Below are 112,771 nucleotides of genomic sequence, written 5' to 3'. Positions count from 1 at the left end.
GAATTGCTGCCACACTGCGAGCATGCTGAAAAACGTGGCCGTGGCGCTGGTCGACGGAGTCAATCCCTTCGAACTCGGCGTCATCTGTGAGGTGTTCGGGATCGACCGCAGCGATCAGGGCCTGCCGGTCTACGACTTCGCGATCTGCGCCGCCGAACCGGGCCCTCTGAGCGCCCGTTCCGGCGCCTTCTCCATCTCCGTACCGCACGGGCTCGACCGGCTGGACAGCGCCGACCTCATCGCCATCCCCGCCGACCAGCACTGCGAGGCCCGCACCTACCCCGAGCCGCTGCTCGACGCCCTGCGCCGGGCCGTCGACCGCGGGGCCCGGGTGCTCAGCGTCTGCTCGGGCGCGTTCGTACTGGGGGCGGCGGGGCTGTTGGACGGGCGCCGGTGCACGACCCACTGGCGGCACTCCGCGGAGCTGGCCCGCCGCCATCCGCGGGCGCGGGTCGAGCCGGACGTGCTGTACGTCGAAGAGGGTCAGGTCATCACGTCGGCCGGCACCGCCGCCGGGATCGACGCCTGCCTGCATGTCGTACGCCAGGAACACGGTTCCGAGGTCGCCAACACCATCGCCCGCCGCATGGTCGTCCCGCCGCACCGCGACGGCGGCCAGGCGCAGTACATCGAGCGTCCGTTGACGTACGCACGCTGCGACACGGTGGGCGAGGTGCTGGCCTGGATGGAGCGGCATCCGGACCAGGAGATGACCGTGGAGCAACTGGCCGAACGGGCGCACATGTCGCCCCGGACGTTCGCGCGCCGCTTCCTCCAGGAGACGGGCACGACGCCGTACCGCTGGCTGCTGCGCCAGCGGGTCCTCCTCGCCCAGGAGTTGCTGGAGGCGACGGACGACACGGTGGACGCGATCGCCGGCCGCGCGGGCTTCGGGAACGCGGCGGCGCTGCGTCATCAGTTCGTACGGTCACTGGGCACGACCCCGAACGCCTACCGCCGCACATTCCGGGGCCCGGCACAGGCCGCGTAGGGTCCGTGCCGGGCTTCCGGTGCGGCCGTCAGGACACGCCGCAGCTGGACGCGGACCAGTAGCGGCTCGCGCGGTGGTCCAGGTGGGTGTGGTCGCTGTGGCCCGGGTAGCCGGGGCCGAGGATCCCGCTGAAGCCGTGGTTACGGGCCTGCTTGGCCAGGGTGCACAGGGAGTGCGGGCCGGCCCCAAGGTCGGCGGCGTCGCCGTACAGGTGGCGGCTGCTCGACGCTCCGCCGACCGCGTCGTTGCAGGCGTACGAGCGGAAGCCGCTGGTGACGGTGATGGGCTGGTCGCCCAGCGCGTGCCGCAGCGCCTCCAGCTTCCACATGGTGCGCAGGGCGTTGGACTTGGCGGTGGCCGCGCTCACCGCCCCGCCCGCCCAGGTGCTGTTGCAGTCGTTGAGCTCGGCGTAGGTGAAGTGGACGGGTGTGCAGTCGTCGTCCTGGAGGGCGTAGAGCTTGCTGAAGGTGGCGGTTCCCGCGACGCCGTCCGCACTCAGCCCGTACGCGGACTGGAAACGCTTGACGGCAGCGGTGGTCGCGGGGCCGTAGTCGCCGTCGGTGGCGAGCACGGCGCCGTATCCGGGGTAGCCGCCCAGCCGGATCTGGAGCTGGGTGACGTCGGCGCCGGTGGCGCCCTGGGAGAGGGTGCGGGTCCAGGTGTAGCAGCCGTCGGCGTGCGCGGTGCCGGCGGTGGCGACCGTACCGGCCAACGCCGCAACCATGAGCATGACAATACTGAGCACACATCTCGCGGTACGTCGGAGCATTGGACCTCCATGCCGAGAAACGGGAAGCACAGGAGCGGGGGCACGCCCGACACTGACGCTCCCGTGGATGCGCGTCAACAGGGCGTCGACCAGGGTCATTTGTCCGACCAATGGCGACAGTGACGGCAGCCAAGAGGGCCCCGCACCGGCGAACCGGCGGCGCGGGGCCCTCCTGGCGTCGTACGTACGCGAGATCAGTCGTTCGGGACGACCTCGTAGCGCGGGGTGCCCTCCGCCATCTGCTTCAGCGCGTCCTTGCGGTCGCGCTTCGACAGACGGTCGATGTACAGGTAGCCGTACAGGTGGTCCGTCTCGTGCTGGAGGCAGCGCGCGAAGTAACCGCTGCCGCGCACCTTGATGGCGTTGCCCCGGGCGTCCTGGCCATGCACGACCGCGTAGTCGGGGCGGGCCAGTTCGGCGTACGCCGTGGGGACGGACAGGCAGCCCTCGTTCGCCTCGTCCAGATTGCGCTGGTCCTGCGGGAGGTCTTCGAGGACCGGGTTGCAGACGACACCGACGTGACGCACACCGTCGTCGTCCATGCAGTCGTAGACGAAGACCTTGAGGTCGACACCGATCTGGTTGGCGGCGAGGCCGACGCCCTCGGCCGCCCGCTGACTGGCGAACATGTCGTCGATCAGCGCGGCCAGCTTGTCGTCGAACTCGGTGACGTCCTTGCACTCCTTGTGGAGGACCGGGTTGCCGACGACGGTTACGGGGCGGGCGGTGCCGCGCGCGCGGTACGCCTGCTCGCGCTCCTCGGTGTCCTCCGTGTCCACGACGAACCCGTCGTTGATGACCTGCTGGTCCGTCTCCTGCTGCGACATGTCCGCCGTACGCCTTCCTCAAAACCCCGGAACACCGAATGATGTGCCCATACAGCCTAAGGGCACCGCCCGGGGCACGTGGCCTCAGCAGACTTCTTCGAGGTCCCGCCACTCGCGGCTGTCCGGGCTGTCGGCGACCCAGCCGTCCAGCAGCCCCCGGACCAGACCGGCCGGCGCCGCTATGCCGCACTCGCGCTCCGGCACCCACAGCTCGCCGGCCGTGCGGTGGCCGAGCGGCCCCGGGTGTCCCGGCTCGCTGTGGTCGTGCGGGTCCAGGTGCTCGCCGTCGCCCTCGTCGCTGGGCATCTGCGACTCGGAGCAGGCGCGGCAGAGCAGCCGTACGGACGACGACCAGTCCTCGGCGGCGAAACCAGCGTCGGCGGCCAGCCGCTCCAGGGCGTCCCTGTCGGCCTCGGTCGCCGCCTCCAGGAGCACCACCCAGGTGGGCACGGGCGAGGGCGCCCAGAGCTCGATCTCGTCGAATACGGGGAACGAAGGGCCCGCGGCCGTGACGCGCTCGCCGTGCGGTACGCCGTCGTGCAGGACGACCTCGCCCCAGCGCCGCCCGGACGAGGGCAGCGGAATCGACAGCACCTCGATACGGGCCGGGTCGAGCCTGCGGCCCCACACCACTTCGGCCTCGCCCTCGGGCGACAGGCGGACGGCAGCGCTGCCGAGCTCCATGCCGACGGGCTCGCCGCTCTCGGTGGGCTCACCGGGCACCTTGAGGCCGTACGCCTGCCAGGCGCGGCGGGCGAGCGGCCAGTCCTGGAGGGCGGTGGCCGCGATGCCGACGTTCCACCAGTCCGGAGCGCCGGTCTCCCGGTCCAGGAGCGCGACAGCGCGCAGGCCCGCAGACCGTGCCTGTTCCCAGTCGTGCCGGAACTTGTGCAGCAGCGCGAGGTTGAACCAGGACTCGGACAACCAGGGTTCGAGATCCGCCGCGCGCGTCAGCAGCGCCCCCGCGTCCTCGTACCGACCGTCACCGATCAGCGTGAACGCGCGGTCGGTGGCCTGCCGCCACGAGGCGGAGGGCCGATGCCGTACCTTCCCGAAGATCCTCACGATTCCCGCCTGCCGGTCGCTGAAGGGCCAGTACCCCCGGGCACCTTCTACTTCGACTTTCTCCTCTTCTTTGCATCCAACCATGCCCGGTCACAGAGGCGCTCATTACCCATGGGTTACCCAGGTGGGGACGGGGTCAGACCGCCTCGCGACAGGACGCGCGCCAGGGATTCCACGACCTCGGGCTGATAGTCGTTTCCCGTGCCCAGGCGGAGCTGTTCCAGGGCGCTGAGCGGTCCGCCCAGTCCCCCGCTGCTTTCCCCCGAGAGATCGTCGTATGCGTTGACGGCGCGGACGATTCGGGCGGGCAGCGGCTGCTCCCGGTACGGGTCGGCCTGCCGCTCCACGACCACGGCGACCTCGGCGGGCACCCCGGTCTGGCGTACGACGGCTCCGCCGAGCAGGGCGATGCGGCGCTGTTCCGCGGGCGGCAGGGAGGCGGTGGCCCCGGCGGGGACAGGGTCGAGGAGGGAGAGCTGTCCGATGTCGTGCATCAGGGCGGCGTACTCCAGGACAGTGAGGTCCGGCTCCGAGAGGCCGAGCTCGCGGCCAACGGCGCCGCTGAGGAGGGCGACGCGGCGTGCGTGGCCGGGCGGGGTGTAGCCGGCGATCTCGGTGGCGCGGGCCAGGGAGGTGATGGTCTGGCGGTACGTCGTACGGACGGCCGCGAACCGCCGGAACGCCATCTGCGTGAGCAGCAGCGGCACGCAGAAGACGGGCAGCGCCCACAGTCCGGCGACGGCGACGCCGAGCGCCATGACGGCCCCCGTGGCGCAGACGGCGGAGCCGATCCCGAGCAGGGCCCGCAGCTCGTCCCTGAGCAGCGGGCCGTACGGGATGGGGGTCCCTCCCATGCTCTTAAAGCTATGGGGGCAGGTGCGGGCACGCGCCATGGCGGCGGCGATCACGGCGTCGCACAGGGCGGTGAGGACGAGGAGGAAGAGCAGGCAGATCGCGTAGTACGCGCCGTGGCCGACCCACTCCCGCAGCATCCCGGAGTTGTACAGCGGCTGGAAACAGACGGCCGCGAAGGCGACGGTGAGGACGCGGCGGGCGACCTGGCCGACGTCGGGCCCGTGCCCGCGCGCGATGTGCGGCACCGCCCCGACGAGGGCGGCGGTCACGACCACGGCGACGACCTGGAGCACGCCGTGGGTGGTGGGCTGCGCGGCGTTCTGCCCGAGCAGGGCGTACGCGAGGGCGCCGGCGGAGCCGAGCGGCGTGGGGTGCCGCTCGGGTCCCCGGGCCCCCCAGCGGCCGAGCTCGCCGACGGTGATGAGAACCCCGAAGGCGAGGGCGACACCGGGCTCGGCGAGCCCGTACCAGAGGGTGCTGCCGAGGGCGTAGGCGGTGAGCGCGGCGGCGGCGCAGTACACGAGGGCAAGAGCCGACGGCGGCTGCGCCCGCCTCCGCCTCGGCACACGCCCGCTGAGGCCCCACGGGACGGCACTCACGCGGACCGGCCGGAGTCGGGGGCAAGGGCGGCGTCGGGGGCGGAGCCGGATGCGGGGGGCGCATCGGGGGTGCGCGCAGGGGGCGCATGGGGGGCGTGACTGGGCGGGACGTTTCCTCTGGACGTGCTGTGGGTATCTGCGGCGACTCGTGCGGGCGGCGGAGTCTGTTCGTCCGCGGTCACCGGCTGGTGCCATCCGTGCCGGTCCAGGGCCCGGATCAGCGCCGCCACCATGACCGGGTCGAACTGCGTCCCCGCGCACCGGTCCAGCTCCTCCACCGCCGTACCGACCGGCCTGGCCCGCTGGTACGAGCGGTTCGACGTCATCGCGTCGAACGCGTCGGCGACGGCGACGACCCGTGCGAACTCCGGGATCTGGGTGCCCGCCAGACCGTACGGGTACCCACTGCCGTCGAGACGCTCGTGGTGGTGCAGGATCGCGGACCGCGCCTCTCCGAGGAAGCCGATGCCGCGGACCATTTCGTGCCCGTACTCGGGATGCAGCTCGATGACGCGGCGCTCCTCCGGGGTCAGTGGGCCGTCCTTGCGCAACAGCCGTGTAGGGACGCCGAGTTTGCCGACGTCGTGCAGGATTCCGGCGAAGCGCAGAACCTCGATGCGGTCCTCGTCCATGCCCAGCTCGCGGGCGATCATCACGGAGGCCCGGCCGACGCGTTCGCTGTGCCCGCGGGTGTACCGGTCCTTGATGTCGACGGCCTGTACAAGGGCGCGGATGGTGGCCTGATGGGCGGCGCGCTCGCGGTGGTACTGAGCGAAGATCCAGCAGGAGATGTACATGGGGAGGAGTACGAAGAGCGCGGCGAGGGGGCCGTACGGACTGCGCCACAGGACGGCCATCATCAGCCCCGCCAGACCCTGCACGCAGTGCGGCGCGAGGGACCGCAGCAGCAGCCCGCGCCAGGCGCTGCGGACGGGCAGCCGTTCGGCGGTGGCGAGAATGCCGCCGTCGAGGGCGCACAGGACCAGGCAGAAGGCAAGGACGGCGGCGCCGGCGGGCACCATGACGTACGGAAAGTCGGGCACCGCCGCGTGCGCCGCCGAGGCCCCTGCGCCCGCGCCCGTACCCGCTCCCCCGCCGCCGAGCGGGGCCCGGCCGTCGAGGGCCGTGCAGACGTGCGCCGCGGCCCAGGCGGCGAGCGCCAGCTGCGCCGCGCGCCAGGCCCGCCGTACCGCGCGGGGGCGCTGCTCGACATGGCCGACGAGCGCCCCCGGTACGGCGACGAGCGCGGCGGCCGACGGAGGCAGGAGCAGTACGGCGGCGAGCAGCACCGGGAAGAAGGACCCCGCCCCGACCCGTACGGCACTGACGAGGAAGGGCCGGCGGCCGAGCAGCTCGCAGGCGGCGTACACCACGGCGAGCAGCGTGACGGGGCCCCACGGGGTGCGGGCGGCGGGGTGGAAGGCGGGGAGGACGCAGCAGGCGGCCGCGAACAGCGCACAGAGGATGTACGACCGCGCCGCACCCGTCAGAGCTCTCACCAGGTTCGCTCCCGCGTCCGTTACCGTTCGCCCGCGCCAATTCGTGCGCCACGCTAGCGAGTTGAACGGGTGGGAACAGAACGAAGCGGCCGATTAGCACGTTCGAGTGATAATCGGCCGCTTTCGTCCCAGCGTCCGTAGACGCACTGCACAGACGCACTGCGCGCGGAGGCTAGGGCCCCGCGACGCCGCGGAGACACCCCCTAGGGCAAGCCCTAGGCCTCCTCTGTCACAGCCGTCACATCCTGGTCGGGCACGGCCTGACCGGAACGGATCAGGTCGATGCGCCCCATGACCTTGGACCGCAGGTCCGCCGGTACGTCGTCACTGCCGCAACAGCGCTTCACCAGCTTCTTCACGGCCTGTTCGAGGCCGTACTTCTCCAAGCACGGGGAGCACTCCTCGAAGTGCGTCTCGAACTTGTTGCAGTCGCTGTCGGGCATCTCGTGGTCGAGGAACTCGTAGAGGTGATCCAGGACCTCTGAGCAGTCAGTCTCGTGCGGCTCTCCGCAGCTCATGAGCCCGAACCTTTCCCGTCGTTCGACTCCCCGGCTCCCGCCGGTACCAGCCCGCGGTCACGCGCGTAGTCCTCGAGCATGCCGCGCAGTTGACGGCGGCCCCGGTGCAGCCGGGACATCACCGTGCCGATGGGTGTACCCATGATGTCCGCGATCTCCTTGTACGCAAAGCCCTCCACATCCGCGAGATAGACCGCTATGCGGAACTCCTCGGGGATCGCCTGCAGCGCGGACTTTACGTCCGAGTCGGGCAGGTGGTCGAGCGCCTGCGTCTCGGCGGAGCGCAGGCCGGTCGACATGTGCGACTCGGCGCGTGCGAGCTGCCAGTCCTCGATCTCCTCGGCGGCGCTGCGCTGAGGTTCGCGCTGCTTCTTCCGGTACGTGTTGATAAACGTGTTCGTCAGAATGCGGTAAAGCCAGGCCTTCAGATTCGTACCCTCGCGGAACTGGTGGAAGGACCCGTACGCCTTGGCATACGTCTCCTGCACCAGGTCCTCCGCGTCGGCCGGATTACGTGTCATACGCAATGCGGCGGAGTACATCTGGTCGAGGAAACCAAGAGCGTCACGCTCGAAGCGCGCGTTGCGCTCGGCGGTGGTCTCCGGCGTGTTCTCCTCTGCCGCCTGGCCGTCGTCGGTCCCCCTGTCGGTCCCAGTGACCGGACCCACCTCCTCCAACGCCTTGGCAGGACCGAATGCGGACCCGCTCGAATCGGAGGATAGACGACGATCCGACCCGGCCGCCGCCCGACGAGGAGCGGTTTTGGCCGCACTGAGCACCGTCCACTCCAGGTCAGCGGTGTTCGAGCGGCTCGGGCAGATGGTCGAACCCATGCGACGGACTCCCTCTCCACGTACGTGCTGCGTATGTCGTCGCACCGAATAACAGAGGTGTCGTGCTCAGCATTCCCGCAGGCCGTCGATCCAGGTCGCGACACCGCTCGTGATGGCTTCGACGACCTGTTCCTCCGTCGACCCGGCCTTCTTCGGCACGGCGAAACCATGATCGGCGTACGGGACCTCCAGGAGCTCGTAATCGCCCTCGGGGAACTCGGCGGGCTTCCCGAACGGATCGTTTCCACCCTGTACGACCAGGGTGGGTACGCCGGCCCCGAGCAGCTCCTCCGCCCGGGACTTCTCGGGCTTGCCGGGAGGGTGCAGCGGAAAGCTCAGCGCGAGCACGGCACAGGCCCCCAGTTCGGTCGCCGTACGGCACGCCACACGCGCCCCGGCGCTGCGCCCGCCGGCCACCACCGGCAGCCCGGCCCTGGCCAGCGCGGGCCACAGGTCGCGCCATCCGGCGTCCAGGGTCTTGGGGGCGGGCGCGAGCTTCTTCCCGGCCACGCGCCAGGGCTGCTCCACCAGAGCGACGGTGACCCCGCGCGGGGGCAGGGCGGCAGCGAGCCCCTGCAGGTCCCGGGCCCCGATGCCGCCGGCGGCGCCGTGGCTCACGGCCAGCACTATGCGCGGCTGCTTGGCCTCGGCCCAGGTGATCCGCGCCTCACCGACACCCGTCTCAACGATCTCGCTCTGCGTCACGCCCCCATCCTGCCTTTCCGCGCGTACGGCGCGGGGTCGACCCACCCACGCGCCCGCACAGGTGCCGCACCCCGCGCCGGCGCACACGCACCGCACCGCGCCCCGCCCCGCCCCGCCTCAGAACAAGGTCCCCACCTCCGGCGCCGCCAGCTCCTCCAGCAGCTCCGGACCGTTGTTCTTGACGTTGCTCACCGCCGTGCTCACCGGATACGCCCGCATCAGCCCGCCCGGTGGCGCCGCGAGCAGTGTCCGTACGTCCTCGATGTCCGTACGGGCCGGATCCAGCCACGCATCCCACCGGTCCGGCGTCAGCATCAGTGGCATCCGGGGGTGGATGTCGGCCAGCGACCCGGGGCCCTCGGCCGGTGCCACCGCCAGCGGTGACTTCTCCGCCTCGGTGGTGATCACCGAGCACGTCACCCACCAGGCCTGCGGATGGTCCCCCGGCAGCGTCGCATCGCGCCAGAAGTCGTAGAGACCGGCCATCGCCATGACCGACCCGTCCGCCGGGGTCACGAAGTACGGCTGCTTTCGCGCCCGCTTCTTCTTCCCCTCCACCTCCAGCTGCCGCTCGTCCGCGCCGGTGACCCACTCGTAGTAGCCGTCGGCCGGGACGAGGCAGCGCCGCGAAACGAACGGCTGCTTGAACGACGGCTTCTCGTGCACCGACTCCGCCCGCGCGTTGATCATCCGCGCCGCACCCTCGGGTGACTTCGCCCACGACGGCACGAGCCCCCACTTCATCTTCCTCAGCTGCCGAACCGGACGCCGATCGGCTGCGTCTTTGAGAGGACGCTCCAGGACCACGTGGACTTCCTTGGTCGGAGCCACATTCCAGTCCGGGGCGAGCGCCTCCTTCGGCTCCCACTTCTGCACATCGAAGAGCCCGACGAGGTCCTCGGGCCTCCGGCTCGCTGAATACCGTCCGCACATAAGTGCCACACTGCCACGACTGCCCAGACCTCAAGGAGCCGCCCGAACAATGGACAGCACCAATCTCGGCGCCCTGTGGGACCGCGTCTTCGGCGCGCAACCCGACCCCGATCAATGGCTCGTGATAGCGACGGCCGCCGTTGCACTCGCCGTCGTCGTCCCGCGCGTTGTCTGGCGCCTGTCGCGCAACGCCATCACCATCGCCCACGAGGGCGGCCACGGCCTGATCGCGCTCCTCACCGGCCGCAGCCTGGACGGCATCCGCCTCCACTCCGACACGAGCGGCCTCACCGTCAGCCGCGGCAAGCCGACCGGCATTGGCATGATCCTCACGGCCGCCGCCGGTTACACCGCCCCGCCGCTCCTCGGTCTCGGCGGCGCCTGGCTGCTCGCCGCGAACCACATCACGCTCTTCCTCTGGATCGCCACGGCCCTGCTCATCGCCATGCTGGTGATGATCCGCAACGCGTACGGGGCGCTCACCGTGATCCTCACGGGTGCGGCCTTCCTGCTGATCTCCTGGCTGACCTCCCCGGAGGTCCAGGCCGCTTTCGCGTACGCCGCTGTCTGGTTCATGCTCATCGGCGGTGTACGCCCCGCCTTCGAGCTCCAGTCAAAGCGCCGCCACGGCGGAGCCCCCGATTCCGACGCCGACCAGCTGTCACGCCTCACGCACGTGCCTGCCGCGATGTGGCTGTTCCTCTTCCATACGGTGTCGGTGTGTGCGCTGCTGGGCGGCGGCCGCTGGCTGCTAGGCATTTAGGGCGTGTCCGCCCTGGCACCGTTGAGTTACGCCCCGGTTTCGGCGCATTTGATCAAGATCTGTGTCCGCCACATGCCACTAAAGTGAAAGCCATGACCGAAAGCCCCGTGCACCCCGACCTCTGGCCCGCCCCCCACACGAGCACAGCCGTCGACGCGACCGTCACCGTGCCCGGCTCGAAATCGGTCACCAATCGTGGTCTCGTCCTGGCCTCCCTCGCCGCCGAGCCCGGCTGGCTGCGCCACCCCCTGCGCTCCCGCGACACCCTGCTCATGGCCGAGGCCCTGCGCGCGCTGGGCGTCGGCATCGAGGAGACGGTGTCGTCCAGCTCTTCCGCCACGGGAAGCCCCGACGGCTCCGGCGAGGCCTGGCGCGTGATCCCGGCCGGGCTGCACGGCCCCGCAACGGTCGACGTCGGCAACGCCGGCACGGTGATGCGCTTCCTGCCCCCCGTCGCGGCGCTCGCCGACGGCCCGGTCCGCTTCGACGGCGACCCCCGTTCGTACGAACGCCCGCTGGGTGCCGTCATCGAGGCGCTGCGCACGCTCGGCGCCCGTATCGACGACGACGGCCGCGGCTCGCTTCCTCTGACCGTGCACGGCGGCGGCGCACTGGACGGCGGCCCTGTGGAGATCGACGCGTCCTCGTCCTCGCAGTTCGTGAGCGCACTCCTGCTGTCCGCCCCGCGCTTCAACCAGGGCGTGGAGGTACGCCACACCGGCGCCGTTCTCCCCTCCCTCCCGCACATCCGGATGACCGTCGACATGCTGCGCAGCGTCGGCGCACAGGTGGACACCCCGGAGTCCGGCGGCGAGCCGAACGTCTGGCGGGTCTCCCCCGGTGCCGTACTGGGCCGCGACCTGACCGTCGAGCCCGACCTCTCCAACGCCCAGCCGTTCCTCGCCGCCGCCCTGATCACCGGCGGCCGCGTCACCATCCCGGACTGGCCGGAGCACACCACCCAGCCCGGCGACGCGTTGCGCGAGATCTTCACCGAGATGGGCGGCTCGTACGAGCTGACCGAGCAGGGCCTGACCTTCACCGGCACGGGACGTGTCCGGGGCATCGACGTGGACCTGGGCGACGTCGGCGAGCTGACCCCCGGCATCGCGGCCGTCGCGGCACTGGCCGACTCCGAGTCCGTCCTGCGCGGCGTCGCACATCTGCGGCTGCACGAGACCGACCGGCTGGCCGCCCTCACCAAGGAGATCAACGAGCTCGGCGGCGATGTCACCGAGACCGAGGACGGCCTGCGCATCAGGCCGCGCCCCCTGCACGGCGGGGTGTTCCACACGTACCACGACCACCGCATGGCGACCGCAGGCGCGATCATCGGCCTCGCCGTCAAGGGCGTACAGATCGAAAATGTCGCGACCACCGCCAAGACGCTCCCGGACTTCCCACGCATGTGGACCGGCATGCTCGGGCTCGCGGGAAACTGACGGGCTGACGAGATGCGCCGATACGGCAAGAACCCCGACGAGGACGACATCCGGGTCCGCCCGAACCGCAAGGGCAACCGGCCTCGCACCCACACCCGCCCCAAGCACGAGGACGCCGTCGAAGGCTTCGTGCTGACCGTCGACCGTGGCCGCCTCACCTGCCTCGTCGACGGCCGTACGGTCATGGCGATGAAGGCCCGCGAGCTGGGCCGCAAGGCCGCGGTCGTCGGCGACCGCGTCAGCATCGTCGGCGATCTCTCCGGCGACAAGGACACCCTCGCCCGCATCGTCCGGATCGAGGAGCGCAAGTCGGTCCTGCGGCGTACTGCCGACGACGACGACCCGTTCGAGCGCGTGGTCGTCGCCAACGCCGACCAGCTGGCCATCGTCACGGCGCTGGCCGATCCCGAGCCGCGCCCGCGCATGATCGACCGCTGTCTGGTGGCGGCGTACGACGCCGGGCTCGAACCGCTCCTCGTGCTGACCAAGTCGGACCTGGCGTCGCCGGAGACGCTGCTCCAGGCGTACCGCCCGCTCGGTGTCCCGTACCTCGTGACGAGCCGCGAGGAGCTGGAGAGCGGGGCGGCGACGGCCATGGTGCGCGAGCACCTCGACGACCGCGTCACGGCGTTCGTCGGCCACTCCGGCGTGGGCAAGACGACGCTGGTCAATACGCTCGTACCGGAGGACCGTCGGCGTACGACCGGCCTGGTCAACGCGGTTACGGGCCGAGGCAGGCACACCACCACATCGGCGCTCGCGCTGCCGCTCTCGGGCGGCAAGGGCTGGGTGATCGACACGCCTGGCGTGCGGTCCTTCGGCCTGAACCACATCGACCCGTCGCGCGTCATCAACGCCTTCCCGGACCTGGAGCCGGGGACGGAGGAGTGTCCGCGCGGCTGCAGCCACGACGAGGCGGAGTGCGCGCTGGACCAGTGGGTGGCCGACGGTCACGCCGATCCGGCCAGGCTCGACTCACTGCGGCGGCTGCTGGCCACGAGGGAGCGGTGGGAAGGCGACTGAGCACGCCGCGTTTACCCCTTCCCCGCTCTTGGTAAGTGCATAATCGCACTTAGTGAGACGAAGCAGTCACCGACCCGGGAGGAAACGACCATGCCGTGGCTGCTCGTGGTGGTGGCCGGTCTGTTCGAGACCGGCTTCGCGGTGTGCCTCAAGCTCTCCCACGGATTCACCAGGCTCTGGCCCACGGTCGCCTTCTGCGCGTTCGCCCTGGCCAGCTTCGGCCTGCTGACCCTCTCGCTGAAGAAGCTCGACGTCGGGCCCGCGTACGCGGTGTGGACGGGCATCGGTGCGGCCGGCACCGCGGTCTACGGAATGATCTTCCTCGGTGACGTGGTGTCGACGCTCAAGATCATCTCGATCTCGCTGGTGATCGTCGGCGTCATCGGTCTCCAGCTCTCCGGTTCGTCCCACTGAGGCCGTTGCCGAGCACGGCCCGCAGCAGCCGCCTGAGATCCTCGCCGGATTCGCCGGTTCCCGTAGCCCCAGCGGGCGCGGCGGACCCGGCGGGCGCGACGACGTACGAAAGCGCGAGCCGCACCGTGAGCTCGCACCGGTACTCGACCGCCCCGGCCTCCTCCTTGCCGTACCCCCGCTCCAGCACGGCCACCGCCCGGTCCCGCACCGCGGCGGCCAGTTCGGCGGGCCCGGGATGCCCCGCGTCGGCGCGGCGCTGAGCCGGAACCGGGGACGTCGAGACACCGCCGAGGTGGGTCCTGGCCGGGCTGGGCGCAGGGAGCCGCTCACTCCAGCAGCCGGTGAGCAGGGCCCGTACGAGCGGATTGGCGCGGGCGGCGCCGACGGTCCACTCCGCGACGGCCAGGAGCCGGTCCTGGACCATTTCGGCGCGATCGGCCGGCATCCGGTCCACCGGCACCCGCTCGACCAGCGCCCGCTCGACACCCGCCAGATACGCGTCGGCCTCGCGACGCACGAGGGCGCGGGCGAGGCCGTCCTTGCTGCCGAATTCGTTGTAGAGGGTCTGCCGGGAGACCCGGGCCGCCGCGGCCACGTCGACCATCCGCACCCGGGACCACGGCCGGCCCGCGAGTGCGGTGAAGGCGGCGTCCAGTAGGGCTTCTCGCGCTGTGGGCATGGCGTTGCCTCCCCGCCTGTCAGGGTTGACTCGCGGCCCGGCACTGTCAATAGCCCGCGCGGCTCGCGGGGCAGTGCCCGCACGGCGAGACCATGTGGTTTGTACAGAAGCCGGTCGATACTGTTCGGTCATGCCCGACTATCACGATGATCTGCGCTTTGCCCATGTCCTCGCGGACGCCGCGGACGCCACGACGATGGAGCGCTTCAAGGCTCTGGATCTGAAGGTCGAGACCAAACCGGACATGACGCCGGTGACCGAGGCCGACAAGGCCGCCGAAGAGCTGATCCGCAGTCACCTGCACCGCGGCAGGCCGCGCGACGCCGTACTGGGCGAGGAGTACGGACTTCAGGGCACGGGTCCGCGGCGCTGGGTGGTCGACCCGATCGACGGCACCAAGAATTACGTACGCGGCGTTCCGGTCTGGGCGACGCTGATCTCGCTCATGGAGGCGGGCGAGAACGGCTTCCAGCCCGTGATGGGCGTCGTGTCCGCGCCCGCGCTGGGCCGCCGCTGGTGGGCGGCGAAGGGCGGCGGTGCGTACACCGGCCGCAGCCTCACGTCCGCGACGCGGCTGCATGTTTCCAAGGTCGACAAGATCGAGAACGCGTCCTTCGCGTACTCGTCACTGACCGGCTGGGAGGAGCGAGGCCGCCTCGACGGCTTCCTCGACCTGTCCCGCGACTGCTGGCGGACGCGCGGATACGGCGATTTCTGGCCGTACATGATGGTCGCCGAGGGGTCGGTGGACATGTGCGCGGAGCCGGAGCTCTCGCTGTGGGACATGGCCGCGAACGTGATCATCGTCCAGGAGGCGGGCGGCGTGTTCACCAGCCTCGACGGCGTGACGGGCCCGCACGGCGGCAACGCGGCGGCCTCCAACGGCCTGCTCCACGAGGAGTTGCTGAGCTACATCGGTGGGTGAGGGCGGGGCGTACATCGGCGGGTGACGGTGGGGGCGCGCGCGGCAACACGCCTCACGCGCCCCCTTGATGACATGCCTGGCGGCTGCCACTCTGAGAGCGACCCCACTTGTGAATTTGTGAATTGGTTCTCACGGGCCGGTTCACCAAGGAGGTGGCTCTGTCCATGCTCGTCCGTGACGCCATGAGCACGGTGGTCCTCACCATCGGCCCCGCCCACACACTCCGCCAGGCAGCCCGACTGATGGCGGAGCGCCGCGTCGGCGCCGCCGTCGTCCTCGACCACGACGCCGGCGGGCTAGGCATCCTGACCGAACGCGACATCCTCATCTCGGTCGGTACGGGCCAGGATCCCGACCGCGAGACCGCAGGCACGCACACCACCACCGACGTCGTCTTCGCCGCACCCTCCTGGACCCTGGAGGAGGCCGCGGAGGCCATGACGCACGGCGGCTTCCGCCATCTCGTCGTCCTGGACGGAAACGGCCCGGTCGGCGTCGTGTCCGTACGGGACATCATCCGCTGCTGGGCACCTGCCCGCAGGCACCCGACCGCCCTGGCCGGCTGAGCCTCGCGCACAGTCCGGCGCACACAGGTCCGGCGCGTACGCACACGAGAGGGCCGGACTCCCCCGGGGGAATCCGGCCCTCTGTCTACGACAAGCAGTCCGTACTAGCCGCGCAGGGCCTGGACCGCGGCTTCCAGCCGCTTGCCGAAGTCACCGTCGGCCTGACGGAAGTTGTCGACCGCGCGCTCCGCGATGTCGTCGCGCGACACCTGGGAGATGAACCCGGCGAGGTTCTCGATCAGGCGGCCCTTCTCGTCCTCGGACATCATCCGGTACAGGTTGCCCGCCTGGACGAAGTCGTTGTCCTCGGCGTGGCTCGGGGCCTCGTGGTTGCCCGTACCGCCCGTGACCGGGACGGGCTGCCACAGCGGCTTGTCCGTCTGGAAGGGGCCGCCGAAGCTGTTGGGCTCGTAGTTCTTGGCGCCCTTGTGGCGGCCGTCGTACAGGTAGCCGTCACGGGAATTGGTGCGCGCCTCGGTGGCGTGCGGGCGGTTCACCGGCAGGTGGTCGGCGTTGATGCCGACGCGGTAGCGGTGGGCGTCGCCGTACGCGAAGAGACGGCCCTGGAGCATCTTGTCCGGGGACGGGCCGATGCCCGGCACGAAGTGCGCGGGGCTGAAGATCGACTGCTCGACCTCGGCGAAGATGTTCTCCGGGTTGCGGTTGAGCTCCAGCTTGCCGATCTCGATCGGCGGGTAGTCCTCGTGCGGCCAGACCTTGGTCAGGTCGAACGGGTTGAAGCGGTACGCCGCCGCCTCGGCCGCCGGCATGATCTGCACCTGCACGGTCCAGGACGGGAAGTCACCGCGCTCGATGGCCTCGCGCAGGTCGCGCTGGTGCGAGTCCGGGTCCTCACCGGCGAGCTTGTTGGCCTCGTCCTGAGTGAGGTTCTTGATGCCCTGGTCGGTCTTGAAGTGGTACTTGACCCAGAAGACCTCGCCGGCCTCGTTGTTCCACTGGTACGTGTGCGAGCCGTACCCGTTCATGTGGCGCAGCGTGGCGGGGATACCGCGGTCACCGAAGAGCCAGGTGACCTGGTGGGTCGACTCGGGGCTCAGACCCCAGAAGTCCCACACGTTGTCGGCTTCCTGCGAGCCCGTGTACGGGTCGCGCTTCTGCGTGTGGATGAAGTCGGGGAACTTGATGGCGTCCTTGATGAAGAAGACGGGCGTGTTGTTCCCGACAAGGTCGTAGTTCCCCTCCTCCGTGTAGAACTTCAGCGCGAAGCCACGCGGGTCACGGACGGCGTCGGCGGAACCGAGGTTGCCGGCGACGGTCGAGAACCGGAGGAAGGTCTCGGTCTGCTTGCCGACCTCGGAGAGGAACTTGGCGCGCGTCCACTGCGAGACGTCACGGGTCAGCGTGAAGGTGCCGTACGCACCGGCGCCGCGGGCGTGCACGATGCGCTCCGGTATGCGCTCCCGGTTGAAGTGCGCGAGCTTCTCGAGCAGTGCCTGGTCCTGGACCAGCACGGGACCGCCGATGCCAGCGGTCTCGCTGTTCTGGTTGTCGGCGACCGGCGCGCCGGCCTCCGTGGTGAGCGGTCCCTGCGTCACGTGCGCCTCCTGCGTCATTCCTGACAAGTCCTGTCCCTTGGCGTATGCCGGTGTCGATCCTACAATGGACATTGTCTAAGTCAAGCAAGCATCCAAAGTCACACCTGTTCGGGACCTGGGTCCCACCACTGTTAGGCTGGTCGGCATGAGTGACCTGTTGGAACGACTGCGCGGACGCGGCTGGCGTATGACCGCTCAGCGGCGCGTCGTGGCTGAAGTCCTCGACGGGGAGCACATCCACCTGACCGCCGACGAGGTGCATGCGCGGGCGGTGGCCAAGCTGCCCGAGATCTCGCGCGCGACGGTGTACAACACGCTGGGCGAGATGGTTTCCCTCGGCGAGGTGCTGGAAGTGTCCACGGACCGCCGCGCCAAGCGGTACGACCCGAACGCCCACCAGCCGCACCAGCACCTGGTGTGCGCACAGTGCGGCGCCATCCGCGACGTACACCCGGCGGGCAACCCGCTGGCGGACCTCCCGGACACGGAACGCTTCGGCTTCACGATCTCGGACGTAGAAGTCACCTACCGAGGCCTCTGCCCCAACTGCGCTTCCGCCTGACAGGCGTGTGCCCACCGGCCCGCACGGACCCCACCACCATCGACGCGAAACAACGAAGGCCCGGATCTCAATCGAGATCCGGGCCTTCGTTGTCTACTTCTTCAGTAGCGGGGACAGGATTTGAACCTGCGACCTCTGGGTTATGAGCCCAGCGAGCTACCGAGCTGCTCCACCCCGCGTCGGTAAACCCGACTGTACGTTGTCACGCCCGACCAGCGCAAATCCCTTCTCGCACCGCCCCCGCACCGGCACCCGCACTACGCGGTGAGCTCCTGATGCAGCGCCTCCCGCAACCGCGCCGCCCGCTCCGCGACCTCCGCAGGCCCCAGCTCGACCGCCCGCGCACACCACCGCTCCCCCTCGTCCAGCTCACCGTGCCGCGCGGCAAGCAGCGCCAGACGCAGCGCCGCCCGGCCGTGCCCGGCCTGCGCCGCGCGGGACCACCACAGAGCCGCCTCGGGCTCGCTGCCCTCACGGGCCAGCAGCAGCCCGAGGTTGAACGCACCGTTACGGCTGCCGGCCTCCGCGGCCTCGCGGTACCAGCGCGCGGCGCCCTCAAGGTCACCGCGGCCCGCAGCAAGCATGCCCACGCGCACCTGCGCACGCCGGTGGCCCTGCTCGGCGGCACGCTCGTACCACTCCTCGCACTCGCTCTTCTCGGTCAGCGCCTCACCGAGCGCGGGCGGGCCCGCCGGCGGCTGCCTGCTGTCGAGCAGCGTGGCGAGGCGGAAGGCCGCCTCGGCGTTGCCGCTGCCCGCGGCGCAGCGCAGATGACGCTCGGCGTCCTGCTCCTCGCCGTCCCTGAGCAGGGCGATGCCGACCTGGAGCGCCGCTTCCGTGTGCCCGGCGGCCGCCGCGCGCTCGTACCAGACGAAGGCCGCACGGTCGTCGTCGCGCCCCGCGTGAAGGATGCCGAGGTTGAAGGCGGCGTCGACGCTGCCGGCCTCGGCGGCCTTCGAGAACCAGGGCTCGGCGCCGGCCGCGTCGCCGCCCTGCAGCAGCAGAATGGCGAGCGCGTTGGCGGCCTCACGGTGGCCCGCGTAGGCGGCTCGGCGGTACCACTGGTCGGCCTGGGCCGTACGCCCCTGGGCGGCGCAGAGCAGCCCGAGGTTGTACGCTCCGTTCACGTCACCGGCGTCCAGGGCAGCCCGGTACCAGCGCTCGGCGGTCTGCTGCTCGCCACGGGCGGCATGCAGGGCGCCCAGCGCGTTCGCGGCGTTGCCGTCGCCGTCCTGGGCAGCACGCAGCCACCACACGGCGGCGCTCTCCTCGTCACCGGCGTCGCGCAGCAGGAAGCCCAGCGCGCACGCGGCCCGGGCCTCGCCGTCCTTGGCGGAGGTCAGGTACCAGCGCCCGGCCTCCTTGAGCTCGCCCCGCCCTTCGAGGATCGCGCCGAGGTGCAGGGCGGCACGCCGGTGCCCGCGCGCGGCGGCCTGCCGGTACCACTGCTCGGCCTCGACGGCGGCATCCGGCTCGGCGGCGACGGCATGCCGGGTTCCGGTGCTGCTGCCCAGGCCCGTACCCGTACCGGATCCGACGGCCGCGTGACGGGTGCCCGTGCCGAAGTCGAGGTAGCCGGGGCCCAGCCTGCCCCGTCCCACACCGGTGTCCGTATCGGCCCTGCGGGTGCCCGTACGGCCGGAGCCGCCACCCGCATCCCCGCCGGAGTCAGCCGCACCTGTGCCCGCGTGCGCCTCCGCGGCCGCGCGGCGGTCCAGCGTGCGGGCAAGGCGGTACGCCGCCTCGCGGTGGCCCTGCTCGGCGGCGGCGCGCAGCCAGCGCTCGGCTCCCACGTCGCTGCGGTGCTCCAGGAGGTCGGCGAGGGCGTACGCCCCCAGCGCGTGCCCCTGCTCGGCGGACTGGCGCAGCCAGTACTCGGCGGCGGGCTCGTCGCCGCGCTCGCGGTAGTGCCTGCCGAGGGCGTGCGCGGCGGCGGCGGAACCGGCCACCGCGGCGATGCGCCACCAGCCGGCCGCCTCGTCGGCGTAACCGCGCTGGTGGAGGAGGACGCCGAGGTTGTTGGCCGCGGCGCGGTCCCCGTCGGCGGTGGCAGCGCGCAGATGCGGTTCGGCGCCGTCAAGGTCGCCGCGGCGCAGCAGCAGCGAGCCGAGCACGCTCATGGACTCGGTGTCGCCGCCCTCGGCAGCGCGCCGGTGCCGCGCCTCCGACTCGGCCTCGGCGGTGTCCACGGTGTCCACAGCGTGCTCCTGATGTCGCTGCACAAACCGCCCTGTCTCCAACAGAGTTGTCCTGTCCCCCATAAAAACCATCGTCGCACCACCTGCAACCCGCGTACACCTGGTATACCGCAGCCAGTGAGGTCACTTCAGCGTTTTGTCGACATGCCCACAGAGAGACACTCCAAACGCCTCAACGCCAACTCCGCCCGCCGGAACCACACTTCGTACGGGCGCACGAACGCACAGACACAGGCACAGACATACGCACAGGCGCACGACGAGGGCCCGGATCTCTTTCGAGATCCGGGCCCTCGTCTTCTTCTTCAGTAGCGGGGACAGGATTTGAACCTGCGACCTCTGGGTTATGAGCCCAGCGAGCTACCGAGCTGCTCCACCCCGCGTCGTTGTGTTCAAACAGTACCACGACGCGGGACAGTCCCAGCTCAGTCGCCCTTCTGGTCGCCCTTCCCGTCCGGCTTGGCCTCACCCTTGGCCTCGGCGTCGGCGGCCCGCTGGAGCGCGTCCTGGAGCCTCTCCTGTGCTTCGCCGTAGGCGGTCCAGTCCTGCTTCTTCAGGGCCTCCTCGCCCTCGTCGTACGCCTTCTGGGCGTCCTCGATGGCCTTCTGGAGCGAACCGTCGCCGTCGGCCGGCGGCTTCGTGACGTCCCCGTCGCCGTCACCCGGTGGCGGCTGCGCGCCCTCGTCGCCGAAGACCGCGTTGAGTGCCTCTCCGAGCGAGTCCTTGAAGACGGTCTCCCTGCCGTACGAGACGGCGACCTTCTTCAGGAGCGGATAGGCGTTGTTGCCCTGGGCGTACACCGGCTCGACGTAGAGGAAGCCGTCGTTCAGCGGGATCGTCAGCAGGTTGCCGTACTCGATGTCCGAGTTGGCGCCCTTCATGTTCCTGACGAACTCGGCGACCTCGCTATTACTGTTCAGCCGGTTCTGCACCTGCTGCGGGCCCGGTACGTCGCCCGTGACACGCAGGAGCCTTATCGTCCCGTAGTCCTTGCTCGACGCATCCGCATCGACCGCCATGAACGCACCCAGGTTGGGGCGTCCGTTGGGGGTGAAGGTCGTCGTCAGCGAGAACTTCCGGTCCGTCTCCTGCGGCATCTTCAGGCTCAGGTAGTACGGCGGGACGGAGCTCTTCTCGCCCGTCGTCGGGTCGTCCGGCACCTGCCACGCGTCACTGCCGCTGTAGAACTGCGACGGGCTCTCGACGTGGTAGCGGGTGAGCAGCTCGCGCTGAACCTTGAAGAGGTCCTGCGGGTAGCGCAGGTGCGCCATCAGATCCGGGGCGATGTCACCCCTCGGCTCCACCGTGTCCGGGAACGCCTTCATCCAGGTCTTCAGGACCGGGTCCTCGGTGTCCCACTGGTACAGCTTGACCGTGCCGTCGTACGCGTCGACGGTGGCCTTCACCGAGTTGCGGATGTAGTTGACCTGGTTCTGCTGGGCGACCACCGCACGCTGGTTGTCGGTCTGCGACAGCGCGTCGGCCGTGGTCTCCCCCAGCGTCGTGCGCGAGGCGTACGGGTAACCGTTGGTGGTGGTGTACGCGTCGACTATCCACTGGACGCGGCCGCCGACGACTGCCGGGTAGGCGTCGCCGTCGATGGACAGCCAGGGTGCGACCGCCTCGACGCGCTCCTTGGGCGTGCGGTTGTAAAGAATCCGCGAGCCCTCGCCGATGGCTCCCGAGTAGAGGATCTGCGGCTCGCTGAAGGTCACCGCGTACGCGGCCCGGTTCAGCGGGTTCGACAGATTGACTCCGCTCTTGCCCTTGTAGCTGGTGGTCGTGGTGGGCTCGCCGTTCTTCTCGTAGTCGAGCTCCTTCTGCGGCCCGCCCACGATCGAGTACTGCTGGGTCTTCTCGCCGTAGTAGATCCGCTGCTCGTACGTGTCGAGCGTGCCCTCGGACGGCAGGCCGGACTCGGTGAAGTCCGGGGCGCCCTCGGTGTCCGGCTTGACGGCGGTGCCCTTGGCGGCGACCACGCCATAGCCGTGCGTGTACGTGAAGTGGTCGTTGATCCAGTTGCGCTTGGGGATGCCCTTGAGGTCGAGCTCGCGCAGACCGACGACCGTGTCCTGGCCCTTGTAACGGTCCACGTCCAGCGTCGCCGGGAACTGGTAGTACTTGCGCTCCTGCTGGAGCTGCTGGAAGGTCGGCGGGACGACGTTCGGGTCGATCAGCCGATAACTGGCCGCCGAGTCGGCGTCCTTGCGCAGCTTGGTGTTGTCCTGGCTGTCGCCGACGCCCCGGTAGTCGTCCACCTTCGCGTCATCGATGCCGTACGCCTTGCGCGTCGCGTCGATGTTCTTCTTGATGTACGGCGCTTCCTTGGCCTGCTCGTTCGGCTGGACCTGGAACTTCTGCACGATCGCCGGGTAGAGCCCGCCGATGAGGATCGCCGAGAGCACCATCAGGCCGAAGCCGATGACCGGCAGCTGCCAGGTGCGGCGCCACAGCGTCGCGAAGAAAAGCAGGGCGCAGATGACGGCGATGCAGAAGAGGATCGTCTTCGCAGGGAGGTAGGCGTTGGCGTCGACGTACCGCAGGCCCGCCCAGTTGCCGGTCGCCTTGAAGTCACTGGACTTCACCGCCAGTCCGTACCGGTCGAGCCAGTACGCGACGGCCTTGAGCGCCACGAAGAGGCCGAGCAGCACCGACAGATGCCCGGTGGCCGCGGCGGTCGCCCGCGCTCCGGGGCTGGTGATGCGCAGGCCGCCGTAGAGGTAGTGCACGAGGGCGGCGGCGATCAGGGACAGTACGGCGGCCGCGAAGCCGAAGCCGAGCAGGAAGCGGTACCAGGGCAGGTCGAAGGCGTAGAACGACACGTCCATGTCGAACTGCGGGTCCTTCTGGCCGAAGGACACCCCGTTGACCCACATGAGCCAGGTCCGCCACTGGCCGGACGCGGAGGCGCCGGCGATCAGCCCGACCAGAGCGGTGACCCCGAGGAGCACCCACTTCTTGTACGGGGCGATGCCCATCCGGTAGCGGTCCAGGTTCTGCTGCTCCAGCGACATCGCGCTCAGCGGTGGCCGGAGCCGGTGCGCGAGCCAGATGTTCACGCCGACGGCCCCTGCCATCAGCAGTCCGAAGACGGCGAACAAGCCGATCTTGGTCCACAGGGTGGTGGTGAAGACCGACGAGTAGTTGACCGACCGGTACCAGAGCCAGTCTGTCCAGAACCCGGCGAACATGACGAACGCCATGGCCAGGACGGCCAGGACACCCAATGTCATGAGCAGGGTCCGGACACGCCTGGACGGCCGGCCGACTCTGATCCGTGGCCCGGTCGGGCCTCCGCCGCGGTCCGGCATCTGGAAAGCCAAGGTGCGCACCTCGAAAGTTCGCTGTCGTAGAAGCAGGCTCCGCGATCGTAGAGCCCACTCATGCAACTTACTGAAGCTTTACTCAGTTCCCGCTTTGGGGTCCCAAGGAGGCAGGATGTTGAACATGTCCAACGTTTCCCCCTCCGGGCCTCCCATGGCCACGAGCCCGCTCACCCGCGCCGTGCTCGAAATCGACGAATACACCTCCGGGCTCGGCTGGGATCAGCCGGCCAGGCTGTTCGCCCTCGTCGACACCGCCAAACTCCGCGCCCAGGAGCCGGGCCTCGCGGCCCAGCTCGGTCTCGACGACACCGATTCGACGGCCACCCTCACCCCCGTCGAGCAGGACGAGATCCCTGCGGACGCCGCGCTCGACGAGTTCCTGGCCACCATCGCCTGGCCCGACGCCGTGGCGGGCTGTGCGCTGACGGTGGAGCGGCTGATGCTGCCGCCGTCCGCCGAGACGTCCGTACCCGAGGGCCTGAGCGACGCCCAGCTGGCGAAGTGGGTGGCGAAGCACCCGGACCGTCAGGAGGTCCGTATGACAGTGGCTGTGCTGCGCAACGGCGTACGCGAGTCGGCGCTGCGGCTGCGGGAGAAGGACTCGGCGACCGAGGTCCTCACCGGTTCGGCGCTCGTTCCGGGCCTCGCCGAGGCCCTGGCCGCCACTTTCGAGGCGTAACCCCTGGGGGCACGGTCATCAGCCCGTCGTGCACTGCGGCAGGCCGGCCGTGTCCCCCTTGCTGATCTTCTCCAGCGACTTCGTCGCGTCGTCGATCGTCTTGACCTTCACCAGGGTGAGGCCTTCGGGAACGTCCGATGCGGCGGACGCGCAGTTCTCGCTGGGTGTCAGGAAGTACTCGGCGCCCGCGTCGCGTGCGCCGACGGTCTTCATCTGGATGCCGCCGATCGGGCCGACCTTGCCCGCTTCGTCGATGGTGCCGGTGCCTGCCACGAACTTTCCGCCGGTCAGGTTCCCGGGCGTGAGCTTGTCGACAATGCCCAGCGAGAACATCAGGCCCGCGCTCGGGCCGCCCACGTCCGCCAGCTTGATGTCGATGCCGAACGGGAACGTGTTGTCGGGGCCGGCGTGGATGCCGACTATCGCGCGGTCGTCGTCACCGGCCTGCTTGGTGGTGATGGCGACGTCTTCGCTGCCCACCGGCTCCTTGCCCGCCTTCTCCGCGGCGGCCGCGTCCTTGGCCGGGACGACCGTGAAGACCACCTTCTCCCCGGGCTCGTGCTTGGTGACGAGCTTGGCGACGTCCTTGGGGTCCTTGACGGCAGTGCCGTCGACGGCCTTGACGACGTCGCCGGCGTGGAGCCTGCCCTCGGCGGGGCTGTCCTTGAGGACAGTCGAGACGACGACGCGGGTCTTCACCGGGATGCCGAGTTCCCTCAGGGCCGCCGTCTTGGCGCTCTCCTGGGACTGGCTGAACTCCTCGGCGTTCTCCTGGGTGGACTCTTCTTCCGTCTTGCCGTCCGGGTACAGGGTGTCGTGCGGTACCACCACGCTGTCGTGGGCCAGCCAGCCGTATACCGCCTCGACCAGGTTCATTTTGTAGTCCGCGCCGGTGACCCTGACCGTGGTCATGTTGAGATTGCCGGTGGTCGGGTAGGTCTTGCGACCGGAGATCTGCAGCACCGGCTCGCCGGCCGCCTTGCCCAGAGTGTTCACGGTCGGGCCCGGTGACATTTCCGAGTAGGGAACCGTGATGAATACGCCCGCGCACAGCAGCGCGATCAGGATGAGGGTGGAGGCGAGCATCGTCGCAGTGCGGCGTGGCATGGAACGACAGTACGGGACGGGTCTGCCGGAGCACCGCTGGGGCCGTCCGTACGAGGAGCACCGCGGGGAGTCCGAGGGATCAGGGACTCGGGCGTCTCGGGCGTACGGTGCGGGGCCGCGCCAGTCGGCTTCAGACGGCGTCGGAACCGGAGCTGGGGCTGGACTTTTCCATCGCCTCGCGGAACCGGGTGTACCCGGCGAGTTCTGAAACATCGCCGACCGTGCGATTGCGTGCTGCCCAGCTTCCCCATATCGCGGCACCGAGCGCAGCGAAAAGCGGAATCAGCAACCAGGCGAGTGCTGCCATTCCGACCTCCGGACTCCAAGATCGACCGGAACCGGCCGATCAGCAGATTAACCACCGGTCGGTCCAACGCTCACGGCAGGGGTGCGGTTACGCAAATCGGGTGGGTGACAACGGGGCGACCGAACGGCCGCAGGGCGACGCCGCGCTCGGCCCGGCCCAGCACCGATTCCGACGCCGGTTTCAGCAGGCGCCGACCCACTCTTCCGTGCCGTCGGAGAACTTCTGGTGCTTCCAGATCGGGACCTCGTGCTTGAGGTCGTCGATCAGCTTGCGGCATGCCTCGAAGGCCTCGCCGCGGTGCGGGCAGGAGACCGCTACGACGACCGCGAGATCGCCGATTTCCAGGTCACCCACACGGTGGATGGCCGCCAGTGCCCGTACCGGGAAATCCGCGGCGACCTTTTCGGCCACACGGCGTAGTTCGTCCTCGGCCGAGGGGTGACAGGAGTAGCCGAGCCTGTCGACGTCGGCGCCCCCGTCATGGTTACGCACGGTGCCGACGAACAGCGCCGTTCCGCCCGCGGCGTCGTCGCCCACCGCTCTGAAGACCTCGTCGACGGAGAGGGGGGTGTCGCGGATCGCCAGCAGCCGGATGGGGTCCTGTGCCGCCTGCTCGCCCGGGTGGGAGTACGTACCTGCCATGGTCCCCATCGTGCCGTACCGCACTGACATTGCGGAATAGCGCTTTCGACCGGCTGTACGGACCCCCTGTATGGAGGGTTCTACATGCGACGCCGTGCCTTGCGGGCACGGCGGACCACGGCGGCGGCGCCCAGCAGTGCGACGGTCGCGCCCGCTGCGCCCGCTGCGGTGGCGTCCTTACGGCCGAGGCGGCGGCCGGCGACGGTGTGCCGTCCCGCGACCTCTTCCAGGAGCTCCGAGAGGACCTCCTCGTTGGTCCACCGGGGCCGCCAGCCCGCGTCGTGGAGCCGGCTGACGCTCACCACCCAGGGATACATCGTGTACGCGAGATCCCCGGCGGGAGAGGGCGTCAGGCCGATCCGGTGCAGCCGGGCGGCGGCCCCCAGGGCGACTGCCGACGGCAGCTCCATGCGGCGGATACCGCTGAGCTCCTCGACCTCCTCCTGCTCCAGCCAGCCGTCGCAGCCGACCGCGAGCTCGCCGTCGACCTTCTCCAGAGCGGCGTACTCCAGTGCGCTGACCAGGTCCTCGACATGACAGAACTGCCAGGTGGGGCGGGAGCCGGTGACGACGAGGAGGCGGGGCGACTCGAAGTAGCGGGTGAGTGCGGTGTCAGTACCGCCGACCAGGACGGCAGGCCTTACCACCGTGACGTTCAGGCCGGGGTGCGCACGGGGCGCGCGGCGGCTCAGGCGCTCGATCTCCAGGAGGTCACCCACGCCCGTCGCCTCCGCTGTGGCGCGCAGCTCCGCGTCCTCGGAGAGCGGGATGTCGTTGTCCGGCAGGGCGCCGTAGACCATCGCCGACGTGCACAGCACGACCCGGTGCACGCCTGCGGCGGCGGCCGCTGTGAGCACGGTCTGGGTGCCGCGCACGTTGTAGGCCGTACGGGCGGCCGGGTCCGTCTCCAGGTCGAGATCGAGGGCCAGGTGCACGACGACGTCGGCGCCGCGCAATTTCTCCGCGATGGCCGGGTCGCGTACGTCCAGGATGTGCCACTGCGCCTCGGCCACCTCGCCCCGGCGCTCGTCGATCGCGACGACCTGTTTGATTTCTTCCGACGCGGCAAGGCGCCGGGTGAGCAGCGCACCGATACCGGAAGCGGCACCCGTGACCGCTACGACGGGACCGCGGCCTGCGGTTGTGTGGTTTCGCGCTGCGCGAACCTGCGGATCTGGGGAACTCACCGGGCGTCTCCAGCGGTTGTCTTCAGTACGTATACGCCTTGGCGGGTACGTACCAGGTGGCGTCCATCCTGCCGCAGGCCAAGGGTCGGCGGAGCACCGAGCCCATTACAGGCTCTGGTGTCTACGCTGGGTGGTGATGTCGGGCAGCTGCCGCCGGCCGGAGCCGGCGGCCTTACGAGCCGAGGAAACCCGTGAGTGACACCCCATTCGGATTCGGCCTTCCGCCGGAGGAGCCGGAGGACGGCGACGATGGCAAGAAGAAGGGCAGCGAGGGCGGTGGCCAGGGTGGCCAGGGTCCGGCGAACCCGCTCGGGTTCGGCGGTCTGCCGGGCGGCGCGGGCGGAGACAATCCGTTCGCCGCGATGTTCGGTTCGCTGAACCCGAACGACCTGGGCGCTGCCTTCCAGCAGCTGGGCCAGATGCTCAGCTACGAGGGCGGTCCCGTGAACTGGGACATGGCCAAGGACATCGCGCGCCAGACCGTCGCGCAGGGCACCGCAGACGGCACCAAGGACGCCAGCATCAGCCCCGGCGAGCGGTCGGCGGTCGAGGAGGCGGTGCGTCTTGCCGACCTGTGGCTGGACGGCGTGACCTCGATGCCCTCCGGTGCGAGCACATCGGTGGCGTGGAGCCGTGCCGAGTGGGTCGAGGCGACCCTGCCGGCCTGGAAGCAGCTGGTGGACCCCGTCGCCGAGCGTGTCGGGGCCGCCATGGGCGACGTACTGCCCGAGGAGATGCAGGCCATGGCCGGCCCGCTGCTCGGGATGATGCGGTCCATGGGCGGTGCGATGTTCGGTCAGCAGATCGGGCAGGCCGTGGGCGTCCTGGCGGGCGAGGTGGTCGGTTCGACCGACATCGGTCTGCCGCTCGGCCCGGCGGGCAAGGCCGCGCTGCTGCCGCTGAACATCGAGGCGTTCGGCAAGGACCTGGGCGTCGAGAAGGACGAGGTGCGGCTGTATCTGGCGCTGCGCGAGGCCGCCCACCAGCGGCTCTTCGCACATGTGCCGTGGCTGCGCTCGCACCTGTTCGGCGCGGTCGAGGGATACGCGCGGGGGATCAAGGTCGACACGTCGAAGCTTGAGGACGTCGTCGGCCAGCTCGACCCCTCGCACCCGGAGCAGCTTCAGGAAGCGCTCCAGCAGGGCATGTTCCAGCCGGAGGACACCGCGGAGCAGAAGGTGGCGCTGGCCCGCCTGGAGACGGCGCTCGCGCTGGTCGAGGGCTGGGTGGACGCGGTGGTGCACGAGGCCGCCAAGCCCCGGCTCACGTCGGCGGACGCGCTGCGCGAGACGCTGCGCAGGCGCCGGGCGTCGGGTGGTCCCGCCGAGCAGACCTTCGCGACGCTCATCGGTCTGCAGCTGCGCCCGCGTCGGCTGCGGGACGCCTCGCGGCTGTGGGCCTCGCTCACGGACGCGCGGGGCCTGGAGGGCCGCGACGCACTGTGGGAGCACCCGGACATGCTGCCTACGGCGGACGACCTGGACGACCCGGACGGGTTTGTGCACCGCGAGCAGCTGGACTTCTCCGAGATCGACAAGATGCTCGGCGAGGCGGCTGGCGGCGGCACCGGTTCTGACACCACCAAGCCGGACCTGACGAAGGACAAAGGCGACGAAGAGGGCGACACCGACAAGTGAGCCTGCACGACGACGCCGTCCTCGTCCTGAAGGACTACGAGGACCAGGAAGAGCTGCGCCAGACGTATCTGGATCACCTGTCGGCGCACCCGGACGGGATGTGGAAGGCCTGCGAGGCCGGGCACGTCACGGCGAGTGCGCTGGTCGTCGATCCGAAGCGCGGACGGGTGCTGCTGACGCTGCACAAGAAGCTGAACATGTGGCTGCAGATGGGCGGTCACTGCGAGCCGGGCGACGCGACGCTCGCTGCGGCGGCGCTGCGCGAGGCGACCGAGGAGTCCGGGATCCCCGGGCTGACGCTGTTGCCGGTGGGGCCGGTGCGGCTTGACCGGCATGCGATTCCGGCGCCGTGCCACTGGCATCTGGATGTGCAGTACGCGGCGCTGGCGCCGGCCGGTGCGGTGGCGGAGATCAGCGAGGAGTCCCTGGACCTGCGCTGGTTCGCGTACGACGAAGTGGCGGGCGTGGCCGACGAGTCGGTCGTACGCCTGATGGAACGTACGCGCGCGGCGCTGTAGACGGGCCCGACAGGACATAGGTAAGGGACGGGCTCCAGGGAGCCCGTCCCTTACCTATGTTTTAAGGACCTGTTTTGAGGACCTGTGTTTTAAGCACCGTCAGTTCCAGGCGTTGTTCTGGTTCTGGCTGTGGGCGCCGTGCTGGCCCACACCGAACTGGGCGGCGGCGCCCTGTCCGATCTCGGCGTGCTGCGGCGGCATCACCTCGCTGGGCTGCACCAGCGCGAAGCCCTGCCCGAGGAAGCTGAGTTCCCAGCCCTCGCCGGTGTTGCCGCGCCGTCGCCGCACGTTCGACGAGTGCGTCTGGGCCTGCATCTGTACGCGCAGGGAGCTGGACCAGGCGACGATGGCATCGGCGTCGGCGTTGACGTACTTGTCGGGCGTGACCTGGATCATCAGCGGCTGGCCCGAGGTCATCAGCGCGACCTTGCCCCGCCCGGAGATGTTGAGCTGGTACTTGCCGGTGCCCGAGATGCCGTACTGGCTGTCGACAGCGATGACCTCGGTGTTCAGCGTGGAGTCGAGCGCGAGGACGTAGGCGCTGTCCACGGTCAGGCCTTCGTGGTCGACGTCGACCACATGGACGTACTGCGCGAGGTTGGCGAAGTAGACGGTGCCCTGCCCCGAGCAGCGCATCAGGTCCAGTCCCTCACCGGTGTTGGCCCGGGCGCGACGCTGGCCGTTCGTACCGTACTCGCCGTCGAATTCCATCAGCCCCTGGTAGGCGACCATGGCGCCCTTGCGGGCGAGGACGTCGTCGTGGCCGGTCAGCGAGACCCGCAGGAGCTGCGGGTTCTGCACGGTGTACCGGTCCTGGGACTGCTGTTCCGTGTAACTGAAAAGTGGGCTCTGCATGGTGTGTTCTCGCTCCCCCTCAGCCCCGGACCCGCAGGCGGTCGGTGCTGTCCTCGCTCGGCTGTACGACGACGATGCCCTCGCCGGAGAAGCCCATCTGGTACGCCTCTCCGCTGCCCCGCCCGATCAGGGAGGACGCCTTGAAGCTGCGCTTGCCCTTGACCTTGAGGTTCGGGGACCAGGCGACGAGGGCGTCCGGGTCGACGTACGTCTCGTCTTCGCCGCGTCCGCAGTCGACGACGATCGGGGTGCCGCGCGAGGTCACCGCGACCCACCCTGTGCCCGAGATCTGGATGTTCCACAGGCCCTGTCCGGCGAACTTGGCCATGCCCTTGACCCTCTCCACACCCCACTGGAGGTGGGCGTCGAAGGCGAGCAGGTTGGTGCCGTTGACCGAGAGGGCCTCGTTGTTGAGGTTGATGACGACGACGTCCGCACCGTAGTCGGCGAGGTAGAGCAAGCCGTCACCGGAGCACCTCATGACCGGCGTTCCCTCGCCGCTGATCCACTGGGAGGCGATCTGCCGTACGGCGGGCGGGTTCGGCTCGTACTGGATGAAGCCCTCGTACGCCACCATCGAGCCGGTGCGTGCGTAGAGGTCCTGGCCGCCGGCCATCGCGACCTTGAGCATCGCGCGGCCGTGGTTCTCCATGCGGGCCGCGATCGGGGTCGGGGCGAAGCCCGCGAGTTGCTGATTCATGACGGGCTCCCTCAGACCTCGTAGGGCTGGACGACGATGAAGTTTCCGGGGGCTCCCCGGAACTGGAGATTGACGGTCTCTCCGCTGTGGCCCGGGTAGGCGTTGCGGCGGAGCCGGACCTGGCTGGAAAGGATCACCTGGGACGCGGAGGACCACGCGATGACGGCGTTGGCGTCGGCGAAGGTGGTCGGCGTGACGGGCAGGACCACGGGGATGCCGTTGGTCTTCACGACGACTGTGCCGCTGCCCTGGAACTGCATGGTGAACAGGGCGCCGCCGGGGATGCCGTGACCTTCGATCCGGCGGACCTCGTACTGAAGCGACTCGTCGAAGGCGAGGACGTTCTCCGCGGAGACGCAGATCCCGTCGCCCTGGAGTTCGATGGGGTGCAGATGCGCGCCGTTCTCGGCGAGGAAGACCTGGCCGCGTCCTGAGCAGCGCATCAACTGCATTTCCTGGCCGGTCGCGTTGCCGACGAAGCGGCCCGCGAAGCCGGCGCCCTTGTAGCCGAAGTCGACCTTGCCCTGGTACATCACCATGCTGCCCTGGCGGGCGAGGACCGGCGTACCGCCCATGCCCAGGTCGACCCGCATCAGCTGCTGATTCTGCGGGGTCCAGCGCTGCCCGGTGGCCGCCTCGCGGTACGGCTGGAGGGCGGCCAGAAGACCGGCGCTGCCCTGGGGGGCGCCTTGGGGCACGCCGCCGTGCGGTGCGCCCTGTGGCTGTCCGTACGGGGCGGGCTGGCCGTAGGGGCCCGGCTGGCCAGGAGCCTGGCCGAACTGCGGCTGCTGGGGCGGCTGTCCGTACTGAGCAGGAGGGGCCGGCGGCATCCCGCCGCCTTGTGTGGCCATCGGTGCGGCGATGGTGGGGGCCGCGTGCATCTGCTGCGGCGGGGCAGCGGGGGCGGGGGCCTGTGGCGGGGCGGCCTGCTGCGGAGGGGCAAAGCCCTGCGCGGGAGCCGGCGCGGGGGCCGGGGCTTGCGGCGGCGGGGCGAAGCCCTGTGCCGGAGCGGGAGCCGGTGCCGGAGCGGGGGCCTGGGCAGGAGCCGGGGCCGGGGCTGCGGGGGCTCCGAAGGACGGCGCGGGCTCCGCCGCCTGCGGCGGCGGGGCGAACGCGGGGGCCGCGGCCTGCGGCTGCGGGGCGGGCTCTTCCTCCGCGACCTCACCGCCGAAGTTCTTCAGGAGGGCGTCGAGCCCGCCGTCGAACCCCTGGCCCACGGCGGCGAAACGCCACACGTCCTTGAGGTAGAAGTCGCCCAGCATCACGGCGCGCTCGGTAGTGAACTCCGAGCCGGTGAAGGCGTACCTGACGACCTCTTCGCCGCCCGCGACGATACGGATGTAACCGGGGCCCACCTGCGACATCTGGCCCGCACCGTCGATGGTCGCGGTGAAGGAGAGCTTGTGGATGCTCGCCGGAACATGGTCCAGCGTCACTCGGAACGACTCGGTGTCACCGGCCTGCGGGCCGAGTTGCTGGATCGACTCCTCGGGAGACTTCGGCTGATTGAAGAAGACGAAATAACGATCGTCCGAGAGCTGCTCGTTGGCGTCGAGTCCGAAGCAACTGATGTCGAAGGTCAGCCCGGGCCCCGCGATCTGCACGCCTACGTACAGATCCGTCCCCGCTGTGAGGTCACTGATCTTGGCCTTGTGGCCGCGTTGAAATTCCCTGGCCATGCGTAACGACCGTCCCCCATCCCGAGGTGAATGCGTCGCGTCAGGCTAGCCGCAAACAGTTACTTCCGGCCAAGCCGGTACAGACTCGGTACAGAATCGCCGAAGGTCACTCGGTGCGTGCGGCCGGCAGGTGCGGCAACCGGTCGGCGGCGACGACCCCTTCGAGGTAGCCGCGAGCCCGTTCGGTGCGCGGGTACGCCTCCAGGAGCTGCCAGAAGCGCGGACCGTGACCCGGTACGAGCAAGTGGGCGAGCTCGTGGAGGAGCACATAGTCCACGACGTACTCCGGCATGCCCTGCAGTCGGTGCGACAGACGGATGCTGCCTTCCGCCGGAGTGCACGAACCCCAGCGGGTGTTCTGGTTCGTCACCCAGCGCACGGTGGCGGGGCGCGCCCTGCCGTCGAAGTACTGGACGGACAATTGCCGGGCTCGTTCGGCGAGTTCGGAGTCCCCGAAGATGCGCTTGTTCTCCTGGGCGGCGAGCTTGTCGAGCATCACGCTCACCCAGCGTTGCTCTTCCGCTTCCGACATCCGGTCCGGGATGAGCACGATGGTGCGATCGCCCTCGCGGTACGCGGAGACCGTCCTGCTGCGGCGGGCGCTCCTGCGGACCTCGACCGCGCTCGACCGTGAGCCGCGGGGCGGCGGGTTTGTCGCGCTGTGCAGAGGGTCGACGGGCACGGCCACGACGTTACCCGCTGTCAGTGGCGGAAGTCCCGCCTCCTGGTGGTTCGAACGCGATCCGATCCCTTGTGTGCACCATTTGAATGACTAATGCGCACAACCTGTGGACAACTTTCCGCCGACTTCGCCCACGCCGGGCATTCTGAGATCCGAGAACGGCTCTTGCGCGAGGCGACGGGGGACGGCGAGATGCATCCGATGGTGAAGCCTGCACTGAGGCGCGCATGGCGGGACCGGCAGACCGTGCAGTTCGGCATGACGGGGGCACACGCGGTGACGGTGGGGCCCGTGGACACGGCGACGGGGAGTTTCCTCGGGCTGCTCGACGGGACGCGAGGCCTTCCGCTGCTGCGCGAGGAGGCGCGGGCGATGGGCCTGCCCGACGGGCTGGTGGACGAGCTGGTGTCGCGGCTGACGGCGGCAGGGCTGATCGACGATGCGACAGCGGGCGGTGCCGGGGTTGATGCGCTGCGCATGCGCGCCGACATGTTCGACCGGCTCCGGCCCGATCTGGCCTCGCTCTCCGTGGCACATCCCGAACCGGGCGGCGGGACGCGGCGATTGGCAGCCAGGCGCGCGATGCGGGTGCAGGTGCGTGGCGCGGGACGGGTCGGCGCGACCATCGCTTCCGTGCTGGCCGCCGGAGGCGTGGGGCGGGTCGAGGTGCTGGACAGCGGGTCCGCGGAGCTCTGGGACGTCGCGCCCGGCGGACTGCCGGCGGCTTCTGTCGGCGACCGTCGGGACACGGCGGCCCGGCAGCTGGTGCGGCGGGCCGCGCCCGGCAGGCCCCCGCGTGCGGCGGAGGCGGCGGGAGCGTCCGGCGGTGGCGAGCCCGGGCTGTCGCTCGTGATCGTGGCCCCTCGGGACGGCGCAGCGGCGTACGCTCCCGATCCCGTCGAAGCCGAGCCCTGGCTCAGCTCGGGGACACCTCATTTGTATGCGGGGGTCGCCGAAGCAACAGGGGTGGTGGGGCCGCTGGTGCTGCCGGGCGGGACTGCGTGCGCGGGCTGCATGGCGCTGGAGCGTGCCGAGCACGACCCGGGGTGGCCGCGGATGCTGGCGCAGTGGCGCTCCGGGCGACGCGGGGCCGTACCGGCTTGCGACATCGGTCTGGCGACGGCAGTCGCCGGTCTGGCCGCAGCGCACGCGCTGTCCTTTCTGGACGGCGAGCTGCCTGCGACGACAGGAGTGAGATGGGAGGCGGCGCTGCCCCTGCTGGACTGGCGCCAGTCGTCGATGCCACCCCACCGTGAATGCTCCTGCGGCGCCGGTGGGCACACTTCGGGGGAGTGCGCCTCGGGCGTCGGCGAGCCACAGGACACAATGGCCGGGTGACCGCCTCACGCGGCCACGGGTGTCTGGGATTTGGAGGGGCGCATGTCTGATCTTCCCCGGAAGGCGGTCACCCGTACCGCCAAGCTGGCAGCACTGCCACTGGGCTTCGCCGGCCGAGCCACCTGGGGCCTGGGCAAGCGGATCGGCGGCAAGTCGGCCGAGATAGTGGCGCGCGAGCTTCAACAGCGCACAGCGGAGCAACTGTTCAAGGTGCTGGGCGAGCTCAAGGGTGGCGCCATGAAGTTCGGGCAGGCCCTGTCCGTCTTCGAGTCCGCGTTGCCCGAGGAGGTCGCGGGCCCGTACAGGGCGGCGCTGACCAAGCTCCAGGAAGCCGCGCCACCGATGCCGACGCGCACGGTGCACGCGGTCCTTGAAGAGCGACTCGGGGAGGATTGGCGGGATTTGTTCCTGGAGTTCGAGGACAAGCCGTCGGCCGCCGCCTCGATCGGCCAGGTGCACCGGGCGGTGTGGCACGACGGGCGCGAGGTGGCCGTCAAGGTGCAGTACCCGGGGGCCGGGGAAGCGCTGCTCTCGGATTTGACCCAACTGAGCCGTTTCGCACGGTTGCTGGGCCCGCTGATCCCGGGGATGGACATCAAGCCGCTCATTTCAGAGCTGCGGGACCGGGTGTCCGAGGAGCTGGACTACGAGCTGGAGGCGCAGGCGCAGCGGGAGCACGCGGCGGAGTTCGCGGACGATCCGGACGTGGTGGTGCCGGATGTCGTGCACCAGAGCGATCAGGTGCTGGTGACCGAGTGGATCGACGGGATTCCACTGGCCGAGGTGATCTCGGACGGCACACCGGAGCAGCGGGACAGGGCCGGACAGCTGCTGGCCCGCTTCCTCTTCTCGGGCCCGGCCCGCACGGGGCTGCTGCACGCGGATCCGCATCCGGGCAACTTCCGGCTGCTGCCCGTGGGCGACGAGGAGCCTGAGGAAGGTGCGGCCGCGGGATGGCGGCTCGGGGTGCTGGACTTCGGCACCGTGGACCGGCTGCCCGGCGGTCTGCCGGGCACGATCGGCGAGTCGCTGCGGATGACGCTCGACGGCGACGCGGAGGCGGTGTACGAGCTGCTTCGTGAGGAGGGGTTCGTCAAGGAGTCCATCGAGCTGGACCCGGATGCGGTGCTGGACTATCTGCTGCCCATCATCGAGCCGGCGCAGGCGGACGAGTTCACGTTCACCCGCGGCTGGATGCGACAGCAGGCGGCGCGGATCGCCGATATGCGTTCCCCCGCCCACCAGTTGGGCAAGCAGCTCAACCTGCCGCCCTCGTACCTGCTGATACACCGCGTGACGTTGAGCACTATCGGGGTGCTCTGCCAGCTCGGCGCGACGGTGCGGCTGCGGGACGAACTGGAGGAGTGGCTGCCCGGCTTCCTCGCCGACGTGCCTGCCGAAGACGAGGACGCAGTGGCCGATGCGGTGGACGGCGCGGTGGCCGGGGCCTAGGGCGGGCGCTCACCACCAGGGCGAATCGAGGCGGCCCTCGATCGCCCTGAGGTTGGCGCGTGCGCAGTCGTCGCAGAAGTAGTGGCGGCGGCCGTTCTCCACGGAGCAGGTCCAGGTCAGCGGTGCGCCCTCGGAGACCTTGCCGCAGCGGGAGCACACGACGGCCTCGGCACCCTGCCGCGCAGGGTGAGAAGTCTGCTCAGGGGGCCGGGGGTCTCCCCCGGGAGGACTCGGCACATCTATGACGATATCCCCCGACGGGGCGCGTTGCAGCGTACAACGCACCGCGGGGGCCGGTCCCTTCGGACCGGCCCCCGCGAAGGGCTTCTGTCTGTCAAGCAGCCAGTGCCTGGCTACTGCATGACCGCCATGGCCAGAGCGCGACGGGCACGCAGCGACACACGCTCGGCACGGCGCTGCATCCGCCGGGCGGCGATCAGGCGCACGGCCTGGTGTTCCGCCTCGGCTTCACGCCTGCGTTCTTGCATATGGGCACGAGCCAGGGCTTCTGGAATGAGTTGCATCTCGCGGGTCCTGTTCTGACGCGAGTCGTTCGCGCCGGTGGTGGTGACGTCGGGGGTAGCGGAGCCGATGGGCTCACGGGCGGAAGGGTTCATCGGGGCCTGCTTCTTGGGATCGTGCGTATGGGGTCGATCGATGGTTCCGATGGCGTTCATGCCGCGACCGGGTTCTTGCGCGGGCGGCCACGCGGACGCTTGCGGGCGACGACGACACCCTGGACGAAGAGCTCGCCACCCCAGACACCCCAAGGCTCGCGGCGCTCCTTCGCACCGGCGAGGCAGGCCTCGACCAGCGGGCAGGTGCGGCAGAGCGACTTGGCGTACTCGACATCGGCCGGCGACTCGGCGAAGAAGACCTCCGGGTCATAGGAACGGCAGGGGACGGGCACGCCGAGGTTCTCGATGGCGTCGTCGAGCGCGGTGAGCGCAGTGAGGGGAGTCAAGGCGGGGTCCTCCGTGAGACCGGGCGGGGTGATCGTTTGGGAAGGCGGTACGGACGGGGCGTGCGTTTCGAGTTGCACGGTGGCTGTTTCCTCGTCTGATCGTTCCGGCCGGTTGGCCGGTTGGCGGTTGCTGTCCCGAGGCCCTTCGCTCTGTCCATCCCGTTCGGGACAAACAGAAGGGCCGCGGATCCCTGGTGGGGTTCCGCGGCCCTGAAGGCGCCTGCCTGAGCGAATCAGGCTGGATCACTCCAGGGTTCAGGCCCACGGAAGGCCCACATCGTGTGGTGCTGCGTCGTCTGCTTCATGAATCCGGCACCGGCTGCCGCAAAGGCATAGGCCCTCGCCTGTGCCGCTGCTACTGCTGCTTCCGGTGCCTCGGTCGGTCGCTCATTGCGCAGCGACACGGGGAGGCTCGCGAGAGACGCCAGGCTGACGGCGGAAATGCCGGACAGACCGGTGCCACGGAGAGAGGAGCCGAGCGGGCAGGTGGCGACGACCGAGCGATCGGTCATTTTGGTGAAGTTCATGAAGCTGGTCACTGGGCTCGCCTCCTCTCGGCGTCTCGGGGACCTGATGGCCGGGGCCGGTCCCTACGTATTCGGATAAGTACAGCACGGAGACAGCGCTTCAGAGAAGTCGCTGTTCCCGTGGTTAAGAACCTATGGGGATCCCTGGGGCATGCGCAAACTATTTTTTCGACGAGTTTGAATCAGTCCTCCTCGTCGGCTCCTCCAGGCTCCTGACCTGTGCAGAGAGCCAGCACATCGGCTCCAAAACGCTCCAGCTTGCGGGCGCCGACGCCTGAGATGACGGCCAGTTCTCCCGCCTCGCCCGGCGCCGCCTCGGCGATCGCCATCAGCGTCTTGTCGGTGAAGACGCAGTACGCGGGCTGGCCCAGGTCCTTCGCCTGGACAGCGCGCCAGTCGCGCAGTCGCTCGTACAGCGCCTCGTCCATGTCGGACGGGCAGTCCTCGCAGCGCATCAGCTTCACCTCGCCGGCCTCGGTGAGGGTCTTGCCGCACACCCGGCACAGAGCCGAGCGCCGCCGGCCCCGCTTTGTCGCGCCGGTGCCGCTGCCGCGCTCGATGCCTCCACCGCCGCCGACAGCGGACCGGCTGCCGGGGATGGAGGAGCCGGGGCGCAGCCCGTTCAGGAAGCGGCTCGGGCGGCGGGATGCGCGGCCGCCGGGCGAACGGGACAGCGCCCAGGAGAGGCCCAGGTGCAACCTGGCCCGGGTGACCCCGACGTACAGCAGGCGCCGTTCCTCCTCGACCTGCTCATCGGTCTTGGCGTAGGTGATCGGCATCATGCCCTCGGTGAGGCCGACCAGGAACACGGCGTCCCACTCCAGGCCCTTGGCCGAGTGCAGCGAGGCGAGCGTTACGCCCTGGACGGCGGGCGCGTGCTGGGCAGCCATGCGCTCGTCGAGCTCCGCGACGAGGTCGGAGAGCGTGGCGGTCGGCCTGGCCTTCGCGAAGTCCTCCGCGAGGCGGACCAGTGCCGCGAGCGACTCCCACTGGTCACGGACGGCGCCGGAGCCCGCCGGGGGCTGCGTGGTCCAGCCGTTGCCGCTGAGGACGGCGCGGGTCTGGGAGGGCAGGTCCACGACGTCGTCGAGCAGCGGGTCGTTGTCCCCGAAGCGGGCGGCGCTGCGCAGGCCGGCGATCGCCTTGCGCACCTCCTGGCGCTCGAAGAACCGCTCGGCGCCGCGCAGTTGGTAGGGCACTCCCGCATCGGCCAGGGCCTGCTCGTAGACCTCCGACTGGGCGTTGATGCGGTACAGCACGGCGATCTCGCCTGCCGGGACGCCTGCCGCAATGAGGTCGCGGATGCGGCGGGCTGTGCCCTCGGCCTCGGCGGGCTCGTCGGCGTACTCCGTGTAGACGGGCTCGGGGCCGGCCTCGCGCTGGGAGATCAGTTCGAGCCGGTGCTCGGCGGCGCGGCCGCGTGCCTGGTTCAGCAGGCCGTTGGCGAGGTGGACGACCTGCGGGGTCGAGCGGTAGTCGCGGACCAGCTTCACCACGGTGGCGTTGGGGTGCTTGGTGCGGAAGTTCAGCAGGTGGTCGGGGGTGGCGCCGGTGAAGGAGTAGATCGTCTGGCTGGCGTCGCCGACGACGCACAGGCTCTGCCGGTCGCCGAGCCACAGTTCGAGCAGCCGCTGCTGGAGCGGGCTGACGTCCTGGTACTCGTCCACCACGAAGTGCTGGTACTGGCTGCGCACGTGGTCGGCGATGTCGTGGCGGTCCTGGAGGATGCCGACCGTAAGCAGCAGCACATCTTCGAAGTCGATCATCGCTCGATCGCGCTTGAGCTGCTCGTACATGGCGTAGATCTGGGAGATCTCCGCCGCGTCCCTGGGAGCTTCGCGGCTCGATTTGGCAACTGCGGCCGGGTAGTCGCCGGGGACGGTCTGCGTGACCTTCGCCCACTCGATCTCGCCCGTCACGTCACGCAGCTCATTGCGGTCGAGCCGGACGCGGCAGCGCGCGGCGGCCTCGGCTACGAGCTGGATCTTGCGCTCGACGAGCCGCGGCAGCTCGCCACCGACTGCTTTCGGCCAGAAGTACTGGAGCTGGCGGAGCGCGGCGGAGTGGAAGGTCCGCGCCTGGACGCCGCCCGCGCCGAGCTGACGGAGCCGGCCGCGCATCTCGCCTGCGGCGCGGTTCGTGAAGGTGACAGCCAGCACACTGGCCGGCTGCAGTATCCCGGCACGCACGCCGTACGCGATGCGATGAGTGATCGCGCGCGTCTTGCCGGTGCCAGCTCCTGCGAGCACACACACCGGACCGTGCAGGGCCGTCGCGACTGCGCGCTGCTCGGGGTCGAGCCCTTCGAGCACCGCGTCCGCCGAGTCGGGGACCTGCGGGAAAAGAGAGGAGTGCGTTGCTGCTGTCACACAGCCATGCTGCCAGGTCGCCCGAGGTGGTTGGGTCGGTTGTCCACAGGGGGCGGGCGCCGGTCGTACTAATGCGGGAATGGTGAGCGCGTCACGTACGTTCGAGTCCCTGGGAAATATACGAATCCCCCAGCGAATCAAAGGAGCGCCAACGACATGCCGGGAACTGTGACGATGTACAGCACCACGTGGTGCGGCTACTGCCGTCGGCTCAAGAGCCAGATGGACCGCGAGGGCATCACGTACAACGAGATCAACATCGAGCAGGACCCGGAGTCGGCGGCCTTCGTCGAGAAGGCGAACGGCGGAAACCAGACAGTTCCGACCGTCCTCGTGATCCCGCACCAGGGCGGCCCGGAGTCGGTCATGACCAACCCGAGCCTGGCCCAGGTCAAGCAGGCGCTGGGCGCCTGAGACCACTCCCGTACATGCGGAAGGCCCCCGAGCGCGGCTCGGGGGCCTTCCGCATGTGATTCCACATGTACGGGGGCGCGGTCTGCCTACAGGTTGAGCGGCTTCGGCAGGGGCTTGCCGTACCAGAGCTCCACCAGGCGGGCCGCGATCGAGATCCCTGACGGCGGCAGGATCTCGCCGGTCTCGATCGCGTTCCGCAGGTCGTCCCTGGAGAACCAGCGCGCCTCTTCGATCTCCTCGCCGTCCACGTTGATCTCCGAGGACGTGGCGCGGGCCATGAAGCCCAGCATCAGGCTGGACGGGAACGGCCACGGCTGGCTGGCGACGTACTCGACATGACCGACGGTGACGCCCGCCTCCTCGAAGACCTCGCGCGCCACCGACTGCTCGATCGACTCGCCGGGCTCGACGAAGCCTGCGAGCGTGGAGAACCGGCCTTCCGGCCAGTGCACCTGGCGGCCGAGGAGCGCGCGGTCGTCCTCGTCCGTGACGAGCATGATCACGGCGGGGTCGGTGCGGGGGTAGTGCTCGGCGCCGCACGCCTGGCAGCGGCGGATGTGGCCCGCCGCCGCGATGACTGTTCGCTCGCCGCAGCGCGAGCAGAAGCGGTGCAGTCGCTGCCAGTTCTCCAGGGCCACGGCGTGGAGCATCAGGCTCGCGTCACGGGGTGAGAGCAGCAGTCCGGCTTCGCGCAGGCCCGCCGGGCGCGCGGACTGGTCCATGCGGCCGGGCAGGGCGTCCTTCTGGAGCGCGAAGTAGCTGACGCCGTCCTCGTCCGTACCGAGGAAGTAGCGGTGCGTCTCGGTGACCGGGGCCTCGAAGGCCTGGGTCATGACGAGTTCGGTGCGGCCGTCCGGGGTGTCGTCGACCAGGGCCTGTCCGCCGGAGACCACGAAGACGCGGGTCGTCGGGTGGCTCCACGCCGCAGCCAGCCATGCCTCGTCGAGACGGTGGTGCGCCGCGCGGTCGATGCCGCTCGGAGCGGTGAGACCGATCGGGCTCTCCGCTGTCAGGCCCGTCTGGTCGGTCGAGGTACTCACAGGTGCTTCCAACTCCCCCGGATGGACTGGATTGGTTCGGGTCGTTCAGGACGCTCAGGCGGTTTCGGAGGGTTGCCAGTTCGCCGCGAGGTCGCCCCACAGGTATGCGGCCGTTTCCACGCCCTTCATGAGCAGGTCGAGCTCGACCTTCTCGTTGGGCGCGTGCCAGCCGTCGGACGGTACGGAGATACCCAGGAAAAGAACGGGTGCACCGAGTACGTCCTGAAGATCGGCCGCGGGTCCCGAGCCGCCCTCTCGTGTGAACAGGATCTCCTGTCCGAAAGCACGGCCCATTGCCCGTACAACGGACTGCAGGGCGGGGTGGTCCAGCGGTGTCAGGCACGGGCGGGTGGCGGCGCCGAAGCTGATCTCGTGGCTGATTCCGGCCGGTACCCGGGCCGCGACCCAGTCTCGTACGGACTGCTCGATACGGGCCGGATCCTGGCCCGCGACCAGGCGGAACGACAGCTTCAGGTGGGCGGACGACGGGATGATCGTCTTGCCGCCGGGGCCCTGGTAGCCGCCGCCGATGCCGTTGACCTCGGCGGTCGGGCGGGCCCAGACGCGCTCCAGGGTGGTGTGGCCCGCCTCGCCGAGAGTGGCGCGGGACTTGGCCGTACGGAGCCATTGCGCCTCGTCGAAGGGGAGGGCGGCGAACAGCTCGCGCTCACGGTCGGTGAGGGGCGTGATCCCGTCGTAGAAACCGGGGACTGTGACGTGCTCGTCCGCGTCGTGCAGGGCAGCGACGAGACGGGCTGCGACGGTGGCCGGATTCGGTACGGCGCCGCCGAAGGAGCCGGAGTGGATGTCCTGGTCCGGCCCGTACAGGTCGATCTCGCAGTCCGCGACGCCGCGCATGCCGGTGCAGACGGTGGGGGTGTCCTCGGACCACATGCCGGTGTCCGAGACGATCACCGCGTCGGCCGTCAGCCGTGCGGCGTGCTGTTCGACCAGGGCACGGAAGTGCGGGGAGCCGGACTCCTCCTCGCCCTCGATGAGGAGCTTGAGGTTCACGGCGGGGGCGGTGCGGCCGGTGGCGGCGAGGTGGGCCCGTACCCCGAGCGTGTGGAAGAAGACCTGGCCCTTGTCGTCGGCCGCGCCGCGTGCGTACAGGCGCCCCTCGACGATCTCCGGCTCGAAGGGGTCGGTGTGCCAGCCGTCCTGGCGGGCTGCGGGCTGCACGTCGTGGTGCCCGTAGACGAGGACTGTGGGGGCGGCCGGGTCGCCGCTCGGCCACTCGGCGAAGACCGCGGGGGCGCCGTCCGTGGGCCAGATTTCGGTGACCGGGAAGCCGGTCTCCTTGAGCTTCACGCACAGCCAGTCGGCACTGCGCCACACGTCCTCGGCGTGGTCCGGCTGCGCCGACACGGAAGGGATGCGCAGCCAGTCGGAGAGGTCGCCGAGGAAGGCTTCGCGGTGCTCCTCGATGTACGTGCGGACTGCGCTGTCCGGGGTGTCGCTCATGCTCCCGAGCCTATCCGGCCGCCGGACCCGGCTCGTCCAGCAGGATCCGTTCGAGCTCGGCACGGCCCGGGAGGCGGGCGGGGCGGGCGATTTCACCACTCCGGACGTAGAGGAAGGCGGCGCCCACGGCATCGACGGGGAGGTTGTGCTGCTCGGCCCACGCGAGGCGGTAGACCGCCAGCTGGAGGGGGTCTGCCGCGTGTGTGCGGCTGGTCTTCCAGTCGACGATCTCGTACGTGCCGGTGTCCTCGTCCCGGTACACGGCGTCTATGCGGCCCCTGATCACGCGGCCGGCGAGGGTGAGGTGGAAGGGCGCCTCGATGCGGTGCGGGGTGCGGCGGGCGTACGGCGTGCGTTCGAACGCCTCCTTGAGCTCGGCCAGGTCACGCTCGTCCGCGATGTCGGCCTCGCTGTCGTCGCCTCGGGGCAGCTCGTCCGGGCCGAGCATAGGGAGGGGCAGTTCCTCGAAGCGGGACTCCACCCAGGCGTGGAAGCGGGTGCCGCGGCGGGCTGCGGGCTGCGGGGGGCGCGGCATGGGGCGGGCCAGTTCCTGGGCGAAGCCGTCGGGGTCGGCGGCGAGGCGCAGCAGCTGGGAGGCGGTGAGGGACGGCGGCAGGGGGACGTCGCGGGTGGTGGCGCGGGCGCGGCGGAGCTCGCCGGCGAGTGCGTCGAGGTCGCGGTCCCAGGAAGCGATGGCACGGGCTTCCTCGGGGGTGAGGCGGCTGCGCCCCTGGCCTGCCCCGGGCCCTCCGGCCGATGCGGGGTCGGAGGGGTGGGGGCGTGCGGGGACGGTGTCGTGGCCGGAGACACCGTGCTGCGATGCGGGGCCGGGGCGCTCCGCTGTGCGCGGGTGGGGCAGGGCGACAGCGGGGGGCCGGGGGGCGGGATACGGGGTGGGTCGGCTGCCCGGGTCCGAGTGCGGGCGTGAGTGCGACGGGTGGCAGTCGCCGTCCCCGGGTGCCGTCGGGCGCTCGGCGCGGAGTGCGCCCGAGGGGTTTTCGGAGACGACGGGGTCCGGGTCGGTGCCGTCCCCGGCGGACGCATGGGCGGCGTCAGCGCCGTGGTCGGGTGCGGTCGCGGGGCGCTCGGTAAGGAGGCCGTCCCAGGACACGGGCTCGGCGTCGTCCGTGCCGGACGAGAACCCGACCCGCTGTCCCTCATGGGCGTCATCTGTGGCCCGCTGGACGGGCTGCGCGGCAGGGCGCTCCGTAAGAAGGCCGTCCCAGGACACGGACTCCGCGTCGTCCATGCCGGACGGGAACCCTGCCCACTGCCCCTCGTCGGCGTCGCCCGTCGCCCGCTGGTCAGGCTCCACCGCAGGGGGCTCCGTAGGAAGGCCGTCCCAGGACACGGACTCGGGATCGCCCGTGCCGGACGGGAACCCGGCCCACTGCCCCCCGTCGGCATCGTCCCTGGCCCCCCGGTCAGACCCCGCCGCAGGGGGCTCCGTAAGGAGGCCGTCCCAGGACGACGGGTCGGCGAACGGGGCGGCCTGTGTGCCGTCCGCCTCGTCTCCTGCGGCGCGCTCGTCCCAGACTGACGCGTCTCCTTCGTCCCACTCCTGGTGGGGTTTTTCCTCGTGCGGGTCGTCGGCGGAAGGCGTCGTGAGGGCGTTCAAGTGGGCCAGCACCATGTCCGCCGCCCGGCGGCGGCGGGACATCGACGTGGCGTCCAGCGGGAGGGGCCAGGCCTGGTCCGCTGATGCGTCTCGCAGGGACGGGTTTTCCTCGTCCTCCGTCGGCTCGTCCGCCCAGACCTCGATCTCGCCGAATCCGGTCGCGCAGTGGTCGTACAGGGCCTGGAGGAACGCCGAAGGGCCGCGCGGTTTCTTCTGGGTCGGGCCCCACCAGTGGCCCGAGCCGAGGAGCAGGGAGCGCGGGCGCGTGAACGTGACGTAGCCGAGGCGGAGTTCCTCGGTGTGCTGGTGGGCCTTCATGGCGTCCTTGAACGCCTTGATGCCCTTCGCGTCCCAGTCCCGGACGTCCGGGAGCGTCTTCGCGTCCCCGCGCAGTGCGTGCGGCAGCACCTTGGCCTGGGAGGCCCAGGAGTCGCGGGACTGTTCGCTCGGGAAGTGGCCCGTGACCAGGCCCGGGGCGACGACGACGTCCCATTCCAGGCCCTTGGACTTGTGGGCGGTGAGGACCTTGACCGTGTTCTCGCCGCCGGGCAGTGCGTTGTCCAGGCCCTTTTCGTACTGGGCTGCCGTACGAAGGAAGCCCAGGAAGGCCAGGAGCGTCGCTTCGCCGTCCAGCGCCGCGAAGCTGGCCGCTATGTCCAGGAAGTTGCTCAGCGTCTCGCGGCGGCGGGCGGCCAGGGCGTGCGGTGAGGCGGAGAGTTCCACTTCGAGGCCCGTGGTGGCGAGAACCCGGTGCAGTACGTCCATGAGCGGGTCGGCGAGCGAGCGGCGCAGGTCGCGCAGTTCGGCGGCGAGGCGGGCGAAGCGGACCCTCGCGTCGGCGGAGAAGGGCAGGCCGTCGTCCGTACCGCCGGAGTCCAGGAAGGTGTCGAGCGCGTCGGCTAGGGAGATCACCTCGGACGGGTCCACGCCCTCCACTGCCTCGGCCAGTCGGCTGTCGGGGTCCGCGTCGTCGCCCTGTGCGCGGTGGACCAGCAGCCTGGCCCTGCGCCCGAGCAGCGCCAGATCGCGCGGCCCTATGCGCCAGCGGGGCCCGGTGAGGAGACGTACGAGCGACGCATTGGCACCCGGGTCCTGGAGGACTTCGCAGACCGCGACCAGGTCCGCGACCTCCGGGAGATGCAGGAGCCCGGACAGGCCGACCACCTCGACCGGTATGTCCCGGGCGACCAGTGCGCCCTGGATCTCGGCGAAGTCGCCCGCCGTACGGCACAGAACCGCGATTTCGCCGGGCTCCTTGCCCGTACGGACAAGGTGGGCGATCGAGTCGGCCAGCCAGTCGATCTCCTCCGCATGCGTACGGAGAAGGGCGCAGCGGACGATGCCGTCGCGCTCGGCGCCGGGCGCGGGGCGCAGGGCTTCCACGCCCTCGTGCATGGCGCGCAGCGGGACGGCCAGGCCGTTGGCGAGGTCCAGGAGGCGCCCGCCGCTGCGGCGGTTCTCGCTGAGGGAGTGGCGGGTGGCGGGGCGGCCGTCCACGTACGGGAAGTGGGCGGGGAAGTCGTCGAGGTTGGCGACGGAGGCGCCGCGCCAGCCGTAGATCGCCTGGCAGGGGTCGCCGACGGCCGTCACCGCGTGCCCTGTGCCGCCGCCGAACAGCCCGGAGAGCAGGAGGCGCTGCGCCACCGACGTGTCCTGGTACTCGTCGAGGAGAACGACTCGGAATTCGTCGCGCAGGATCCGGCCGGTCTCCTGGCTGGTGAGCGCGAGCTCGGCGGAGAGCGCGATCTGGTCGCCGAAGTCGAGGAGGTCGCGGCTGCGCTTGGCCTCGCGGTAGCGGGTGGTCAGCTCCAGCAGTTCGAGGCGGGCGGCGGCGGCCTCGGGGACCTTGCGCAGGTCGGCGTTGGTGAGCTTGACGGATGCGAGGGTGCTCAGGAGTTCCGTGTCGTACGCCGCGAGGCTCTCGGGGCGTACGAGGTGCTCGGCCAGCTCGCCGTCCAGCGCCAGCAGGTCGCTGACCAGCGCCGGGAAGGACTTGGTCAGCGCGGGGTACGGGCCGGGCGCCTCGCGCAGTACGCGGGCGGCGAGCTGATAGCGGGTCGCGTCGGCGAGGAGGCGGGCGGTCGGTTCCAGGCCGATGCGCAGGCCGTGTTCGGTGAGGAGCTGGCCGGCGAAGGCGTGGTACGTCGAGATCCGGGGCTCGCCGGGCGGATTGTCGGGGTCGATCACGTCGGGGTCGGTCACTCCGGCGCGGACCAGGGCCTTGCGGACGCGCTCGGCGAGCTCGCCGGCCGCCTTGTTGGTGAAGGTCAGGCCCAGCACCTGCTCCGGGGCGACCTGTCCCGTTCCAACCAGCCACACCACGCGCGCTGCCATGACCGTCGTCTTGCCCGAACCGGCTCCGGCCACGATGACCTGCGGGGCAGGCGGTGCGGTGATGCACGCCATCTGCTCCGGGGTGAACGGGATGCCGAGGAGCTCTTTGAGCTGCTCGGGGTCGGTGATTCGGTCGGACACCCCAGAGAGGCTATCCGCCCCCTCCGACACTCCCGGTCCGTCCGCTTTTCAACTAGTCGATTACGTGGCGGCCCTCCGGCTGTGCGCTGCACGACGCGCGGAAGGCGCAGTGCGTGCAGTGCTGGCCGGTGGCCGGTGCGAAGCGCTCGTCGAGTACGCGGCCCGCGGCCGTGGCGAGCAGGTCGCCGACCCACTCCCCCGCGAGCGGCTCCTGTGCCTGGATTTTGGGAAGGGCTTCCCCGCCGTCCTTCTTCGCCGCCGCCTGACGCAGTTGTACGAGTTCCGCGCCGCCGGGCTCGGGGCGCGTGCCGCCGAAGGCGTCGTCCACGGCGCCCTCCCGTACCGCAAGCTGGTACACGGCCAGCTGGGGGTGGTGGGCGACCTCGTCGCGTGTGGGGGTCGATTTCCCGGTCTTGAAGTCGACGACGTACGCCCGTCCCTCCGCGTCCTCCTCGACGCGGTCCATGGAGCCGCGGATCCGTACCTCGTACGATCCGCCCGCCTCCAGCGTCACGTCGAAGTCGTGCTCGGTCGCGACAGTGGTGCGGCCGCCGCGGTCCATGACGTGCCACTGGAGGAAGCGTTCGAGCGCGACGCGCGCGTGCTCCTTCTCCTGCTGGGACTTCCAGGGGGCGTCGAAAGCAAGGGCGTCCCAGACGGAGTCGAGGCGCTCCATCAGTACGGCGAGGTCTGCGGGCGTACGGCCGGACGCGACCTCGTCGGCGAGGACGTGGACGACGTTGCCGAAGCCCTGGGCCGCTGTGGCGGGGGCGTCCGCCTTGACCTCGCGGCCCAGGAACCACTGGAGGGAGCAGGTGTTGGCGAGCTGGTCCAGGGCGCTGCCGGAGAGGGCTACGGGCTGGTCGCGGTCCCGCAGCGGGATGCTGCTCTGCGTCGGCTCGTACAGGCCCCACCAGCGGTACGGGTGCGCGGAAGGGACCAGCGGCTGGCCGTCCTCGTCCGCGAGCGCGGCCAGCCGGGCCAGGCGGCGGGCGGCGGCGTCCCGCAGGGCGGGGGTCGCGGCCGGGTCGACGGTGGTGGCGCGCAGCTCGGCGACGAGCGGGGCGACGGCGAGGGGGCGGCGGGGGCGGCCTGTGACGTCGCGCGGTTCTACGCCGAGCTCGGTGAGGAAGCGGGAGGGCTGGTCGCCGTCGTCGGCGGGGGCCTTGACGGCGGTGATGACGAGGCGGTCGCGGGCGCGGGTCGCCGCGACGTAGAAAAGGCGGCGCTCTTCGGCGAGGAGCGCGCCCGGGGTGAGGGGTTCGGCCAGGCCGTCGCGGCCGATGCGGTCGGCTTCGAGGAGGGAGCCCCGGCGGCGCAGGTCCGGCCAGAGGCCCTCCTGGACGCCCGCTACGACGACCAGGCTCCATTCAAGGCCCTTGGAACGGTGGGCCGTCATCAGGCGTACGGCGTCCGGGCGTACGGCGCGCTTGCTGAGGGTGTCGGCGGCGATGTCCTGGGCGTCGAGCTCTTCCAGGAAGTTCAGCGCGCCCCGGCCGCCTGAGCGCTCTTCGGCGCGGGCCGCGGTGTCGAAAAGTGCGCACACCGCGTCGAGGTCGCGGTCGGCGTTACGGCCTGCGGCTCCGCCGCGCAGGGCGGCGCGTTCGAGGCGCCCCGGCCAGGGGGTGCCGTCCCAGAGCTCCCAGAGGGCCTCTTCGGCGGTGCCGCCGGCTTCGAGGAGCTCGCACGCCTTGCCGAGGAGCGCGCCGAGGCGCTGGGCGCCTCGGGCGTACGCCGGGTCGTGCGCGGCCAGCCGCTCGGGCTCCGCGAGGGCGCGGGCGAGGAGCTCGTCGGAGGGTGGGGGCAGGCGGTTGCCTGCGGCGCGCTCCTCGTCGCGCAGGGCGCGGCCGAGGCGGCGGAGGTCGGCGGTGTCCATGCCGGCGAGGGGGGAGGTGAGCAGCTCGGTGGCGGTTTCGGTGCGGAGCCAGGTGGAGGCGGGCGCGGGACTGTTCCCCTCGCCGGCCCCTTCCCGAGGGTGCAGTGCTGCCTCTGCCACCGCTCTCAGGGCCGTCAGCAGCGGGGTCACCGCCGGCTCGTGGCGCAGCGGGAGGTCGTCGCCGTCTATCTCCAGGGGGACTCCCGCAGAGGTGAGGGCCCGGCGTACCGCTGGGATCGTGCGGCCGCCGGCCCGGACGAGTACCGCCATCTCGTTCCACGGCACGCCCTCCTCCAGGTGGGCGCGGCGCAGGATGTCGGCGATGTTGTCGAGTTCCGTGCCCGCTGTCGGGTACGTGAAGACGTCCGTACGGCCTCCCTCCCGTACCGGGGACAGGTCCCTGTGCGCCCGTACCTTTTCGGCCGGAAGGCGGGTCAGCGGCATGCGGCGGGTGAGCAGGCGCGTGGCCGTCAGGAGGTCGGCGCCCGAGCGGCGTGATGTGGTCAGCACCTCTACCGGAGCCGGCCTCCCGTCCGTACGGGGGAAGTGGTCGGGGAACTGGAGGATGCCGCCGACGTCCGCGCCCCGGAAGGCGTAGATCGACTGGTCCGGGTCGCCGAAAGCGACGAGCGTGCGGCCCGATCCGGCGAGTGCGTGCAGGAGGCGGACCTGCGCGGCGTCGGTGTCCTGGTACTCGTCCACGAAGACCGCGTCGTACTGCGCACTGAGCCGGCCCGTGAGCTCCGCCTCTTCGGCGAGCAGTACTGCGCGGTGCACCAGCTCGGCGTAGTCGAGGACTCCCTGCATGTCGAGTACGTCGAGATATTCGGCGAGGAAGGCGGCTGCCGCCTTCCAGTCGGGCCGTCCTGTACGGGCGGCGAAGGCGCCCAGCGCGTCGGGTCCCAGGCCCAGTTCCCGGCTGCGTGCCAGCACCGCGCGGACCTCGTCGGCGAAGCCACGGGTGGTGAGGCAGGCGCGCAGTTCGTCCGGCCAGTGGACGTCGGAGGGCAGGCCGGTGCGGTCCAGGTCCACGTGGCCCGCCAGCAGCTCTCGTACCGCCACGTCCTGTTCGGGGCCGGACAGCAGCCGCAGCGGTTCGCTGAAGAGATCGCTGTCCTGGTGGGCGCGGACCAGGGCGTAGCAGAAGGAGTGAAAGGTGGTCGCCTGCGGCCCGTACGCGCCGCCGAGACGGAGGGCCATCCTGTCGCGCAGTTCCACCGCCGCCTTGCGGCTGAAAGTGAGGACCAGGATCCGCTCGGGAGAGGCCCCTTTGGCGACGCGCGCGGCGACGGCCTCCACCAGGGTCGTCGTCTTGCCCGTGCCGGGTCCCGCGAGAACAAGCAGCGGTCCGCCCGCATGGTCAACCACGGCACGCTGTCGTGCGTCCAGAAGAGGAGGATCCACAGGTCCCGGCGGGGTACGTACCAGTCGGTACGCGCCCGGGGTCCGCCCCCTACGCCCTTGCCGGCTTGGGGGGACCTCCAGCCGTGCTTGACGGTGTGGCGGATTCCAGGCCGAACCTGTGGAAGTGGAGGAGCTCACGTGGATCGCCGGTCCTGGTGGGTGTGCGGGTTGACTTGCCGCCGTGCGCGGGGCGCGGCGGGTGCGGGACTAGTGGTGGGGCGAGCGGGATGACGGGGACGGCAAGGGTGACGGGGATGACGGGGACGAGTGGTCTGTGCGTGCGGCGCGTTGACGACGCTACGCCAGTGGGCGGCGGGGACGCAGGGAGTCCGGACCGTACCCCGGCCCGTACCCCGTACGGTCCTGGCACCGCCCGCAGTGGCGCCGCATGCCGGAAGCTGTCAGGTGTGAGCCGTGTGAGCTTCCGCACCCCCGCCAGCGCCGCCGTCCCCCGCGCCGCCGCTCCAGCCCGCGCCGCCCGGCCCCGCCCCGGCGTCCCGGCCCGCGCCGTAATCGCCGCCCGTGCCGCCGTCCCGGCCCGCGCCGAAAGGGCCGCCCGTGCCCTAATCGCCGCCCGCCCCGTCATCGCCGCCCGGCCCCGCCCCGCCGTCCCACCGCGCCCGCTTCAGGTCCAGGCGCGGCACGTGGCTTTCCGCCCTGGCAGATGCCGTGCGCAGTGGAGTGCCCTCTGCCCGGTAGTGGTCCAGCGCCCGCAGCTCGTGGCCCGGCAGCAGCACGCCGTCCGCCCGCACCACGCGCCACCAGGGAGCAGCGCCGCCGTACAGGGCCATGACCCGGCCCACCTGGCGGGGCCCGCCCTCTTCCAGCCACTCGGCGACGTCCCCGTACGTCATCACCCGGCCCGGCGGAATCAGATCTGCCACTTCCAGCACACGCTCGGCATACTCGGGGTATCGGGCGGAATCGGATGGGGATTCGGAGGATTCCGGCAGCTCCCGTTCATCGCTCATCCGGTCAATCCTGCCCCACGCCACCGACAATCCGCACGGCCCCGAGAGGCGCATCCAAAACACCGCACGCCCCCGCAATGCACCCTGATGCCCCCCTCCGTCATCTGGTCATGCCACCATCATCCGGGCGGTGACAGGTGATACGAGATCAAGAAGAAACGACGAAGGAGCAGGGCGTGCAGCCTTCCCCGGCGGGCACCCCTGGCGCCGAGCCGCGCTCCGACGCGCCCGCTCCGGACCCTCAGTGCGGTCCGGGCGCGAGCCACATCGACCGGGTCTCCGGTGACGAGCCGCTGCTCGCCGCGCGCGTGCACCGGCCCTCCGACCTGGTACGTCTCCTCGTCGGCATCCTCGGAATCGTCTGCGTACTCGCCATCGCGGCCTTCGCGCACGGCACCACGTCCGGCCTCGAAGAGGACATCACCAAGGGCACGGGACAGACCCCAGACGTCTTCACAAAGCTGGCAGGGCTCATCTCCAGCATCGCCATACTGATCCTGCCGGTCGCCTTCGCGATCGAGCGGCTGATCAAGCGCGACGGGCTGCGGATCGCGGACGGCGTACTCGCGGCCGTACTCGCCCATGGGGTGGCCCTGGCCACCGACCTGTGGGTCTCCGAGGCCGCCCCCGACACGATCACGGACGCCCTCACCCGGACCACGACGAGCGGCGACCTGACCGACCCTGTGCACGGCTATCTCGCGCCCGTCATCGCCTACATGACGGCGGTCGGCATGGCCCGCAGGCCGCGCTGGCGCGTGGCGCTGTGGGCGGTCCTGCTGCTCAACTCCTTCGCCGTGCTCGTCGGCGGCCAGACCACGCCGTTCTCGATCATCGTCACGGTACTGATCGGCTGGACCGTCGCGTACGGCACGCTCTACGCCGTCGGCTCCCCGAACGTACGGCCCACCGGGCAGACCCTCCTCGCGGGTCTGCGGCACGTCGGGTTCCGCCCCGTCACCGCGATGCGCGCCGAGGACGTCCCCGACTCGGCCGAGCAGGGCGACCGCGGACGCCGGTATCTCGTCACCCTGGAGGACGGCCCGCCCCTGGACGTCACCGTCGTGGACCGCGAGCAGCAGGCGCAGGGCTTCTTCTACCGCGTGTGGCGCCAGGTGACGCTGCGCGGCATCACCCAGCGCCGCTCGATCCAGTCCCTGCGCCAGGCCCTCGAACAGGAGGCGCTGCTGGCGTACGCCGCGATCGCCGCCGGGGCCAATGCCCCGAAGCTGATCGCGACCTCCGAACTCGGACCCGACGCCGTGATGCTCGTGTACGAGCACCTGGGCGGACACTCGCTGGACTCGCTCCCCGACGAAGAGATCACCGACGAGCTGCTGCGCGGCTCCTGGCGCCAGGCGAAGGCGCTCCAGTCGCGACGTATCGCCCACCGCAGGCTGGTCGGCGACGCGATCCTGGTGGATCGTTCCGGCAGGGTGATCCTCACCGATCTGCGCGGCGGCGAGATCGCCGCGGGCGACGTCGTCCTGCGCATGGACATCGCCCAGCTGCTCACCACGCTCGGGCTCCGCGTGGGCGCCGAACGCGCGGTGGCCGCCGCCGTCGACGTACTCGGCCCCGAAGCGGTCGCCGACAGCCTGCCCCTGCTCCAGTCGATCGCGCTCAGCCGCTCCACCCGCGCGACCCTGCGCAAGCTGGCGCGCGAGCGGTCGAAGCGCGAGCGCGAGGCGGTGCTCGAGGCGTCGCACGCCGCCAAGGTGGCCAGGTCGGGCGCGTCGGCGGGCGACGAGGCCACGGCCGCCGCCAATGGCCGGAAGGCCGTACGGGCGGAGAAGAAGGCCGAGAAGGGGGCCATCGACGAGGCGCTGGAAGAGGCACGGGAGGAGGACCTGCTGACGCAGATCCGTCACCAGGTGCTGCTCATCCGCCCCCAAGCGCCGGTGGAGCCTGCCCGCCTCGAACGCATCAAGCCGCGCACGCTCGTCAGCGTCATCGCCGGTGCGTTCGCCGCGTACTTCCTGATCTCGACGCTGGTGGACAACTCCATCAGCGAGACGGTCGCGGATGCACAGTGGGGCTGGGCCGCGATGGCCGTGCTGTTCTCCGCGCTGAGCTATCCGGCCGCGGCAATGAGCCTGCTGGGCTTCGTGCCCGAGAAGGTGCCGTTCTGGCGCACCGTCAAGGCACAGGTGGCAGGGTCCTTCGTGAAGCTGGTCGCGCCGGCGGCGGTCGGCGGTGTGGCACTCAACACCCGTTTCCTGCAGCGCGCCGGCGTACGCCCCGGGCTCGCGGTGGCAAGTGTCGGAGCCTCGCAGCTCTTCGGTCTGGCCAGCCACATCTCGCTGCTGATGATCTTCGGTTATGTGACGGGCACGGAACACACCCCCACGCTCACCCCGTCCCGGACAGTGATCGCCGGACTGCTGACGGCGGCCGTGCTGGCGCTGGTGGTGACGGCCGTGCCGTTCCTGCGCAAGTTCGTGGTGACGCGGGTCCGGTCGTTGTTCGCGGGTGTGGTGCCGCGCATGCTCGACGTACTCCAGCGGCCGCAGAAGCTGGTCACCGGTATCGGCGGGATGGTGCTGCTCACCGCGGCGTTCGTGATGTGCCTGGACGCATCGATCCGTGCCTTCGACAGCGACGCCCGGCTGAGCTACGCCACCATCGCGGTGGTCTTCCTGACCGCCAACGCGATCGGTTCTGCGGTGCCGACACCCGGCGGTGTCGGCGCGGTCGAGACCGCGCTCATTACGGCTCTGACATTCGCGGGCCTGCCGTACACGATCGCGACGTCGGCCGTCCTGCTGTACCGGCTGCTGACGTTCTGGCTTCCGGTGCTGCCCGGCTGGCTGTTCTTCAACCACCTGACGCGCAGGGGCCAGCTCTAGTCGCTTCGCACCAAACCGGGCGCGCCCCGTATGGCGCTCCCGGAGCGGCACGCTCCCTTGCCCCGTCGCACGATGGATCCATGGCCACCTCCCCCGTCCTGCGCGCGACGGCCGCCTTCACCGCCGCCGTCCTCCTGTCCCTCGCCGGATGCTCCGACAACGGCGACAAGGACGGAGACGGGGACGGAGCGGAGCAGGACCTCGCCGGCCAGAAGCTGGACTGGAACGACTGCCCTGCCCCGTCCGCCGCGGAGGGCGGCGGCGACGCACCCTCGCCCCTCCCCGGCGGCAGCAAGTGGCAGTGCTCCTTCATGAACGTCCCGCGCGACTACGCGAAGCCGGACGGCGAAACGATCGAGCTGGCACTCATCCGCGTCAAGGCCCGCGACACCAAGAACCGCATCGGCTCCCTCATCTTCAACTTCGGCGGCCCCGGCGGCTCCGGCGTGACCGGCCTGCCCTCCCTGGCCGCCAACTACGAGAAGCTGCGCTCCCGCTACGACCTGGTCAGTTTCGACCCGCGCGGAGTCGGCCGCAGCGTCGGCGTCGAGTGCCACGACGACGAGCAGCTCGACGAGTACTACGCCCAGGACAGCACCCCGGACGACGCCGCCGAGGAGAAGACCTTCACCGAGAGCCTCGCGGAGTACGCCTCCGCGTGCGAGGAGAACTCGGGCGACGAGCTCCCGTACGTCGGAACCACCAATGCCGCGCGCGACCTGGACCTGATGCGCCAGGTCCTCGGCGACGACAAGCTGTACTACTTCGGCATCTCGTACGGCACCGAACTGGGCGGCGTCTACGCCCACTTGTTCCCCAAGAGAGTCGGCAGGGCGGTCTTCGACGCCGTCGTCGACCCCACCCAGCCCTCCGAGCAGGGCTCGCTCGGCCAGGCCAGGGGCTTCCAGCTCGCCCTCGACAACTTCGCCCAGGACTGCGTCGACCGGGGCGAGGAATGCACGCTGCCCGGCCGCACGGTGAAGGAGATCGAGGAGTTCATCGCGGACCTCATCAAGAGGCTCGACAAGAAGCCCGTCAAGGGCATCGGTGAACGCCGGCTGACGCAGTCCCACGCCGCCAACGGAATCCTCCAGACTCTGTACTCCAAGGACTACTGGCAGTACCTGGAACAGGGCCTCGACGAGGCGGACGGCGGCAACGGCGAGCTGCTCCTCACCCTCTCCGACTCCATGAACGGCCGCAGCCCCGACGGCTCGTACAGCAACATCGGTGCGGCGAACGCCTCCATCAACTGCGTGGATTACAAGGCACGTTACGACCTCGAGCAGACCAAGGCGACGCTCCCCGAGTTCCGCAAGGTCTCCCCCGTCTTCGGCGACTTCCTCGGCTGGGGCCTGCTGGGCTGCTCGCAGTGGCCGGTGGACGGCGAGTGGGACACCCCCGACGTGAGCGCGCCCGGCTCGGCCCCCATCCTCGTGATCGGCAACACCGGGGACCCGGCGACCCCCTACGCGGGCGCCCGGAAGATGGCCGAAGAGCTGGGCAAGGGCGTCGGCATCGAGCTGACGTACAGGGGCGAGGGGCACGGCGCGTACAACAGCGGCGACGCGTGCGTACAGGGCGCCGTGAACGCGTACCTGCTGGAGGGCAAGGTCCCGGCCGCCGGAACCGTGTGTCAGTAGGGCCGCCTAGGATGGCGAATCTGTTTTCGAGTGATTCGAATCGTTCGCACACTGGGCGCTTGCGGGGGGCCATGATGGCGAGTTTGGTACGAGCAGGTGCCCTGGCGGCGGCTGCGCTCCTGACGGCGGGAGCAGCCGCCGGCTGCGGCAGCGGTTCCCCGGACGCCGGATCGCCCCCGTCTGCCTCCTCCACCCCGGCCTCCCCGCCCAAGGGGTCCTCCTCCAAGGACGCGGGCAGTGAAGGCGGCGCACAGCCCGCCCTCCCGGCAGCGCTGACCGGCCAGCAGCTCGACTGGAAGCGGTGCGCCGCGCCCCGCAAGGCGAGGGGCAGCGGGGCCCAGGCCCCCGGCAGCCAGTGGCAGTGCGCCACGCTCACCGCGCCGCTGGACTACAGCAAGCCGGACGGCGAGACGATGGGCATCGCCCTGATCCGCTCGAAGGCCACCGACAGCGACCGGCGCCTCGGCTCGCTCCTGTTCAACTTCGGCGGGCCCGGCGGCTCGGGCGTGGCCGGACTGCCCGGCTTCACCACCGCCTTCACGGCCCTGCACGAGCGGTACGACGTGGTCAGCTTCGACCCACGCGGCGTCGCCGAGAGCTCCGCCGTCGTCTGCCAGAACGACCGGCAGGCCGATGCCTCGTACCTGCTGGACTCCACCCCCGACACCCCCGCCGAGGAGAAGGCCTACCTCGACGACTCCGCAGCCTTCGGCGCGGGCTGCCTCAAGCGCTCAGGCAAGGTCCTGCCGTACGTCGGCACGAGCAGCGCCGCCCGCGACATGGACCTGATCCGCCAGGTCCTCGGCGACAAAAAGCTGAACTACTTCGGCTTCTCCTACGGAACAGAGCTCGGCGGGACGTACGCCCACCTGTTCCCCAAGAACGTCGGGCGCATGGCACTGGACGCGGTCGTCGACCCGTCGGCGGACTTCGTCCACCACTCGCGCAATCAGACCCTGGGCTTCCAGCGCGCCCTCGACAACTACTTCAAGAGCACCGGCACCACCCCCGAGGCGGGCACCGCGCGCGTCGCGCGGCTGCTCGACCGGCTCGACAAGAAGCGGCTGACGACCCGCAGCGGCCGCCCGCTCACCCAGAGCCTGGCGGTCACTGGCATCCTCCAAACGCTCTACGGCGAGGACAGCTGGCCCATGCTGACCAAGGGCCTGCGGGAGGCCGAGAACGGCGACGGCACGACGCTGCTGGCGCTCGCCGAGTCGTACAACAACCGTGACCAGGAAGGGCATTACAGCACCGATCACCACGCACAGCGCGCCATCTCCTGCGCCGACGCCAAGGGGCGCGTGAGCGGCGCCGAGGTCAGGAAGACACACCTGGCCGACTTCAAGAAGGTCTCGCCCGTGTTCGGCCCGTACCTGGCGTGGGACCTGGCCGGATGGTGCGCCTCCTGGCCGGTCGACGGCGAACACGAGACGCCCGAGGTCGGCGCCCAGGGCGCCGACCCGATCCTGGTCATCGGTGGCACGGGCGACCCGGCCACGCCGTACGAAGGATCGCTGCGGATGGTCGACGAGCTGGGCAAGGGCGTCGGCGTACAGATCACGTACCAGGGCGAGGACCACGGTGCGTACCTGACGGGCAACTCCTGCATAGCCCGAGCGGTCAATCCGTACTTCCTGGACGGCAAGGTTCCGGCGGACGGGACCACCTGCTCGTAACTCCATCCGCTCATCAGTCCGTAGCCCCACGGCGTGTGTACGACGCGCGCCCGCGCTCCACTGTCACAGTGACCACAAATCCCGAATGTCGGATTTGCGTGAATCAGGGAGAGTGGTCGTGGCCCACGTACATGTGATCCTCAATCAGAAGGGCGGCGTGGGTAAATCCACGCTCGCCGTCAACCTCGCCGCCGTCACCGCCGATGTGCTCGGCGCCGGGCCCGAAGGCGAGCGGCCGCCCGTCGTCGCCGTCTCGATCGACCCGCAGGGCTCCGCCGTGTGGTGGTCGGAACGGGTCGGCGACGGGCTGCCGTTCGACTTCGTGCAGGCCCATGACGACCTCGCCGGGCTCGCCGCCCTCCCCCGCATCCCCTCCGCCCAGCACGTCTTCGTCGATACGCCCGGCTGGCTCGACCTGGCGGAATCGGACGGCGAGGACCCCCTGGGGAAGGGGTCGGCGGCGGACGCGCTGCGCGCCGTCCTCGACAGCGCGCACGACGTGATCGTGCCGATCGAGCCCGAGCCGCTCGGCTTCCAGCCGACCCAGCGCACCATCGAGCGGGTCGTGAAGCCGCGCGGGCTGCCGTTCCGGGTGGTCATCAACAACTGGGACCCGCGCGACGGCAAGGCGGATCTGGACCAGACCCGGGCGTTCGTCGAGGCGCAGGGCTGGCCCCTCGCGCGCACCGTCGTACGCCACTACAAGCTGCACACCCGCGCATCGGCCGACGGCCTCGTCGTCACGCAGTACGGCGCGAACCGCGTCGCACTCCAGGCCCGCGAGGACTTCTTCCGCCTGGCACTGGAGGTCGGGCTCGCCGTCATCCCGGCCCCGGCCAAGCCCAGGCGGGCGCCGCGCACCAAGCCTCATACGAAGCCGCGTACGCCGAAGAAGGCGGGGGCCCGCTGATGGGCCGCCGCACCGACCTCGCCACGCTGCTCACCCCGGGAGCGACCGCGTCGCACGCCGAGCGGGACACGTACCAGCTGACCGTCCCGCTCGCGGACCTCGCCGAAAACCCCGACAACCCGCGCCACGAGCTGCGCGACCTCGACGGCCTGGCCGAGACGCTGCGCGAGCGCGGCGTGCTCCAGGCCCTCGGCGTCGTCTCGCGCGCCGCGTTCCTCGGCGCGCATCCGCAGCACGAGGCCGCGGTGGGCAACGCCCCGTACGTCGTACTGCACGGCCACCGCCGACTGGCGGCGGCAAAGCTCGCCGGGCTGCGCGAAGTGCCGGTGCTGGTACGGGAGGACGCGACCCGCACCGACGAGGACGCGCTCATCGAGAACGTCCAGCGCGACGACCTCACCGAGCTCGAACAGGCCCGGGCCATCCAGGGCCTGATCACCTCGTACGGCTACTCGCAGCGGCAGGTGGCCGCCCGGATCGGCAAGACGCAGGGGTTCGTCTCGCAGCGGCTGTCGCTGATGAGGCTCCGCGAGGATCTCCAGGAGGCGCTGGCCGACGGCCGCGTGTCGGTCGAGGACGCGCGCCGCATCGCGCGGCAGCCGCGCGACGAACAGCAGCTCCCGGGGGCCGCGCCGGCCGCACCCGTACCCAAGGCACGGCAGCAGGCACGGCGGCGCGATTACGGCGTAATCACCCTGGACAGCCGGGGCACGCCGGAGGAGCTCGTCGAGGCACTGCGCCGCAACCTGGCGCCCGCGGCCCTCGAACGGGTGGCGGAACTGCTGGCACAGGGACCCTTGTCACGGGGACGCTGACGCAAGCGGAAGGGGCCGCCCCGCACATGATGTGCGGGGCGGCCCCTTCGTGCGTTACGTACTGACGAGCTTTAGTAGATCGGCTTCTCGGGCTCGATCTGGTTGACCCACCCGATCACGCCGCCGCCGACGTGCACCGCGTCCGCGAAGCCCGCGGACTTGAGCACTGCGAGGACCTCCGCACTGCGGACACCCGTCTTGCAGTGCAGGACGATGCGCTTGTCCTGGGGCATGCCCTCGAGTGCCTTGCCCATCAGGAACTCGTTCTTCGGGATCAGCCGGGCGCCGGGGATCGAGACGATCTCGTACTCGTTCTGCTCCCGGACGTCGATGATCTCGATCTTCTCGTCGGCGTCGATCCACTCCTTGAGCTGCTTGGGAGTGATGGTCGAGCCGAGCGCCGCCTCCTGGGCCTCCTCGGACACGACGCCGCAGAAGGCCTCGTAGTCGATGAGCTCGGTGACGGTCGGGTTCTCGCCGCAGACCGCGCAGTCGGGGTCCTTGCGGACCTTGACCTGGCGGTACTGCATCTCCAGGGCGTCGTAGATCATCAGTCGGCCGACCAGCGGCTCACCGATACCGGCGAGGAGCTTGATCGCCTCGTTGACCTGGATCGACCCGATGGACGCGCAGAGCACACCCAGCACGCCGCCCTCGGCGCACGACGGGACCATGCCCGGCGGCGGGGGCTCCGGGTAGAGGCAGCGGTAGCAGGGGCCGTGCTCGGACCAGAAGACGGACGCCTGGCCGTCGAAGCGGTAGATCGAGCCCCAGACGTACGGCTTGTTGAGCAGCACACACGCGTCGTTGACCAGGTAACGGGTCGCGAAGTTGTCCGTGCCGTCGACGATCAGGTCGTACTGGGAGAAGATCTCCATCACGTTCTCGGCTTCGAGCCGCTCTTCGTGAAGGACCACATTCACGTAGGGGTTGATGCCGAGGACGGAGTCACGGGCGGACTCGGCCTTCGAGCGGCCGATGTCGGCCTGGCTGTGAATGATCTGGCGCTGCAGGTTCGACTCGTCGACCTCGTCGAACTCCACGATGCCGAGGGTGCCGACGCCGGCCGCCGCGAGGTACATCAGCGCGGGCGAACCCAGGCCGCCGGCGCCCACGGCGAGCACCTTGGCGTTCTTCAGCCGCTTCTGCCCGTCCATCCCGACATCGGGGATGATCAGGTGGCGGGAGTACCTGCGAACCTCGTCGACAGTGAGCTCGGCAGCGGGCTCGACCAGGGGTGGCAGCGACACGGGGACTCCGTAGGTCGGTCAAACAGTACGGGTTGTTCTCCGCGTAACACTGCCACGCCCCTTCTCATTCCGAGACACCCGGTCCGATCCGCGAGACGATTTCGTCCCAGTACCCGGGCAGTGCCTCATATGGGTCGTTTTGTCCGTCCCGGTCGCTCCGGTCGGTGAGGAAGACCGTCCCGGCGCCCTGCCAGCGGGCGATACGTACGGCCTCGTCCAGGTGTGTACGCGGGAGTCCGTGCACCAGATGGCAGAAACGCTCCGGCGGATGGTCTGCGGTCCACTCGGCCACCTGCGACCAGCGGTAATCGGCCCAGGGCCCCGAGAAAGTCACCAGCTGATGGGCGATTTCCGCGTACCCGGGGTGCGGGTGCGTGCCCTGCCCCAGGACCAGGTGCGCGCCGTCGTCGGCCAGCCCGGACAGCGTCGAGGCGAGACGCCGGACGCCGGGGAGGTCCGCCCCCTCCACCGGGCACCGGTCAAGATAGAAACCGTCGACCCGGTACCAGTCACGGAAGCGGTGCCCGTCCGAGATGAGCTCGGCGAAGGTCCGCGCGCCGTACGCCACGTCGAGCCGCCCCAGAACCCTCACGCCCGCGTTGCGCAGGCGGCCTGCCGCCTCCAGGCAGTGCGGGTCGGGGCGGGCGCCGGGGCCGTTCGCGACGTTGAGCACCGTCCAGTGCAGGGGTGCTCCGGGTCGGGTGAGTTCGGCCCACTCGACGGGGGCGACGAGGGGATGGGCGTACCCCGGGACGCCGACGCCCATCCGGTCCGCTGCGGTCGCGGCCTGCAGCGTGCCCCTCCTGGTCAGATGCGGCATGCCGCCTCCATCCAGATGTCGGCGAGCGACTCCTCCAGGTTGATCCTGGGGCGCCAGCCGAGCCGGTCGCGCGCGGTGCGCACATCGGCCTGCTGCCAGCTGCCGCAGCCGTCCGGGTACGGGAACGGAGGGCCGCCCAGGTGCTCCGCCGGCATCTCGCCCCTGGGGGCGCCCACCGAAGCGAGTGCGCCGCCCACCCCGCCGTTGCGCGCCGCCGCTGCCGCGCTCCCCGCGCCGTATCCGGAGGGGGCGTCGAGCTCGTGGAGGGTGCCTCCGTAGCCCGCGACCCTGGCCAGGACCGCGGCGGCGTCGCGCAGCCGCACCGCGCGGCCGGTGCCGATGTTGACGACCCCCTGGGCGGCGGAGAGGGAGGCGGCGTGCACGGCGCGCGCCACGTCCCTCACGTCGACGAAGTCGCGCTGCACTCCGAGGCCGCTGAGCTTGAGCTCACCGTCCCCCGACTGCATCGCACGCCGCATCGCCTCGGCGAGCCGGCCGAGCGGCGAGCCCGCCGGGGTGCCGGGGCCGACCGGTGAGAAGACGCGCAGGACGACGGCGTCGAGGCCGGAGCCGAGCACCAGCTCGGTGGCCGCGAGCTTGCTGACGCCGTACGGGCCGCCGGGGCGCGGCACGGCGTCCTCGGCGGTGGACGACCCGGGCTGCGAGGGCCCGTACTCGGCGGCACACCCGAGCTGTACGAGCCGTGCCCCGCAGCCACTGCGGCGCAGGGCCTCGCAGACGGTCGCGACGGCGACGGTGTTGTGGCGGGTCAGGTCACGGGCGCCGCCGCGGGTGGCGCCGGCGCAGTTGACGACGACGCCGGGGTGGACCGCGTCCAGGAAGCGGGTCAGCGCGCCGGGGCTCCCGGTGGCGAGGTCGAACCGTACGTCGGCGTCGTCGCCCCGTCCGAGGGCCGTGAGCTGCACGGCCGGGTCGGCGAGCAGCCGGTCGGCGACGAACCGGCCGAGGTATCCATTGGCACCGAGCAGCAGCACCCTCATCGCGCGTCCCCTCGGTGCCGACCGGCTGGGGCTGGGGGTTGGGGGGTCATGTCACGTTCTCCTTCAGGGATGTTGCGGTGAGTGCTGCGGATGCACCCGCGGCGTCGGCTCCGCGGGACGGAGGTGGCGGCTCAGTCGTGCCGGGCCGCGTGGGCGGAGGCACGGGAGAGGGCCGCAGTTGCGTGGACTAGCAGGCCGAGCGCCGCCGCGGCGCAGGCGACAGCGGGCACGGCTCCCGCGCCTCCCGCCTGGACAACGGCCTCGACGGGCCTGGCGAGTAAGCCGAAGCCGGGCAGGCGAGCGGCGAGTACGGCCGCAAGTGCGGTGATCTGTACGGCAGTTGCTGCCGCGAGCCCGGCCGAGGCGGACTCGGGGAAACCGTGGACGGTGAGCAGCCGGGCGAGGAAGAGGAGCGCTCCGAGGGCGACGGCGGAGGCCGCCACCCGGCCGTTGCCGCCCGCCGCGATGCCGACAGCCACCTGGAGGGCCAGGAGCACACACACGAAGAGTGCGGTGACACCGAGCAGGAGGGGCCTGGCCGCTTCCGCGAACTCCTCGGTGCCGCGGCTTGCGGCGAGTTTGCGACGCGCCTGTACGGACAGGAGGTGCGCGCACCAGGCGGCGGGGGCCAGGGCCGCGGCGAGCCCCAGGAACGGCACCGTAGCCATCGACCAGGGGCCGCCGGAGGCCCAGCCGTGGGTGGCGCCGGAACTGGCCCCAGAGCCGCCGTCGTGGGCCGAGCTGAGGTCACCGTCGTGCGCAGCACCGGGACCGCCGTCCTGGGCCGCGCCGAGGCCGCCGTCATAGGTCGTGCCCTGGCCGCCGTCGTGCGCAGCGATGGGGCCGCCGTCGTAGGCCGCGCCGAGGCCACCGTCGTGCGCACCGCCAGGGCCCCCGTCGACGATCTCGCCGAGCAGCCCGTCGCCGAAGACGGCGTACCCGATGAGCCAGAGCGCCCACAGGCGCGCGGCGGGGGCCGTACGCCCCGGAGCGCGCAAGGGCCCGTTGCGCAGGCAGAGCGCGAGCGCACCGGCGACGGCGAGCGCCCCCAGCACACCCACGGCGAGCCGCACCTGACCCGTCGCCATGTCCAGCCCCGCGACGGTGAGGGCGCAAACGACGCCCGGAAGCAGCGCGTACGCGATCCAGCCCGCGCGCGGCAGCTCCTCGCGCGCGGGGGGCTCGGCGGCCGCCGCGACCTGACCGTCGTCCCCCAGACGCGGAACCCGTGCGTAGAGCTCCTCGGCGAGGCTGAAGACGTCCCGGTGCCGGAAACGCGCCGCGGTCCTGTCGGTCACCCCGTGCGCTTCGAGCCCGGCGGCGATCTCCAGCGGATCGACGGCCCGCTCGCAGAGCGCGCGGTGCCGGTGCATCAGGGCCCGCACAGGGTCGGCCGACCCGCGCCGCACCGACGTCAGGCCTGCCTTGCGGCCATCGGCGGATGTTCCGGATTCAGGCATCGCCTTCCCCCGACCGTGATTCCGCCCTCGACCCCGACCCCGACCCGGCCCCCGCCCCTGACACCGACCCCGCGCCCACCGGCTCGACCCCAGCAGCAGCCGCAGCCCAGCTCGGCGGCCCGGATCCGCCGCCGTTCCCACCGCTCAGGCCGCTCCCGCCGCCCAAGCCGCTCCAGCCGTTCCCGCCACCCGCCCAGCGCCCCGGCACATGCGCCTCCGCCGGGTGGGCGAAAAGCAGCGGGTCGCCGGCCTCGTCGAGGGCTTCGCGGCGTACCGGGCAGCGGGAGATCAGCTCCAGGTAAATGCCGCGAAATGCCGCGAGATTCTGCTCGACGGTGAACAGTTCGAGCGCCCGCGCGCGCGCCGCCGCACCCAGCCGCTCACGCCGCTGCGGATCCCGCAGCAGCGACAGGCAGGCGTCGGCGAGGGCGCGGGGATTGCGGGGCGGGACCACCAGGCCCGTACCGCCGATGACTTCGACGACGGCGCCCACGTCCGTCGAGACGGTCGCGCGCCCGCAGAGCATCGCCTCGACCAGGCTGATCGGGAAGCCTTCGACGACACTGGACAGGACGACCACAGCGCCCGCCGCGTAGGCGTCGGCCAGCTCGGGTACGTCGGGGCCGCCGATCTCCTCGAAGGAGACGGGGTTGTCTCCCACGGCGTGCGCGTCGGCCGCCTCGTCGGGGAACAGCTGGGCGGCGAGCGCCCGGCAGTGCGCGAGGTACGCCGCCGCGTCGGCTCCCTGACCGTGCTGGTTGTGGACGATACGGAGCCGGGCTTCCGGTTCCCCCTTGCGCACCTCGGCAAAGGCGTGCAGCAGCGAGACCAGGTCCTTGGAGGGCTCGATACGGCCGACCCAGACGACGGTCCGGGGATCGCCGCCGCCGTTACCCGCCCCCACCGGCTCCCCCACCGCCGCGAAACGGTCGGCCTCCATGCCGGGGTAGACGGTACGCAGCTTGGCGCGGTCGGCGCCGCACCGTTCCTGCCACCGCCGGGCGTGCGTATTGCCGGGTGTGATCAGGGCGGCCTGCGCGTACACCTCGGCGGCGAGCTTGCCGTGGAAGGCGGCGAGCATGGCCCGTACCGGCGCGCTGCGGGGCGTGTCGCCGATGGCGAGGTAGTGCGCGCGCAGTTGTACGCCGTACTCCGTGACCAGCAGCGGAACCCCGAAGAAGCGTTTGCCCAAAAGCCCCGGCAGGGCGGCTGAACCGCCGGACGCGGCGTGGCACAGATCGACCGCGCCGATGCCGTCCTGGCCGTACCAGTCGAGCGAGAGCGGACGCAGTGCGCGCTCCAGCAGGTCGACGAATTCCAGGTAGTCGGGGACCGTGGCGGCGTGCACGATGCGGTTCGCGCCGGGGGCGCGGCAGGCGGATTCCAGGGCGCGCACGGCGACTTCGGAGCGCAGGGCGGCATGCAGACCGCCGCGCTCGCGGGCCAGTTCGGCGAGCCCGTACAGGCCGGCGGCGAAGTGCTCGCCCGCGCCGGCCTCGTCCGGCGCGCAGACGGCGTCGGCCAGCTCCCTGAAGTGCCCGCCGAAGCGCCGCCGTTCGCGCCGTCCGTAAGCACTGCCGTCGCCCTCCGCCATCCAGAGCGGCGCGGTGCGCACCCGCTGCACCTGGGGCGGCAGTTGGAGCCAGCCCTGCGCCTCCTGGCCTGCGCTGCGACTCAGGGCGTAGATGTCGAATTCGTGCTGCGCGAGCCCGCGCACGAGTCGGTCGCACCACAGCCTGGACTCACCTGTCGCATACGGATAGCCACCCTCCGTCAGCAGTCCGATCCGCACGAGTGCACCCCCGATCTCCCTTGTGGGCGGCCGCCGTTGGTACGGCGACTCGCAGCGGGACCGACCGTATGCGGACAAGCCGGGGACACGACGGACGGTTGTCCATCGCGCCACCAAAAGGGGTGAACACGCGTAACTTTCGCCCCCTGGTGGCGTTCTGCCGCGCTAGGGAGCGTTTCGGTGGTTACGGATCGTGGCTACGGTTTGTCGTACCGGTCGAAGCGGCTGTGAGACGGCGTCTCACTTGCCGGGATACACCCAGGGATTGGGCCGACACTTGATGCCGTCGATGTCCAGCGACTTGGTCTGCTGCTGCATGATCGGCGCGAGCTCGCCCGGCGTCTGGCAGTTCTTGTGCCCGTGGCCGAGCCGGTGGCCGACCTCGTGGTTGATCAGCATCTGCCGGTACGGGAGCATCTTGTCCTTGCCGAACGTCTCGGCTCCCTGCGCCCAGCGGTACGCGTTGATCATGACGCGCTCGGTCGCGGCCGAGTCGCACGAGACGTTCCCGGAGAGCGTTTCGAGCCCCGACTTCGCACACCACACACCTGTGGTCCCGGGGCTCGCGAGCGTAATGACGAAGTCCGGCCGCCCGGAGGAGATCCGCTCGAAGGTCATGGCGCCGTTGTGCGCCCAGCTCCGGTTGTCATTCAAGGTGAGGTGCACGGCCTTGGCGAAGAGCCCGGCGTCGAGCTTCAGCCCCTTCTCGACATCCACCCGGTAGGAGAACTTCTGCCCCCGGCCGGGCGCCTTGTCGAACCCGCTGACCGCGTCGAACTTGCCGTCGGCCGTCAGCTTGGGGTCGATCGGGTACGTCCTGGCCATCAGCTGCTCGTACGTCGCCGGGGCCTCCACGGCTCCCTGCGACGGCGTCGGCCGGTCGTCCGAGCGCGAGGCGTCGCTGCTGTCGGTGCTCCGGTCGCCCGTGGCCGGGTTCGCGACCGGGTCCTTGTCGCCCTGGGCGACCTGTCCGGCCACGACCACGGCGAGCACGGTGGTCACCGCGGCGGCGGCGATACCGGTGAACGCCCGCCCTTTGCCACCTTTGGCGGAAACATCCTGGTCGTAGCCGGAATCGTCGCCGTAGCCGTCGTCGTCCGCGTCCAGGCCGGGGCGCCGAACGCCCGGCGTCCTGCCGCCGTCGGCCTCGTCGGTGTCCCAATCGGTGACCGAGCCGAAAACGTCGCGCTCAGCGGTCGCCGTACGAGGACCGTCGAAGGCCGCCACGAATTCCTGCCGCGGTCCCGGTACCCGCACCCCGCTCCCGAACTGCCCCTGTGGGGGCGGCTGATGCCCCTGCCCGGGCGCCATCGCCCCAGGCGCCTGCGGCATCTGCCCACCGTGCGGGGCGGCGTACTGCCCACCCGGGGGTCCGCCGGACTGGCCGCCCTGAGGTCCTGCGTACTGCCCGCCCTGAGGCCCGCCCTGCGGTCCGCGCGGCGCCCCGCGCCAGTCGCCGTACCGCCCGGGCGCGGCTCCCCAGCCGCCGCCGCCCTCGTACTGCTCGGGGTGCCCGCCGCGCACCTGCTGTTGCTGCTGGAACTGCGGAGGAGGCACGGGAAGGGTGCCGGGAAAGGCGGCGGGGACAGCGTCCTGCTCCGCCCCTCCCCGCCTGCGGGGCCCGCCCGCCGTTTCCGGCCTCGCGGCGGCTCTCTCGCCTGTTATCGCGGGCCGTTCGGCAGCCCCCTTGGGCGCGGGTCCTCGGCGGCTATGTCGTCCCACGCCCCGGATCAGCTCCTACCGCAGTCGTCCAGCAGTTCCCGGAAGGCGCCGGCGACCGCCTCCGGGTATTCCATCATCGCCACGTGCCCGGCGTCGGGCAGGGTCAGCAGCCGCGAATCCCGGAACGCAGCCGCGGCCCTGCGCGCCATACGGTACGACACGAGCTGGTCCCTGCCCCCGTACACCAGCAGTGTCGGCGCGAGCACCCGCTCGGCCTGGCGCCACAGACCGTGCTGTCCGCCCAGTGTGTACGCATCGACGATGCCGCGCGCCGAGCGGGTCATCGCATCCCAGAAGTACGGCAGCTCCAGCCGCCGCTCCATCTCCTCGACGGCGTGGGCGAACGTCTCGGGCGCCACCATCGCCGGATCGCCGTAACAGAGCCCCATGACGCCGCGCGTACGCTCCTCCGCCGTCCAGTCCTTGCTGAGCCGGGCGAACAGCGAGGCGACGCCGGGCACCGCCAGCAGCGCGGTCGGCACCGCCATGCGCTGCACGCGCAGCTCGGGGAGGGCGGGCGAGACGAGCGTGAGCGTGCGCACCAGGTCAGGTCTGACCGCGGCCACACGCGTGACGACGGCGCCGCCCAGCGAGTTACCGATGAGGTGCACGGGACCGCGGCCGCTCGCGTCGAGCAGCCGGATGCACGCCCGGGCGTGTGCCGTGACCGAATAATTGCCGTCGTCCGGCGGCGGCGAATCGCCGAACCCGGGCAGGTCGACCGCCTCGCCGTCCACGTACTCGCCGAGGAGCGGCATCAGCGACGACCAGTTCTGCGAAGACCCGCCGAGCCCGTGCACGTACAGCGCGGGAGGCAGTCCGCTGCGCGCCGGGGGCCGGGCGCGGATGTTCAGCGTCAGCCCCGGCAGAGTGACGGAACGAAGCTTCTCTCCGTCGGCGACCCGCACGGTACTGACTCTTGGCACCGCGGCGGCTGCGACGCTGGGTCCGGGCAGCTCGGTCGAAGACATGCGGCAATGTTACGAGACGATCACGCGCTGGATCGTGTGTTCGCCGTCACAGAACTACCCTCGGAGCAAGGGCCCAGCGCCCGGCCCGGCGTCACCATGAAAGGGAGTTCTGATGTCCGTCGATCCCACCGACCCGGAAACCTTCGAAGAAGAAGATCTTGAGGAACTCGACGACGACGCCTCCGAAGCCGATGCCGCGGAGCAGCACACGGACTGGCAGCAGAGCCACGACGCCCCTCTGACCGGCATCGACCGTGATGCGGCGAACGAGGCGGATGCCACCGAACAGGCCCGCGTCGTCAATCTCGACGAGGACGACTACCGCTGATCTGCTCCGATTCGCCCTTGATCAGCCTTCCGCCGCCGTCCGGTCCGTGAAATTCTGCGTCCGCACCGCGCGCAGCCGGGTTACCCAAAAGTACGATGGCGGGCGCGGCGCACACCCCGCACGGAACGGCCGTGCTGTTGAAAGGCCGCGACATTGAAAGACATGGGAGGCGGCGTGACAGCCACCGAGCAGACAGAGGCGGCACGCCCACGGGGCACTCGCCTGCCACGCCGTGCCCGACGTAATCAGCTCCTCGGCGCGGCACAGGAGGTCTTTGTCGCGCAGGGTTACCACGCTGCGGCGATGGACGACATCGCCGAGCGCGCCGGCGTCAGCAAGCCCGTTCTCTACCAGCACTTCCCGGGCAAGCTGGAGCTCTACCTGGCCCTCCTCGACCAGCACTGCGAGTCACTGCTCCAGGCGGTGCGCACAGCTCTCGCGTCGACCACCGACAACAAGCTGCGCGTTGCCGCGACGATGGACGCCTATTTTGCGTACGTCCAGGACGAGGGTGGCGCGTTCCGTCTGGTCTTCGAGTCGGACCTGACGAACGAGCCCGCCGTGCGCGAGCGTGTCGACCGGGTCTCGCTCCAGTGCGCCGAGGCGATCAGTGAGGTCATCGCCGAGGACACCGGCCTGTCCAAGGACGAGTCGATGCTGCTCGCCGTCGGCCTCGGCGGCGTCTCGCAGGTGGTCGCGCGCTACTGGCTCTCCAGTGGCAGCACCATCCCTCGGGACACGGCGGTTCAGCTGCTGACGTCCCTGGCCTGGCGCGGAATCGCAGGCTTCCCGCTGCACGGTACGGAGCAGCACTGACAGCGTTCCCGGGTGTTCCCACCGCGTGTTCGCTTCTGGCGTGCGGCGTCGCAGCATTCGGGGTCCCCTCACCGGGCTAATGTGTGCTCCGTACGGCGCGGCTGACCGCGCACCGCAGCACTGACCGTCGGAGGGACATAGCCGTGGAGGTCAAGATCGGCGTGCAGCACGCGCCCCGGGAGATCGTTCTGGAGAGCGGGCAGTCCGCCGAGGAGGTCGAGCGCGCGGTATCCGACGCGCTGGCCGGCAAGGCGCAGCTGCTCAGCCTGAAGGACGACAAGGGCCGTACGGTCCTCGTTCCCAGTGACCGCATCGCCTACGTGGAGATCGGCGAGCCGGCGACGCGCAGGGTGGGCTTCGGCGCACTGTAGGCGTCGGCAGCACAGCAACAGAGCAACACCACATACGGAATCGGCCCGGTGGGAAATCCCACCGGGCCGATTCCGTATGTTCATCTCCGGCCGCCGTTCGGGGGGCGTTTGGAGGGTTGCATTTCGCGTACCGGGGGTAGTACGGGCTACGACCCATTTGCCCCTTGGCTGCGCGGGAGGAAACCACGTGATCTGGGAAGCTCTCGGCTCCGTTGCCCTCGGCTTCGCCCTTGCCTGGGCCGCTGTCCGCCATTTCGGGGACCGGCTGCCCTCACGGCGTCTTGTGCTCGCCGCGGGCCCCCTCGGAGCCCTGTTCGGTGCGTACGTGACCCACTCGGCTCTCGGCCCGGGTCATGTCGTGGCGACCCTGTTCGGCGCGGTGGCGGTGGGAGCGGTCCTGCTGTCGCTCCTCATCCGCCCCGCCGGACGCATCCGCCGATCAGCGGCGGCGTAGCGACCGTTCTCCGGGTGTTACGCCGCCGATGCATGCCGCCGTCGGGTTACGTGGGTTACGCCGCCAGCCCCAGCGCCGCCATCCGCTTCGTGTGGGCTTCGGTGATCCGCGAGAACATCCGCCCGACCTCCGCCAGATCGAAGCCGTCCGCCACGCCGCCGACGAGCATCGTGGAGAGCGCGTCCCGCTCCGCCACCACCCGCTGGGCCTGCGAGAGGGCCTCGCCCATGAGCCTGCGTGCCCACAGCGCGAGCCGCCCGCCGCAGCGCGGGTCCGCCTCGATCGCGGCGCGCACCTTCTCCACCGCGAAGTTCCCGTGGCCCGTGTCGTCGAGCACGGCGAGCACCAGCTCGCGGGTGTCCGAATCCAGCGCTGCCGCGACCTCGCGGTAGAAGTCACTGGCGATCGAGTCGCCGACGTACGCCTTGACGAGACCCTCCAGCCAGTCGGACGGCGCGGTCTGGCGGTGGAAGTCGTCCAGCGCCTTCGCGAAGGGCTCCATCGCCGCGGTCGGCTCCTCGTCGATCGCGGTGAGCCGGTCCCGCAGCTGCTCGAAGTGGTGGAACTCGGCGGACGCCATCTTCGCCAGCTCGGCCTTGTCGCCGAGCGTCGGTGCGAGCTTGGCGTCCTCGGCGAGGCGTTCGAAGGCGGCCAGCTCGCCGTACGCGAGCGCGCCCAGCAGGTCCACGACCGCGGCGCGGTAATTCGGCTCGGTGGAGGCCGTGGCCCAGTCCTGGGCCGCGATACCGGTCCTGGTTGTCTCTTCGGGGGCAGTGGCGTTGTCAGGCGTCTCCATGAACCGCACAATAGCCCGCCCCCCGCCGTGCGTAAGGGGCTGGTCAGCCACTGCTGTCACACCGTTCCGGGAAATCGTCCCAACACACATGCGCGATTCCGGGGTACAGTGGTATTGCGCCTGCAGAGTGTCCAGTCATTTCGCGGCGCATTTGAATGAGGATGCCCGGTCGGTGGCCCGATCGGCTCCGACCCGACAGCCCTCCACGCGGGGCGTACGAAAGCGTACGACCGCAGATGAGGGGCCCCCTCAGCGGCACGAGCGCTTGAGCGACGGCACGTGGTCCCGCGCCACCCGGCCCATTTTTTTTGGCCGGACGAGAACCAGGCACGGTACGACCCCCTTCGTTCGCGTCACGCCGCGTCTCACAGAAGAGGCAGCACCCTGACTACGTTCCGAGACCTCGGGATTCTCCCCGAGACCGCCGAAGCCCTCGAGGCCGTCGGCATCCTGTCCCCCTTCCCGATCCAGGAGATGACGCTCCCCGTCGCGCTCTCCGGCAGCGACGTCATCGGCCAGGCCAAGACCGGCACCGGCAAGACGCTCGGCTTCGGCCTTCCGCTGCTCGAGCGCGTCACCGTCCCCGCGGACGTCGAGGCCGGCCGGGCCAAGCCCGAGCAGCTGACCGACGCCCCGCAGGCGCTCGTCGTCGTCCCCACCCGTGAGCTGTGCCAGCAGGTCACCAACGACCTGCTGACCGCCGGCAAGGTCCGTAACGTCCGCGTTCTCGCCATCTACGGCGGCCGTGCGTACGAGCCCCAGGTCGAGGCGCTCAAGAAGGGCGTCGACGTGATTGTCGGCACGCCCGGGCGTCTGCTGGACCTGGCCGGGCAGAAGAAGCTCGACCTCTCCCACATCCGCTCGCTCGTCCTCGACGAGGCCGACGAGATGCTCGACCTGGGCTTCCTGCCCGACGTCGAGAAGATCATGAACATGCTGCCGCCGAAGCGTCAGACGATGCTGTTCTCGGCGACCATGCCGGGCGCCGTCATCGGCCTCGCCCGTCGCTACATGTCGCAGCCGACGCACATCAGCGCCACGTCGCCCGACGACGAGGGCGCGACCGTCGCGAACATCACGCAGCACGTATTCCGTGCGCACAACATGGACAAGCCGGAGCTCGTCTCCCGCATCCTGCAGGCCGACGGCCGCGGGCTCGCGATGATCTTCTGCCGTACGAAGCGGACCGCCGCGGACATCGCCGAGCAGCTGGAGAAGCGCGGCTTCGCGTCCGGCGCGGTGCACGGGGACCTGGGGCAGGGCGCGCGCGAGCAGGCGCTGCGTGCGTTCCGTAACGGCAAGGTCGATGTGCTGGTGTGCACCGACGTCGCCGCGCGCGGCATTGACGTCGAGGGTGTCACCCATGTCATCAACTACCAGTCGCCGGAGGACGAGAAGACGTACCTCCACCGCGTCGGCCGCACCGGTCGCGCGGGTGCGTCCGGTACAGCGGTCACGCTGGTCGACTGGGACGACATCCCGCGCTGGAAGCTGATCAACAAGGCGCTGGACCTGCCGTTCGACGAGCCGGAGGAGACGTACTCCACGTCTGCCCACCTGTTCGAGATCCTGGGCATCCCGGCCGGCACCAAGGGCATACTGCCCCGGGCCGACCGCACCCGCGCGGGTCTGCGTGCGGAGGAGGTCGAGGACCTCGGCGAGACGGGCGGCCGCGGTCGCAAGTCGGCGGCGGCTGCTGCGCCGGTTGCTACGGAGGAGCGCCCTGCGCGCACCCGTACGCCGCGTCAGCGTCGGCGTACGCGCAATGGGGCGCCGGTCTCCGAGGACGAGGCCGCAGCTGCGCCTGCGGTTGCGCCTTTGGACTCGGCGCCCGAAGCGGTCGACGCCGGTGACGCGGCTGACGCGGCTGAACCCCGCACGCCGCGTCGGCGTCGGCGCACCCGCGTGACGGTGACGCAGGGCGACACCACGGTGGCAACGGTGGTTCCGGCTCCCGCAGAGGAGCCCGAGGCTCCGGCGAAGCCCCGCCGCCGGACACGCGCGGCGAAGCCTGCAGAGGTGACGGCCGAGGTGACGGAGGTCGCGGAGGCCGAGGCTCCCGCGAAGCCCCGCCGCCGGACTCGTGCCGCGAAGCCGGTCGAGGCGGCCGTTGAAGTGACGGCCGAGGCTTCGGAGCCCGAGGCTCCGAAGAAGCCCCGCCGCCGGACACGCGCGGCTGCGGCCTCGCCGTCCGAGAGCTGATCCAGCCGTAGATGGCCCGGTCTCCCGTGAGGGGGCCGGGCCATTGGCATGTCGGCTCGGGGACCGGGCGTCCCACCCACCGGCGCTAGCGGCGGCCCGCTCTCAATGCCGGGAGCGGGCACGCTGCGGGGCCTGTCGTCGTGCCGGGGGCCGGGGCCTCCGGGAGCGGCGTCCGGGACTGCATGCTGCGCTGTCCCGGGGAGAGCCCCCGGACCCCCGGCCGGAACCTCCGCCACGCGAACCGGTCGACACCACCCACCGGCGCTGGGGCGGGGCCTGTCGTCGTGCCGGGGGCGGGCCTACGGCAGCGGCGTCCGGGACTGCATGATTTGGCTGCCATCCCGGGTCGCCGAAAGCTTCCCGGCGCCCCGCGGACAAATCACGCTTTACGCCCCGAACACCACTCCCCACGACCCCGTCCCCCTCCGCCCTCGCGAATCCGCCGCCGCCGTCGCGCTAGCCTCGTCGCATGAGCAGGCCCCCCACCTTCACCCCGCCCCCCGGCACCCGCGCTCTCACTTTGCGCACGTCCCGCGGGACCTTCGCCGCGCTCGAAGCGGGGCCCCTCCTCGGCGAGCCGGGAGGTCGCGCGCTGCTGCTGCCCGGGTACACCGGGAGCAAGGAGGACTTCATCGCGATGCTGGTGCCCCTTGCGCAGGCGGGGTACCGGGTCGTCGCGGTCGACGGGCTCGGGCAGTACGAGTCCGAGGGCCCGGAGGGCCAAGAGGCATACGCCCAGGGCGAGTTGGCCCAGGACGTGCTCGCCCAGGCCGAAGCTGTCGGCGGCCCCGTACACCTCGTCGGCCACTCCCTCGGCGGTCAGATCGCCCGCGCGGCCGTGCTCATCGATCCGGAGCCGTTCGCTTCGCTGACCCTCATGTCGTCCGGGCCCGCCCAGGTCTCGCCCGCCCAGCAGCAGAAGGTGAAGCTGCTGACGGAGGCGCTGGCCACCCTGACCATGGACGAGGTCTGGGACGCCATGCAGGCACTGGACCCGCCCGAGGACACCAACACCGACAGCGCGGCCCTGCGCGCACGCTGGCTGCGGCACAACCCCGCCCAACTCATCGCCACGGGGCGGCAGTTGACGGGCGAGCCGGACCGGGTGGCCGAACTCGCCGCCGCAGCACTGCCGGTGCATGTGGTGTCGGGGGTTACGGACGACACCTGGCCGGTGCCCTTGCTCGACGACATGGCCGAGCGGCTGCACGCGCACCGGACCGTGATCGAGGGCGCCCAGCACTCGCCGAACACCGACCGGCCCGAGGAGACGGCCAAGGCGCTGGTCGAGTTCTGGGACCGGCAGCGGCCGCAGTAACTCAGTACTGCGCCTGCAGGTGCTGCCAGAAGCCGTCCCGCAGCGCCCGCCGCAGGTCCGCGTGTCCGCGCAGCGACCGCTGGAGCAGGCGTTCCGCCTCGACGAGCAGCTCCTGGTCCACCGAGCCCGGCAGGTACGGGTGCCCCGGCAGCAAGTCCGCCAGCGATTCCCGGCCCCGCGCACCCAGCCACGCCGCCGCGATCTGTGCGCCGATGAAACGGACGTCCTCGCGGGTCGGGCGCGGGGTGCCCTCGTTCTCGTACGTCGTGACGGGGCGGCGCGTGACGTAGGGCTTGCAGAAGTCGAGGTCGAACGTGCGCTGGCTGTCGACCTCCCACAGCAGTGGTTCGGCCTGGTTGCGGCCCTCGCCCGCCTCGATGCCCCAGAGGTGGACGCGCGCGCCGTACCCCTGGGCGGCCTCGACCGCGGACACCAGATCCTCGTCGCCGCCCACCAGCGCCGCGTCGCTGATCGCGCGGTGCCTGGCGAGCGATTCCAGGTCCGTACGGATCAGGGAGTCGACGCCCTTCTGCTGGTTGTTGGCGTTGAGGTTGCCGAGGCGGACCTTGACGTCGGGCAGCTCGGCGATCGACTGCTGCTCGGTGGTGTGGATACGGCGCCTGGCTCCGTCGTACCAGTACACGCGCAGCAGCCTGCTGTCCGCGAAGATCGTGCGGGCCTTGTCGATGAAGGCCTCGATGATGCCTTCCGCGTCGAGGTCGAAGGACCTGCGGTCCTCGGTCCCGGTCACGAGCAGGCCTGCCGCCGCATACACATATCCGGCGTCCACGAAGATCGCATGGGTCGATGGGGTCTTCGCCACCTCGGCGAGCATGCGTTGGAGCAGCTCGTTGGTGCGCTCCAGGCGGGCGTCGAGCCGGGCGAGGTCGGAGGGGCCCGAAGGCTGTGCGTCGTCCATACGGATCTCATTGTCGGTGGCGTGACCGAGCAGGTACAACCGGTCCCGCTACCAGTGGGTATTTAGAGAGTCGAAAATTTTCTTTAGCGTAGGGAATGATTGCAGGGGGCATCTCGTTGTAACCCTTAGAGAACGCGCGGCACCCGGCCTCGCGTTCCCACACATAGTTCTCCAGCAGGAGGATCAGACGAAGGGAGAAGCCTTGCGCTTCGAGATCATGCGCCTGGACGACGTCGACGGCTCCGCCGTTGACAGCACCGTCGTGGACGCCGCCTCCGTCAACCGGATCGTGCAGCAGGCCGCCTCGATCGGCCAGCGCATCTACATCCGCCCGGCCGAGACCTCGGCTTCGTAACGCGTTCGCCGTTGAAGAGGAAGCGCCCCCGTACCGATTGCGTACGGGGGCGCTGTGCTGTTCCGGGTCAGCTGTTCTGGATGACCTGGGTGACACCGTTGATGATCTGCTGCACCGCGATCGCGGAGAGCATCATGCCGGCGAGCCGCGTCACCAGGACCACACCGCCGTCCTTGATCACCCGGATGATCAGCAGCGAGTAGCGCATCGTCAGCCACAGGACGACGTGCATGGCGACGATCGCCGCCCAGACGGAGACCTGCGCCGTGACGTTGTCCGCGTGCTGCACCGCCAGGATCACGGACACGATCGCGCCGGGCCCGGCGAGCAGCGGCATGCCCAGCGGTACGAGGGCGACGTTGACGTCCTTGGTCTGCGTCGGCTCGTCGGTCTTGCCGGTGAGCAGGTCGAGCGCGATGAGCAGGAGCAGCAGACCGCCCGCGATCATGAGGGCGGGGACGGAGACGTGCAGGTAGTCGAGGATCTGCTGGCCGAGCACGCCGAAGACGGCGATGACGCCGAACGCGACGGCGACGGCCTGCCAGGCCATCCGGCGCTGCACCTTGGCAGGTCGGCCCGAGGTCAGGCCAAGGAAGATCGGGGTGATCCCAGGGGGGTCCATAATCACGAAAAGCGTGAGAAAGAGGGATCCGAAAACGGCAAAGTCGAGCACAGTGAGGCCTTGCGAGAAGAGGGTCGTACAGAAAATGAGGTGGCGCTGCGATGACGAGCGCCGCAGTGAGGAGCGTGGCTTACGGGCGGGCGCTTCCGCCCGCGCCGGGCACCGGGAACGCGCCGGTCGCGCGCCGCGTGATCTCGCCGTAGATCTCGGGGTCCGTGGTGAACTCCCCGAGCCGTACGGTCTTGCGGCTGCCGTGGTAGTCGCTGGAGCCCGTGGGCAGCAGGCCGAGCTCGGCGGCGAGGGCGCGCATCCGCGCGCGGGTGGGCTCGTCGTGGTCCATGTGGTCGACCTCGATCCCGTCGAGACCGGCGGCGGACAGGGCCGCTATGGCGCTCTCGGGGACGGTCTCTCCGCGCTTGGCGGCGCCGGGGTGCGCGAAGACGGTGACTCCGCCGGCCGCCTTGACGAGGCGGATCGCGTCGAAGGGGTCGAGCTCGTGCTTCTCGACGTACGCACGGCCTCCGTTGGCGAGCCAGTCGGGCGTGAAGGCGTCGGAGACCGTCTTGACGACGCCGAGCTCGACCAGCGCGGACGCGATGTGCGGGCGGCCGACCGATCCGTCTCCGGCGATACGGGCCACCTGCTCCCACTCGACCGGAACACCGAGTTCCTGGAGCTTGACGACCATGCCCCGCGCACGCGGCACCCGGTCGTCCCGCACCAGTTCGCGCTCGCGCGCCAGCTCGGGCTCGTCGGGGTCGAAGAGGTACGCCAGCATGTGCAGCCCGATGCCGTCGATGCGGCAGGAGAGCTCGGCGCCGGTGACGAGGGTCAGCCCCGTCGAGAGCGCTGAGAGTGCGGCGATCGCCTCGGCGTGGCCGCGTACCGAGTCGTGGTCGGTCAGCGCCACGACGTCGAGTCCGGCCGCGGCAGCGTTGCGCACCAGCTCGGCCGGGGTGTCCGTGCCGTCCGAAGCCGTGGAGTGGGTGTGCAGATCAATGCGCACGACGCGTGACTCCGGGGCTCGGCGGGACAGGGGGGACGCTCAAGGATAGCCGGGAATCGAACACCCCCGGGTCAGCACGGTCAGCACGCGGTCAGCCCCAGCTCAGCACGCGGTGCACCGGGTCAGGAGAGGATCCGCGGCGACAGCGCCCCGCACGGCACCAGGTCGACCTCCGCACCCGCCTCGCGCACATCGGTCAGCACCAGCTCGTCGTACATGATCAGGCCCGACTGTTCCGGCCAGACGACCGCCCAGAGCCACAGTCCGCACGCCTCGCCCGCGAAGACCGCTCTGTCGTCGGGCGTACCGGACACATGCCACAGCGGCGTGGGCCGGCCCGCTGCCAGAACCTTGACCTGCGGCGCCTTCTCCATGTTGATGTACGTGCCGGGGTCCGGTCCGTTCACGCCCGCATAGCGTGCGCCGAGGCCGACCCCGAGCTCCTCGGCGACCAGCAGCAGCTCACCTATACCGCCCAGTGGTCCCGGTCCGGAGCAGGCGACGGCGGTGGCGCGCGAGCCACCGCGGTCGTCGCCGGCGCTGGCCACCCCGGTGAACAGCCAGCCGACAGGCAGCGGCCAGGGCATCCACACCGGGACCTTGGCACGCTTCACCGCCACGGTGAGGGCCTCGACGCTGGGTGGGACCACGGGTTGCAGCGGGTGCACAATGCCGTGGATGTCGCACTGCCAGGAGTCGGCAAAAAGACCGGGCGCCCTGACCCGGCCACCACACTTCGGGCAACTGGGTTCGCCCCTCATAGAGCCCAACGGTCCTCCCCGGCCGTCCTCGCGTCAAGGACGATCACCCGTCCGCAGCGTGCCCCACCGGAAATCAGTCGAGGGGTACGGACGCACGCACCGGGTCGCGCAGGTCCGTGCCGTGCGCCAGCCAGCGCTCCTGCAGCTCCTGTGCGCCCTTGACCCGCTTCCACGCGGCTTCGTTCGGCGTCATCGGCAGCAGCGGCAGAAAGCGCACCGGCTCCATGGGGGCGTCCAGTTCGAGGTCCTCGATCAGGCCGCCGGACTCCGCGACCAGTACGGAACTGAACGGCGCCCCCGGCCACAGCGGTTCACCGAGGTCGAGCGAGGCGCCCGCGTCCACGATGACGCCCTCGACCTGCGGGGAGGCGGCGAGGACCGCGAGCGGGCGCAGCACCTTGTCGGTGTCGGCGACCCCTGCCCGTACCGACAGGACCAGCTCGGCGCGCGGGCCCTTCACCGGGTCGGCGACGACGTCGTTGGGGTCGGCCATCGGCCGCGCCGACATGCCGAGAGTGGCGTAGCGGACGACATCACCGTCCACGAACCGCAGTACCTCCACTCGGTCCGTACCGAGGAACGTAACGGCGGCGCGCGCGTCCGGTTCACCCAGAGTCGTACGCAACCGGGCTTCTACCAGCGCAAGAACATCTCCCATACCGCGAGCATAGGTCGCGTATGGAACGGGCAAAGGCAGGGCTTGACACAACAGTGGGCTGATACTCTTGGCCGCTGGTCAGGGCAGCACGCAGAAGCGTGGCTTTCGAGCCCCGACATCACGTCATCCCCCACGGGGGACCGGCCGGAGGAGGTGGGGCTGCGGTGGATCGAAGTCGACCCGGCAGTACCAGCCGCTCTTCCGCACAGCCTGTACAGCCTGTGTCCCCCGGGGCCTGAAGCCCTTCGTACCCGGCCGCCAACCGGTGAAACCTACGGGGCTCACGGCATTTCGCGCGACGGAAGAGCACTCGATATTTGCCTGATCCGTGTCTGAGCGAACGCCGTCACCGCGTCTTTGCGGTGCCGCCCGCTTTGCCGACGTACGGAGCCCCAGCGCTGTGGCCCGCACGTCTCCATTCCGGGCAGTGCCACGCCTCGCAGACGGCTTCTCCGTGAAGGAGCCCGCCATGTCGATGATCCGTGACCTGCGCGCAGCGGTCCGTCCGTCCCTGCGCAAGAGCAGCACTGTGTACAGCAGTTACGACAACACCCGCGACCCGTCGGCGAGCAGCGCGGTCGTCGACTGCGCGGTCTACCGCGACGGCCGTCGGGTGAAGGACGCGGAGTGCCTGACTCCGCACGAGGCGATGATCCGCGTCCGGGAGGGCGGCGGCTTCGCCTGGATCGGTCTGCACGAGCCGACCGAGGCCGAATTCGCCGGTATCGCGGCCGAGTTCGGGCTGCACCCGCTGGCGGTCGAGGACGCCGTACACGCGCATCAGCGGCCCAAGCTGGAGCGGTACGACGACACTCTCTTCACCGTCTTCAAGACGATCCACTACGTCGACCACGCCGAACTGACCGCCACCAGCGAGGTCGTGGAGACCGGCGAAGTCATGTGCTTCACCGGCAAGGACTTCGTCATCACCGTGCGGCACGGCGGCAAGGGCTCGCTGCGCGCGCTGCGCCACCGCCTCCAGGACGACCCGGAGCTGCTCTCCAAGGGGCCCTCGGCGGTGCTGCATTCCATCTCCGACCATGTCGTCGACGGGTACATCGCGGTCGCGGCCGCCGTGCAGGACGACATCGACGAGGTCGAGATCGATGTCTTCTCCGCGCCCGCCAAAGGGAGTCCGCGCGGCTCGGACGCGGGGCGGATCTACCAGCTCAAGAGGGAAGTTCTTGAGTTCAAGCGGGCCGTCGCGCCGCTGCTGCGGCCGATGCAGCAGCTCAGCGAGCGGCCGATGCGGCTGGTCGACCCGGACATCCAGAAGTACTTCCGTGACGTCGCCGACCACCTGGCGCGCGTGCACGAACAGGTCGTCGGCTTCGACGAGTTGCTGAACTCGATCCTCCAGGCCAACCTCGCGCAGGCGACCGTCGCCCAGAACGAGGACATGCGCAAGATCACGTCCTGGGCGGCGATCGTCGCCGTACCGACGATGATCTGCGGCGTCTACGGCATGAACTTCGACCACATGCCGGAGCTGCACTGGCGGTACGGCTATCCGCTGGTCCTCGGCTCCATCGTCGTCGTCTGTGTCACCATCCACCGCACGCTCAAGCGGAACGGCTGGCTCTGACGACGAGCGCGAGGCCGGCCAGGATCACCACCAGGGCGGGGTAGGCGGCCATCGGCGGCTGCTGCCCCAGCCACAGCGCGGCGATCAGGGCGGCGCCCGGGGTCTCCAGCAGAATCGCCGTCGAGGTGACGGAGGGGCCCAGGGTGCTCACGACGCGGTTGAGGAGCGAGTGGCCGAGGAGCTGGGCGGCGGCGGTGAGCGCGGCCAGCTGGAGCCAGGTGGTGGCGCTGTACCCGCCGAGGTCGGCGCCCGCCACCAGGCAGGTCGCCAGCAGTACCAGCGCGGTCGTGGAGTAGCAGATGTAGGTGTACGCCGTCGTGCTCACGGTCCGCCGCACCTCGGCCCCGAGCAGGACGTATCCGGCGGCCGCGATGCCGCCGCCGAGCGCGAGCGCGTCGCCCGCGAGCGCGCGGGGCGAGAGGGTCATGTCGACGCCGGTCAGGATGACCACGCCCGCGACGGCGAGCAGGGTCCCGGCCCACACCATGCGGGGCGGCCGGTGGCCCCGTATGCGCAGGAGGATCGTCGTCCAGATCGGTGTGGTGGTGCAGAGCGCGGTCGAGGACGCGACCGAGGTCATGCGCAGGCTGGGCAGCCAGAGCCCGAAGTGCAGGGCGAGCAGCGCCCCGGCTGCGACGGCGAGCAGCAGCGGCCTGCGCCCGATGCGGCGCAGCTCGGCACGGTGCTTGAGCAGCGCCACGGGGGTCAGTACGCCGACCGCCATGGCGTTGCGCCAGAACGCGATGGCGAGCGCGGGCGCCGCGGTGGCGGCGATGAGCGGCGCCGAGAACGAGACGCTGGCGACGGCGACGCCGAGCAGCACGAGGTCGATACGGGGCGCGGCGGGCGGAGCACTCGGTGCGCTGGGTTTGCCGTCGGTGCGGCTGGCTGTTGCGGGCACGGGCTCACGGTAAGGGGTGTAGTGCGATGACGGAACTGTCGGGGCACTGGGGACGCTCTGGGCCTAGGCTTTGACTCATGACGCCCATGCCGCAGACGCCCGCGCCGCAGACGTTCCTCGACCAGGCCCTCGTCGAGGAGGCCACCAAGAAGTCCGGGCTGATCTGGGTACAGGGCACGGGCCCCGCCCGGTCGCTCTGGCACGTGTGGCACGACGGCGCCGCGTACGTCGTCGGGGACGGCCCCGGTGAGCAGCCGTTCCCCGGGCTGGCCGACGGCGGGACCGCCGAAGTGACCGTACGCAGCAAGGACAAGGGCGGCCGGCTCGTCGCCTGGACGGCCACCGTCACCGAGCACGCAGCCGGGACCGAGGAGTGGGAGGCGGCGGTCGCCGAGCTCAAGGGCAAGCGCCTGAACGCGCCCGACGCGGAGCAGATGACGGAGCGGTGGGGGCGGGAGTGCCGCGTACTGCGGCTGGAGCCGCGGGAGGTGGCGGGGCAGCTGCCGGACGGGTCGCTGTCGGCGACGCCGTTGCCGACGACGGCGACGACGCGGATGCCGATGCCGGCGGGGCTGCCGCGGCTACTGCTGAAGCGACGCGCAAAGCGCTAGGGCGTCGCCTGCGACGGGCCTGTTCACCTACCCGCACGGCACCGCGCACCCGCACCCACCCGCCGCGCAACGCCGCTCCGCTCAGCCGTTCGACGTTTTCGGGAGCTGGCCGCCGTAGTCGACGGTCTCGTCCTTGCCCGGCGCCTCCAGCGCGAAGTCCTCGTCCCACTCGGCGAGCCTCACCACACCCGCCCCACCCGCCCGCTCCAGCTTCAGCGGATACGGCGTACCCATCAGCGAGACGGCGAGCCTGCCGCCCTCACCCGATGCGCCGCCGGTGACCTCGATCGTGCGGACGCCGCCCACAGTCGCGCGCCCGCCCTTGGCCAGCTTGCCGTGCAGCCCCAGCAGCCCGTCGAGCAGGACGTCCTTGTCGGTGAAGCCGCGCAGCTGGTCGTACACGGGGTCGTCGTCCGGCACCTTCACGTACTTGTCTTCCAGCTTGCCCGCGGCCCCCTTGTCGGGGTCGGTCGGCTCCGCCGACCCCGCCTCCTCGTGGTCCCAGAAGTCGGCGCCGGCCTTCATGAACAGCTCGTCGTCGATGCGCAGCAGCTCGAAGGCGCTGCCCTTGGAGGTGACGGAGCCCGTGCCGCCGTCCTCCTTGAGGCGCATATTGAGCTTGTACGAGCGCCCCTTGCTGACGACCGTGCCCGAGAGATGTACCGCTTCCGCGCGGCCCGCCGCCGCCCGCGCCTTGCCTTCAATGGCGGTGGCGGAGAGCTTCCCCACCCCGTTGGTTCCCTGGTCCGGATCCGGTTCCTCCGCGCACGCCGTGAGCGACGCGGTGAGCCCGGCGCACACAAGGCCCAGGAGTGCGGCCCGGCGGAGGCGGGCTCGGGCGGCCGGGGGAAATGCAGTCACAAACGCACTGCCTCTCATGCGGGTGTCCTCATGCGGGTGTCCGGGGTGGCAGCAGGCAGCGTACCTGTGTCGTGCACATCACCCGGAAGGGAGCCGTCCGGATGCCTGTTGGGAGCGGTGTGGACCGGTACGGGCTAGCCTGAACCCGTTATCCGGCCTTATTTGCAGACATAGGGAGGCGCACCATATGCCATCAGGCGCCCCCCGGATCTTCGTCTCGCACCTCGCGGGCGTCGCGGTCTTCGACCCCAACGGAGACCAGGTCGGCCGGGTGCGCGACCTCGTGGCGATGCTGCGCGTCGGCCGCCGGCCGCCGCGGCTGCTCGGCATGGTCGTCGAGGTGGTCAGCCGGCGGCGGATCTTCCTCCCCATGACCCGGATCACCGGCGTCGAGTCGGGGCAGGTCATCACGACCGGCGTCGTCAACATGCGCCGCTTCGAGCAGCGCCCGACCGAACGCCTGGTCCTCGGCGAGCTCCTCGACCGCCGGGTCCGCCTCGTGGACGGCGGCGAGGAGGTCACGGTCCTGGACGTGTCGATCGTGCAGCTGCCCGCCCGCCGCGAGTGGGAGATCGACAAGGTCTTCGTACGCAAGGGCAAGGGCGGCGCGCTGCGGCGCCGCGGCGAGACCCTGACCGTGGAGTGGTCGGCCGTCACCGGCTTCTCCCTGGAGGAGCACGGACAGGGCGCGGAGAGCCTGCTGGCCACCTTCGAGCAGCTGCGCCCCGCCGACCTCGCCAACGCCCTGCACCACCTGACCCCGAAACGCCGCGCCGAGGTGGCTGCCGCCCTCGACGACGACCGGCTCGCCGACGTACTCGAAGAGCTGCCCGACGACGACCAGGTGGAGATCCTCGGCAAGCTCAAGGAGGAGCGGGCCGCGGACGTACTGGAGGCGATGGATCCGGACGACGCCGCCGACCTGCTGTCCGAGCTGTCCGAGGAGGACCAGGAGCGGCTGCTGACGCTGATGCGGCCGGACGACGCGGCCGATGTGCGGCGGCTGCTCTCGTACGAGGAGCGGACCGCGGGCGGTCTGATGACGACCGAGCCGATCGTGCTGCGCCCCGACGCGACGGTCGCGGACGCCCTGGCGCGCGTACGGCAGCAGGACCTGTCGCCCGCTCTCGCCGCGCAGGTGTACGTGTGCCGGCCGCCGGACGAGACGCCGACGGGCAAGTACCTGGGGACGGTGCACTTCCAACGGATGCTGCGGGAGCCGCCGTTCACGCTGGTCAGCTCGATCGTGGAGTCCGATCTGCCGCCACTGTCGCCCGGCACCCCACTGCCCGCCGTGACGAGCTACCTAGCGGCGTACAACATGGTCGCGGCACCCGTGGTGGACGAGGGCGGCTCTCTGCTCGGCGCGGTGACCGTCGACGACGTACTCGACCACCTGCTGCCCGACGACTGGCGCGAGAGGGAATTCCACGAGGGGGAGGCCGCCCGTGGGCACTGACAAAGGTGCGGAGCCGAAGGAGCGGGCCAGGTCGGCGACCGGCGCGAGCGCGATGCCGCGCACGCCCCGCGTACGCCTGGACCAGCCGCGCGCTCCGCGCACGCGGCTGCTGCCGGAGTACGACCCCGAGGCCTTCGGGCGGTTCTCGGAGCGGATCGCCCGCTTCCTCGGGACGGGCCGCTTCCTCGTCTGGATGACCCTGACCATCATCCTGTGGGTGGTCTGGAACGTCTTCGCGCCCACCGCCCTGCGCTGGGACGAGTACCCGTTCATCTTCCTGACGCTGATGCTGTCCCTCCAGGCGTCGTACGCCGCCCCGCTGATCCTCCTCGCGCAGAACCGCCAGGACGACCGGAACCGGGTCACCTACGAGCAGGACCGCAAGCAGAACGAGCGGTCCATCGCCGACACCGAATACCTCACGCGGGAGATCGCCTCGCTGCGCATGGGCCTGGGCGAGGTCGCCACCCGCGACTGGATCCGCTCGGAATTCCTGGACCTGGTCAAGGAGATGGAGGAGCGGCGCTCCGTATTCCCGTCCGAACCCGTTTCCGAGAGTGACGAAGGCGACCGCTGACAGGCCTTTCCCGGTGCGGCAGTAAGCGCCGTACCATCGGCGTATGGCTATGGAAGACGCGGTGCGTGAAGCACTGGCGACAGTGAACGACCCCGAGATCCACAAACCGATCACCGACCTCGGCATGGTCAAATCGGTCGAGATCGGGACAGACGGTGCGGTTGCCGTCGCCGTCTACCTCACCGTATCCGGCTGCCCGATGCGCGAGACCATCACCAAGAACGTGCGCGAGGCGGTCGAGCGCGTCGAGGGTGTGACAAGCGTCTCCGTCGAGCTCGACGTGATGAGCGACGAGCAGCGCAAGGAGCTCGCGGGCGCGCTGCGCGGCGGCACCGCCGAGCGCGAGGTCCCCTTCGCCCAGCCGGGATCGCTGACCCGTGTGTACGCGGTGGCGTCCGGCAAGGGCGGCGTCGGCAAGTCCTCGGTGACGGTCAACCTGGCCGCGGCGATGGCGGCGGACGGCCTGAAGGTCGGCGTCGTGGACGCGGACATCTACGGGCACAGCGTGCCGCGCATGCTCGGCGTGGACGGCAAGCCGACCCAGGTCGAAAACATGATCATGCCGCCGTCGGCGCACGGCGTGAGCGTCATCTCCATCGGCATGTTCACCCCGGGCAACGCTCCTGTGGTGTGGCGCGGGCCGATGCTGCACCGGGCCCTCCAGCAGTTCCTGGCGGACGTCTACTGGGGCGACCTGGACGTGCTGCTGCTCGACCTGCCGCCGGGCACGGGCGACATCGCCATCTCGGTGGCACAGCTGGTACCGAACGCCGAGATCCTCATCGTCACCACCCCGCAGCAGGCCGCGGCCGAGGTCGCCGAGCGCGCCGGATCCATCGCCGTACAGACCCACCAGAAGATCGTCGGCGTCGTCGAGAACATGTCGGGCCTGCCGTGCCCGCACTGCGACGAGATCGTCGACGTCTTCGGCACCGGCGGCGGCCAGAGGGTCGCCGAGGGCCTGACGAAGACGACCGGCGCGAACGTGCCGGTGCTGGGCTCCATCCCCATCGACGTACGCCTGCGGGAAGGCGGCGACGAGGGCAAGCCCGTCGTGCTGTCCGACCCGGACTCCCCGGCCGGCGCGGCACTGCGCACGATCGCGGGCAAACTGGGCGGCCGAGCCCGCGGCCTGTCAGGCATGTCCCTGGGCATCACTCCCCGAAACAAGTTCTGACCCACGGACCACCGACCCGCACCTGCTTACGCGAGGGGGGCGCCGCTCACCGAGCGACGCCCCCCTTTCCCGTACGCCCAACTACACCGCGTAAGCCGAGATGTCCTCAACAACCGAGAACCCCAACCCGTACGCGCTCATCCCACGCCCGTACGCCCCCAAATGCACCCCGGACTGCGTGGGCCCCGCAAGCACCCACCCGAACTCCGACTCCCGGTAGTGGAACGGCGTAGGCACTCCGTCCACCGGCAGCGAAAGCGCCGACCACTCCGGCCCCTCCAGGTCGTCGGCCAGCTCGAACGCGGCCTCGGTCTGCTGGTCCAGCCAGTCGTCCCGCAGCGTGTGGTCGAGCGACGCGGGCCAGGTGGACGACAGCAGGCCCGAACCGGCCAGCCAGGCCGCGGAGGACACCGACGTGGCCTCCAGTACGCCCGTACCGTCGCCACTGCGCCGCACCGGGCTGCTCGCGACGGTGACGACGACCGCGAAGCGTTCCTTCTCCTGGCCGTCATCCACTCGTATCGACGGCTCCTCGCCGTGCCCCGTCGAACCGTGCTGGACGGTGCCGTCCGCCGCCATGCCCACCTGCATCAGCCAGCGAGGCCCGGTGAAGGCCTCGTCCAGCCCGTACCAGGGGAACGTTGCGCGCAGATAGCCATCGACCGTACGCCGGGCTACTGGCACCTCCTCCGCTGTGGATGCGCCTGGCGCCAGGGATGCTCCCTGCGCTCCGACCCGACTCGTGGTCTCCATCTATCCGGCCGCCTCCTCGATCCGTAGCGTCCGGAGCGGGCCCGCCCCCCTCGGGCGTCCTCTGACCGGACAGATGGAGGATAGCCACCTTGATGCGGCTCGTCTGGATTGCCTGGTCTCAGGTGGCGTCTGCGTCGAACGGCGGACGCTCGCTCTGAGCGGGCGTTTCACGCTTCTTGAGGAGGTCGGGAGTGCCCGCCGATTCCTTCGAGAGATTGGCCCGCCCGGCCGAACCCGAACCGCTCTCGCGGCCGTGCACGGCGTCTGCGACCTCGGCCATCTCACTCTTGAGGTCGAAGCTGCTGCGGATCTCCTTCAGCCCCAGATCGTCGTTGTCCATGAGCTGCTTACGGACAAAGTTCTTGGGGTTGAGGTCCTCGAACTCGAAATCCTTGAACTCCGGGCCCAGTTCGGAGCGGATGTCCTGCTTCGCGCTCTCGGAGAACTCGCGGATCTTACGGATCGTCGCCGAGGCGTCCTGGATGAGCTTCGGCAGCTTTTCCGGACCGAAGACGAGCACAGCAAGGACCACCAGCGTCACCAGCTCTAGCGCGCCTATGTCACTGAACACCTTGTTGCTCCTTCGGTCCGGGCCCGGTCCACGGTACCCGCCCAATCTGTCCGGGCGGTACCTTCACGTGACACCCGCGTGGACGTCTGTGCGCTCGCTCACGTGCCGTCCGCCGAGCCGAGGGTGACGGTGACAGACCGCTCCTCGCCCTCCCGCACCACGGTCAGCTGCAGGCGGTCGCCGGGGCGGTGGGAGCGGATCTTGACGATCAGCTCCTGGCCGTTGTGCACCCGCTGCCCGTCGACCTCGGTGATGATGTCGCGCGGCTCGATCCCGGCCTTGGCGCCGGCGCCGCCAGGTGTCACGGCCGGGCCCTTGGCGCCCTTGGTGCCGACGCGGGCGCCGTCGCCCGTGTACTTCATGTCGAGCGTTACGCCGATCACCGGGTGGGTCGCCCTGCCCGTGTTGATCAGCTCCTCGGCCACTCGCTTGCCCTGGTTGATGGGTATCGCGAAGCCGAGGCCGATGCTGCCGCCCTGGCCGCCTTCGAGGCCCGTGCCGTTGCCCGCGGCGCGGATGGCGCTGTTGATGCCGATGACGTTGGCCTTGCCGTCCAGCAACGGGCCGCCGGAATTGCCCGGGTTTATCGGCGCATCGGTCTGGAGCGCGTTCACATAGCTGACGTCGCTGCCGTCGCCCTTCTCGCCGCCCGCGGTGATGGGGCGTTCTTTGGCGCTGATGATGCCGGAGGTCACGGTGTTCTGGAGGTCGAAGGGTGCGCCGATGGCCACCACCGGGTCGCCGACCTGCACGTTCTCGGAATTGCCCAGGGGCAGGGGCCGGAGCCCGTCGACGCCGGTCACCTGGACGACGGCCAGGTCGTAGCCGCTGTCCTTGCCTATGACCTTCGCCTTGGCAGTCTCGCCGCCGCTGAAGGTGACGGTGATGTTGCCGGAGGCGCCGGCAGGCTCCACGACGTGGTGGTTGGTGAGGATGTGGCCCTGGGCGTCGAGCACGAAGCCGGTGCCTGTGCCCTGCTCGCCGGCGCCGCTGACGTGCAGCGTGACGACGCCCGGCAGAGCGCTGGCAGCTATGCCCGCGACGCTGTCTGCGGGACGTGCCTTGCCGTCCGCCTTGGCGGCCTGCGGGAGCTCGACGCGGGTGATGCCGCCGTTGCGCTCGATGTACGCCCCGACGCCGCCGCCGATGCCTCCGGCGACCAGCGCGATCAGCAGCGCCCCGACGAACAGGCGGGCCCCGCGCCCCTTCCTCTTCGAGGCGCCGCCCGGAGCGCCGGGGTGGGTCAGCGGCTGCTGGATGGCGCCCCAGGGGTCGTACTGAAGCCACTGCGAAGGCTGGTGGGGGTGCGGCTGGTGCGGCTGCTGGTTGTGCGGTGGGGACACCGGAAGGGGGGCCGGTGCGGGGGCGTGCGCGGGCCCGGGTATACCGGCGCCGTTCGTCGCGGGGGCGCCCGGCGGTACGAACGTGCCCTGCGGCGGGGTGGGCACCGGCCGCTGCACGGGCGGCGCGGGCGCCCAGGGTCCTGGGCCTCCGTAGGGCGGTGTCCCGTACGGATCGGGCGCGTGCAGCGGCTGCGGCCGCGTCCGCCCGGCGGACTCGGAGGCGTACTGCTCGGGGGCCTGTTGCTCGGCGGCCTGTTCCTCGGGCGCCTGCTGCTCGGGGGCCTGTTGCTCGGGCGCCTGCTGCTCCGGGGACTGCTGCGCTATGCGGCCCGGCTGATCCGGTTGGTCGGAGGCGGCATGAACTGCCGCCTCCGGGGCATCCGTTGAGCGGTCGCCCGTCCTCGCGGGACGGCTCCACCACTTCGCCTTCGACCCAGCGGGCTTGCCCTCGTCCATGCTCTCCCCGCAACCCACGAGCACGCCGCTCGGGCAGTGCCACCTCGTTGTCCGTGCCCCGGGGGGCACCCTCCATGGATTCAACCAGGTTTGCGAATGGCCGCGCAGTGGCCGGTGGACGTCAGGGCGAAACAGGCAGCCCGGACTGGGACGGAGCTGCCAACTGGCCGGCCGACGGCGCGTACGACACCGGCGGTTTCCGATGGGGGGCATGACTGAACGGCAGAGTCGAAACCGACGGACGTATCAGCGGCAGCGGGGCCGCACCGCTCAGCAGAGGCGCCGAGAACGGATGCGTCAGTGGCTGGACCGGGCCCGCGCCCATGCCCACTTCTACGTATCTGGACGGCACAGCGGCGGTGGAGTTGACCGAACTGGGCGCTGCTGCGGAACGTTCGCCGGATGCCGCGAGCAGGCCGCCGCGCTCGCTGCGGCGGCTGGTGCTTTCCGTAACAGCGGCGGCCGTGGTGGGCGTACGCAGCGGCGTGACGTTGTTGCCCGAGGCTCCGCCTCTGGCATTGGTCTCGCCCCCTGATCCCAGCGGCATGGCGCCGCCGAGCGCGAACGCCGCGAGGGACACCGCACTGGCGGCCGCGAAGGCGAACCGCCGCCCCCGCCCGCCCGAACGCTCCGCCTCCGCGCGGCCCACATCATGGATACGGAAGCCACGCTCGGACGCGGCAGCCGGGAGGGCGTGCGCCCCGGTCGGCATGTAGAAGACGCCGCCGGGTCTCCCCCTCGGGGTGTCCGTGCCGAAGACTCCGTTCCCGAAGGTTCCGCGGCCGAACGGGTTTCCGTCGTCGCCGTCGTCGCCCCCGGGGCCACCGGCGGGCAGGCCCTGGAGTCGCGCGAGCAGCCCCTCGGAAGGCGGCGGCGGTGCGGTGGTGGAGAAGACGCTCTTCAGCCTGCGCTGGGCGTCGGCCTCCGCCTTGCACTTGGCACACGTCGCCAAGTGCGACAGGACACGCTCGCGGGCGTCGTGGTCCAGCTCACCGTCGACCAGGGCGGCCAGCCGGTCCCCAAGGTGCTGCTCGGCAGAGGTGGGTCGGGTGCCACTCACTCGGCTCCGCCCTCTCCGCCCACCACCGGGATGCCCGTGCCGACCGTCGCAAGCGAACGCTGCTCGGCACGGGCCTCGGGAGACCGGTGCTGCAGAGCCTTGCGCAGGTGGGAGCGGCCCCGGTGGATTCGGCTGCGTACGGTGCCGAGCTTGACGCCCAGCGTCGCGGCGATCTCCTCGTACGAAAGCCCCTCGATGTCACAGAGCACGACCGCCGCACGGAACTCGGGCGCGAGGGTGTCCAGCGCCTGCTGCACGTCGGCGTCGAAATGCGTGTCGTTGAAGACCTGCTGCGGGGACGGTTCACGGCTCGGCAGCCGCTCGGCGGCATCGTCGCCGAGCGCGTCGAATCGGATCCGCTGCTTGCGGCGGACCATGTCCAGGAACAGGTTGGTCGTGATGCGGTGGAGCCAGCCCTCGAAAGTGCCGGGCGTGTAGGTCGACAGCGAGCGGAAGACACGGACGAAAACCTCTTGGGTGAGGTCCTCGGCATCGTGCTGATTTCCGGTCAGACGGTAAGCGAGGCGGTAAACGCGGCCACTGTGCGTGCTGACGATCTCCTCCCATGTGGGCGGAGTCCACGCCTGAGATTCCGCATCTGAGGCGAAGGTCGCGGTCTGTGCGGAGCCGTTGAGGCTATGGGCGCGGTCAGCAATGTCGGTCACGGATTTCGGCTCACCCGCCGATCTGAGAAAGCGCCGCAGCACTCCGCCCCGATCCACAGGCGCAGCCGCACCTCCCCTGTCGGCTCTGGTGGTGTCCAGTGGAGCCCCTACCATAGCCACCTCGCCCGTTAGCTCCGGATAAGCATCTTTACGTGAATTTGGAACCCGCACTCGGTCCTGATTCATCTCTCCCCCTGCCGTCATAACGCCCGGTCCCATCTGCGGGTTCCCGACGTCAGCGGATACAGTCACGGTTGCGCCAACTACGGGGACAGGAGAGGCCCATTACCGCCAACCGGCAGACGAGCTGGGCGTTCGCCGACGCCTATGTCGCCGAGGACGAAGCCCTGCACTGGGCTCGTGATCGGGCACGGGACGCTGGGCTCCGCTCGGTCTCGCCCGGCGCCGGCGGTGCCCTGCGGCTGCTCGCTGCCACGGCGGACGCCAAGGCGGTCGCCGAAATCGGTACGGGCACCGGCGTCTCCGGCATATATCTGCTGCAGGGCATGCGGCCGGACGGCGTACTCACCACCGTCGACCCGGAGCCGGAGCGCCAGCAGTTCGCCCGCGAGGCGTTCCGTGCGGCAGGCTTCGCCGGCAACCGGGCGCGCTTCATTCCGGGTCGCGCCCTGGACGTACTCCCGCGCCTTGCCGACGGGGGCTACGACCTCGTCTTCTGCGACGGAGACCGGCTCGAGTGCATGGACTATCTCGCTGAATCGTTGCGCCTGCTGAGACCGGGCGGAATCGTCGTTTTCGAGGGTGTCTTCGCAGACGGCCGTACGGTCGACTCCGCGGCCCAGCCTGCGGAGGTGCTGCGCCTGCGGGAGCTGCTGCGCTCCGTACGGGAGAGCCGGCGGCTGGTCCCGTCCCTGCTCCCGGTGGGCGACGGCCTGCTGTGCGCGGTACGCCGCGCCTGACCCGGCCGGGCATCAGTGTTCCGGGAGGGCGACACACCACTGCCCCGGCACGCTGTACGCGTACCGGGGCAGTGGAAAGTTAGGGCGCTTCCGCTTCTAGCCGACGACCTTCTTCAGAGCGTCGCCGAGCGCATCGGCCTCATCGGGAGTCAGCTCGACGACAAGTCGACCGCCGCCTTCGAGCGGAACGCGCATGACGATGCCCCGCCCCTCCTTGGTCACCTCGAGCGGGCCGTCGCCCGTCCGCGGCTTCATGGCCGCCATGCTCGTTCCCCTTCCTGAAACCAGCTCATCGCAGCCGACAACCCAGGTGTCACCGGCATCGAACACATTGCTTCCAGGCCATTATCCCGCATCGCAGGACCCAATGACCAACATCGGTCGGCATCGCTTGTGCAACGCGCTCTCTCATAACCCCTCATTTCGGCGGTCCGCCTGCGATACTTCGCCGCCGTCGGCCGCTCATGGACCCCACTTTGTTTGACGCAGGTCACATGTCCACGCCCGGTGATCTTCCGCCATGCTGAGCTGGACATGCCTGCCCGAGCCGCAAAAGGGGATCTACTGATGGCCGACACCGTGCTCTACGAGGTGACCGACGGACTCGCGACGATCACGATCAATCGTCCCGAGGCCATGAACGCCATGAACACCGAGGCCAAGGTCGCACTACGGGACGCCGTGCAGGCCGCAGCCGCCGATTCCGCGGTACGGGCGGTCCTGCTCACCGCCACCGGCCGGGCCTTCTGCGTGGGCCAGGACCTCAGGGAGCACACCGCCTTGCTCGCCGCCGACCGCGAGGCGGGCACCGGCCAGACCATGAGCACGGTGCGCGAGCACTACAACCCCATCGTGCGGGCCCTCACCGAGATGCCGAAGCCGGTCGTCGCCGGGGTCAACGGGGTCGCCGCCGGCGCCGGGGCGGGCTTCGCGTTCGCCGCCGACTACCGGGTCGTCGCCGACAACGCCGCCTTCAACACGGCCTTCGCCGCCGTCGCGCTGACCGCCGACTCGGGCGTTTCCTGGACGCTGCCGCGCCTCGTCGGCCAGAGCCGCGCCGCCGACCTGCTGCTCTTCCCGCGCTCCATCTCCGCGCAGGAGGCATTCGACCTGGGCATCGCCAACAAGCTGGTCGCCGCCGATGACTTGGCCACCGAGGCGGCAGCCGTCGCCCGCACCCTGGCCGAGGGGCCGACCCTCGCGTACGCCGCGATCAAGGAGTCCATGGCCTACGGCGCGGCTCACAGCCTGAGCGAGACCCTCGAAAAGGAGGACGAACTCCAGTCGAAGGCGGGCGCGTCGGAGGACCACACCATCGCGGTCGAGGCCTTCATCGCCAAGGAGAAGGCGAAGTACGTCGGCCGCTAGGACTCGCCGTGGGAGCCGCGGCGGGAGCCTAGGAAGCCCCGCCGCGCACCACACACTCCACGAGGTGGTCGTCGACCAGGCCGCACGCCTGCATCAGTGCGTACGCCGTAGTGGGGCCCACGAAGCGTATGCCGCGCTTCTTGAGGGCCTTGGACAGTGCGACGGACTCCGGGGTGACCGCCGGGACGTCGGAGATCGTGCGGGGCGCCGGGCGCGTCGCGGGGTCCGGGGCGTACGACCAGATGAGGGCGTCGAGCTCGCCGGCCTGCCAGTCGGCGAGCGTCCTGGCGTTGGCGAGGGTCGCGGCGATCTTGGCGCGGTTGCGGATGATGCCCGGGTCGGCGAGCAGACGCTCCGCGTCGGCGTCCGTGAAGGCGGCCACCGACGCGATCTTGAAACCGTCGAAGGCGGTACGGAAGCCCTCGCGCCGGCGCAGGATCGTCAGCCAGGACAGGCCGGACTGGAACGCCTCCAGGCAGAGCCTTTCGTACAGCGCGTCGTCGCCGTGGACCGGGCGGCCCCACTCCTCGTCGTGGTACGCCACGTACTCCTCGGTGGCCAGGCCCCACGGGCAGCGCAGGCCGCCGTCCGGACCCGCCACGGCTCCGCCCGCCGTCACCGCCGTCATGACTGCGGCTCCTCGTCCGACGCATCCTTGAAGAGGCCCCGGCCGCCGACCGCTCTCGCCTGGACGCCCGCCAGCGCGGCCTCCAGCTCGGCGATCCGCGCGTCCCGCTCCGCGAGCTCCGCGCCCACCCTGCCCAGCACGTCGTCGACGTCGGACATCCGGTACCCCCGGGGCGCCATCGGCAGGCGCAGCGCCTCGATGTCCGCCCGGCCCACGGGGCGTGTCACGGGCAGCGGGTCCACGAACTCGTCGGGCGCCGTTTCCGGCAGAACGCCACCGCTGTCGCTGCCGCCTCCGCCCACCACGGCGAGGGTGACCGCGGCGACCACCACGACCATCGCCACAACCAAGAACAAGAACACGATCGTCTCCCCGGGGCACGCACAGAGCGGAAACTGTCCAGTCCCGATCGTGCCATGCGGCACTGACAGTTAAGGTCGCAGGCGACCGATGCGAGGAGGAAACACGGTGCTCAGGCTGGGACGGCGCGAGTTCGGAGCGCACGAGCCGGTGATCATGGCGATCGTGAACCGGACCCCGGATTCCTTCTACGACCAGGGTTCGACCTTCGACGACGAGCCTGCGCTCGCCCGCGTCGAGCAGGCGGTGTCGGAGGGCGCTGCCATCATCGACATCGGCGGCGTGAAGGCCGGTCCGGGCGAAGAAGTGAGCGCCCTCGAAGAGGCGCGGCGGACGGTCGGATTCGTGGCCGAGGTCCGCAGGCGGCACCCCGACGTGGTGATCAGCGTCGACACCTGGCGGCACGACGTCGGCGAGGCGGTCTGCGAGGCGGGCGCGGATCTGCTGAACGACGCGTGGGGCGGGGTCGACCCGAGGCTCGCCGAGGTGGCGGCCCGTTTCGATGTGGGCCTGGTCTGTACGCACGCGGGCGGCGCGGAGCCGCGGACGCGGCCGCACCGGATCGAGTACGACGACGTAATGGCGGACATTCTCGACGTAACGGTCGGGCTGGCCACGCGCGCGGAGAAGCTCGGCGTGCGGCGGGACGCGATTCTGATCGACCCGGGGCACGACTTCGGCAAGAACACCCGGCACAGTCTCGAAGCGACGCGGCGGCTCGGCGAGATGGTGGAGACCGGTTGGCCGGTGCTCGTCTCGCTGTCCAACAAGGACTTCGTCGGCGAGACGCTCGACAAGCCGGTGAAGGAACGGGTCATCGGCACGCTGGCCACGACGGCGGTCTCGGCATGGCTCGGGGCGCAGGTGTATCGCGTGCACGAGGTCGCGGAGACGAAGCAGGTGCTGGACATGGTGGCGGCGATTGCTGGGCACCGGGCGCCGGCGGTGGCGCGGCGGGGGCTGATGTAGTCGGCGGGGCGGGAGCGGTGCGTACGGCGGGGCGGGAGCGGTGCGTACGGCGGGCTGTTCCCCTACCCTTCCCCGAGCTCTCAACTTCGTTCGAGCAGGGGAGACCCCATTCCTCCCGCTGTGACATTTCGCGGCTGCCGCCGCGTGGGGGCTCCGCCCCAGACCCCGCTCCTCAAACTCCCCCAAGCACTACGTCCAGGGGGGACCCCCAACGGGCTGGATTTCCAGCCCGTTGGGCGTTCCCTACCTGCCCGTCTCCTTCGACACCAGGGCAACCGCCTCGTCCACGTCGTCCGTGAGGTGGAACAGCAGCAGGTCCCGCTCCGACGCCTTGCCCTGCGCGATCACCGTGTCGCGCAGCCAGTCGACGAGCCCGCCCCAGTACTCCGTACCGAACAGCACGATCGGGAAGCGCGTCACCTTGCGGGTCTGGACCAGGGTGAGGGCCTCGAACAGCTCGTCCAGCGTGCCCAGGCCGCCCGGCAGGACCACGAAGCCCTGTGCGTACTTCACGAACATCGTCTTGCGGACGAAGAAGTAGCGGAAGTTCACGCCGATGTCGACGTGCGGGTTGATGCCCTGCTCGAAGGGCAGCTCGATGCCGAGGCCGACCGAGATGCCGTTCGCCTCGCGGGCGCCCTTGTTGGCCGCCTCCATCGCGCCGGGGCCCCCGCCCGTGATCACCGCGAAGCCCGCCTCGACCAGGGCGCGTCCGAGCCGGGTGCCCACCTCGTACTCGGGAGAGCCGGGAACCGTGCGTGCGGAGCCGAAGACACTGATCGCGCTGGGGAGTTCGGCGAGTGCGCCGAAGCCCTCGACGAACTCCGACTGGATTCGCATGACCCGCCAGGGGTCGGTGTGCACCCAGTCGGCATCGCCCTCGGTGTCCAGCAGCCGCTGGTCCGTGGTGCCGGCCTGGATCTGCTCGCGGCGGCGCAGCACCGGACCCAGTCGCTGCTCGTCCGGGGTCCGCTCCTCTTCAGGAATCGTCATGCCGTACTCCCTCCGCTGCCGAACATTGTCCGGTCAGGTTAGGTCCACAGACGTGGCGAAAAGTGAAATTCAGGCAGTCAGCCAGGCATGGAGTCGTTCCTCGCAGTGCGTGATGCGCTCAACGGCCACGTGCTCGTCGCGCTTGTGGGCGAAGAGCGGGTCCGCGGGGCCGTAGTTGACCGCGGGCACACCGAGCGCGCTGAAGCGCGAGACGTCCGTCCAGCCGAACTTGGGCCGCGCGGTGCCGCCCACCGCCGCCATGAACGCCGCGGCGGCCGGGTGCGACAGACCGGGCAGGGCCGCGCCCGAGTGATCGTCCACGACGAACTCGGCGATCTCGCAGTCCGCGAAGATCTCCCGTACGTGCGCGAGCGCCTCGTCCTCGCTGCGGTCGGGCGCGTACCGGAAATTGACCGTCACCGTGCAGGCGTCGGGGATGACGTTGCCCGCGACACCGCCCTCGATCTTTACGGCGTTGAGGCCCTCGCGGTACTCCAGGCCGTCGATCACGGGACGCCTCGGCTCGTACGCCGCGAGCCGGGCCAGGATCGGCGCGGCGGCGTGGATCGCGTTGGAGCCCATCCAACTGCGCGCCGAGTGCGACCGCTCGCCCGCCGTGCGCAACAGCACCCGCAGCGTGCCCTGGCAGCCGCCCTCGACCTGGGCGTCGGAGGGTTCGAGGAGTACGGCGAAGTCGCCCTCGAGCCAGTCGGGGTGAGCGTCGGCGATGTGGCCGAGGCCATTGAGGTGGGCGGCGACCTCTTCGTTGTCGTAGAACACGAAGGTGAGGTCGCGGTTGGGCTCGGGGACGGTCGCCGCGATACGGAGCTGCACGGCGACGCCGGACTTCATGTCGCTCGTGCCGCAGCCCCACAGGATGCCGTTCTCGTCGAGCCTGGACGGCACGTTGTCGGCGATCGGGACGGTGTCGATGTGCCCGGCCAGGATGACCCGCTCGGCCCGCCCCAGGTGCGTACGGGCCACCACGTTGTTGCCGTACCGGTCGACGGTGAGGTGCGGCAGTGCGCGCAGCGCCTCCTCGATGGCGTCGGCGAGTGCCTTCTCGGTGCCGCTCTCCGACGGGAAGTCGACGAGCCGGGCGGTCAGCGTGGGGGCGTCCAGGGCGAGGTCAAGCGGTGTTTCGGCCATGCCCCGACCCTAGCGCGCGACGTCCGGGGACAGCCGGGGGAGCCGGAAACGTAAGCACCCCACGGGCCTGTCACAGGCCTCAAGTACCTTAGGCAGCGTGCCTGAGTCCAGCTCTTCCGCAGCTCGCGGCCGCGCCCTGCGCATCACGGCGGGTGTCGCCGTGCTGCTCGCGCTGGCCGGGTATCTGGTGGTGCAGTTCGTGACCGGCGGCGGGGGCGCCCCGCGCTGCACGGTGCGCTCGGCGGCGGGCGACGGGGCAACGTACGAGATCAGTCCCGAGCAGGCCGTCAATGCCGCGACGATCTCCGCCGTCGGCACCTCGCGCGGGATGCCGCAGCGGGCGGTGACGATCGCGCTCGCGACCGCCCTCCAGGAGTCGGCGCTGCGCAACATCAGGCACGGCGACCGGGACTCGCTCGGCCTCTTCCAGCAGCGCCCCTCGCAGGGCTGGGGCACCGAGAAGCAGATCCTCGACCCGGGTTATTCGGCGGGGAAGTTCTACGAGCACCTGGCGAAGGTTCCCGGCTATTCGCGGCTGCCGCTGACGGTCGCCGCCCAGCGCGTCCAGCGCAGTGGTTTCCCGCAGGCGTACGCGAAGCACGAGCCCGATGCCGCCCTGCTGGCCGCCGCGCTCACCGGCCGCGCGCCCGCGTCGCTGACCTGCGCGGCGCCGCAGGACGGCCGCCCGGGCAAGCCTGCCGACGTACGGGCCGCGCTGGTGCGCGACTTCGGTGCCGATGTGCTGCCCGGGGCGCAGGCAGCCGGTTCGCCGACCGGCACCGGGGGCGAGAAGGCTCAGCCCGGCGACGCCCCGGCGGAAGCGACGGTGACCGTGCCCGTACCCGCCCGGGCGGCGGGCGACAGCAGCAACGGCGGCGTCGACGGTGACGGCGATCCGCGCGGCTGGGAGCTGGCGCACTGGGCCGTGGCCAATTCATCCGAATTGCACATCGCCCAGGTCTCCTACGCCGGCCGGGTGTGGTCCGCCGGAGAGTCCGGGGACTCCGGGAAGAAATGGCGCAAGGCGGACGCCGAGTCCGGCACGGGAAAGTCCGGCAGCGCTGAGAACGGCACCCGAGAGGTCCGAATCACCACCGCGCAATAGTGCGGACGGTCACCCGAAAGCAGTACGGAGATCACGCCGGTTCGGCGTTCCGCGGGAACCTGCCCACCCAAGCGCCACCTTTCCCCAATCCCCTTGCGAATACAGGGAATTGACGATTCTGCGGCTCACTCCGAGGCAGATCATTTGCCCGGATTCATCCACAGCCGATTATGCGATGCATTACCAACTCTTTACCTCGGCGCACCGCAACTTTCCCCGCCCTCCGAGGGGTTGTCATGGCGTCCGATCGTCGGACAGACCCTCTTCATCAAACGTCTATCCCGTCTAAGGAGCACCATGTCCCTCCCCCTGACCCGTCGGATCGCCCGCGCCGCACTGCTGATCGCGGCCGGCGCAGCCCCCGTGGTCGGTGCGGCCGGCTCCGCAAGCGCCGTAGACCTCCCCGCCGCCCCGAACCTGGGTGGCGTGACCGCCGTGGACGGCGCCGGCCTCGGCGACACCGTCGACGGAGCCTCGCAGCAGGCCACCAAGACGGCGGGCAACACCGCCGGCAAGGCCGTCAAGAAGGCCGTCCCTGCCGCGGGCAAGACCGTCGGCAAGGTCGGCAAGATGGCCGCTCCGGCCGCGCAGAACGCTGCCGGTGACGTCGCCGGCACCACCGGAGGCGCCCTCGGCGAGACCGCCGCGACCGCAACCGAAACCGGCCTCTCGACCGAGGGTCTGCCCACCCAGGGCGTGCCGTCGACCAACCAGCTGCCGCTGCAGGGCCTGCCCATCGGCTAGTCCGTACGCAGCCGCACAAAAGCAGCCGCACAAAAACGGAGGGGCCCCGGGGAGCACGAACTCCCCGGGGCCCCTTCCTGTGCGTCATGCACATCAGCCGAGGCGCTTGACCGCCGCCTCGACGCGCTCGTCGGTGGCCGTGAAGGCGACCCGTACGAAGCGGTCGCCCGCCGCCCCGTAGAAGTCACCGGGAGCCACCAGGATCCCCAGGCCCGCCAGGTATCCGACCGTCTCCCAGCACGGCTCGTCGCGCGTCGCCCACAGGTACAGGCTCGCCTCGCTGTGCTCGATCCGGAAGCCGTGCGCCTCCAGCGCGGTCCGCAGCGCCGCACGCCGGGCCGCGTACCGTGCGCGCTGCTCCGTCACGTGTACGTCGTCGCCGAGCGCCGCCACCGTCGCCGCCTGTACCGGCGCGGGCGTCATCATGCCGCCGTGCTTGCGGATCTGCAGCAGGTCGCCGAGGACCGCCGAGTCGCCCGCCAGGAACGCGGCGCGGTAGCCGGCCAGGTTGGAACGCTTGGAGAGCGAGTGGACGGCGACGATGCCCTCGTACGTACCGCCGCACACATCCGGGTGCAGTACGGAGACGGGCTCGGCCTCCCAGCCCAGCTCCAGGTAGCACTCGTCGCTGAAGACCAGCACGCCGTGCTCACGCGCCCATGCGACGATCCGGGTCAGCTCGTCCTTGGCCAGGACGCGGCCCGTCGGGTTCGAGGGCGAGTTGAGCCACAGGAGCTTGACCCGGGCGGGGTCGAGGTCCGACGTGCCCGCGGCGTCAGCCGCAAATGTCTCAGTGTCGTACACGACCGGCTCGGCGCCGGCCAGCCGTGCGCCCACCTCGTACGTCGGGTACGCGAGCCGCGGGTACGCGACCTGGTCCCCCGCGCCGAGACCCAGCTGCGTCGGCAGCCATGCCACCAGCTCCTTCGAGCCGACGACGGGCAGGACATTGGTGTGCCCCACACCGCGCGCACCGAGCCGCCGCTGCACCCAGCCGGTGAGCGCGTCGCGCAGCTCGGCCGTCCCCCACACCGTGGGATAACCCGGGGAGTCCGCGGCCGCGACGAGAGCCTTCTGGATCAGCTCGGGGACCGGGTCGACGGGCGTGCCGACGGACAGGTCCACGATGCCGTCCGGGTGGGCGGCCGCCGTCGCCTTGTACGGCTCCAGCTTGTCCCAGGGGAAGGTGGGCAGGCGGTCAGTGACTGCGGACACGGTGCTTCACTTTCTCGTGCTCGTACGGGCGGCAAAAAACGCCTCGGTCCCGTACGGCGGCAGGCCGTACGGGACCGGGGCGGCGCACTTGCCTCGTCGCTTACTGGTTCTGCGGGGGCAGTGCTGCGATGAAGGGGTGGTCACGCTCAATCAGGCCCAGCTTCGAGGCACCACCGGGCGAACCGAGCTCGTCGAAGAACTCGACGTTCGCCTTGTAGTAGTCCTTCCACTCCTCAGGTGTGTCGTCCTCGTAGAAGATCGCCTCGACCGGGCAAACCGGCTCACAGGCACCACAGTCGACGCATTCGTCCGGGTGGATGTACAAGGACCGGGAGCCCTCGTAGATGCAGTCGACCGGGCACTCCTCGATGCACGCCTTGTCCTTGACGTCGACACAAGGCTGCGCGATGACGTAGGTCACGCTGTCGTTCCTCCTCGATAGGGCGCGGCGGGCCGATCTGCGGCTCCGTCGCGTTGGCGCGCGGGAGCGCGGCGTCGTCGATGCCCAGTACCTAGTATCTCCGTTCCTGGGCACGATCCGAACAGGAGGGGCGGACAGATCGATGGAATTCACGGCCGGAGGACGGCTCGAGGTCCGTATTTCGCCTGCTGACGTGGGCAAACGGGTATCAGTCAGGCGCGTGGGCGGGTCCGGAGCACCGGGTGAGAAGTTCACCGACACGGTCGGTGTGCTCACATCCTGGGACGCGGGTGTGCTGTCGATCACACGCAAGGGTGGCGAGTCGGTCAGAATCCCGGAATCCGCGCTGGTCGCGGGCAAGGTCGTACCCTCCGCACCGGCCCGTCGGCGGGGCCCCGCGGCGAACTTCGAGGAGCTCGCGCGGGTCACCGCACGCGCCTGGCAGCCCATCGAGAGCGAGCCCCTCGGCGACTGGGTCCTGCGGGCCGCCGGCGGCTTCACCCGCCGGGCCAACTCGGCGCTGCCGCTCGGCGATCCCGGGATGCCGCTCGATGCGGCGCTGGTGAAGGTGCGGGAGTGGTACGCGGCACGGGGGCTTCCCGCGTACGTCCAGGTCTCGACCGGGGCCGAAGGCACGCAGGAACGTCTCGGCGCGGAACTGGAGCGGCGCGGCTGGCTGCGCGAGGTCTCCGCCGACGTACGGATCGCCGCGCTCGCGCCCATCGCCGACCTGGACGCGGATGTCTCGCGCGTACGCCTGGACCGGGCCTGCGACGCGGCGTGGCTCTCGCGCTACCAGCGCTTCGAGGAGCCGGGGCCCGACGTACTGAAGGTGCTGGGGAGTGGGCCGTCCGTGTGGTTCGCGTCCGTACCCGGCGAAGGCGGGGCGCCCGCCGCGATCGGGCGGTGCGTCGTCGACGGGCGCTGGGCCGGGTTCATGGCCGTCGAGGTCGATCCGGCGTACCGGCGTCAGGGGCTGGCCCGTGCCGTCATGACCGCGCTGGCCCGGCAGGCGCTGGACGAGGGGGCGTCGGCCGCGTGGCTTCAGGTCGAGGCCGACAACGGGGGTGCGCGGGCTCTGTACGACGGCATGGGCTTCGCGACCCACCACAGCTATCACCACTTCCGACCGGCGTAGGCAGGGTACGAACGGCATATGCAACCGACCGAGCGGCGGCACCGTTTCGCCGAGGAGGCCCGCGCCGAACGCCCCGATCTGGCACAGCTGTGCCTGCTCGTGGGCGCGGAGGCGGACGCTTCGCTGGACCAGGCAGGGATGGACGTGGCCGAGATCGAACTCGACCGGCTGGCCGGGCTGCTGCCGTTCCGCCCCGGCGGTGCGCGGGGGTGGGCCTCCGCCGTGTCCGACCTCCTCGGTGCGCGCTGCGGGTTCGGGGGATCGCCGAGTGACTACCAGCGGCTGGAGTCCTCGCTGCTGCACGAGGTGCTGCGGCGGCGGCGCGGGCTGCCGATTCTGTTGTCGGTGGTGTGGATCGAAGTGGCCCGGCGGGCGGGCGCCCCGGTGTACGGAGTCGCCCTGCCCGGCCACTTCGTGGTCGGCTTCGGGCCTCCCGGCGAGCAGGTCCTGGTCGACCCCTTCGACGGGGGGCGGCTGTTGACGGGCGCGGACGCGGAACTGCTGGTGGCTGGGGCTACGGGGGAACCGCTCGACCCTTCGATGCTGGTGCCGGCGGATCCTCTGGAGATCGTGCTGCGGATCCTGAACAACATCCGCGCATGGGCGGCGGCCCGCCCCGAGCGTACGGACGTCCAGCTCTGGGCGGTCGAACTGTCGCTGCTACTCCCGGCGCACCCGGCACGGCTCAGATACGAGCGGGCCCAACTGCTGGTACAGCGGGGCGATTTCCTGGGCGGCGCGGCGGAGATGGAGGCGTACGCGGAGGTACTGGCAGAGGTGGAACCGACATCGGCGGAGGTAATCCGCCGAAGGGCACGGGCGGCACGCGCGAGGCTGAACTGAGGTTTGCGGGGGTTGCGGGGGCCGGTCGTGGTGCCGGGGGCCGGGGCCTACGGGAGCGGCGTCCGGCACTGCACGCTGTGCCTTCCCGGGGACAACCCCCGGACCACCCGGCCGGAAACCCAACCACGCGAGCGGGGTCGACACCACCCACCGGCGCTAGGACGGGGCCTGTCGGAGTACCGGGGCCAGGGCGGTGCGAGGCCTGTGGTGGTGCCGGGGGCCGGGGCCTACGGGAGCGGCGTCCGGGACTGCATGATTTAGCTGCGTTCCCGGGTCACCGAAAGCCTCCCGGCGTCCCGCGCACACATCACGTTTTACGTCCCGAACACCACTCCCTACGGCCCCGTCCCCCTCCCGTACACCGTTGAACACCGACCGGCGCCGGTAGCCGGGCCGCCTGAACCAGGATGCGAACGGCGGCGAGGGGGCGGGTCGCGCAGGGGGCGCTGTTCGGGACGTAAAGCGTGATTTGTGCGCGAATTACTGGCCTCGCAAACAAAGCCCCGCCCCGCAGCTAAATCATGCAGTCCCGAATAGTGCCCCCGGAGCGGCCCGACCCCGCACCACGACCACCGGCGCAAGCCAAACCCCGCACAGACCCACCCGGCGCAAGCCAAACCCCGCACCACGACCACCGGCGCAAGCCAAACCCCGCACGGACCCACCCGGCGCAAGCCAAACCCCGCACGGACCCACCCGGCGCAAGCCAAGATCAGCTCGGGTTGAGGCTGATCTCCTGGACTCGCTGCGCCGGCGTCTTGCCCAGCAGTGCCGTCTGCATCGCGTGGGCCACGTCGTCCGCGGTCACCGGGTGCTTCTTGCCGTCGCCCTTGGTGATCTGTACGCCGTCGAAGACACCGTCGAGCAGTTGCTCGATCGCCGGCTTGTTGTAGACCTCCACCAGGCGCCCGTTGATCGGCTTCATGGAGAGGATCTTCGGCAGCGACCTCGCCGGGCCGAACTGGATCTGCTTGCCGCCCGCCTTGATCGTGATCAGGCCGGACATCGCGGGCTGGGCGAATTCCTTCATGGCCCGGTTCAGTTCGGCCGGGCCGATCGCCGGCTCCTTGGCGGCGACCGGCAGCTCCACCAGGTTCGGCTTCCCGGTCTCGACCTGCGCCCGGTACGCGTCCCTGACCGAGATCATCGAGCGGTTGACGTCGAGCTGCTTGCCCGCCTTGCCGGGTACGGCGACCGCCTTGCCCGGTACGAACTTGATCGTGCCTTCGCTGGCTGTGCCCGAGTCGCCCGCCAGGTCGGCCAGCGCCACGCTCAGCTTCTCCTCGTCGACCGGGATCACCGGTTCGGCGACGCGCTCGCCGCCGAAGAGGGAGCCGATCACGGAGACGGGGTTGTAGTCGCTGCCCGCCGCGCCGCGCACGGTTTCCTGGCTGTCCAGGGCGAGGCCCGCCTTCTCCGGCGTGAGCTGCGCCCGCTTGCCGTCGACCGTGAGCTGGAGCGGGGTGGTGGCGCGCTTGCCGAGGGCGGCTTCGAGCTTGCTGACGGCCTCGTCCTTGGTGCCGCCGCCGATGTCCACGCCGAGGACGGTGGTGCCCTTCGGTACGTCGGAGTGGTTCATCAGCAGCCCCGCTCCGTACGCGATACCGGTCAGCACCACGACGCCGACGGCGGCCAGGACCAGCTTGGAGCGGCCCTTCTTGGCGGGCGCGGGAGCGGGCGCAGGCGTGGCGCGCGGCGGGGCGGCCGCAGCAGGGCCCAGCGGGTCGTTCGGGAAGCCCGGCGCCTGGTCGGGAACGAAGCGGCCGCCCGCGTCACCGGAGTGCGGCGGCGGGGCGAACGGCGAGTGCCGGTCGACGGGCTGGACCACGGGGATACCGCTGGTCAGCGTGTCACCGGAGACGTTGCCGCCCGAGGGCGTGTTGGGGGCCGGCTGCTGCGGGGTCAGGACGGCCGTGTCGTCCGACATGCGCGGCGGGCCCGACTGGCCGAGGACGCCCGGCGGGTTGACACCGGGGCGGGGCCCCGGCGCCATGGGCGAGCTGCCGGTGACGGGGCCGGTCGTGGGGCCCGTGGGGCCTGCGATGCGTCCGGTCGGGAAGCCGCCAGTGGCGGGCCCGTTGGCGTCCGCGTCGAAGTCGCTGAGCGGGGCGCCGGTGCGGCGCGGCAGCGGCTCGGTCGCGCGCTGCGGCGGTTCCGGGGTGAAGTACGGGAGGTCGGGGCGCTGTCCGCCGCCCTGCGGAGGGGCGGGCGGCGCCGGGGCCGCCGGAGCTGGCGCGGCCGCTTTGCGCGGGGCGAACCAGTCGCTGGCGGGCTGGTCGCCGGAGCGCTCGGCCCCGGCTTCGGCCTGCTGCGCCGCAGCCGCGTTGTCCCGCGACGGCTCCGCCGGGCGGGGCGTGCTGCCGGTGCGCTCGGCGTCGGGGCGGGGGCCGGGGCCCGAAGCGGCGGAAGAAGACGGTGCGGAGGCGGAGGAGCGGGCCGAGGGGGCCTGGTCCGTGTCGCTCATGGGCGTACGCATGACAACCGGCGGGATCGGCCGCGATCCGGGGATGTTGATCCGGATACGCGTGGTCAGCGTGGTCTCGGTCCTGGGCTCGTCGGGCTCGACCGGTGCCGCGGCCTCGGCAGTTCCGTCCGGAGCGTCCTGCGAGGGGTGCGGCGAAGGATACTGGGGGGTTCCGTACGGCGGCGTACCCGACGGGTACGCGGCTCCGGCGCGCCCCTGGGGGCCGGAGGACGAACTGTCAGTTTCACGACTCAAGGCAGGTTCTCCCGGTTAGCTCCGCCGCCCGCTCTTACGTTCTTGCATGCCTGCTGCGGGCAGCTCGGCGGCGCGCACCACCATACTGGCCGCCGCCGACAGCCGTCCCGCGACCATGGAAGCGAGGTTCCTACGGCCGTGCGAGCGCGGTCAATTCACGGACCCAAGTGGTACGTCATTTGCCAAGTCGGGCGCCGTCAGAACCGCGTTGCGGCAGGGGCAGCATCGTGGCGCAGATCACAGCGAGTCCCATTCCGCCCAACATGTAGGCGTACGACACGAGACTGCCTCCGATGAGAAGGTCGCCCTCGGGGCGGCTGACGGTCATCAGCACGATGGAGACGATCCAGCCCGCGGCGGACGCGCCGACCCCCGCCTTGGTGCCCATCGCGTACATGCCGCCGTAGAAGACGCCCGTCGTGGCGAGCAGTGCGAGCAGCAGCCCGCCGGGGATCCACGCCGCGTGGACGAGGACGCCCGCGGCGCCGACCAGCGCGCCGATCACGGCGAGCAGCAGATACGCGCCGGCCCGGCCCGGGTTGAAGGGCGCGGCCAGTCCGGCGGGCGGCGTCGGCGCCGGCGGATTCTTGCGTTGTGTCATGACGTCACCACTCCCGCGAAGAGGTCGGTCTCGCGGCCGGCGGGGACACCGCGTTCGCCCCGTACCAACTCGTAGAACTCTGTGGTGAAGATCGGCTGGCCCAGTTCGTTGGAGAGTGCGAAGAAGTCGCCCTCGACCGCGACCTGGGTGGCGTGGGCGGCCATCGCGGCCGCCTTGGCCGCCGCGTACGGCGTGCCGTCGATCTCCGTGGTGATCCGCGCGTCGTCGACCACGCCGGGGACGTCGTCCGCCGCGCCGGTACCGGGGAAGCTCGCCCCGGCCGTGCGCAGGCGGGCGAAGCCGTCCTCGACCACCGTGCGCGGCACCCGGTTCCAGTAGATCTTGGCGATGGTGTGCGGCGCCCCGAGGTCCGGACGGAAGTCTGCGTCGGCCGCGAGGTCGGCGGCGCGCATCGCGACGCGGTGGGCCTGGATGTGATCCGGGTGCCCGTAGCCGCCGTCCGGGTCGTACGTCACGAGGACCTGCGGGCGTACGGAACGGATCACTTCGACGAGGTACGCCGCCGCCTCGTCCACCGGCGTGGCCCAGAAGGCGCCTTCGCGGTGGTTCTGGATGGCGCCCATCATTCCGGAGTCGCGGAACCGGCCGGGGCCGCCCAGGAAGCGGTGGTCGCCGACCCCCAGCTCCTTCATCGCTGCGGCCAGTTCGCCGATGCGATGGGGGCCGAGGGTGTCGTCGCGGTCCGCGGCCAGGTGCGCGAGAGCGGGCGGGATGATCTCCCCCTCCTCGCCGAGCGTGCAGGTCAGCAGGGTGACTCCGGCGCCCTCGGCGGCGTACTTGGCCATGGTGGCGCCGTTGTTGATCGACTCGTCGTCGGGGTGCGCGTGCACCAGAAGCAGACGACGGGCTGGGTGGTCCGTCATGGGACCACCCTACGAGGCATGGGTCAGAACTTGATGCCGCCGATCATCCCGGCCACGTTTGTGGTGAGTTCGCTGATCGTGGGGGCGATGGACGAGCTGGCCAAGTAGAAGCCGAGCAGGACGCAAACCACTGCATGTCCGGCCTTCAGCCCGGATTTCCGGACCATCAGGACGACGATGATCGCCAACAGCACTACCGCCGAAATCGAGAGTGCCACGGCGGTTCACCTCCACTTACTCAGGTCGGACTCGGGTCGGAGCGGGCATGACGACAGGCGCCAGCAGGTTCATACCCACCTAGCGCTACGGATCATAACTATCAGTGCGTTCGCATTGATCGGTGCACGGCAGCACGAGGGGCGCATGGACAAGGGCGGGGAACGGTAGCTTCTGGCGCATGAACTCGAAGCAGCTCTCCTTCCCCAGGCAGCACGCCAGGACTCAGCGCTTCACCCTCGGCGCACCGCGGGCGTTCACCGTGTCGCCCGACGGGACGCGTGTGGTCTTTCTCCGCTCCCCGTCCGGCACCGATCGCGCCAACGCGCTCTGGGTACTTGATCTTGAGGGGGGCGCGCAGGAGCGCATCGCGGCGGATCCCGGCCAGTTGCTGGGCGGCGCCGCGGAGCGGCTGTCGGCGCAGGAACGGGCCAGGCGCGAGCGCAGTCGCGAGGGGTCGGCGGGCATCGTCTCGTACGCCGTGGACGCGGCGGTCGAACTGGCGGCGTTCGCGCTGTCCGGGCGGCTGTTCACGGCGGAGCTGCGGGCGGGTACGGCGCGCGAACTGCCTGCTGCGGGACCGGTTCTCGACCCCCGCCCCTCCCCCGACGGGCGGCATGTCGCGTACGTCGCCGGGGGCGCCCTGCGCGTGATCGACACCGAGGGCGCCGGTGACCGGGCGCTCGCCGAGCCGGAGGACGAGCACACGACGTACGGCCTGGCGGAGTTCATCGCGGCTGAGGAGATGTCCCGCTCGCGCGGCTTCTGGTGGTCGCCGGATTCGGACCGGCTGCTGGTCGCCCGCGCCGACGACGCGGCCGTGGGGCGCTGGTGGATCTCCGACCCGGCGCGTCCGGAGGCCGAACCGGCGCGGGTCGCGTACCCGGCGGCGGGGACCCCCAATGCGGACGTACGCCTCTTCCTGTACGGCCTGGACGGGGCGCGTACGGAGGTGACGTGGGACCGGGTCCGGCATCCGTATCTGGCCCGGGTCCACTGGTCGGAGGCGGGTGCGCCGCTGCTGCTCGTACAGGCGCGGGATCAGCGCAGTCAGCTGCATCTGGCGGTGGACACCGAGACCGGCAGGACCAGGACCGTGCACGCGGACGAGGACGAGGCGTGGCTGGAACTCTTCGACGGGGTGCCGGTGTGGGCCCCCGACGGGCGGCTCGTACGGATCGCGGACGAGGGCGGGGCGCGGGTGCTGACGGTCGGCGACCGGGCGCTGACCGGGCCGCAGTTGCATGTACGTGCGGTGCTGGACGTTTCGGACAGCGATGTGCTCGTTTCGGCGTCGGCGGGCACGGAGGCGGCGGCTCCGGAGACCGGCGAAGTGCATGTCTACCGGGTCAACGAGCTGGGCGTGGAGCGTCTTTCGGAGGGGGCCGGGGTGCATTCCGCGGTCCGGTCGGGCGGGGTGACGGTGCTGGCCTCGGCCCGTCCGGAGAGCAGCGGCACAGTCGTTTCGGTACTTCGCGACGGCAAGCGGGAGGCGGTGGTCACGTCGTACGCGGAGGAGCCGGTTCTGCGGGCGCGCGTGCGGTTGGTCGAGGGGGGCGCGCGCCGGATTCCGTGCGCCGTTCTGCTTCCGGCGGGGTACGAGGAGGGGGATGGTCCGCTTCCGGTCCTCATGGACCCGTACGGCGGGCCGCACGCGCGGCGGGCGGTCGCCGCGCACAATGCCCACCTCACCTCGCAGTGGTTCGCCGACCAGGGCTTCGCGGTGGTCGTCGCCGACGGGCGGGGCACCCCCGGGCGCTCGCCGGGCTGGGAGAAGGCGATCCGCAACGCGTTTACGCTCACGCTGGACGACCAGGTCGAGGCGCTGCAGGCGCTGGCGGCCGACTTCCCGCTGGACCTCGGACGGGTCGCGATCCGGGGCTGGTCGTTCGGCGGCTACCTGGCGGCGCTGGCGGTGCTGCGCCGGCCCGATGTCTTCCATGCGGGGATCGCGGGTGCGCCGGTCACCGACTGGCGGCTGTACGACACGCACTACACGGAACGGTATCTCGGGGATCCGGGCTCGCAGCCGGACGTGTACGCGGCGAATTCGCTCGTCACGGGGGACGGGCTTTCCGAAGTGGCCGATCAGCACCGCCCATTGATGATCGTCCACGGTCTGGCGGACGACAACGTGGTGGCGGCGCATACGCTGCGGCTGTCTTCGGCGTTGCTGGGGGCGGGACGGGCGCATGAGGTGCTTCCGCTGTCCGGGGTGACGCATATGACGCCACAGGAGCAGGTCGCGGAGAATCTGCTGCTGTTGCAGGTCGACTTCCTGAAGCGCTCGCTGTCGGCGGTGCGGTAGCCGCTGCGCGGAGCTTGTTCCCCTGCCCTTCCCCTCCCGAACTGGGGGCACGCCCCCAGACCCTCCGGACGCCCTCCGGGGCTACGCATGGCAACCGGCCGGGGCGACATGGCGCCCCGGCCGGTTTACGGCACCCGCACGGCCGTACGCCATTCAGAATGGCGCGTTCGTATATCGGAGTTGCGACAGCCAAGTTGCCTGGCTGTTAAAGAAATTGAAGGGCAGTTATGGCGCTGTGGCGCGCGCGCCCGCCCCCTCCTCCCCCGAAACCACCCGGATCTCCTCCGCGAAATGGCACGCCGAATCATGGTCCGCCGGCCCCTCCGTGTCCCGGAAGACCGCCGGCACCGCCAGCAGCGGCACCTCCAGCGCGCACCGTTCCTGTGCCTTCCGGCAGCGCGTACGGAAGCGGCAGCCCGAGGGGATGTTCGCGGGCGAGGGCACGTCGCCCGTCAGGAGGATCCGCTCGCGGTGCTCGCGCGCGGTCGGGTCGGGCACGGGCACGGCGGACAGCAGCGCCTGCGTGTACGGGTGCGTCGGATGCTCGTAGATCTGCTCGTCCGTGCCGATCTCCACGATCCGCCCCAGATACATCACGCCGACCCGGTCCGAGATGTGCCGCACGATCGACAGGTCGTGGGCGATGAACACGTAACTCAGCCGGAATTCGCTCTGGAGCTTGTCCAGCAGGTTGATGACCTGCGCCTGCACCGAGACGTCCAGCGCCGACACCGGCTCGTCGGCCACGATGATCTCCGGCTGGAGGGCAAGGCCCCGCGCGATGCCGATCCGCTGCCGCTGCCCGCCGCTGAACTGGTGCGGATAGCGGTTGATGTACTCCGGGTTGAGCCCGACGACGTCCAGCAGGTCCTGGACCTTCTGCCGGCGCGAGCCCTTGGGGGCCACCTCGGGATGGATCTCGTACGGCTCACCGATGATGTCGCCGACCGTCATACGGGGGTTCAGTGACGTGTACGGGTCCTGGAACACCATCTGGATGTTGCGGCGTACGGCCTTCAGTGCGCGCCCGGACAGCTGGGTGATGTCCTCGCCCTGGTACCGGATCGACCCGGCCGTCGGCTTCTCCAGGTGCACCAGCATCTTGGCGAGGGTCGACTTGCCGCAGCCCGACTCCCCCACGATGCCGAGCGTCTCCCCCGCCCCCAGGTCGAGATCGACACCGTCGACCGCCCTGACCGCGCCGATCTGCTTCTTGAAGAGAATGCCCTGGGTGAGGGGATAGTGCTTGTGCAGGCCTCGCACCTCAAGAATCGGCTCGGCAGTGATCGGCTCAGCCATTGAGTGCCTCCTGCCAGAAGTGGCACGCGGTCCCGCGCTCCTCCGAGACCTCGTACAACGGCGGCACATCCGTCCGGCACACGTCCCGGGCCAGCGGGCAACGCGGGTTGAAGGGGCAGCCCGGCGGGATGTTCATCAGGTTCGGCGGCAGGCCCTTGATCGCGTACAGCTCCTGGCCCTTCTGGTCCAGCCGCGGGATCGATTCGAGCAGGCCCTTGGTGTACGGGTGGGCGGGTGCCTTGTAGACCGGGTGGACCGGTGCGGTCTCCACGATCTTGCCCGCGTACATCACCGCGATCTTGTCGGCGACGTCGGCGACGACGCCCAGGTCGTGGGTGATGAGGATGAGCCCCATCCCGAGCTCGCGCTGCAACTCCGCGAGCAGCTCCATGACCTGCGCCTGTACGGTCACATCCAGCGCGGTCGTCGGTTCGTCCGCAATGATCAGCGAGGGCTCCAGGGCGAGCGCCATCGCGATCATGATGCGCTGGCGCATACCGCCGGAGAACTGGTGCGGATACTGCCCGACCCGTTCCTTGGCCGCCGGGATGCGCACCCGGTCCATCAGCTCGACGGCCTTCGCCTTCGCGTCCTTCCTGGACATCCCCTTGTGGACGATGAACATCTCGCCGAGCTGATCGCCCACGCTGAGCACGGGGTTGAGGGAGGACAGCGCGTCCTGGAAGATCATGGCCATTTCCCGGCCCCTGACCTTCCGCCGCTCATCCTCCTTGAGCTTCAGCAGATCACGACCCTGGAAGACGATCTCGCCGCCGGTGATCTTCCCTGGCGGCATATCGAGGATGCCCATGATCGCCTGCGCGGTGACGGACTTCCCGGAGCCCGACTCGCCGAGCACGGCCAGCGTCTCGCCTTCGTCCACCGCGTAGTTGACGCCATTGACGGCCTTGGCGATCCCGTCGCGCATACGGAATTCCACGTGCAGGTCGCGCACTTCGAGCAACATGGCGGGGCTCCTCAGCGCAGCTTGGGATCGAGGGCGTCGCGCACCGCGTCGCCGAGCATGATGAACGCGAGCACCGTGATCGCGAGCGCGCCCGCCGGCCAGAGCAGCATGTGCGGGGCGTTGCGGACGTACTGCGAGGCGGACGAGATGTCGATGCCCCAGGACACGGCGGGTGGCTTCAGGCCGACGCCGAGGTACGACAGGGTCGCCTCCAGTGAGATGTACGTACCGAGCGCGATGGTCGCCACGACGATGACGGGGGCGACCGCGTTGGGGGTGACGTGCCGCAGCAGCATCCGCGAGCTGCTCGCGCCCAGCGCCCGCGCCGCCTGTACGTAGTCGTTCTGCTTGGCGGTGATCACCGAGCCGCGCGCGATGCGGGCGATCTGCGGCCAGCCGAGCAGCACGATGAATCCGATCACCGGCCAGACGGTGGTACTGGTGATGACGGAGAGGAAGACGAGGCCGCCGAGGACGACGGGGATGCCGAAGAAGATGTCGGTGATACGGGACAGCAGCGCGTCCCACGCGCCGCCGAAGAAGCCGGCGAGCCCGCCCAGGATGCTGCCGAGCAGCGCCACGCCGAGGGTGGAGCAGACGCCGACGGTGACCGAGGTCCTGGCGCCGTAGACGGTGCGCGTGTAGACGTCGCAGCCCTGGCCGTCGAAGCCGAAGGGATGGCCGGGCTGGGAGCCCTCCTGGGCCCTGGCCAGGTCGCACTGGTGCGGGCTGCCGCTCGCGATCAGCGACGGCCAGAGCGAGATGATCACGAGGAAGACGATGATCAGGCCGGAGACGATGAAGACCGGGTTGCGCCGCAGATCGTGCCAGGCGTCTGACCACAGACTGCGCGGCTTGCCCGCCGGGCCCGTGCCCTGGGGGCCGCCCGGAGCCTGTCCGCCGGAGGCGGCTGATGGATGCCGCTCCAGCGATGCACCCTCGTCCACAGCAAGATCCATCGCACCTCCGGCTCCGGTCCGGCCGATGGCTCCCCCGTCGTCGTACTCCGGCTCAGGCATAGCGAATCCTCGGGTCGAGTACGGCGTACAAGAGGTCGACCATGAGATTCGCCAACAGGAAGACCAGCACCAGCACGGTCACGAAGCCGACGACGGTCTGGGAGCTCTGCCGGACGATGCCCTGGTAGAGCTGGTAGCCGACGCCGTGGATGTTGAAGATCCGCTCGGTGACGATGGCTCCGCCCATCAGGGCGCCCACGTCCGTACCGATGAAGGTGACCACGGGGATCAGTGAGTTGCGCAGCAGGTGCCTGGAGATGACGCGGCGTCTGGGCAGCCCCTTGGCGACGGCCGTACGGACGTAGTCGGCGCGGGAGTTCTCGGCTACGGATGTCCTGGTGAGGCGGGTGACGTACGCCAGTGAGACCGAGGCCAGGACGAGGCCGGGCAGCAGCAGTTCGTCGACCGGGGCATC

At 70.6% G+C, this 112,771-nt stretch carries 104 protein-coding genes, 2 tRNA genes and 2 pseudogenes (1 of these 108 only partly in view); 39 read left to right on the top strand and 69 right to left on the bottom strand.

The annotated features are described in order from the left end of the window. The first annotated feature begins 22 nt into the window (after positions 1–22). A complete protein-coding gene (locus J7I98_RS10355) occupies positions 23–991 on the top strand; it encodes a helix-turn-helix domain-containing protein (protein WP_214920327.1) in 969 nt (322 codons plus the stop codon). A 28-nt stretch (positions 992–1,019) separates the two neighbouring features. Here the strand turns inward: J7I98_RS10355 and J7I98_RS10350 are convergent, their stop codons facing one another. From J7I98_RS10350 to J7I98_RS10310, 9 genes are all read right to left on the bottom strand, one after another. Then, complete coding sequence (locus tag J7I98_RS10350) at positions 1,020–1,760, bottom strand: D-Ala-D-Ala carboxypeptidase family metallohydrolase (RefSeq protein WP_214920326.1); 741 nt, start codon at positions 1,758–1,760, stop codon at positions 1,020–1,022. Positions 1,761–1,954: 194 nt separating this feature from the next. Then, positions 1,955–2,587, bottom strand: coding sequence for a peptide deformylase (gene def, locus J7I98_RS10345; protein WP_214920325.1), 633 nt, complete (start codon positions 2,585–2,587; stop codon positions 1,955–1,957). 84 nt (positions 2,588–2,671) lie between these two features. Beyond that, a complete protein-coding gene (locus J7I98_RS10340) occupies positions 2,672–3,652 on the bottom strand; it encodes a hypothetical protein (RefSeq protein ID WP_214920324.1) in 981 nt (326 codons plus the stop codon). A 116-nt stretch (positions 3,653–3,768) separates the two neighbouring features. After that, positions 3,769–5,028, bottom strand: a complete 1,260-nt coding sequence (locus J7I98_RS10335; RefSeq protein ID WP_214920323.1) for an HD-GYP domain-containing protein — start codon at positions 5,026–5,028, stop codon at positions 3,769–3,771. Between the two features lie 74 nt (positions 5,029–5,102). After that, positions 5,103–6,605 (bottom strand): HD-GYP domain-containing protein, encoded by a 1,503-nt coding sequence (locus tag J7I98_RS10330; RefSeq protein ID WP_214920322.1) that lies wholly within the window; start codon positions 6,603–6,605, stop codon positions 5,103–5,105. A 215-nt stretch (positions 6,606–6,820) separates the two neighbouring features. Beyond that, positions 6,821–7,123 carry a mycothiol system anti-sigma-R factor gene (rsrA, locus tag J7I98_RS10325; RefSeq protein WP_214920321.1) on the bottom strand — a complete coding sequence of 101 codons (303 nt, stop codon included), beginning with the start codon at positions 7,121–7,123 and terminating at the stop codon, positions 6,821–6,823. Next, complete coding sequence (locus J7I98_RS10320; RefSeq protein WP_214920320.1) at positions 7,120–7,791, bottom strand: sigma-70 family RNA polymerase sigma factor; 672 nt, start codon at positions 7,789–7,791, stop codon at positions 7,120–7,122. The genes rsrA and J7I98_RS10320 overlap by 4 nt, the downstream gene beginning before the upstream one ends. A 231-nt stretch (positions 7,792–8,022) precedes the next feature. Further along, complete coding sequence (locus J7I98_RS10315) at positions 8,023–8,661, bottom strand: alpha/beta family hydrolase (RefSeq protein WP_214920319.1); 639 nt, start codon at positions 8,659–8,661, stop codon at positions 8,023–8,025. Positions 8,662–8,778: 117 nt separating this feature from the next. Beyond that, complete coding sequence (locus tag J7I98_RS10310) at positions 8,779–9,594, bottom strand: SOS response-associated peptidase (RefSeq protein ID WP_214920318.1); 816 nt, start codon at positions 9,592–9,594, stop codon at positions 8,779–8,781. Between the two features lie 49 nt (positions 9,595–9,643). Between J7I98_RS10310 and J7I98_RS10305 the strand changes: the two genes are divergently transcribed. The 4 genes from J7I98_RS10305 to J7I98_RS10290 all read left to right on the top strand — a co-directional run bounded on the left by J7I98_RS10305 (position 9,644) and on the right by J7I98_RS10290 (position 13,236). After that, the gene (locus tag J7I98_RS10305; protein WP_214920317.1) at positions 9,644–10,357 is read left to right on the top strand and encodes a M50 family metallopeptidase; all 714 of its coding nucleotides are present in this window, start codon (positions 9,644–9,646) and stop codon (positions 10,355–10,357) included. Between the two features lie 92 nt (positions 10,358–10,449). Beyond that, the gene (gene aroA / locus J7I98_RS10300) at positions 10,450–11,799 is read left to right on the top strand and encodes a 3-phosphoshikimate 1-carboxyvinyltransferase (protein WP_214920316.1); all 1,350 of its coding nucleotides are present in this window, start codon (positions 10,450–10,452) and stop codon (positions 11,797–11,799) included. Positions 11,800–11,811: 12 nt separating this feature from the next. After that, entirely contained in the window at positions 11,812–12,822 is a 1,011-nt protein-coding gene (gene rsgA, locus J7I98_RS10295) for a ribosome small subunit-dependent GTPase A (protein ID WP_214920315.1), read from the top strand. A 90-nt stretch (positions 12,823–12,912) separates the two neighbouring features. Continuing rightward, complete coding sequence (locus J7I98_RS10290; protein WP_214920314.1) at positions 12,913–13,236, top strand: multidrug efflux SMR transporter; 324 nt, start codon at positions 12,913–12,915, stop codon at positions 13,234–13,236. Here J7I98_RS10290 and J7I98_RS10285 read toward each other — a convergent pair. After that, positions 13,202–13,915 carry a TetR/AcrR family transcriptional regulator gene (locus J7I98_RS10285; RefSeq protein ID WP_214920313.1) on the bottom strand — a complete coding sequence of 238 codons (714 nt, stop codon included), beginning with the start codon at positions 13,913–13,915 and terminating at the stop codon, positions 13,202–13,204. The two genes, J7I98_RS10290 and J7I98_RS10285, sit on opposite strands and share 35 nt — an antisense overlap. A 130-nt stretch (positions 13,916–14,045) precedes the next feature. Here J7I98_RS10285 and hisN point away from each other — a divergent pair, with 130 nt between their 5' ends. Together hisN and J7I98_RS10275 are read left to right on the top strand one after the other, a co-directional pair. Further along, positions 14,046–14,840, top strand: a complete 795-nt coding sequence (hisN, locus tag J7I98_RS10280; RefSeq protein WP_214920312.1) for a histidinol-phosphatase — start codon at positions 14,046–14,048, stop codon at positions 14,838–14,840. A gap of 164 nt (positions 14,841–15,004) precedes the next feature. Further along, complete coding sequence (locus J7I98_RS10275; protein ID WP_214920311.1) at positions 15,005–15,406, top strand: cyclic nucleotide-binding/CBS domain-containing protein; 402 nt, start codon at positions 15,005–15,007, stop codon at positions 15,404–15,406. Positions 15,407–15,510: 104 nt separating this feature from the next. Here the strand turns inward: J7I98_RS10275 and J7I98_RS10270 are convergent, their stop codons facing one another. Further along, on the bottom strand, positions 15,511–16,980 hold the full coding sequence (locus tag J7I98_RS10270; protein WP_251020432.1) for a catalase: 1,470 nt from the start codon (positions 16,978–16,980) through the stop codon (positions 15,511–15,513). Positions 16,981–17,107: 127 nt separating this feature from the next. Here J7I98_RS10270 and J7I98_RS10265 point away from each other — a divergent pair, with 127 nt between their 5' ends. Beyond that, positions 17,108–17,524 carry a Fur family transcriptional regulator gene (locus J7I98_RS10265; RefSeq protein ID WP_214920309.1) on the top strand — a complete coding sequence of 139 codons (417 nt, stop codon included), beginning with the start codon at positions 17,108–17,110 and terminating at the stop codon, positions 17,522–17,524. A gap of 105 nt (positions 17,525–17,629) precedes the next feature. On the opposite strand, the gene J7I98_RS10260 is transcribed toward J7I98_RS10265, so the two are convergent. From J7I98_RS10260 to J7I98_RS10245, 4 genes are all read right to left on the bottom strand, one after another. Next, a tRNA-Met gene (locus J7I98_RS10260) sits at positions 17,630–17,703 on the bottom strand. Positions 17,704–17,781: 78 nt separating this feature from the next. Continuing rightward, the gene (locus tag J7I98_RS10255; protein ID WP_214920308.1) at positions 17,782–19,794 is read right to left on the bottom strand and encodes an SEL1-like repeat protein; all 2,013 of its coding nucleotides are present in this window, start codon (positions 19,792–19,794) and stop codon (positions 17,782–17,784) included. A gap of 237 nt (positions 19,795–20,031) precedes the next feature. Further along, positions 20,032–20,105: transfer RNA gene (locus J7I98_RS10250), tRNA-Met, on the bottom strand. Between the two features lie 42 nt (positions 20,106–20,147). Beyond that, on the bottom strand, positions 20,148–23,033 hold the full coding sequence (locus J7I98_RS10245; protein WP_214920382.1) for a UPF0182 family protein: 2,886 nt from the start codon (positions 23,031–23,033) through the stop codon (positions 20,148–20,150). Positions 23,034–23,160: 127 nt separating this feature from the next. On the opposite strand from J7I98_RS10245, the gene J7I98_RS10240 reads away from it, so the two are divergent. Further along, positions 23,161–23,727 (top strand): PPA1309 family protein, encoded by a 567-nt coding sequence (locus J7I98_RS10240; RefSeq protein WP_251020397.1) that lies wholly within the window; start codon positions 23,161–23,163, stop codon positions 23,725–23,727. Positions 23,728–23,745: 18 nt separating this feature from the next. On the opposite strand, the gene J7I98_RS10235 is transcribed toward J7I98_RS10240, so the two are convergent. From J7I98_RS10235 to J7I98_RS10220, 4 genes are all read right to left on the bottom strand, one after another. Next, positions 23,746–24,834 (bottom strand): PDZ domain-containing protein, encoded by a 1,089-nt coding sequence (locus J7I98_RS10235; RefSeq protein WP_214920306.1) that lies wholly within the window; start codon positions 24,832–24,834, stop codon positions 23,746–23,748. 130 nt (positions 24,835–24,964) lie between these two features. Continuing rightward, positions 24,965–25,141: a hypothetical protein gene (locus J7I98_RS10230; protein WP_214920305.1), complete on the bottom strand. Its 177-nt coding sequence runs from the start codon at positions 25,139–25,141 to the stop codon at positions 24,965–24,967. 180 nt (positions 25,142–25,321) lie between these two features. Further along, positions 25,322–25,783: a molybdenum cofactor biosynthesis protein MoaE gene (locus J7I98_RS10225; RefSeq protein ID WP_214920304.1), complete on the bottom strand. Its 462-nt coding sequence runs from the start codon at positions 25,781–25,783 to the stop codon at positions 25,322–25,324. Between the two features lie 80 nt (positions 25,784–25,863). Continuing rightward, positions 25,864–26,970, bottom strand: a complete 1,107-nt coding sequence (locus J7I98_RS10220; protein ID WP_214920303.1) for an SDR family oxidoreductase — start codon at positions 26,968–26,970, stop codon at positions 25,864–25,866. A gap of 191 nt (positions 26,971–27,161) precedes the next feature. On the opposite strand from J7I98_RS10220, the gene J7I98_RS10215 reads away from it, so the two are divergent. Together J7I98_RS10215 and J7I98_RS10210 are read left to right on the top strand one after the other, a co-directional pair. Next, on the top strand, positions 27,162–28,607 hold the full coding sequence (locus tag J7I98_RS10215; RefSeq protein ID WP_214920302.1) for a zinc-dependent metalloprotease: 1,446 nt from the start codon (positions 27,162–27,164) through the stop codon (positions 28,605–28,607). Further along, on the top strand, positions 28,604–29,125 hold the full coding sequence (locus J7I98_RS10210; RefSeq protein WP_214920301.1) for an NUDIX hydrolase: 522 nt from the start codon (positions 28,604–28,606) through the stop codon (positions 29,123–29,125). The genes J7I98_RS10215 and J7I98_RS10210 overlap by 4 nt, the downstream gene beginning before the upstream one ends. Positions 29,126–29,224: 99 nt before the next feature. Here J7I98_RS10210 and J7I98_RS10205 read toward each other — a convergent pair whose 3' ends face one another. The 4 genes from J7I98_RS10205 to J7I98_RS10190 all read right to left on the bottom strand — a co-directional run bounded on the left by J7I98_RS10205 (position 29,225) and on the right by J7I98_RS10190 (position 33,041). Continuing rightward, positions 29,225–29,980 carry an AIM24 family protein gene (locus J7I98_RS10205; protein WP_214920300.1) on the bottom strand — a complete coding sequence of 252 codons (756 nt, stop codon included), beginning with the start codon at positions 29,978–29,980 and terminating at the stop codon, positions 29,225–29,227. A 19-nt stretch (positions 29,981–29,999) separates the two neighbouring features. After that, positions 30,000–30,680, bottom strand: a complete 681-nt coding sequence (locus J7I98_RS10200; protein WP_214920299.1) for an AIM24 family protein — start codon at positions 30,678–30,680, stop codon at positions 30,000–30,002. An 11-nt stretch (positions 30,681–30,691) separates the two neighbouring features. After that, on the bottom strand, positions 30,692–32,359 hold the full coding sequence (locus tag J7I98_RS10195) for a TerD family protein (protein WP_214920298.1): 1,668 nt from the start codon (positions 32,357–32,359) through the stop codon (positions 30,692–30,694). Between the two features lie 106 nt (positions 32,360–32,465). Then, positions 32,466–33,041, bottom strand: coding sequence for a M48 family metallopeptidase (locus J7I98_RS10190; protein WP_214920297.1), 576 nt, complete (start codon positions 33,039–33,041; stop codon positions 32,466–32,468). Positions 33,042–33,233: 192 nt separating this feature from the next. Here J7I98_RS10190 and J7I98_RS10185 point away from each other — a divergent pair, with 192 nt between their 5' ends. Next, entirely contained in the window at positions 33,234–34,379 is a 1,146-nt protein-coding gene (locus J7I98_RS10185; RefSeq protein ID WP_214920381.1) for a ThiF family adenylyltransferase, read from the top strand. A gap of 42 nt (positions 34,380–34,421) precedes the next feature. Further along, a complete protein-coding gene (locus tag J7I98_RS10180; protein ID WP_214920296.1) occupies positions 34,422–35,831 on the top strand; it encodes an AarF/ABC1/UbiB kinase family protein in 1,410 nt (469 codons plus the stop codon). A 9-nt stretch (positions 35,832–35,840) separates the two neighbouring features. On the opposite strand, the gene J7I98_RS10175 is transcribed toward J7I98_RS10180, so the two are convergent. The 5 genes from J7I98_RS10175 to J7I98_RS10155 all read right to left on the bottom strand — a co-directional run bounded on the left by J7I98_RS10175 (position 35,841) and on the right by J7I98_RS10155 (position 39,772). Continuing rightward, complete coding sequence (locus tag J7I98_RS10175) at positions 35,841–35,990, bottom strand: hypothetical protein (RefSeq protein WP_214920295.1); 150 nt, start codon at positions 35,988–35,990, stop codon at positions 35,841–35,843. A gap of 194 nt (positions 35,991–36,184) precedes the next feature. Continuing rightward, the gene (locus J7I98_RS10170) at positions 36,185–36,508 is read right to left on the bottom strand and encodes a hypothetical protein (protein WP_214920294.1); all 324 of its coding nucleotides are present in this window, start codon (positions 36,506–36,508) and stop codon (positions 36,185–36,187) included. Next, entirely contained in the window at positions 36,505–36,873 is a 369-nt protein-coding gene (locus J7I98_RS10165; RefSeq protein ID WP_214920293.1) for a WhiB family transcriptional regulator, read from the bottom strand. Before J7I98_RS10165 ends, J7I98_RS10170 begins: the two co-directional genes overlap by 4 nt. Before the next feature lie 155 nt (positions 36,874–37,028). Continuing rightward, positions 37,029–37,322 (bottom strand): hypothetical protein, encoded by a 294-nt coding sequence (locus J7I98_RS10160; RefSeq protein ID WP_214920380.1) that lies wholly within the window; start codon positions 37,320–37,322, stop codon positions 37,029–37,031. Between the two features lie 182 nt (positions 37,323–37,504). Then, a complete protein-coding gene (locus J7I98_RS10155) occupies positions 37,505–39,772 on the bottom strand; it encodes an ATP-dependent DNA helicase UvrD2 (protein ID WP_214920379.1) in 2,268 nt (755 codons plus the stop codon). Between the two features lie 75 nt (positions 39,773–39,847). Between J7I98_RS10155 and J7I98_RS10150 the strand changes: the two genes are divergently transcribed. Continuing rightward, positions 39,848–40,105, top strand: coding sequence for a mycoredoxin (locus J7I98_RS10150; protein WP_214920292.1), 258 nt, complete (start codon positions 39,848–39,850; stop codon positions 40,103–40,105). A gap of 86 nt (positions 40,106–40,191) precedes the next feature. Here the strand turns inward: J7I98_RS10150 and nudC are convergent, their stop codons facing one another. The 5 genes from nudC to J7I98_RS10120 all read right to left on the bottom strand — a co-directional run bounded on the left by nudC (position 40,192) and on the right by J7I98_RS10120 (position 50,953). Continuing rightward, positions 40,192–41,145 carry an NAD(+) diphosphatase gene (gene nudC / locus J7I98_RS10145; RefSeq protein WP_308377722.1) on the bottom strand — a complete coding sequence of 318 codons (954 nt, stop codon included), beginning with the start codon at positions 41,143–41,145 and terminating at the stop codon, positions 40,192–40,194. Between the two features lie 54 nt (positions 41,146–41,199). After that, complete coding sequence (locus J7I98_RS10140) at positions 41,200–42,609, bottom strand: dipeptidase (protein WP_214920291.1); 1,410 nt, start codon at positions 42,607–42,609, stop codon at positions 41,200–41,202. A 10-nt stretch (positions 42,610–42,619) separates the two neighbouring features. Further along, positions 42,620–46,702, bottom strand: coding sequence for a UvrD-helicase domain-containing protein (locus J7I98_RS40910; RefSeq protein ID WP_308377721.1), 4,083 nt, complete (start codon positions 46,700–46,702; stop codon positions 42,620–42,622). 52 nt (positions 46,703–46,754) lie between these two features. Beyond that, positions 46,755–50,120: an ATP-dependent DNA helicase gene (locus J7I98_RS10125; RefSeq protein ID WP_214920290.1), complete on the bottom strand. Its 3,366-nt coding sequence runs from the start codon at positions 50,118–50,120 to the stop codon at positions 46,755–46,757. Between the two features lie 425 nt (positions 50,121–50,545). Further along, positions 50,546–50,953, bottom strand: coding sequence for an MGMT family protein (locus tag J7I98_RS10120; protein ID WP_285438012.1), 408 nt, complete (start codon positions 50,951–50,953; stop codon positions 50,546–50,548). 137 nt (positions 50,954–51,090) lie between these two features. Between J7I98_RS10120 and J7I98_RS10115 the strand changes: the two genes are divergently transcribed. From J7I98_RS10115 to J7I98_RS10095, 5 genes are all read left to right on the top strand, one after another. Then, positions 51,091–53,802 (top strand): lysylphosphatidylglycerol synthase transmembrane domain-containing protein, encoded by a 2,712-nt coding sequence (locus J7I98_RS10115; protein ID WP_214920288.1) that lies wholly within the window; start codon positions 51,091–51,093, stop codon positions 53,800–53,802. An 80-nt stretch (positions 53,803–53,882) separates the two neighbouring features. Beyond that, positions 53,883–55,445, top strand: a complete 1,563-nt coding sequence (locus J7I98_RS10110) for an alpha/beta hydrolase (protein ID WP_214920287.1) — start codon at positions 53,883–53,885, stop codon at positions 55,443–55,445. Between the two features lie 74 nt (positions 55,446–55,519). Beyond that, on the top strand, positions 55,520–57,124 hold the full coding sequence (locus tag J7I98_RS10105; protein ID WP_214920377.1) for an alpha/beta hydrolase: 1,605 nt from the start codon (positions 55,520–55,522) through the stop codon (positions 57,122–57,124). Between the two features lie 118 nt (positions 57,125–57,242). Further along, entirely contained in the window at positions 57,243–58,034 is a 792-nt protein-coding gene (locus J7I98_RS10100; RefSeq protein ID WP_214920286.1) for a ParA family protein, read from the top strand. Continuing rightward, the gene (locus tag J7I98_RS10095; protein ID WP_214920285.1) at positions 58,034–58,849 is read left to right on the top strand and encodes a ParB/RepB/Spo0J family partition protein; all 816 of its coding nucleotides are present in this window, start codon (positions 58,034–58,036) and stop codon (positions 58,847–58,849) included. The genes J7I98_RS10100 and J7I98_RS10095 overlap by 1 nt, the downstream gene beginning before the upstream one ends. Before the next feature lie 71 nt (positions 58,850–58,920). Here J7I98_RS10095 and moeZ read toward each other — a convergent pair whose 3' ends face one another. From moeZ to J7I98_RS10060, 8 genes and pseudogenes are all read right to left on the bottom strand, one after another. Beyond that, positions 58,921–60,099 carry an adenylyltransferase/sulfurtransferase MoeZ gene (moeZ, locus tag J7I98_RS10090; RefSeq protein ID WP_214920284.1) on the bottom strand — a complete coding sequence of 393 codons (1,179 nt, stop codon included), beginning with the start codon at positions 60,097–60,099 and terminating at the stop codon, positions 58,921–58,923. A 64-nt stretch (positions 60,100–60,163) separates the two neighbouring features. Then, on the bottom strand, positions 60,164–60,919 hold the full coding sequence (locus J7I98_RS10085) for a spherulation-specific family 4 protein (RefSeq protein ID WP_214920283.1): 756 nt from the start codon (positions 60,917–60,919) through the stop codon (positions 60,164–60,166). Continuing rightward, a pseudogene (locus J7I98_RS42870) lies at positions 60,907–61,095 on the bottom strand (reductase); the annotation flags it as partial. The pseudogene J7I98_RS42870 and the gene J7I98_RS10085, both read right to left, overlap by 13 nt. A gap of 68 nt (positions 61,096–61,163) precedes the next feature. Then, positions 61,164–61,920: pseudogene (locus J7I98_RS10080) on the bottom strand (NAD-dependent epimerase/dehydratase family protein); the annotation flags it as partial. A gap of 131 nt (positions 61,921–62,051) precedes the next feature. Beyond that, positions 62,052–63,380 carry a hypothetical protein gene (locus J7I98_RS10075; RefSeq protein WP_214920281.1) on the bottom strand — a complete coding sequence of 443 codons (1,329 nt, stop codon included), beginning with the start codon at positions 63,378–63,380 and terminating at the stop codon, positions 62,052–62,054. Next, complete coding sequence (locus J7I98_RS10070) at positions 63,373–65,172, bottom strand: DUF3492 domain-containing protein (protein WP_214920280.1); 1,800 nt, start codon at positions 65,170–65,172, stop codon at positions 63,373–63,375. The genes J7I98_RS10075 and J7I98_RS10070 overlap by 8 nt, the downstream gene beginning before the upstream one ends. 240 nt (positions 65,173–65,412) lie before the next feature. Further along, entirely contained in the window at positions 65,413–66,729 is a 1,317-nt protein-coding gene (locus tag J7I98_RS10065; protein ID WP_374225100.1) for a DUF3152 domain-containing protein, read from the bottom strand. A 173-nt stretch (positions 66,730–66,902) separates the two neighbouring features. Next, the gene (locus J7I98_RS10060) at positions 66,903–67,865 is read right to left on the bottom strand and encodes an alpha/beta fold hydrolase (protein WP_214920278.1); all 963 of its coding nucleotides are present in this window, start codon (positions 67,863–67,865) and stop codon (positions 66,903–66,905) included. A 112-nt stretch (positions 67,866–67,977) separates the two neighbouring features. On the opposite strand from J7I98_RS10060, the gene J7I98_RS10055 reads away from it, so the two are divergent. The 4 genes from J7I98_RS10055 (at position 67,978) to J7I98_RS10040 (ending at position 69,834) form a co-directional block, all read left to right on the top strand. Then, the gene (locus J7I98_RS10055; RefSeq protein WP_214920277.1) at positions 67,978–68,193 is read left to right on the top strand and encodes a hypothetical protein; all 216 of its coding nucleotides are present in this window, start codon (positions 67,978–67,980) and stop codon (positions 68,191–68,193) included. Positions 68,194–68,367: 174 nt separating this feature from the next. Beyond that, positions 68,368–69,009, top strand: a complete 642-nt coding sequence (locus tag J7I98_RS10050) for a TetR/AcrR family transcriptional regulator (RefSeq protein WP_214920276.1) — start codon at positions 68,368–68,370, stop codon at positions 69,007–69,009. Positions 69,010–69,152: 143 nt separating this feature from the next. Next, positions 69,153–69,380, top strand: coding sequence for a DUF3107 domain-containing protein (locus J7I98_RS10045; protein ID WP_214920275.1), 228 nt, complete (start codon positions 69,153–69,155; stop codon positions 69,378–69,380). A 187-nt stretch (positions 69,381–69,567) separates the two neighbouring features. Further along, complete coding sequence (locus J7I98_RS10040) at positions 69,568–69,834, top strand: hypothetical protein (RefSeq protein WP_214920274.1); 267 nt, start codon at positions 69,568–69,570, stop codon at positions 69,832–69,834. Between the two features lie 55 nt (positions 69,835–69,889). Here J7I98_RS10040 and J7I98_RS10035 read toward each other — a convergent pair whose 3' ends face one another. Continuing rightward, complete coding sequence (locus J7I98_RS10035) at positions 69,890–70,630, bottom strand: ferritin-like fold-containing protein (protein WP_214920273.1); 741 nt, start codon at positions 70,628–70,630, stop codon at positions 69,890–69,892. 474 nt (positions 70,631–71,104) lie between these two features. Between J7I98_RS10035 and J7I98_RS10030 the strand changes: the two genes are divergently transcribed. Then, positions 71,105–72,832, top strand: a complete 1,728-nt coding sequence (locus J7I98_RS10030; RefSeq protein WP_251020393.1) for a DEAD/DEAH box helicase — start codon at positions 71,105–71,107, stop codon at positions 72,830–72,832. A gap of 469 nt (positions 72,833–73,301) precedes the next feature. Next, positions 73,302–74,150, top strand: a complete 849-nt coding sequence (locus tag J7I98_RS10025) for an alpha/beta fold hydrolase (RefSeq protein WP_214920272.1) — start codon at positions 73,302–73,304, stop codon at positions 74,148–74,150. Between the two features lies 1 nt (position 74,151). On the opposite strand, the gene J7I98_RS10020 is transcribed toward J7I98_RS10025, so the two are convergent. Then, positions 74,152–75,069, bottom strand: coding sequence for an NYN domain-containing protein (locus J7I98_RS10020; protein WP_214920271.1), 918 nt, complete (start codon positions 75,067–75,069; stop codon positions 74,152–74,154). 202 nt (positions 75,070–75,271) lie between these two features. Here J7I98_RS10020 and J7I98_RS10015 point away from each other — a divergent pair, with 202 nt between their 5' ends. Further along, a complete protein-coding gene (locus tag J7I98_RS10015) occupies positions 75,272–75,424 on the top strand; it encodes a hypothetical protein (RefSeq protein ID WP_199814110.1) in 153 nt (50 codons plus the stop codon). Between the two features lie 67 nt (positions 75,425–75,491). Here the strand turns inward: J7I98_RS10015 and J7I98_RS10010 are convergent, their stop codons facing one another. The 4 genes from J7I98_RS10010 to J7I98_RS09995 all read right to left on the bottom strand — a co-directional run bounded on the left by J7I98_RS10010 (position 75,492) and on the right by J7I98_RS09995 (position 78,471). Further along, positions 75,492–76,097 carry a MarC family protein gene (locus tag J7I98_RS10010; RefSeq protein ID WP_214920270.1) on the bottom strand — a complete coding sequence of 202 codons (606 nt, stop codon included), beginning with the start codon at positions 76,095–76,097 and terminating at the stop codon, positions 75,492–75,494. 79 nt (positions 76,098–76,176) lie between these two features. Continuing rightward, complete coding sequence (locus J7I98_RS10005) at positions 76,177–77,052, bottom strand: PHP domain-containing protein (RefSeq protein ID WP_214920269.1); 876 nt, start codon at positions 77,050–77,052, stop codon at positions 76,177–76,179. A 122-nt stretch (positions 77,053–77,174) separates the two neighbouring features. Then, on the bottom strand, positions 77,175–77,813 hold the full coding sequence (locus J7I98_RS10000) for a DUF6758 family protein (RefSeq protein WP_214920268.1): 639 nt from the start codon (positions 77,811–77,813) through the stop codon (positions 77,175–77,177). Between the two features lie 73 nt (positions 77,814–77,886). Then, positions 77,887–78,471, bottom strand: a complete 585-nt coding sequence (locus J7I98_RS09995; RefSeq protein WP_214920267.1) for a suppressor of fused domain protein — start codon at positions 78,469–78,471, stop codon at positions 77,887–77,889. A gap of 469 nt (positions 78,472–78,940) precedes the next feature. Here J7I98_RS09995 and J7I98_RS09990 point away from each other — a divergent pair, with 469 nt between their 5' ends. Next, positions 78,941–80,056, top strand: a complete 1,116-nt coding sequence (locus tag J7I98_RS09990; protein ID WP_214920266.1) for a magnesium and cobalt transport protein CorA — start codon at positions 78,941–78,943, stop codon at positions 80,054–80,056. On the opposite strand, the gene J7I98_RS09985 is transcribed toward J7I98_RS09990, so the two are convergent. Beyond that, positions 80,034–80,957 carry a DMT family transporter gene (locus J7I98_RS09985; protein ID WP_214920265.1) on the bottom strand — a complete coding sequence of 308 codons (924 nt, stop codon included), beginning with the start codon at positions 80,955–80,957 and terminating at the stop codon, positions 80,034–80,036. The genes J7I98_RS09990 and J7I98_RS09985 overlap by 23 nt on opposite strands. 77 nt (positions 80,958–81,034) lie before the next feature. On the opposite strand from J7I98_RS09985, the gene J7I98_RS09980 reads away from it, so the two are divergent. After that, positions 81,035–81,568, top strand: coding sequence for a hypothetical protein (locus tag J7I98_RS09980; RefSeq protein ID WP_251020391.1), 534 nt, complete (start codon positions 81,035–81,037; stop codon positions 81,566–81,568). Positions 81,569–81,649: 81 nt separating this feature from the next. Here the strand turns inward: J7I98_RS09980 and J7I98_RS09975 are convergent, their stop codons facing one another. After that, positions 81,650–82,429: a hypothetical protein gene (locus tag J7I98_RS09975; RefSeq protein WP_214920264.1), complete on the bottom strand. Its 780-nt coding sequence runs from the start codon at positions 82,427–82,429 to the stop codon at positions 81,650–81,652. Positions 82,430–82,616: 187 nt separating this feature from the next. Here J7I98_RS09975 and J7I98_RS09970 point away from each other — a divergent pair, with 187 nt between their 5' ends. From J7I98_RS09970 to J7I98_RS09960, 3 genes are read left to right on the top strand one after another with little or no spacing between them, the layout of a single operon-like run. After that, on the top strand, positions 82,617–83,888 hold the full coding sequence (locus J7I98_RS09970) for a magnesium transporter MgtE N-terminal domain-containing protein (protein WP_214920263.1): 1,272 nt from the start codon (positions 82,617–82,619) through the stop codon (positions 83,886–83,888). Between the two features lie 52 nt (positions 83,889–83,940). After that, positions 83,941–84,465: a DUF1003 domain-containing protein gene (locus J7I98_RS09965; protein WP_214920375.1), complete on the top strand. Its 525-nt coding sequence runs from the start codon at positions 83,941–83,943 to the stop codon at positions 84,463–84,465. Between the two features lie 43 nt (positions 84,466–84,508). Further along, the gene (locus tag J7I98_RS09960) at positions 84,509–85,642 is read left to right on the top strand and encodes an Mrp/NBP35 family ATP-binding protein (protein WP_214920262.1); all 1,134 of its coding nucleotides are present in this window, start codon (positions 84,509–84,511) and stop codon (positions 85,640–85,642) included. Between the two features lie 81 nt (positions 85,643–85,723). Here J7I98_RS09960 and J7I98_RS09955 read toward each other — a convergent pair whose 3' ends face one another. From J7I98_RS09955 to sigE, 5 genes are all read right to left on the bottom strand, one after another. Continuing rightward, complete coding sequence (locus tag J7I98_RS09955) at positions 85,724–86,395, bottom strand: hypothetical protein (protein WP_214920261.1); 672 nt, start codon at positions 86,393–86,395, stop codon at positions 85,724–85,726. A 118-nt stretch (positions 86,396–86,513) separates the two neighbouring features. Beyond that, positions 86,514–86,966: a sec-independent translocase gene (locus J7I98_RS09950; protein WP_214920260.1), complete on the bottom strand. Its 453-nt coding sequence runs from the start codon at positions 86,964–86,966 to the stop codon at positions 86,514–86,516. Positions 86,967–87,064: 98 nt separating this feature from the next. Then, complete coding sequence (locus J7I98_RS09945; protein WP_214920259.1) at positions 87,065–88,765, bottom strand: S1C family serine protease; 1,701 nt, start codon at positions 88,763–88,765, stop codon at positions 87,065–87,067. 121 nt (positions 88,766–88,886) lie between these two features. Then, on the bottom strand, positions 88,887–89,825 hold the full coding sequence (locus tag J7I98_RS09940; protein ID WP_214920258.1) for an anti-sigma factor: 939 nt from the start codon (positions 89,823–89,825) through the stop codon (positions 88,887–88,889). Continuing rightward, on the bottom strand, positions 89,822–90,604 hold the full coding sequence (sigE, locus tag J7I98_RS09935; protein WP_214920374.1) for an RNA polymerase sigma factor SigE: 783 nt from the start codon (positions 90,602–90,604) through the stop codon (positions 89,822–89,824). The genes J7I98_RS09940 and sigE overlap by 4 nt, the downstream gene beginning before the upstream one ends. 140 nt (positions 90,605–90,744) lie before the next feature. Between sigE and J7I98_RS09930 the strand changes: the two genes are divergently transcribed. Then, positions 90,745–91,410, top strand: coding sequence for an O-methyltransferase (locus J7I98_RS09930; protein WP_214920257.1), 666 nt, complete (start codon positions 90,745–90,747; stop codon positions 91,408–91,410). Positions 91,411–91,506: 96 nt separating this feature from the next. Here the strand turns inward: J7I98_RS09930 and J7I98_RS09925 are convergent, their stop codons facing one another. Then, positions 91,507–91,674, bottom strand: a complete 168-nt coding sequence (locus tag J7I98_RS09925) for a DUF3117 domain-containing protein (protein ID WP_003966491.1) — start codon at positions 91,672–91,674, stop codon at positions 91,507–91,509. A 303-nt stretch (positions 91,675–91,977) separates the two neighbouring features. Here J7I98_RS09925 and J7I98_RS09920 point away from each other — a divergent pair, with 303 nt between their 5' ends. After that, positions 91,978–92,778 (top strand): enoyl-CoA hydratase-related protein, encoded by an 801-nt coding sequence (locus J7I98_RS09920; protein ID WP_214920256.1) that lies wholly within the window; start codon positions 91,978–91,980, stop codon positions 92,776–92,778. 28 nt (positions 92,779–92,806) lie between these two features. On the opposite strand, the gene J7I98_RS09915 is transcribed toward J7I98_RS09920, so the two are convergent. Next, positions 92,807–93,406 carry a DNA-3-methyladenine glycosylase I gene (locus J7I98_RS09915; RefSeq protein ID WP_214920255.1) on the bottom strand — a complete coding sequence of 200 codons (600 nt, stop codon included), beginning with the start codon at positions 93,404–93,406 and terminating at the stop codon, positions 92,807–92,809. After that, positions 93,403–93,744 (bottom strand): DivIVA domain-containing protein, encoded by a 342-nt coding sequence (locus J7I98_RS09910; protein ID WP_214920373.1) that lies wholly within the window; start codon positions 93,742–93,744, stop codon positions 93,403–93,405. The genes J7I98_RS09915 and J7I98_RS09910 overlap by 4 nt, the downstream gene beginning before the upstream one ends. Before the next feature lie 130 nt (positions 93,745–93,874). On the opposite strand from J7I98_RS09910, the gene folP reads away from it, so the two are divergent. Beyond that, complete coding sequence (gene folP / locus J7I98_RS09905; protein ID WP_214920254.1) at positions 93,875–94,735, top strand: dihydropteroate synthase; 861 nt, start codon at positions 93,875–93,877, stop codon at positions 94,733–94,735. 243 nt (positions 94,736–94,978) lie between these two features. On the opposite strand, the gene J7I98_RS09900 is transcribed toward folP, so the two are convergent. Together J7I98_RS09900 and dapE are read right to left on the bottom strand one after the other, a co-directional pair. After that, positions 94,979–95,728, bottom strand: coding sequence for a TIGR00730 family Rossman fold protein (locus J7I98_RS09900; protein ID WP_214920253.1), 750 nt, complete (start codon positions 95,726–95,728; stop codon positions 94,979–94,981). Between the two features lie 69 nt (positions 95,729–95,797). Next, entirely contained in the window at positions 95,798–96,877 is a 1,080-nt protein-coding gene (gene dapE / locus J7I98_RS09895; protein WP_214920252.1) for a succinyl-diaminopimelate desuccinylase, read from the bottom strand. 97 nt (positions 96,878–96,974) lie between these two features. Here dapE and J7I98_RS09890 point away from each other — a divergent pair, with 97 nt between their 5' ends. Then, complete coding sequence (locus J7I98_RS09890; RefSeq protein WP_308377720.1) at positions 96,975–97,982, top strand: heavy metal transporter; 1,008 nt, start codon at positions 96,975–96,977, stop codon at positions 97,980–97,982. Between the two features lie 297 nt (positions 97,983–98,279). Beyond that, on the top strand, positions 98,280–98,726 hold the full coding sequence (locus J7I98_RS09885; protein WP_214920251.1) for an ATP-binding protein: 447 nt from the start codon (positions 98,280–98,282) through the stop codon (positions 98,724–98,726). A 93-nt stretch (positions 98,727–98,819) separates the two neighbouring features. Here the strand turns inward: J7I98_RS09885 and dapC are convergent, their stop codons facing one another. Beyond that, positions 98,820–99,941, bottom strand: coding sequence for a succinyldiaminopimelate transaminase (gene dapC / locus J7I98_RS09880; RefSeq protein ID WP_214920250.1), 1,122 nt, complete (start codon positions 99,939–99,941; stop codon positions 98,820–98,822). A 100-nt stretch (positions 99,942–100,041) separates the two neighbouring features. Then, positions 100,042–100,362: a ferredoxin gene (gene fdxA, locus J7I98_RS09875; protein ID WP_018089397.1), complete on the bottom strand. Its 321-nt coding sequence runs from the start codon at positions 100,360–100,362 to the stop codon at positions 100,042–100,044. Positions 100,363–100,504: 142 nt separating this feature from the next. Between fdxA and J7I98_RS09870 the strand changes: the two genes are divergently transcribed. Beyond that, positions 100,505–101,500: a GNAT family N-acetyltransferase gene (locus J7I98_RS09870; protein ID WP_214920249.1), complete on the top strand. Its 996-nt coding sequence runs from the start codon at positions 100,505–100,507 to the stop codon at positions 101,498–101,500. Between the two features lie 18 nt (positions 101,501–101,518). After that, positions 101,519–102,343 carry a transglutaminase-like domain-containing protein gene (locus J7I98_RS09865; RefSeq protein WP_214920248.1) on the top strand — a complete coding sequence of 275 codons (825 nt, stop codon included), beginning with the start codon at positions 101,519–101,521 and terminating at the stop codon, positions 102,341–102,343. Positions 102,344–103,055: 712 nt separating this feature from the next. Here J7I98_RS09865 and J7I98_RS09860 read toward each other — a convergent pair. From J7I98_RS09860 to J7I98_RS09845, 4 genes are all read right to left on the bottom strand, one after another. Then, complete coding sequence (locus J7I98_RS09860; RefSeq protein ID WP_214920247.1) at positions 103,056–105,062, bottom strand: hypothetical protein; 2,007 nt, start codon at positions 105,060–105,062, stop codon at positions 103,056–103,058. Between the two features lie 175 nt (positions 105,063–105,237). Further along, positions 105,238–105,663: a DUF6113 family protein gene (locus J7I98_RS09855; protein ID WP_214920246.1), complete on the bottom strand. Its 426-nt coding sequence runs from the start codon at positions 105,661–105,663 to the stop codon at positions 105,238–105,240. Further along, positions 105,660–106,547 carry an N-acetyl-1-D-myo-inositol-2-amino-2-deoxy-alpha-D-glucopyranoside deacetylase gene (gene mshB, locus J7I98_RS09850; RefSeq protein ID WP_214920245.1) on the bottom strand — a complete coding sequence of 296 codons (888 nt, stop codon included), beginning with the start codon at positions 106,545–106,547 and terminating at the stop codon, positions 105,660–105,662. Before mshB ends, J7I98_RS09855 begins: the two co-directional genes overlap by 4 nt. Positions 106,548–106,570: 23 nt before the next feature. Then, the gene (locus J7I98_RS09845; protein WP_214920244.1) at positions 106,571–106,765 is read right to left on the bottom strand and encodes a hypothetical protein; all 195 of its coding nucleotides are present in this window, start codon (positions 106,763–106,765) and stop codon (positions 106,571–106,573) included. A gap of 179 nt (positions 106,766–106,944) precedes the next feature. On the opposite strand from J7I98_RS09845, the gene J7I98_RS09840 reads away from it, so the two are divergent. Then, the gene (locus J7I98_RS09840; RefSeq protein WP_214920243.1) at positions 106,945–109,071 is read left to right on the top strand and encodes a prolyl oligopeptidase family serine peptidase; all 2,127 of its coding nucleotides are present in this window, start codon (positions 106,945–106,947) and stop codon (positions 109,069–109,071) included. A 225-nt stretch (positions 109,072–109,296) separates the two neighbouring features. Here J7I98_RS09840 and J7I98_RS09835 read toward each other — a convergent pair whose 3' ends face one another. The 4 genes in view from J7I98_RS09835 to J7I98_RS09820 are tightly spaced (at most 11 nt apart) and all read right to left on the bottom strand, a layout consistent with a single transcriptional unit that may run on beyond the window. Continuing rightward, on the bottom strand, positions 109,297–110,370 hold the full coding sequence (locus J7I98_RS09835; protein ID WP_214920242.1) for an ABC transporter ATP-binding protein: 1,074 nt from the start codon (positions 110,368–110,370) through the stop codon (positions 109,297–109,299). Next, on the bottom strand, positions 110,363–111,337 hold the full coding sequence (locus J7I98_RS09830) for an ABC transporter ATP-binding protein (protein WP_214920241.1): 975 nt from the start codon (positions 111,335–111,337) through the stop codon (positions 110,363–110,365). Before J7I98_RS09830 ends, J7I98_RS09835 begins: the two co-directional genes overlap by 8 nt. Positions 111,338–111,348: 11 nt before the next feature. Beyond that, positions 111,349–112,356: an ABC transporter permease gene (locus tag J7I98_RS09825; protein WP_214920240.1), complete on the bottom strand. Its 1,008-nt coding sequence runs from the start codon at positions 112,354–112,356 to the stop codon at positions 111,349–111,351. Beyond that, positions 112,349–112,771, bottom strand: partial view of an ABC transporter permease gene (locus tag J7I98_RS09820; protein ID WP_214920239.1) — the end only. It continues 501 nt past the right edge of the window; the window shows 423 of its 924 coding nt (coding positions 502–924); the start codon falls outside the window, past its right edge — the gene reads right to left on this strand; it ends in the stop codon at positions 112,349–112,351. The genes J7I98_RS09825 and J7I98_RS09820 overlap by 8 nt, the downstream gene beginning before the upstream one ends.

The organism is Streptomyces sp. ISL-98 (assembly GCF_018614055.1).
GTDB lineage: Bacteria > Actinomycetota > Actinomycetes > Streptomycetales > Streptomycetaceae > Streptomyces > Streptomyces spiramyceticus.
The sequence above is the reverse complement of the archived record's forward strand: the minus strand, read 5'-3'. Positions and strand labels throughout refer to the sequence as shown.

Coding starts and splice junctions, on each gene's coding strand:
- J7I98_RS10355 (WP_214920327.1), top strand. CDS start 23: ATGCTGAAAAACGTGGCCGTGGCGCTGGTCGACGGAGTCAATCCCTTC.
- J7I98_RS10350 (WP_214920326.1), bottom strand. CDS start 1,760: ATGCTCCGACGTACCGCGAGATGTGTGCTCAGTATTGTCATGCTCATG.
- def (WP_214920325.1), bottom strand. CDS start 2,587: ATGTCGCAGCAGGAGACGGACCAGCAGGTCATCAACGACGGGTTCGTC.
- rsrA (WP_214920321.1), bottom strand. CDS start 7,123: ATGAGCTGCGGAGAGCCGCACGAGACTGACTGCTCAGAGGTCCTGGAT.
- J7I98_RS10310 (WP_214920318.1), bottom strand. CDS start 9,594: ATGTGCGGACGGTATTCAGCGAGCCGGAGGCCCGAGGACCTCGTCGGG.
- J7I98_RS10305 (WP_214920317.1), top strand. CDS start 9,644: ATGGACAGCACCAATCTCGGCGCCCTGTGGGACCGCGTCTTCGGCGCG.
- aroA (WP_214920316.1), top strand. CDS start 10,450: ATGACCGAAAGCCCCGTGCACCCCGACCTCTGGCCCGCCCCCCACACG.
- rsgA (WP_214920315.1), top strand. CDS start 11,812: ATGCGCCGATACGGCAAGAACCCCGACGAGGACGACATCCGGGTCCGC.
- J7I98_RS10290 (WP_214920314.1), top strand. CDS start 12,913: ATGCCGTGGCTGCTCGTGGTGGTGGCCGGTCTGTTCGAGACCGGCTTC.
- J7I98_RS10285 (WP_214920313.1), bottom strand. CDS start 13,915: ATGCCCACAGCGCGAGAAGCCCTACTGGACGCCGCCTTCACCGCACTC.
- hisN (WP_214920312.1), top strand. CDS start 14,046: ATGCCCGACTATCACGATGATCTGCGCTTTGCCCATGTCCTCGCGGAC.
- J7I98_RS10275 (WP_214920311.1), top strand. CDS start 15,005: ATGCTCGTCCGTGACGCCATGAGCACGGTGGTCCTCACCATCGGCCCC.
- J7I98_RS10270 (WP_251020432.1), bottom strand. CDS start 16,980: ATGACGCAGGAGGCGCACGTGACGCAGGGACCGCTCACCACGGAGGCC.
- J7I98_RS10265 (WP_214920309.1), top strand. CDS start 17,108: ATGAGTGACCTGTTGGAACGACTGCGCGGACGCGGCTGGCGTATGACC.
- J7I98_RS10255 (WP_214920308.1), bottom strand. CDS start 19,794: ATGGTTTTTATGGGGGACAGGACAACTCTGTTGGAGACAGGGCGGTTT.
- J7I98_RS10245 (WP_214920382.1), bottom strand. CDS start 23,033: ATGCCGGACCGCGGCGGAGGCCCGACCGGGCCACGGATCAGAGTCGGC.
- J7I98_RS10240 (WP_251020397.1), top strand. CDS start 23,161: ATGTTGAACATGTCCAACGTTTCCCCCTCCGGGCCTCCCATGGCCACG.
- J7I98_RS10235 (WP_214920306.1), bottom strand. CDS start 24,834: ATGCCACGCCGCACTGCGACGATGCTCGCCTCCACCCTCATCCTGATC.
- J7I98_RS10230 (WP_214920305.1), bottom strand. CDS start 25,141: ATGGCAGCACTCGCCTGGTTGCTGATTCCGCTTTTCGCTGCGCTCGGT.
- J7I98_RS10225 (WP_214920304.1), bottom strand. CDS start 25,783: ATGGCAGGTACGTACTCCCACCCGGGCGAGCAGGCGGCACAGGACCCC.
- J7I98_RS10205 (WP_214920300.1), bottom strand. CDS start 29,980: ATGCAGAGCCCACTTTTCAGTTACACGGAACAGCAGTCCCAGGACCGG.
- J7I98_RS10200 (WP_214920299.1), bottom strand. CDS start 30,680: ATGAATCAGCAACTCGCGGGCTTCGCCCCGACCCCGATCGCGGCCCGC.
- J7I98_RS10195 (WP_214920298.1), bottom strand. CDS start 32,359: ATGGCCAGGGAATTTCAACGCGGCCACAAGGCCAAGATCAGTGACCTC.
- J7I98_RS10185 (WP_214920381.1), top strand. CDS start 33,234: ATGCATCCGATGGTGAAGCCTGCACTGAGGCGCGCATGGCGGGACCGG.
- J7I98_RS10180 (WP_214920296.1), top strand. CDS start 34,422: ATGTCTGATCTTCCCCGGAAGGCGGTCACCCGTACCGCCAAGCTGGCA.
- J7I98_RS10170 (WP_214920294.1), bottom strand. CDS start 36,508: ATGAACGCCATCGGAACCATCGATCGACCCCATACGCACGATCCCAAG.
- J7I98_RS10160 (WP_214920380.1), bottom strand. CDS start 37,322: ATGAACTTCACCAAAATGACCGATCGCTCGGTCGTCGCCACCTGCCCG.
- J7I98_RS10150 (WP_214920292.1), top strand. CDS start 39,848: ATGCCGGGAACTGTGACGATGTACAGCACCACGTGGTGCGGCTACTGC.
- J7I98_RS10140 (WP_214920291.1), bottom strand. CDS start 42,609: ATGAGCGACACCCCGGACAGCGCAGTCCGCACGTACATCGAGGAGCAC.
- J7I98_RS10120 (WP_285438012.1), bottom strand. CDS start 50,953: ATGAGCGATGAACGGGAGCTGCCGGAATCCTCCGAATCCCCATCCGAT.
- J7I98_RS10110 (WP_214920287.1), top strand. CDS start 53,883: ATGGCCACCTCCCCCGTCCTGCGCGCGACGGCCGCCTTCACCGCCGCC.
- J7I98_RS10105 (WP_214920377.1), top strand. CDS start 55,520: ATGGCGAGTTTGGTACGAGCAGGTGCCCTGGCGGCGGCTGCGCTCCTG.
- J7I98_RS10095 (WP_214920285.1), top strand. CDS start 58,034: ATGGGCCGCCGCACCGACCTCGCCACGCTGCTCACCCCGGGAGCGACC.
- J7I98_RS10085 (WP_214920283.1), bottom strand. CDS start 60,919: ATGCCGCATCTGACCAGGAGGGGCACGCTGCAGGCCGCGACCGCAGCG.
- J7I98_RS10075 (WP_214920281.1), bottom strand. CDS start 63,380: ATGCCTGAATCCGGAACATCCGCCGATGGCCGCAAGGCAGGCCTGACG.
- J7I98_RS10060 (WP_214920278.1), bottom strand. CDS start 67,865: ATGTCTTCGACCGAGCTGCCCGGACCCAGCGTCGCAGCCGCCGCGGTG.
- J7I98_RS10055 (WP_214920277.1), top strand. CDS start 67,978: ATGTCCGTCGATCCCACCGACCCGGAAACCTTCGAAGAAGAAGATCTT.
- J7I98_RS10035 (WP_214920273.1), bottom strand. CDS start 70,630: ATGGAGACGCCTGACAACGCCACTGCCCCCGAAGAGACAACCAGGACC.
- J7I98_RS10030 (WP_251020393.1), top strand. CDS start 71,105: ATGACGCTCCCCGTCGCGCTCTCCGGCAGCGACGTCATCGGCCAGGCC.
- J7I98_RS10025 (WP_214920272.1), top strand. CDS start 73,302: ATGAGCAGGCCCCCCACCTTCACCCCGCCCCCCGGCACCCGCGCTCTC.
- J7I98_RS10020 (WP_214920271.1), bottom strand. CDS start 75,069: ATGGACGACGCACAGCCTTCGGGCCCCTCCGACCTCGCCCGGCTCGAC.
- J7I98_RS10000 (WP_214920268.1), bottom strand. CDS start 77,813: ATGAGGGGCGAACCCAGTTGCCCGAAGTGTGGTGGCCGGGTCAGGGCG.
- J7I98_RS09995 (WP_214920267.1), bottom strand. CDS start 78,471: ATGGGAGATGTTCTTGCGCTGGTAGAAGCCCGGTTGCGTACGACTCTG.
- J7I98_RS09990 (WP_214920266.1), top strand. CDS start 78,941: ATGTCGATGATCCGTGACCTGCGCGCAGCGGTCCGTCCGTCCCTGCGC.
- J7I98_RS09980 (WP_251020391.1), top strand. CDS start 81,035: ATGACGCCCATGCCGCAGACGCCCGCGCCGCAGACGTTCCTCGACCAG.
- J7I98_RS09970 (WP_214920263.1), top strand. CDS start 82,617: ATGCCATCAGGCGCCCCCCGGATCTTCGTCTCGCACCTCGCGGGCGTC.
- J7I98_RS09965 (WP_214920375.1), top strand. CDS start 83,941: ATGCCGCGCACGCCCCGCGTACGCCTGGACCAGCCGCGCGCTCCGCGC.
- J7I98_RS09960 (WP_214920262.1), top strand. CDS start 84,509: ATGGCTATGGAAGACGCGGTGCGTGAAGCACTGGCGACAGTGAACGAC.
- J7I98_RS09955 (WP_214920261.1), bottom strand. CDS start 86,395: ATGGAGACCACGAGTCGGGTCGGAGCGCAGGGAGCATCCCTGGCGCCA.
- J7I98_RS09945 (WP_214920259.1), bottom strand. CDS start 88,765: ATGGACGAGGGCAAGCCCGCTGGGTCGAAGGCGAAGTGGTGGAGCCGT.
- sigE (WP_214920374.1), bottom strand. CDS start 90,604: ATGGTAGGGGCTCCACTGGACACCACCAGAGCCGACAGGGGAGGTGCG.
- J7I98_RS09925 (WP_003966491.1), bottom strand. CDS start 91,674: ATGGCGGCCATGAAGCCGCGGACGGGCGACGGCCCGCTCGAGGTGACC.
- J7I98_RS09920 (WP_214920256.1), top strand. CDS start 91,978: ATGGCCGACACCGTGCTCTACGAGGTGACCGACGGACTCGCGACGATC.
- J7I98_RS09915 (WP_214920255.1), bottom strand. CDS start 93,406: ATGACGGCGGTGACGGCGGGCGGAGCCGTGGCGGGTCCGGACGGCGGC.
- J7I98_RS09910 (WP_214920373.1), bottom strand. CDS start 93,744: ATGGTCGTGGTGGTCGCCGCGGTCACCCTCGCCGTGGTGGGCGGAGGC.
- J7I98_RS09900 (WP_214920253.1), bottom strand. CDS start 95,728: ATGACGATTCCTGAAGAGGAGCGGACCCCGGACGAGCAGCGACTGGGT.
- dapE (WP_214920252.1), bottom strand. CDS start 96,877: ATGGCCGAAACACCGCTTGACCTCGCCCTGGACGCCCCCACGCTGACC.
- J7I98_RS09885 (WP_214920251.1), top strand. CDS start 98,280: ATGTCCCTCCCCCTGACCCGTCGGATCGCCCGCGCCGCACTGCTGATC.
- J7I98_RS09870 (WP_214920249.1), top strand. CDS start 100,505: ATGGAATTCACGGCCGGAGGACGGCTCGAGGTCCGTATTTCGCCTGCT.
- J7I98_RS09865 (WP_214920248.1), top strand. CDS start 101,519: ATGCAACCGACCGAGCGGCGGCACCGTTTCGCCGAGGAGGCCCGCGCC.
- J7I98_RS09855 (WP_214920246.1), bottom strand. CDS start 105,663: ATGACACAACGCAAGAATCCGCCGGCGCCGACGCCGCCCGCCGGACTG.
- mshB (WP_214920245.1), bottom strand. CDS start 106,547: ATGACGGACCACCCAGCCCGTCGTCTGCTTCTGGTGCACGCGCACCCC.
- J7I98_RS09840 (WP_214920243.1), top strand. CDS start 106,945: ATGAACTCGAAGCAGCTCTCCTTCCCCAGGCAGCACGCCAGGACTCAG.
- J7I98_RS09835 (WP_214920242.1), bottom strand. CDS start 110,370: ATGGCTGAGCCGATCACTGCCGAGCCGATTCTTGAGGTGCGAGGCCTG.
- J7I98_RS09830 (WP_214920241.1), bottom strand. CDS start 111,337: ATGTTGCTCGAAGTGCGCGACCTGCACGTGGAATTCCGTATGCGCGAC.
- J7I98_RS09825 (WP_214920240.1), bottom strand. CDS start 112,356: ATGCCTGAGCCGGAGTACGACGACGGGGGAGCCATCGGCCGGACCGGA.